This is a genomic window from Dictyobacter arantiisoli (assembly GCF_008326305.1).
Classification (GTDB): Bacteria; Chloroflexota; Ktedonobacteria; order Ktedonobacterales; family Ktedonobacteraceae; genus Dictyobacter; species Dictyobacter arantiisoli.
In genome coordinates, this window is record NZ_BIXY01000001.1 from 173015 (window position 1) to 288357 (window position 115343).

80 protein-coding genes, 1 pseudogene and 1 riboswitch (2 of these 82 running past the window's edge) are annotated in these 115343 nt (G+C 48.9%); of the genes and pseudogenes, 46 read left to right on the top strand and 35 right to left on the bottom strand.

The genetic code is table 11. The features are described from left to right. The 6 genes from tnpC to F1593_RS00670 all read left to right on the top strand — a co-directional run. On the top strand, positions 1 to 284 hold the 3' portion of the coding sequence (gene tnpC, locus F1593_RS00645; protein WP_149399264.1) for an IS66 family transposase. The gene continues 1183 nt to the left of window position 1, outside the view; only the last 284 of its 1467 coding nucleotides appear in the window; its start codon lies off the left edge, out of view; its stop codon occupies positions 282 to 284. Positions 285 to 431: 147 nt separating this feature from the next. Continuing rightward, on the top strand, positions 432 to 1550 hold the full coding sequence (gene gcvT / locus F1593_RS00650) for a glycine cleavage system aminomethyltransferase GcvT (protein ID WP_149399478.1): 1119 nt from the start codon (positions 432 to 434) through the stop codon (positions 1548 to 1550). A gap of 66 nt (positions 1551 to 1616) precedes the next feature. Next, the gene (gcvH, locus tag F1593_RS00655; protein ID WP_371873768.1) at positions 1617 to 2003 is read left to right on the top strand and encodes a glycine cleavage system protein GcvH; all 387 of its coding nucleotides are present in this window, start codon (positions 1617 to 1619) and stop codon (positions 2001 to 2003) included. Positions 2004 to 2812: 809 nt separating this feature from the next. Further along, positions 2813 to 4165 (top strand): aminomethyl-transferring glycine dehydrogenase subunit GcvPA, encoded by a 1353-nt coding sequence (gene gcvPA / locus F1593_RS00660; RefSeq protein ID WP_149399269.1) that lies wholly within the window; start codon positions 2813 to 2815, stop codon positions 4163 to 4165. Beyond that, on the top strand, positions 4162 to 5646 hold the full coding sequence (gcvPB, locus tag F1593_RS00665; RefSeq protein WP_149399271.1) for an aminomethyl-transferring glycine dehydrogenase subunit GcvPB: 1485 nt from the start codon (positions 4162 to 4164) through the stop codon (positions 5644 to 5646). Before gcvPA ends, gcvPB begins: the two co-directional genes overlap by 4 nt. A 227-nt stretch (positions 5647 to 5873) precedes the next feature. Next, positions 5874 to 6473, top strand: a complete 600-nt coding sequence (locus F1593_RS00670; RefSeq protein ID WP_172631759.1) for a methyltransferase family protein — start codon at positions 5874 to 5876, stop codon at positions 6471 to 6473. 31 nt (positions 6474 to 6504) lie between these two features. Here the strand turns inward: F1593_RS00670 and F1593_RS28125 are convergent, their stop codons facing one another. After that, positions 6505 to 6669 carry a hypothetical protein gene (locus F1593_RS28125; RefSeq protein WP_172631760.1) on the bottom strand — a complete coding sequence of 55 codons (165 nt, stop codon included), beginning with the start codon at positions 6667 to 6669 and terminating at the stop codon, positions 6505 to 6507. A 239-nt stretch (positions 6670 to 6908) separates the two neighbouring features. Further along, a complete protein-coding gene (locus tag F1593_RS00675) occupies positions 6909 to 7286 on the bottom strand; it encodes a response regulator (protein ID WP_149399275.1) in 378 nt (125 codons plus the stop codon). Between the two features lie 672 nt (positions 7287 to 7958). On the opposite strand from F1593_RS00675, the gene F1593_RS00680 reads away from it, so the two are divergent. After that, positions 7959 to 8735, top strand: a complete 777-nt coding sequence (locus tag F1593_RS00680) for an SDR family oxidoreductase (RefSeq protein WP_149399277.1) — start codon at positions 7959 to 7961, stop codon at positions 8733 to 8735. A 111-nt stretch (positions 8736 to 8846) separates the two neighbouring features. On the opposite strand, the gene F1593_RS00685 is transcribed toward F1593_RS00680, so the two are convergent. The 5 genes from F1593_RS00685 to F1593_RS00705 form a co-directional block, all read right to left on the bottom strand. After that, the gene (locus F1593_RS00685; protein WP_149399279.1) at positions 8847 to 10598 is read right to left on the bottom strand and encodes a dynamin family protein; all 1752 of its coding nucleotides are present in this window, start codon (positions 10596 to 10598) and stop codon (positions 8847 to 8849) included. 66 nt (positions 10599 to 10664) lie between these two features. Continuing rightward, positions 10665 to 11642 (bottom strand): diacylglycerol/lipid kinase family protein, encoded by a 978-nt coding sequence (locus F1593_RS00690; RefSeq protein WP_149399281.1) that lies wholly within the window; start codon positions 11640 to 11642, stop codon positions 10665 to 10667. A gap of 227 nt (positions 11643 to 11869) precedes the next feature. Then, complete coding sequence (alr, locus tag F1593_RS00695; RefSeq protein WP_149399283.1) at positions 11870 to 14545, bottom strand: alanine racemase; 2676 nt, start codon at positions 14543 to 14545, stop codon at positions 11870 to 11872. A 62-nt stretch (positions 14546 to 14607) separates the two neighbouring features. Continuing rightward, positions 14608 to 15747 (bottom strand): DNA-processing protein DprA, encoded by a 1140-nt coding sequence (gene dprA, locus F1593_RS00700; RefSeq protein WP_172631761.1) that lies wholly within the window; start codon positions 15745 to 15747, stop codon positions 14608 to 14610. Positions 15748 to 15783: 36 nt separating this feature from the next. Continuing rightward, positions 15784 to 17316 (bottom strand): peptidase MA family metallohydrolase, encoded by a 1533-nt coding sequence (locus tag F1593_RS00705; protein ID WP_172631762.1) that lies wholly within the window; start codon positions 17314 to 17316, stop codon positions 15784 to 15786. Between the two features lie 264 nt (positions 17317 to 17580). On the opposite strand from F1593_RS00705, the gene F1593_RS00710 reads away from it, so the two are divergent. From F1593_RS00710 to dnaJ, 5 genes are all read left to right on the top strand, one after another. Further along, the gene (locus F1593_RS00710; protein WP_149399289.1) at positions 17581 to 20361 is read left to right on the top strand and encodes a transglycosylase domain-containing protein; all 2781 of its coding nucleotides are present in this window, start codon (positions 17581 to 17583) and stop codon (positions 20359 to 20361) included. 421 nt (positions 20362 to 20782) lie between these two features. Next, positions 20783 to 23791 (top strand): transglycosylase domain-containing protein, encoded by a 3009-nt coding sequence (locus F1593_RS00715; protein ID WP_149399291.1) that lies wholly within the window; start codon positions 20783 to 20785, stop codon positions 23789 to 23791. A gap of 409 nt (positions 23792 to 24200) precedes the next feature. Then, positions 24201 to 25307 carry a heat-inducible transcriptional repressor HrcA gene (gene hrcA, locus F1593_RS00720; protein ID WP_172631763.1) on the top strand — a complete coding sequence of 369 codons (1107 nt, stop codon included), beginning with the start codon at positions 24201 to 24203 and terminating at the stop codon, positions 25305 to 25307. Between the two features lie 47 nt (positions 25308 to 25354). After that, positions 25355 to 27271: a molecular chaperone DnaK gene (gene dnaK / locus F1593_RS00725; protein WP_149399295.1), complete on the top strand. Its 1917-nt coding sequence runs from the start codon at positions 25355 to 25357 to the stop codon at positions 27269 to 27271. 466 nt (positions 27272 to 27737) lie between these two features. Continuing rightward, complete coding sequence (gene dnaJ / locus F1593_RS00730) at positions 27738 to 28889, top strand: molecular chaperone DnaJ (RefSeq protein WP_149399297.1); 1152 nt, start codon at positions 27738 to 27740, stop codon at positions 28887 to 28889. A gap of 95 nt (positions 28890 to 28984) precedes the next feature. On the opposite strand, the gene F1593_RS00735 is transcribed toward dnaJ, so the two are convergent. Both F1593_RS00735 and F1593_RS00740 read right to left on the bottom strand, forming a co-directional pair. Continuing rightward, positions 28985 to 30406: a DEAD/DEAH box helicase gene (locus tag F1593_RS00735; RefSeq protein ID WP_235932454.1), complete on the bottom strand. Its 1422-nt coding sequence runs from the start codon at positions 30404 to 30406 to the stop codon at positions 28985 to 28987. A gap of 21 nt (positions 30407 to 30427) precedes the next feature. Next, complete coding sequence (locus tag F1593_RS00740; RefSeq protein ID WP_149399299.1) at positions 30428 to 30808, bottom strand: DNA-processing protein DprA; 381 nt, start codon at positions 30806 to 30808, stop codon at positions 30428 to 30430. Between the two features lie 290 nt (positions 30809 to 31098). On the opposite strand from F1593_RS00740, the gene F1593_RS00745 reads away from it, so the two are divergent. Then, entirely contained in the window at positions 31099 to 31950 is an 852-nt protein-coding gene (locus F1593_RS00745; RefSeq protein ID WP_216368737.1) for a hypothetical protein, read from the top strand. Positions 31951 to 31974: 24 nt separating this feature from the next. On the opposite strand, the gene meaB is transcribed toward F1593_RS00745, so the two are convergent. Genes meaB through rnc form a run of 4 tightly spaced genes read right to left on the bottom strand, consistent with a single transcriptional unit; the run spans position 31975 to position 35812 of the window. After that, positions 31975 to 32931, bottom strand: coding sequence for a methylmalonyl Co-A mutase-associated GTPase MeaB (meaB, locus tag F1593_RS00750; protein ID WP_149399303.1), 957 nt, complete (start codon positions 32929 to 32931; stop codon positions 31975 to 31977). Between the two features lie 32 nt (positions 32932 to 32963). Continuing rightward, entirely contained in the window at positions 32964 to 33401 is a 438-nt protein-coding gene (locus F1593_RS00755) for a cobalamin B12-binding domain-containing protein (RefSeq protein WP_149399482.1), read from the bottom strand. 1 nt (position 33402) lies between these two features. Then, positions 33403 to 35088: an N-6 DNA methylase family protein gene (locus tag F1593_RS00760; RefSeq protein WP_149399305.1), complete on the bottom strand. Its 1686-nt coding sequence runs from the start codon at positions 35086 to 35088 to the stop codon at positions 33403 to 33405. Further along, on the bottom strand, positions 35072 to 35812 hold the full coding sequence (gene rnc, locus F1593_RS00765) for a ribonuclease III (RefSeq protein WP_149399307.1): 741 nt from the start codon (positions 35810 to 35812) through the stop codon (positions 35072 to 35074). Before rnc ends, F1593_RS00760 begins: the two co-directional genes overlap by 17 nt. Before the next feature lie 421 nt (positions 35813 to 36233). Between rnc and F1593_RS30195 the strand changes: the two genes are divergently transcribed. From F1593_RS30195 to F1593_RS00780, 3 genes are read left to right on the top strand one after another with little or no spacing between them, the layout of a single operon-like run. After that, on the top strand, positions 36234 to 38186 hold the full coding sequence (locus F1593_RS30195) for a copper resistance CopC/CopD family protein (protein ID WP_149399310.1): 1953 nt from the start codon (positions 36234 to 36236) through the stop codon (positions 38184 to 38186). A 27-nt stretch (positions 38187 to 38213) separates the two neighbouring features. Continuing rightward, positions 38214 to 39320: a sialidase family protein gene (locus F1593_RS00775; RefSeq protein ID WP_149399312.1), complete on the top strand. Its 1107-nt coding sequence runs from the start codon at positions 38214 to 38216 to the stop codon at positions 39318 to 39320. 27 nt (positions 39321 to 39347) lie between these two features. Beyond that, positions 39348 to 40520 carry a YncE family protein gene (locus tag F1593_RS00780; RefSeq protein ID WP_149399314.1) on the top strand — a complete coding sequence of 391 codons (1173 nt, stop codon included), beginning with the start codon at positions 39348 to 39350 and terminating at the stop codon, positions 40518 to 40520. Positions 40521 to 40584: 64 nt separating this feature from the next. Here the strand turns inward: F1593_RS00780 and F1593_RS00785 are convergent, their stop codons facing one another. Then, complete coding sequence (locus F1593_RS00785; protein ID WP_149399316.1) at positions 40585 to 42300, bottom strand: putative ABC transporter permease subunit; 1716 nt, start codon at positions 42298 to 42300, stop codon at positions 40585 to 40587. 305 nt (positions 42301 to 42605) lie between these two features. Between F1593_RS00785 and F1593_RS00790 the strand changes: the two genes are divergently transcribed. Next, complete coding sequence (locus F1593_RS00790) at positions 42606 to 43448, top strand: hypothetical protein (RefSeq protein WP_149399318.1); 843 nt, start codon at positions 42606 to 42608, stop codon at positions 43446 to 43448. Between the two features lie 43 nt (positions 43449 to 43491). Continuing rightward, positions 43492 to 45684, top strand: a complete 2193-nt coding sequence (locus F1593_RS00795) for a recombinase family protein (RefSeq protein ID WP_172631765.1) — start codon at positions 43492 to 43494, stop codon at positions 45682 to 45684. Positions 45685 to 45696: 12 nt separating this feature from the next. On the opposite strand, the gene F1593_RS00800 is transcribed toward F1593_RS00795, so the two are convergent. From F1593_RS00800 to F1593_RS00825, 6 genes are all read right to left on the bottom strand, one after another. Next, positions 45697 to 46566 carry an ABC transporter ATP-binding protein gene (locus tag F1593_RS00800; RefSeq protein WP_149399322.1) on the bottom strand — a complete coding sequence of 290 codons (870 nt, stop codon included), beginning with the start codon at positions 46564 to 46566 and terminating at the stop codon, positions 45697 to 45699. Between the two features lie 375 nt (positions 46567 to 46941). Further along, positions 46942 to 47391 (bottom strand): hypothetical protein, encoded by a 450-nt coding sequence (locus F1593_RS00805; protein ID WP_149399324.1) that lies wholly within the window; start codon positions 47389 to 47391, stop codon positions 46942 to 46944. 53 nt (positions 47392 to 47444) lie between these two features. Next, positions 47445 to 48995: a hypothetical protein gene (locus tag F1593_RS00810; RefSeq protein ID WP_149399326.1), complete on the bottom strand. Its 1551-nt coding sequence runs from the start codon at positions 48993 to 48995 to the stop codon at positions 47445 to 47447. A gap of 1 nt (position 48996) precedes the next feature. After that, entirely contained in the window at positions 48997 to 50964 is a 1968-nt protein-coding gene (locus F1593_RS00815) for a serine/threonine-protein kinase (RefSeq protein ID WP_149399328.1), read from the bottom strand. A gap of 173 nt (positions 50965 to 51137) precedes the next feature. Beyond that, on the bottom strand, positions 51138 to 53570 hold the full coding sequence (locus tag F1593_RS00820) for a serine/threonine protein kinase (RefSeq protein WP_149399330.1): 2433 nt from the start codon (positions 53568 to 53570) through the stop codon (positions 51138 to 51140). A gap of 556 nt (positions 53571 to 54126) precedes the next feature. After that, positions 54127 to 56802, bottom strand: a complete 2676-nt coding sequence (locus F1593_RS00825; RefSeq protein ID WP_149399332.1) for a DEAD/DEAH box helicase — start codon at positions 56800 to 56802, stop codon at positions 54127 to 54129. A 437-nt stretch (positions 56803 to 57239) separates the two neighbouring features. On the opposite strand from F1593_RS00825, the gene F1593_RS00830 reads away from it, so the two are divergent. Both F1593_RS00830 and F1593_RS00835 read left to right on the top strand, forming a co-directional pair. Continuing rightward, complete coding sequence (locus F1593_RS00830) at positions 57240 to 58613, top strand: glycine--tRNA ligase (RefSeq protein ID WP_149399334.1); 1374 nt, start codon at positions 57240 to 57242, stop codon at positions 58611 to 58613. Positions 58614 to 58971: 358 nt separating this feature from the next. Then, the gene (locus F1593_RS00835; RefSeq protein ID WP_149399336.1) at positions 58972 to 59982 is read left to right on the top strand and encodes an endonuclease/exonuclease/phosphatase family protein; all 1011 of its coding nucleotides are present in this window, start codon (positions 58972 to 58974) and stop codon (positions 59980 to 59982) included. 132 nt (positions 59983 to 60114) lie between these two features. Here F1593_RS00835 and F1593_RS00840 read toward each other — a convergent pair whose 3' ends face one another. Next, positions 60115 to 62838 (bottom strand): serine/threonine protein kinase, encoded by a 2724-nt coding sequence (locus F1593_RS00840; RefSeq protein WP_172631766.1) that lies wholly within the window; start codon positions 62836 to 62838, stop codon positions 60115 to 60117. 226 nt (positions 62839 to 63064) lie between these two features. Between F1593_RS00840 and F1593_RS00845 the strand changes: the two genes are divergently transcribed. Then, entirely contained in the window at positions 63065 to 65146 is a 2082-nt protein-coding gene (locus F1593_RS00845; protein WP_149399340.1) for a DUF790 family protein, read from the top strand. A 225-nt stretch (positions 65147 to 65371) separates the two neighbouring features. After that, positions 65372 to 66169 carry a hypothetical protein gene (locus F1593_RS00850; RefSeq protein WP_149399342.1) on the top strand — a complete coding sequence of 266 codons (798 nt, stop codon included), beginning with the start codon at positions 65372 to 65374 and terminating at the stop codon, positions 66167 to 66169. Between the two features lie 164 nt (positions 66170 to 66333). On the opposite strand, the gene F1593_RS00855 is transcribed toward F1593_RS00850, so the two are convergent. Beyond that, positions 66334 to 66612, bottom strand: a complete 279-nt coding sequence (locus tag F1593_RS00855; protein ID WP_149399345.1) for a hypothetical protein — start codon at positions 66610 to 66612, stop codon at positions 66334 to 66336. A 517-nt stretch (positions 66613 to 67129) separates the two neighbouring features. Between F1593_RS00855 and F1593_RS00860 the strand changes: the two genes are divergently transcribed. Beyond that, on the top strand, positions 67130 to 68404 hold the full coding sequence (locus F1593_RS00860) for an AI-2E family transporter (protein ID WP_149399347.1): 1275 nt from the start codon (positions 67130 to 67132) through the stop codon (positions 68402 to 68404). A gap of 237 nt (positions 68405 to 68641) precedes the next feature. Here the strand turns inward: F1593_RS00860 and F1593_RS00865 are convergent, their stop codons facing one another. After that, positions 68642 to 69301, bottom strand: coding sequence for a potassium channel family protein (locus tag F1593_RS00865; RefSeq protein ID WP_149399349.1), 660 nt, complete (start codon positions 69299 to 69301; stop codon positions 68642 to 68644). A 113-nt stretch (positions 69302 to 69414) separates the two neighbouring features. Beyond that, entirely contained in the window at positions 69415 to 69843 is a 429-nt protein-coding gene (locus F1593_RS00870) for a potassium channel family protein (protein ID WP_149399351.1), read from the bottom strand. A 384-nt stretch (positions 69844 to 70227) separates the two neighbouring features. On the opposite strand from F1593_RS00870, the gene F1593_RS00875 reads away from it, so the two are divergent. The 7 genes from F1593_RS00875 (at position 70228) to F1593_RS00905 (ending at position 78063) form a co-directional block, all read left to right on the top strand. Continuing rightward, entirely contained in the window at positions 70228 to 71304 is a 1077-nt protein-coding gene (locus tag F1593_RS00875) for a lipid II:glycine glycyltransferase FemX (RefSeq protein WP_149399353.1), read from the top strand. A 19-nt stretch (positions 71305 to 71323) separates the two neighbouring features. Continuing rightward, a complete protein-coding gene (locus F1593_RS00880) occupies positions 71324 to 71887 on the top strand; it encodes a hypothetical protein (RefSeq protein ID WP_149399355.1) in 564 nt (187 codons plus the stop codon). A 375-nt stretch (positions 71888 to 72262) separates the two neighbouring features. After that, the gene (locus F1593_RS00885) at positions 72263 to 73501 is read left to right on the top strand and encodes a TolB family protein (protein WP_149399357.1); all 1239 of its coding nucleotides are present in this window, start codon (positions 72263 to 72265) and stop codon (positions 73499 to 73501) included. Positions 73502 to 73610: 109 nt separating this feature from the next. Next, the gene (locus tag F1593_RS00890; protein ID WP_172631767.1) at positions 73611 to 74840 is read left to right on the top strand and encodes a peptidoglycan DD-metalloendopeptidase family protein; all 1230 of its coding nucleotides are present in this window, start codon (positions 73611 to 73613) and stop codon (positions 74838 to 74840) included. 255 nt (positions 74841 to 75095) lie between these two features. Then, positions 75096 to 76154 (top strand): sensor histidine kinase, encoded by a 1059-nt coding sequence (locus F1593_RS00895; RefSeq protein WP_149399361.1) that lies wholly within the window; start codon positions 75096 to 75098, stop codon positions 76152 to 76154. A 189-nt stretch (positions 76155 to 76343) separates the two neighbouring features. Then, positions 76344 to 76610 (top strand): PLD nuclease N-terminal domain-containing protein, encoded by a 267-nt coding sequence (locus tag F1593_RS00900; protein WP_149399363.1) that lies wholly within the window; start codon positions 76344 to 76346, stop codon positions 76608 to 76610. Positions 76611 to 76896: 286 nt separating this feature from the next. Beyond that, entirely contained in the window at positions 76897 to 78063 is a 1167-nt protein-coding gene (locus F1593_RS00905) for a thiolase family protein (RefSeq protein WP_149399484.1), read from the top strand. 93 nt (positions 78064 to 78156) lie between these two features. On the opposite strand, the gene F1593_RS00910 is transcribed toward F1593_RS00905, so the two are convergent. Then, entirely contained in the window at positions 78157 to 80229 is a 2073-nt protein-coding gene (locus tag F1593_RS00910) for a HEAT repeat domain-containing protein (protein WP_149399365.1), read from the bottom strand. Continuing rightward, positions 80229 to 80825: an RNA polymerase sigma factor gene (locus F1593_RS00915; protein WP_172631768.1), complete on the bottom strand. Its 597-nt coding sequence runs from the start codon at positions 80823 to 80825 to the stop codon at positions 80229 to 80231. Before F1593_RS00915 ends, F1593_RS00910 begins: the two co-directional genes overlap by 1 nt. Positions 80826 to 81084: 259 nt before the next feature. Further along, positions 81085 to 81215, top strand: a riboswitch (SAM riboswitch). Positions 81216 to 81639: 424 nt separating this feature from the next. Between F1593_RS00915 and metX the strand changes: the two genes are divergently transcribed. From metX to F1593_RS00945, 6 genes are all read left to right on the top strand, one after another. Then, positions 81640 to 82782 carry a homoserine O-acetyltransferase MetX gene (metX, locus tag F1593_RS00920; protein WP_149399369.1) on the top strand — a complete coding sequence of 381 codons (1143 nt, stop codon included), beginning with the start codon at positions 81640 to 81642 and terminating at the stop codon, positions 82780 to 82782. Between the two features lie 46 nt (positions 82783 to 82828). Next, positions 82829 to 84157 carry a homocysteine synthase gene (locus tag F1593_RS00925; protein WP_149399371.1) on the top strand — a complete coding sequence of 443 codons (1329 nt, stop codon included), beginning with the start codon at positions 82829 to 82831 and terminating at the stop codon, positions 84155 to 84157. Between the two features lie 93 nt (positions 84158 to 84250). Further along, the gene (locus tag F1593_RS00930; RefSeq protein WP_149399373.1) at positions 84251 to 85735 is read left to right on the top strand and encodes an aspartate kinase; all 1485 of its coding nucleotides are present in this window, start codon (positions 84251 to 84253) and stop codon (positions 85733 to 85735) included. 99 nt (positions 85736 to 85834) lie between these two features. After that, positions 85835 to 86917: an aspartate-semialdehyde dehydrogenase gene (asd, locus tag F1593_RS00935; protein ID WP_149399375.1), complete on the top strand. Its 1083-nt coding sequence runs from the start codon at positions 85835 to 85837 to the stop codon at positions 86915 to 86917. Positions 86918 to 87083: 166 nt separating this feature from the next. Then, positions 87084 to 87368, top strand: coding sequence for a DNA-damage-inducible protein D (locus tag F1593_RS00940; RefSeq protein ID WP_503826813.1), 285 nt, complete (start codon positions 87084 to 87086; stop codon positions 87366 to 87368). 219 nt (positions 87369 to 87587) lie between these two features. Then, on the top strand, positions 87588 to 88292 hold the full coding sequence (locus F1593_RS00945; protein WP_149399379.1) for a hypothetical protein: 705 nt from the start codon (positions 87588 to 87590) through the stop codon (positions 88290 to 88292). A 10-nt stretch (positions 88293 to 88302) separates the two neighbouring features. Here F1593_RS00945 and F1593_RS29770 read toward each other — a convergent pair. From F1593_RS29770 to F1593_RS00960, 3 genes and pseudogenes are all read right to left on the bottom strand, one after another. After that, positions 88303 to 88555, bottom strand: a pseudogene (locus tag F1593_RS29770) (recombinase family protein); the annotation flags it as partial. 506 nt (positions 88556 to 89061) lie between these two features. After that, positions 89062 to 90822: a DUF2207 domain-containing protein gene (locus F1593_RS00955; protein WP_149399381.1), complete on the bottom strand. Its 1761-nt coding sequence runs from the start codon at positions 90820 to 90822 to the stop codon at positions 89062 to 89064. A gap of 340 nt (positions 90823 to 91162) precedes the next feature. After that, complete coding sequence (locus F1593_RS00960) at positions 91163 to 92461, bottom strand: S53 family peptidase (RefSeq protein ID WP_149399383.1); 1299 nt, start codon at positions 92459 to 92461, stop codon at positions 91163 to 91165. A 533-nt stretch (positions 92462 to 92994) separates the two neighbouring features. On the opposite strand from F1593_RS00960, the gene F1593_RS29700 reads away from it, so the two are divergent. From F1593_RS29700 to F1593_RS00975, 3 genes are all read left to right on the top strand, one after another. Continuing rightward, the gene (locus tag F1593_RS29700) at positions 92995 to 94068 is read left to right on the top strand and encodes a CHAP domain-containing protein (protein ID WP_149399385.1); all 1074 of its coding nucleotides are present in this window, start codon (positions 92995 to 92997) and stop codon (positions 94066 to 94068) included. A 318-nt stretch (positions 94069 to 94386) separates the two neighbouring features. Beyond that, on the top strand, positions 94387 to 95340 hold the full coding sequence (locus F1593_RS00970) for a CHAP domain-containing protein (RefSeq protein ID WP_149399387.1): 954 nt from the start codon (positions 94387 to 94389) through the stop codon (positions 95338 to 95340). A 248-nt stretch (positions 95341 to 95588) separates the two neighbouring features. Then, positions 95589 to 96605 carry a CHAP domain-containing protein gene (locus tag F1593_RS00975; RefSeq protein WP_149399389.1) on the top strand — a complete coding sequence of 339 codons (1017 nt, stop codon included), beginning with the start codon at positions 95589 to 95591 and terminating at the stop codon, positions 96603 to 96605. A 73-nt stretch (positions 96606 to 96678) separates the two neighbouring features. Here F1593_RS00975 and F1593_RS00980 read toward each other — a convergent pair whose 3' ends face one another. Both F1593_RS00980 and F1593_RS00985 read right to left on the bottom strand, forming a co-directional pair. Further along, the gene (locus F1593_RS00980) at positions 96679 to 97023 is read right to left on the bottom strand and encodes a DUF5522 domain-containing protein (protein WP_149399391.1); all 345 of its coding nucleotides are present in this window, start codon (positions 97021 to 97023) and stop codon (positions 96679 to 96681) included. 354 nt (positions 97024 to 97377) lie between these two features. Continuing rightward, entirely contained in the window at positions 97378 to 98301 is a 924-nt protein-coding gene (locus F1593_RS00985) for an eIF2B alpha/beta/delta subunit family protein (RefSeq protein WP_149399393.1), read from the bottom strand. A gap of 300 nt (positions 98302 to 98601) precedes the next feature. Here F1593_RS00985 and pdxR point away from each other — a divergent pair, with 300 nt between their 5' ends. Beyond that, on the top strand, positions 98602 to 100206 hold the full coding sequence (pdxR, locus tag F1593_RS00990; RefSeq protein WP_149399395.1) for a MocR-like pyridoxine biosynthesis transcription factor PdxR: 1605 nt from the start codon (positions 98602 to 98604) through the stop codon (positions 100204 to 100206). A 195-nt stretch (positions 100207 to 100401) separates the two neighbouring features. Then, positions 100402 to 101982: a gamma-glutamylcyclotransferase family protein gene (locus F1593_RS00995; protein WP_149399397.1), complete on the top strand. Its 1581-nt coding sequence runs from the start codon at positions 100402 to 100404 to the stop codon at positions 101980 to 101982. A 124-nt stretch (positions 101983 to 102106) separates the two neighbouring features. Here F1593_RS00995 and F1593_RS01000 read toward each other — a convergent pair whose 3' ends face one another. Then, positions 102107 to 103138 carry a gluconeogenesis factor YvcK family protein gene (locus tag F1593_RS01000; protein ID WP_149399399.1) on the bottom strand — a complete coding sequence of 344 codons (1032 nt, stop codon included), beginning with the start codon at positions 103136 to 103138 and terminating at the stop codon, positions 102107 to 102109. A 1259-nt stretch (positions 103139 to 104397) separates the two neighbouring features. Between F1593_RS01000 and F1593_RS01005 the strand changes: the two genes are divergently transcribed. Continuing rightward, entirely contained in the window at positions 104398 to 105546 is a 1149-nt protein-coding gene (locus F1593_RS01005; RefSeq protein WP_149399401.1) for a tetratricopeptide repeat protein, read from the top strand. 113 nt (positions 105547 to 105659) lie between these two features. Here F1593_RS01005 and F1593_RS01010 read toward each other — a convergent pair whose 3' ends face one another. Then, complete coding sequence (locus tag F1593_RS01010; RefSeq protein WP_149399403.1) at positions 105660 to 106625, bottom strand: aromatic ring-hydroxylating dioxygenase subunit alpha; 966 nt, start codon at positions 106623 to 106625, stop codon at positions 105660 to 105662. A gap of 492 nt (positions 106626 to 107117) precedes the next feature. Continuing rightward, positions 107118 to 107975 carry a hypothetical protein gene (locus tag F1593_RS01015; RefSeq protein ID WP_149399405.1) on the bottom strand — a complete coding sequence of 286 codons (858 nt, stop codon included), beginning with the start codon at positions 107973 to 107975 and terminating at the stop codon, positions 107118 to 107120. Between the two features lie 208 nt (positions 107976 to 108183). Here F1593_RS01015 and F1593_RS01020 point away from each other — a divergent pair, with 208 nt between their 5' ends. Both F1593_RS01020 and F1593_RS01025 read left to right on the top strand, forming a co-directional pair. Continuing rightward, positions 108184 to 110178, top strand: a complete 1995-nt coding sequence (locus F1593_RS01020) for a glycoside hydrolase family 15 protein (protein ID WP_149399408.1) — start codon at positions 108184 to 108186, stop codon at positions 110176 to 110178. A gap of 169 nt (positions 110179 to 110347) precedes the next feature. Beyond that, positions 110348 to 111697, top strand: coding sequence for a calcium:cation antiporter (locus tag F1593_RS01025; RefSeq protein WP_149399410.1), 1350 nt, complete (start codon positions 110348 to 110350; stop codon positions 111695 to 111697). A gap of 83 nt (positions 111698 to 111780) precedes the next feature. On the opposite strand, the gene F1593_RS01030 is transcribed toward F1593_RS01025, so the two are convergent. After that, on the bottom strand, positions 111781 to 114069 hold the full coding sequence (locus tag F1593_RS01030) for a protein kinase family protein (RefSeq protein ID WP_149399412.1): 2289 nt from the start codon (positions 114067 to 114069) through the stop codon (positions 111781 to 111783). A gap of 462 nt (positions 114070 to 114531) precedes the next feature. On the opposite strand from F1593_RS01030, the gene F1593_RS01035 reads away from it, so the two are divergent. Continuing rightward, positions 114532 to 115056, top strand: a complete 525-nt coding sequence (locus F1593_RS01035) for an NADH-quinone oxidoreductase subunit J family protein (RefSeq protein ID WP_172631769.1) — start codon at positions 114532 to 114534, stop codon at positions 115054 to 115056. A 5-nt stretch (positions 115057 to 115061) separates the two neighbouring features. Continuing rightward, positions 115062 to 115343, top strand: partial view of an NADH-quinone oxidoreductase subunit NuoK gene (gene nuoK, locus F1593_RS01040; RefSeq protein ID WP_149399416.1) — the 5' portion only. Its footprint extends 42 nt past the window's final position; the window shows 282 of its 324 coding nt (coding positions 1-282); it begins with the start codon at positions 115062 to 115064; the stop codon falls past the right edge of the window.

Genomic DNA, 115343 nt, shown 5'->3' on the forward strand with positions numbered 1-115343 from the left:
CCAAAAATCTGCTTGATGCCCTTTTATACCGAGCAGAAAATATCCTGTATTTCTTGGACGACCTTTCCGTGCCCTTTACGAACAACCAGGCAGAGAGAGATCTTCGGATGATCAAAGTGCAGCAAAAGATTTCTGGGACCTTCCGCAGTCCTGAAGGTGCGACCGCCTTTTGCATCATCCGAAGTTACCTTGCAACGATGCGTAAACAAGGTCGTTCCATGATGGAAGCCATGGCTGCAGTTTTTACTGGTACGCCTTTCCCCGTCGCATGGGCACCTGAGTAGTTACAAAATTTATTGTGATCGCCAGAAAAATCTGATATAGTGAACGGGTACAATTTTATTTCCTACTTCCGTTCGCTGCGCCGTTTGTGGTGAGGCTGAAGTAGTTCCGTCTGTTGAAGCGCACTGGAGCATTTGTTAATGACCGAGATGACTACACACGACAGTGCCAACTCACAACTCAAACGTACTCCTCTCTATGAGAAGCATCGTGCCCTGGGAGCGCGTCTGGTTGAGTTTGGTGGTTGGGAGATGCCGGTACAATACAGTGGTATTTTAGATGAACATCAGGCAGTTCGTACCCGCGCGGGCCTCTTCGATGTTTGTCACATGGGCGAGTTTAAGGTTGAGGGAGAGGATGCTCTGGCGTTTCTCCAATATCTTGTGCCCAATGATGTTTCCCGTCTGGCTATCCATCAAGCACTCTATACACAGTTCTGTCTTCCCAATGGAAATGTAATCGATGATTTGCTGATCTATTATCTGGCAGAGAATCATTATATGCTGGTCGTAAATGCAGCCAACATTGAGAAAGACTTTGCCTGGGTGGAGGGTCAAGCGCAGCAATTCCAGCGCGTTTCAATCTCCAATCAATCAGACACCACGGCCCTGATTGCCTTGCAGGGTCCGCAGGCACAGGCTATTTTGCAACCGCTCACAGAGACAGACCTGGCTGGTATACGCTATTACCATTTTGCCTCCGGACAGGTGGGTGAAATCCATTGTCTTATTTCGCGCACAGGCTATACTGGCGAGGATGGTCTGGAGTTGTATTGTGCCTCGGTCGATGCGCCCGCCTTGTGGGATGCACTCCTGACGGCTGGTAAACCATTGGGATTGCTCCCTGCTGGCCTGGGTGCCCGTGATACCTTGCGTCTGGAGGCTGGTCTCTGTCTGTATGGTCATGAATTGGACGAGCAGACTAATCCATTGGAGGCCCGTCTGGGATGGACAGTGAAACTGGCAAAGAGTCCCTTCATTGGAAGTGAAACCTTGCAGAAAGTCAAAGCTGAAGGCCCACAGCGTCAATTGATTGGTATCCAATTGCTCGAACGCGGTGTGCCGCGTGGTGGATATGCCCTTTACGCAGGTGAGCAGCAGATCGGAAGCTTAACCAGTGGTGCACCTGGCCCAACGGTGCAAAAGAGCATTGGCATGGGCTATGTCGAAACACCGTATGCACAGGTTGGCAACCAGATCTCTGTAGATATCCGTGGCAAGCGTGTACCTGCTCAGATTGTGGCCTTGCCCTTTTATAAGCGACAATAAGAAGTACATCCACGACAATAAAACAACAACCGTCCTGATGAAGGGAGATAGAGAACAATGGCTAGCCTGAATCATCCTGGCAACCTCAAATATAGTAAAACCGACGAATGGGTACGTGTAGAGGGCGACGAAGCAATCATTGGCATCACCGATTACGCCCAGGATCAACTCGGAGATATCGTCTATGTCGAATTACCCTGGGAAAGCGGTCAAGAGATCGCCTTCGAAGAAAAGTTCGGCGACATCGAATCGGTCAAAGCCACCTCTGAACTGGTTTCACCGCTATCCGGTAATGTAGTCAGCGCCAACGAAGACCTCAAAGAAAATCCGGAATACATCAACGATTATCCCTATGACAAAGGCTGGATGTTACGCATCAAATTTTCCGACGCCTCCCAATTGGATGCATTGCTGGACGTCGATCAATACCTGGAATACGTACAAGGTCGCTAAACATTTTTAACACATACAGCCACTAAAAAGCTTTAGCAAACACGGCCGCCAATCTTTTTAACAAACATGGCCGCCAATCTTTTTAACAAACACGGCCGCCAATCTTTTTAACAAACATGGCCGCCAATCTTTTTAACAAACATGGCCGCCAATCTTTTTAACAAACATGGCCGCCAATCTTTTTAACAAACATGGCCGCCAATCTTTTTAACAAACATGGCCGCCAATCTTTTTAATTATATGTTGTGCATAAAACGTTCAAAGAACGTTTTATGCACAACATATAATTAAATTCTCGCCCGCATAGCGGGCGAACCCTCATACAGGCACCGCCAAAGAGAAGTAATATGGGCAGTTTGTCCATATTACTTCTCTTTGGATATAGCCCTTTTGGATATAGGGCGGCTGTATGCGCTATAATGATAGCAACCATTGAAGAACAGACATAGTATTCCACCCGGTCAAATGGGAGGAATCGGCCGCGCAACAGCGGCAATTCTGATGGCAATTCAATCACTGCATACTATGCACTTTTTTTCTTTTGGCTCGCGATGTATCACGATACCTGTGTGGAAACTGGCTATGGCTGCATTTTACTATGCAAGCGCCCCACCCACGTTGCTGTCTTCCTCATGATCCTGATCTATAAGGTATGCCGCAAGAGGTAGGTACTCAAATACTCCATCGTAGTAAAAGAATGTCTGTACTAAAGTTATGCTGATCTGGTTATATTCTAGTGGCCTCCATAGGTGTATCTTCTCTAACGATGCCTATGGAAGAGTCGCTAAACCCATGGGAGAGTTCACTTAATGAGCTATGTGCCAAATACGCAAGAAGAGCAGCAGGCGATGTTAGAACGGCTGGGCCTCTCTTCGCTAGAGGATTTATTGACGCCCGTTCCCGCCGAAGTACGCTTACCGGAGGCGCTGGATCTGCCTTCCGCCTTGCCTGAACCGGATTTAAAACGCTTGATGATCCGCATGGCGGCAAAAAATAAAAGCCTGGATACAAATATCTCATTTCTTGGCGCCGGGACGTACGACCGTTCTATTCCCAGTGTTGTGCCGCACCTGCAAAAACGTTCTGAATTCGTGACTTCTTATACGCCCTACCAACCAGAAGTCAGCCAGGGCATGCTTCAGGCGACCTATGAATTTCAGACGATGGTCTGTCAGGTGACGGGGATGGATATTGCAAATGCCTCGCTCTATGATGGCTCGACGGCTGTGGTAGAGGCTGTCTTGATGGCACTTGGCCCTGGTGGTCGCGGCGAAATCGTGATGTCGGCCGGTGTTGATCCACAATATCGCCGGGTACTACAGACCTATGCTTTTTCGCGTGGCTTTACACTCAAAGAAGTGTCCATTGAAAATGGTGTGACCTCGCTTGAGGATCTTAAGGCTTCCGTGAACAAAAATACAGCAGCCGTTGTGATACAGCAGCCGAATTTTTTTGGCTGCCTTGAGGATATGCAGGCCATTGAGCCAATCGCACATCAGGGTAAGACGCTGTTTGTCTCGGTGATAACAGAACCGGCATCCCTGGCAGCCCTGGCAACTCCAGGTATGTACAATGCCGATATCGCGGTAGGCGAAATGATGAGCTTCGGCAATACGATGAGCTATGGTGGCCCCGCGCTGGGCTTTATCGCATCCAAACAGAAATTTATGCGCCTCTTACCCGGTCGTCTGGTTGGTCAGACAATTGAAGAAGGTCCAAGTAAACAGACAGGCTATGTGCTGACGTTGCAGACACGCGAGCAACACATTCGACGTGAGCGCGCTACCTCAAACATTTGCACCAATCAATCCTTGTTAGCGGTTGGAGCCACCATCTATCTGGCGGCTTTAGGTAAGCAAGGATTCCGCGAATTGGGTGAGCTCTGCCTTCAGAAATCTCACTACGCATTCCGACAGATCACAGCCATCCCTGGCTTTACAGCCGCCTTCAACGGACCCTTCTTTGACGAATTTGTCATCAAGAGTCCTGTATCGATCCAGAAATTAGAGCAAGCCTTTGAGCAGGCTGATATTATTGGCGGCTATCCACTCGGCGAGAGCTACGCTGGAATGGATGATTGTATGCTCTTCTGTGTGACAGAGACGCGTACAAAAGAAGATATTGATACTCTGGTCAATGTGTTGAAAGAGGTGCAGGCATGAGCGTAGAGTCATTGATTTTTGAGAAGGGTACGCCGGGACGACGAGCAGCCACCATGCCAAGCATGGATGTTCCAACCGAATCATTAGAGAGCCTGATCCCCGCCTCTTTGTTACGCAAGGAACCAGCTCCTTTACCCGAGGTCAGTGAGATCGAGGTGGTACGCCATTATACCCATCTCTCACAACGCAACTTCGGCGTGGACACAGGATTTTATCCACTGGGCTCCTGTACCATGAAGTACAATCCCAAAGTAAATGAGGATATGGCCGCGCTCCCGGGCTTCGCGCATGTCCATCCCTTACAGCCAGCCAGAACGGTACAGGGCGCAATCCAATTGATTTATGAATTGGAACGCTATCTGGCTGAGATCTCCAGTATGGCACGTGTGACATTACAACCGTCAGCGGGTGCCCACGGCGAACTAACTGGATTGATGTTGATCAAAGCTTACCATCAGCATCAGGGCCAGGGAGAGCGCAATATCGTCCTTATTCCAGATAATGCCCACGGCACAAATCCCGCCAGTTCAACCCTGGCCGATTACAAGGTCGTCGAAATCAAGACGGATAGTCAGACGGGCGGTATCAATATTGAGGGCCTAAAAGCCGTTCTGGAGGCGCATGGAGATCATGTAGCGGCCATCATGCTGACCAATCCCAATACCCTGGGTCTCTTCGATGCCAGAATTGCTGAGATTGGTCGAATGATCCATGCCGTCGGTGGACAATTGTATTATGACGGCGCCAACGCCAATGCAGTGATGGGTATTACGCGTCCCGGCGATATGGGTTTCGATGTCGTCCACTTTAATCTCCACAAAACCTGTAGTACACCGCATGGTGGTGGTGGTCCTGGTGCAGGCCCTATCGGAGTTAAAGAGCATCTGGTCCCCTTCTTGCCGGGACCCTTGCCCGCAAAGAATGCACAGGGCTACTATTGGGAGGATGCCGGTCCGTTATCGATTGGGAAAGTACGTGCCAACCTGGGCAACTTTGGTGTCCTGGTACGTGCCTATACCTACATCCGCTTTAACGGTCCTGATGGTCTGCGTCATGTCTCTGAAAGCGCCATCCTCAACGCCAACTATCTGCGACATGAACTGGCTGAGGATTATGAGATCGCGTATCCATTGATCTGTCAGCACGAGTTTGTAGCCACGGCACGCAAACAAAAAGAAGAGAGCGGTGTCACGGCAACCGATATTGCCAAACGCCTGCTAGACTTTGGCATGTACGCCCCCACTGTCTACTTCCCTTTGATTGTACCTGAAGCTATGATGATTGAGCCTACCGAGACCGAAACACGAGAATCGCTCGACCAGTTTGTAAGCGTCATGCATCAGATCGCCGAAGAGGCGCGGACAAATCCAGAGCTTGTCAAAACAGCTCCCCATACCACCGTTGTAGGTCGTTTGGATCAGGCTCTGGCTGCCCGCAAGCCTAACCTGCGCTGGCAAATCGGCCAGGAAATAACCCACTAAGGCGTTGACGCGCCTGTGTGCTTTTTAGTAGTGTTGCATAGAGTGTTTGCAGAACATTCTATGCAACACTACTAAAATTTTTTGAGCACCCTGGCTGAGAAAACTCATGCATGAGCATTGGTATAAATGTTCCTGGAAAAAGCGCTCTCCATCTGATATACTTCCTCTACGAGCTGTAAATTGCCTTCGCGCTGAACAAAGCTCGATAAACTGGTAGGATGTGGAACATGCAACCGCTTTTCACTCAGAATCTTCTGTTTCGGAATGTTTTCCTGGGCGGTTTTGTCATCTGGGTGGTAATGGAAACGATCCTGGGGATCAGGCAACTCGCACACCTCCATGCTGGTGCCCAGCTCCAAGATAAAGGATCGCGGGTGGTCGTCGGTGTGACGTTCGCGCTCGGCATCATTCTCTGCTTGCAGTTACCCCACGTTGTTCCTGCTGCCGCCATCACGAGCGCGAGCAGTTTCATCTCCTGGTCAGGCCTTGCCCTGATCTATGCCGGTCTCGCTTTCCGTCTCTATGCCATCAAAGTGCTTGGTCGTTATTTCACTCCCAGCGTGGCGGTTGTCACTGATCAGCAAGTAGTAGAAGACGGACCATACAAGCTCATTCGCCATCCCGCTTATACCGGCTTGCTCATCATGTTCCTCGGATTCGGACTCAGCTCCACCAACTGGTTGAGTCTGCTGGCTCTAATGGGATGCGCGCTAATTGGCCTGAGCTACCGTATCCATGTGGAAGAACGCGTCCTTCAAGAGCATCTGGGCCAGCGATATCAGGAGTATATGCAGCGCACGAAACGGCTCATCCCTTTTATGCTGTGAAGCAACGGCAATGCAACGTAAAAATCATCGTTCATGTTATTTTCTCCTTCACATTTCGACTCCAGGTAGGTTGGATCTGGACCACGGTGGCGATTTCTCCGCTCTCGGCTTGCGCGAAGAACGGGCGGAAGAACTCTTTCTCTTCGTTCAGGGTCAGATACTGATGCCGACGACCTCCCTTCCCTGGAGTTTCCACAGCGGCCCCTCATCCGGTTGTACGTGGAGATCACCTCATGGACTGTAGCTTTACTGACCCCACAAGGCCCGGCAATCTCTTCCGCCTTCCGCGGCTCTATCAGCGCATAGACAGTTGACGGGAAATGTGAGACAAAAGGGAATGCCTGTTGCTACAAGTGCCTGCCCATCTGTCCAGGTAAGCAAATCAAAAGATCGGCTTCTTATCTGTTGCAAGAAGCCGATCTTTTTTGTCGTCACTTAAATATTCAGGGATTGGGATGAGGAGAGATGTTTAGCGACAATATCAATCAATGCATCGACATCAAAAGGCTTTTCAAGAAAATCATCAGCACCACCCGCTGCAGCCACTTTATCCGCATCCGCATGGGCCGAAAGCATAATTACTGGAATATCTTTCGTGGTTGCATTGCTTTTCAGCGACTTACAAATATCTCGTCCATCATCGCCGGATAGTAGCACATCCAACAGAATAAGATCCGGAAGATCATCCGTCAAATTTTGCAGGTTATCTCTATTGTTCGCCGTGCGAACAACATATCCCTCACCCTCCAATACAATTTGTATAACTTCGACAATCCCCTCATCATCGTCAACAACCAGGATGTGGTGTCCCATGTATCTATCTCCTTAAAAAGCGGCTGAACGCTCTTTCTTCTTTACGAGCGCGCCGTGGTAACGAGATGGAGCAAGGTTCCCAGTACCCTATTCCTCTCCTGGCACTATTTTATCACTGCGACGCTGTTCATTTTGTATGTATGTGAAGATGGGTAGCTACATCAGGCCAGCCTACAGCTTTTCATTGTTCATTCTGAGTAACTACAAATTACATGCTACACATATATTCGCAGGTCAATAGAAATAGTTTCGCAACAGAATAAATATGTATGTGATGACATACATATAGTATGCATAGACAAAAAGCGCCTGCCCACCTGCGCTAAAGTCTGTTATTGCCAGTTGTATACTTGCTTCTTACAAAGTGTTTGATTCCCATGGTCTTCGCCATCCTGGCGCATGAGTTTTCGCACCTGCGGTGCTCAAAACTGTTTTTATTATGTGATGTAGAAAAGGTTCGAAGAACCTTTTCTACATCACATAATAAAAAGGGCGCAGGCGCGCATGCGCCTGCCAGCAGGTGAGCAGCAAGATCCCGCTGGTGATGGGAATCAAACACTTTGTTTGACATTCATTGCGCTATCTTTTTTATTTATGGGTATATTGCTGTATTCTTTTATTGTAATATACGCTGCATTTATACTGATATTTATTTTCTTGAAGGAGATTTGTATGGGAGAGACAAAACAGCCAAAAACTGCTTTGATTACTGGTGGATCACGTGGAATTGGAGCAGCGACGGTCCTTGCTATGGCTGAGCGTGGATATGATGTGTCCTTCACGTATCGTAATAAGGTGGCACGGGCCAATGAGGTTGTCTCTCAGGCGACGCAGCGAGGCGTCCAGGCTCTGGCGATAGGTTGTGATATTACGCATGCTGATGAGCGTACACAGCTCTTTGCTCAATTACAGGGATGGCATACACAACTTGATGTGTTGATTTTGAATGCATCCGGTGGCCTGGAGAAGGATGCTCTGGCGCTCGATCCCGAGTATCCCTTGCATATCAATCGAGATGCTCAGGTTGCTCTGGTTGATCTGGCTCTTCCACTGATGCAGCAAGGAGGAGTGATTGTCTTTATTACCAGCCACTGGGCTCATCTTTATGGGCACGATATTCAACAGATTCCGGCCTATGAGCCTGTCGCGGCTTCAAAATATGCTGGCGAACAGGCTTTACGCGCACGCCAGCAGGAGTTTGCCGCACGGAATATTCGTCTGGTAGTCGTGACCGGGGATTTAATTGATGGCACGATTACGCCCAAATTATTGGAGCGTGCGGCTCCAGGCCTCTCTGCCAACCGTTCCTCATTAGTGGGCGCACTCCCTACAGCAACTGACATGGGTGAAGCCATTGCGGTTGCTGCTACAGATTCCTCGCTGCCCGATGGGCATACCATTGTCATTGGTGGATCATTGGAATCATTGCTTGCTGAACGGGTATCTTAAGTTCCATCCCTGCTTTGTTTGTCCGTTGCCAGGTAAGAGACTGACTTGTTTGTTTGTCTCTTGACCTGGCTTCATCGATGATTTTTGCCAGTGCGCGTCTCCTCTTTGGTCTTAGCTTTGCTCAATTTTTTGCTTCAGCGTTTCAATAGTGGTATCCAATTGGCTGATACGCGCCTGCATGTCTGATGTTTTCAGTTGCTCTAAGCGGACAAAGCGCGTATAGGGAGCTATGGCCTCTTCGATGCGGCTGACCGAGTTATGTAACTCTTTCTGAAACTGATCCTTCATTGCATCCAATAGACGCTGTTGGAGTTCTAACATCTTCTCATCAAACGCTCTTTTGGCCTGTTTGCGGCGTAGTGGGATAATGCCATAACCAATCAATAGCAATCCAAGGCCGGCGATTACACCGGTCACATCGGCGGCCAGCGTACCCATAAAAGCGACAATCAACGCACCCAGACCGATACCACCCGCGCCTGTAATCACTGCCTGTGCGACGGTATTGCGCATATCCTGCGAGAGTTGGATAGATTCGGCTTCCTGATCATAACTATTGACGACGCCTGTCACAGTATGGGCAACAGATTGTAAAAGCATACGGCGATTATAATCAAACTGTTTACTAACCGTGCCAATCATCTTGTCCTCGCGGCGCAGGCTGACTTCACGGCGGCGATCCAGATATTCCATAACATTTTGCCAGAAGCGATGTTCTTGCTCGACCATCCAATCGATCATTTCTTGTACAGAGCCTTCAATGCGGACGGCACTATCCCCAAGTACTTCTTGTTCAAACTCTCGCCGAATGCGCTCTCCCTGTACAAGATCGAGGACGCGGCGCAGACGAATCGTATCCTCAAAAAAGTCATCGCCCCGTTTGCGCATCTCAAGCACCACATTACTGATCTCGCTTAAACGATGGGTAAAATTGCGTTGCATGTCATCGGAATATAGTTCCAACTGGTCATCAATATTGCTGACGGTGCGCGCATCTTCCGCCAGGAGTTTGGCCCGGGCCTCGACTGATGTATGGGTTTGCTGGAGCAGGCGTTGCATCACGCCCAGAGGACTGAGCAATTTCAAGCGTACACGCTCTTCCGCATCCAGAGTTTCAAACAGGTAGGCTTCGAGCAGGCCGAAGCGGCTCTGTTCCCAGAGCTCAACCGCCTGATGTCCCATGGCCGAACGTGCCTGTTGCGCCTGTAACGCCGAGACAGGGATGAGTTCGGGCTGGAAGCCCAGCAGTTGCTGACAATTATGGTGTATAAAGGTGGTGATTTTATTAAGCCCGGCAGGCGTACGCAGCATATCAATTTTATTCAGCACGATCACGATTTTTTTACCCCAGGCACGAATATGCTCCAGGAAGATTTTTTCACTCTGCGTGAAGGGGCGGTCGACCGATGTGACAAAGATGATGAGGTCACTGCGTGGGACGAACTCTTCGGTCAGCCGTTGATGTTCCTGGAGTACTGCGTTGACGCCAGGGGTATCGACGATACTGATGTCGCGTAGAAAATCGGCGGGATAGGTTAGCTCTAAAATATCCTGTGTTTGCGTGTGCCGGGTTTGTTCTTCTCCATACCTGAGAATGTTGATTTGATGAGTGGTTGGGACGACTCCTTCTTCCAGTACATCGTTATGCAGCAGAGCGTTGATACAGGCTGATTTACCTGCATTGAACTCGCCAACGATGACTAATAGGAAGAGGTCATCCAGGGTTGCTGTGATCTGGCGGAGCGTATGCTCAAATGGTTCTCCACCTTCAAAGTTTTCCAGGCAGCTAGCCAGATCGACGGCGATATTTTTTTCTTGCTGAAGCAGGATACGTTGTTGGTCCTGTAAGATTGCTTTTGCCATGCTCGCTTCTCCTCTGTGGGACCAGCGTGTTATTGCGGATCATCGGCCCACTGTATCTATAGTACGTTAGTGGGACGCCTGAGAGAACAAATCTGGCGCTAATCTGGTGGGCACGACTACTTTGAGTGCCCTGGGGACCACGCTTATAATCGTTGGATGTTCGTTTGTGCTGGTATGCCCCATTGGTTCGCCATCAATCTGAATCGCAATGGGATAATTGGTATAGAGTTTGATGGTGTCACTGGTTCCACTGCGTATCCATTGCGTGCGACGTGGATGCCGGAGAAGAAAGTCTACAATGACAGCCACGCGTCTGAATAAACTTTGTTTACGAATCACACACACATCCAATAAGCCATCGTCACATTTGGCAAGCCAGGTATACTTCAGGGCACCACCGTAGAGCTGTGTGTTGCCTATAATCACCTGTAAGGCGTTGGCCTTGATGCTTTGCTGACCCATTTCGATTGTTGTGTGAAAGGCGGGATAGCGTGCGCCCCACCATGCGGCAACCAGTAGATATCCAAGTACGCCCAGATGTTTGACGGGACGTTTCTCGACCGATTGAGTGACTTCTCCATCCAATCCTATACCGACCATAAGCAGAAAATAGTGGTCATTAATTTTTCCCAGATCGATAGAGCGTATTTGTCCATTGAGCAAGACATCGCAGGCTCCATGCAAATCAAGCGGAATGCCAGCTTCTCTGGCCCAGACATTGACAGTCCCACCGGGTAAAACACCAAGGGCAGTCTCGCTACCCGCCAGCTCTTGAATAATTTCGTGGATTGTGCCATCTCCCCCAATGGCAACCACGATATCGATGTGCTGCTGTACGGCTACGCGGGTCAGACGTCTGGCATCGCCGCTGGCCTGCGTGAGTTTGAGTTCTGCCTGCCAGCCCTGCTTTTGCAGAGTGGCAAGTATATTTGTGATTTGATGGGCGTGAAATACATAGCTACCTGCGGTAGGATTAGCGATGAGAATAGCGGTTGGCGATTGTTTTTCCATGGATGAGCCAGGTTCGTCTATGATTTCTTGCATGTTGAACCTCTTACGGATGTCACAGTCTGGTGCTGATGCGTCAATATATTCACGCTTATAAACTTGCTGAGGGGACAGTTGTCTGTCTGCTGGCACAATTCATTTGTGTCCCATCCCACAATGTTTTCATAAGAGGGGCACAAATAGAAGTTTTATGTCCCTCTTTTCTGTACGTATTATGCTTTGTTTACGTTGTAGAATGCTCTGTTGATAGAGGTAGGAGCAGGTTAATCGACACGAGGGACGCGCGCAAGAAGTTCTGAGACAACTTCATAATTCAGCGTGCCCAGACGTGTGGCGACCGTTTCGGCGCTCAGCTCTGCGTCACCCTGGCGACCGATCAGGATAACTTCGTCACCCATGCGTGTTTGAGGAATATTTGTCACATCTACTGTGCACTGGTCCATACAGACACGGCCCAGTAAGGGAGCCTCCTGTCCATGGATCAGCACGCTTCCCCAATTATATGGGCTGCGGCGGAAACCATCGGCATAGCCTACTGGCAGAATAGCGACCAGGGTTGGCCGGGTGGTGATATAGGTACTGCCATAGCTAATTCCTTCACCAGTTGGTATCCATTTGACCTGCGAGACCTGGGTTTTAAAGGAGAGCGCAGCACGGAATCCTTCGGGCAGGTGTACATCTGGCGAGGGTTCCAGGCCATAGATGGCGATGCCGGGCCGTACCATATCAAAACGTGCCTCAGGGATTGCCAGGGTAGCAGCGCTATTGGACGCATGCACAATTGGAGGACGTAATCCCTGTTCTTCCAGGGTCTGGATCACATGCTGAAAGCGGGCGAGTTGCAGGCGGGCATGGCTTTGATCGGCGGCATCGGCCTGCGCAAAGTGGGTGTAGATACCTTCAAGCTTGAGTCCAGGAAGGCGATGTGCCTCGCGTACCAGCTCCAGAATGGTATCCAGTTCTTCAAAGCGGATACCCAGGCGTCCCATACCTGTATCTACCTTGACGTGCACGGTCGCGATTTTGCCGAGATCTAGCGCCGTCTCAGAGAGTGCCAGGGCCTCTTCTCTGGAGTAGATGGTAATACTGACGCCAAGCCGGATTGCTTCGCGCATTTGCCAGCGGGGTACATATCCAAAGACAAGAATCGGGGCATCGATATGCGCATCGCGCAAGGGAATGGCTTCGCTGACCGTGGCTACGCCGAGCATCGTGGCCCCATTTTGCAATACAGTGCGCGCTACTTTTAAGGCCCCATGTCCATAGGCATCAGCTTTGAGTGCAACCAGAACCTGTGTCTGTGGTCCTACCAGGGATTTGATATGCCGTGTATTGCCGCCAATCGCGTTAAGATCTATCTCAACCCAGGTGGGTCGTTCCGCATGCCGGAAAATAGTTTTTTTCCAGCCCGGCGTCTGTCGCACCAATAGCTCAGAGGCTTCCCAGGAACGAGCCATCAGCATTTCTGTTATACGCTCCATGCGTGTCTCCTCTGAACCCTTGATCAGAATTATATCCTGAGACTGCATGGTATCTGTAGCATTCAGTGCGTCTGTAGTAGTCTGGAACAGAATACGGCGTGCTGCCTGTGAGGCATCTTCATGCGTCGATGTTCTGATGATATGGGATGTGCTTAAGCCCGCGTGCTGAGCCTCTTCAGCAATTAAGGCAGCCCACTCTCCACGCGTAATCAAATAATCGACGTAGCGTGCAACCTGTTGACCAATAGTGCGATGTGCCTCTTCCTCATAGCTGCCAAGGTGAAGCATATCCCCGAGGATTGCGATGCGACGTCCATGCTTTGGTGTTAACACGTCTAATGTTTGTAGTCCTGCCAGCATGGAAGTGGGAGTGGCATTATGGGTATCATCCAGTAAGGTTGTATGGCCTATACCTGGTAATGGCTTCAACCGACCGGAGAGCGGTTGCAGATCAGCCAGTGCAGTGATAAGCGCATCAGATGAGATCCCTGCGTGACGACCAACCTGATAAGCCGCCAGTAATGTTGCCATAGCATGTTGTCCGAGCAGATGTGAACGTAGCGTCAGTGTTGTTGCCTCTGGCTTATCTCCTGGCTCATCTACAGTGAGCGTTCCGACTATACCATCCAGTCCGCAGTAATTGATGTGTGGTTGGGTGGGAATCGTTTCCTGTTCTGTTCCGCTCGGGAAAGGATGATAAGTTATCTCTGTGTGGTTGGTTGCTGCGTATTGTGCTAACAGGCTGTGAATAATCGGATCATCTTGTTGATAAAAGAAGTGTCCACCGTCGGGCAGGCTGGTGAGCAGCGCGCCCAGCTCACCGGCGAGATGCTCAATTGAGCTGAAGTATTGCATCTGAACGGGGCTGATATTGGTGAGTATCCCGATGGTAGGGCGTACCATACGGCAGAGCGCCGCAATCTCGCCTGGATGATCGCAGCCGAGTTCCAGAACGACATATTCATGCTGTTCTTCAAGGCGACCCAGTGAGAGCGGAATGCCCAGCATATCATTATAATTTTGCCAGCTACGGAAAGTCTGGAAGCGTTGCGCGAGTACGCTTGCAATGGCCTCTTTGGTACTGGTCTTGCCCACGCTGCCTGTTACCGCGATGACCGTGGGCTTCCAGCGAGCTAAAATGGCGCTCGCATACTGTTGTAAAGCCAGTCGGGTATCTTCGACCACAATCACGGTGACTTCGGCCTGTGCCAGGGAGGTATGTATCGCTTCGGGCAGATGCGAGAGTGCCTGGGCCTCAACGAGTAATCCGCTTGCTCCTTTTCGTATCGCATCCAGTAGGAAGTCATGACCATTGCCACGCTCGCCGCGTACGGCAACAAACAGTTCATTGGGGGTAAGTTGACGCGTATCATGGTTAAAGGCATCGAACTGATTGTGCTTGCTTTGTTGCTGCACTGCTCCCCGGGTCGCTGCTAATAAGTGATCGAGATAAATCATACTTACTCATCCCCTGACTGGCGATTTACATAAGAATGCTATAAAACGCATTAATATATTATTCACGTAGTACGTATATATTGCATACTGCCTACTTGTTTTACCATACCGTCTAGCTCCATGATTGTCAACGTCGAGGTTACGATAGGGGCATCCAGTTTTGAGAGGCGAATCAGCTCATCGATATATTGTGGCTCACGTGTCAACAGCGCTAGCAGTATTTTTTCCTCTTCAGTTGTAGGATTACGGGCGGGTGTGCCCTCATCTAGGGGAACCGTATGAATATTCAGGTTCTCGAGGATATCATTGACGTGTAATACCGGATGGGCTCCGTCACGGATCAGTTTATTGGTCCCTTCACTATTGGTGCTGAAGATATTGTTGGGTACGGCATAGACTTCACGTCCCTGCGCGAGTGCAGAGTTAGCGGTAATGATCGAGCCACTTTTGAGGGGGGCTTCTGTGACAAGTATGCCCAGAGATAAGCCTGAGATAATATGATTGCGGGCCGGAAAGTTGCCTGGTTCAGGGCGGATGCCCAGGGGAAATGCAGAGAGCAGGATGCCTCGCTCTGAGTCCAGGATATCTCTGGCGAGCTGATAATTTGTGCGAGGATAGATGGTATCCAGGCCACAGGCCAGGACTGCAATTGTGCGCCCGCCTTGATTTAGCGCGGTTCGATGGGCAACGGTATCCACGCCACTTGCCAGCCCACTGACGATAGTAATTTTGCCCTTCACCAGTTCTTTGGTGAAATGCTCGGTAACCTGATGACCATAGGAACTCATTTTGCGTGTACCGACGATACCAATGGTATAGTGGAGATCATCTTCCGTAAATTTTCCGCATGTATAGAGCACAGGGGGAGCATAGTCGATCTTGCGTAAGAGCGGTGGATACGTGGCATCTTTCCAGGTGATCACGCGAATGGTCAGGCGATGCAACCGTTCAAGCTCATATGGTGGATTGATGTTTGCGCGTTGCTTGATAAAGTTTTTGATCGTACCCTGGTCAAGTCCTGCTGCCTGTAAATCTTTACTGGATGCCTGCCAGGCATGGGCAACATCTTCCTGAAAGAAATCTAAGAGCATTTGAAAGCGTACAGGACCGATGCCCATGACACGGCTAAAGGCAATCCAATAGGATAGCTCTGTTAACGAGAGTACGTTGGCTGGATAATAGCGGGCTGTTTTATCGTGCACTTCTACCTTCCTCTCCTGCTGGCCCATCGTAATACGTTACTCTTCCGAGGTATGCGATGTTCCTCCCCTGACTGGATTGGCTGAATGTTGCCAGGGATAATCCACTGGTATAGGAGTGCCACCCTGTGGATGCGCTCTCTCCTGTAATCCTGGTGTGGTGTATGTTTCTGGTACCATATAAAACTCTGGTTGTATAGGATAAGGTGTTGTTTCTGGTACTGATGAAGGGAATGGCGTATTTGGTGTGCCATTGCTGGATGCTTTGCGGCTTTTACGTCCTACATAGATCAGCAGTAGTATGCAACCAATAATCGGAAGGACGATCAATGAGATGCCACCCACCAACAAATATGACTCTGTGCCGTCGCTAGATGTCGCCTGGGATGTGGCTGGCATTGATATAGGGGTTGGCGTTGGGGTTAGCGGCACCATTTCGCGGGCGGATAACGTAGCGGATTGATTGAGGCTTAAGCGCCACTTGTTTTCTATCTGCGCTGTATTCCATCCCAGAACCTGCTGTAAATTCATATCGAAAGTGAAATCTATGCTATGGATCGCCTGCACCAGAGACTCCATTTTTTTCAGTCCGAAGGTTGAATACATGTAGCTGACAAGATGCCAGCTTTCAGAGTAGGCGTCATATGCTTTATCATCATCTTTGGGGAAAGATGTTTCAAGATCAGGGATACGCAGTAATGAATGCTGCGTGATCATCTGACTAAACTGATTAGTCATCTGTGGTTCATGGTACACCTGATCATACACGGCCAGTCCCTCATCAAACCAGGTTGGGATGTCCCCTCTGGCTTTCTGATGTAAGACCAGGTGTGTCAGCTCATGTGGCAGATCCCGACTCAGCGTCTTATCATTTGTTCCGCTGGCTGTAATAGATGCCTGATTGAGACCGGGGAAGGCGATGCCACCCACCCATTCAGATACTTGCGGCGGTAATGCACTATGAAAATCGTCAGTGTTCTGATACACCCAGAGGTTGATTGGCTGATGCAGCCCTGTTCCCAGATTGCTACTGATATGCTTCAGGCTATTCGTTACCTGTTTTAGCACAACCTGACCAAAATCAGTGGGACGATTATACCAGTTGACTTGATAGAGTCCTTGCGTAAGATGTTGCCATTGAAAGCGATTATCTACAATTTGTAAATTCTGGCTGCTACTGGTATGTTTTCTGTCTGCTTGATCAGTAATGACCCAGTAATACGTAATCATGGTGCTGGCGGGAGTGAAGTGGCTATTTGTGAAATCATCATGCCATCGGAACGTAACATCATTGGCTTCTCCAGGCGTAACGACATGTGTTTCTTCACTAGAATCATTATGGTTAAAGAGTAAATGCAATGTCGCATATTCGAGAGGACTTTGCGTATCATGGGCATGAATTTGAAAATCGATGGCTTTAGGAAATTGCAATGTGCTGCTCTGTGCAGAGTCAGATATTGGATCATCAACAATATGGGCAGATACCTTAGATGATAATACAGATGAGAAAAAGCATAGTGTTAATAGAATAGAGAGTGTTGCCAGTACATGAGAGACATGCCGTTGGCGCATAGATAAAACTCCTTCGGGCAATTTGAGAATATCAATCTTTATTATATATGATCGGCGCTGATTTTGCGCGCAATACTCATCCATATAGTACGCATGGTACATCCTTTTGTGGAAAAGTGCCTCTCATACGAATGACCCAAATAGGTGATAGTGTTAAATCTTCCCTGGATTGCTCGTTTTGATAGTGCAAGGCTCTGTTTCTGTTTAAGCCTCTGCGATACATTGTTGTATTTGGGATGTAATGTGGAAGGGAGGATACTGATTGTGAGTAGTCATGGGGATCAGCAGTCCGAGAGTGATCAACTGCGCATTGATGATAGTTCAGTTCCAGTGGCGGGAGGTCTTTTACGCAACTATAAAAGTCAGCAGGAGTCGCCGATTCTTCTTTCTCCGCCGTTGTCAGGTCTACCCGTCTCCAGACCAGGCTCGATATCCCCGTTATCTCTTCCCTCGCTTCAACGCGATCCTTTATCTGAGCCGGAAGCCTGCGCGGGAAATGGTTTGCTCTTCCAGCGGTCTCAAGGATTGCTGGCTTATACAGTGGATATAGTGCGGCGCTGGTCGGGTAAAATTGTGGCTGTGACGGGCCATACGGTCCAACCTCCGGCACCGTATATGCAGCTTCACCATCCGTCGACCGAGGTGAAACAAGCGTCTTTAGTTCAACGGAAGAAACCCTGGCGCAGATCGCGTAGCTTGCGTGTATCTATGCAAATGAAGCAACGCCGTGTGCGCTGGCAGCAAAATCCTTGCCCATACTATACCTACATCTTGCTGGCTTTGTTAGGGATGATCATTCTATCTTCTTTCGCCGGTACAGCGTATAGCTATGGCTATTATATGGAGCAGCTCCCACGCATGAATGAGCTGGCGAACGAGCATATCGCGCAGAATACGCGTATCTATGATCGCAATAATGTGCTGCTCTATGAAGTGTATGATCAGAACTCCAGGCTGGGTGGTCGTCGGATAATGGTGCGCTATGAGGATATTCCCAGGGACCTGCAAGATGCTTTGATTGCCATTGAAGATAAAACATTTTGGATGAATGCTGGCGTTGAGCCGATGGCAATTCTACGAGCCGCCGCCAGGCAATATGGTGGTGGTAGTACATTGACGCAGCAGGTGATTAAAAATCTTTCCAACAATCATGAGTATGCGTTGAGCCGCAAACTGACCGAAGCTGCCATGGCAATTGGTCTGACCCAGCAATACTCGAAAACGAAAATCCTTGAGATGTATTTTAATATCGCTCCTTTTGGTGCGCAGACCTACGGTGTCGAAGTTGCGGTCGAGGATTATTTTGGTCTGGCCCCCATCTGTCATACCAATCAGCGCTGTATTCCCGGCGTAGCCAGGCTTGACTATAATCAGCAAACGGGACGTCACGATCCTCTTTTAGAACTGGCTCGCGCTTCCTTTCTGGCGGGTATGCCTAACCAGCCCGGCTACAACGATCCCACGACTGGTGAAGCCGCGAAGCAACGGGCTCTGGCACGGCAGGAGCTGGTTTTGCAGGAGATGATAGATCAACATATTGCGGTGGCCGGGTTGGGATTAATCACGCCTGCTCTAGCGCAAAAAGCCCACAGTTTGATGGCTCATACTACCTTTCGGTCCTACATGCGCTACAAGTATGCTCCACACTTTGTGGATTGGGTCATCAATCAAGTCTCCAACGCCTTAGGAAATGGAGACCTTGCCACGGGTTATGGCGCTTTCTTTAGAGCGGGACTGAATATTCGCACTTCGATTGATGCTCATCTGGAGGATTATGTTGAGCGGGCTGTGGCGCGCCATATCAATCAGCCAGAGTATCAAAAAGTCAGTGGCTATTACTCCACGCTCAGCACTGATAAGAATCTTCATACTGCAGCGGTCGTGGTGATGGATGCTAAAACAGGCGAAATCCTGGCTATGGATGGGAGCGCTGACTATAACTCCACCGATCCTCGCGTAGGTGGACAATATAATGCAGCTATTAATGCGCGCCCACCCGGTTCCAGTTTTAAACCGCTTGAATATGCCACCTCCTTCGAGAAAGGATGGTATCCCGGTATTGTGTTACAGGACGATCGGACCTATTTTCCCAATCACGCACCAGCAGGCACGCCCATGCCTGTAAACGACGATGCGATCACCAAACCCCATACCTTGATCTATGCTCCCTATGATTATGGACACACCTATACCCATCGGCTGGTCACGCTGCGTACAGGCACGGCGAATTCTTATAATATCCCAGCCATTCGTACCATGCAATTTGTGGGAGCGAATGATGTTTTAAATACGGCGCATCGTCTGGGCATCACCTCGCAAGCCAATACTGGCCTGGCCTGGGCGTTGGGCTCAAAAGACGTATCGCCCCTGCAAATGGTGAATGCCTATCAGACCTTTGCCAATCAGGGTCAACGCATCCCCCCGCAGAGCGTGCTGGACATCTGGGATAACTATGGGCACAATCTCTATCATTATAATGAAGCCAGTCCGCCTGCCGGGCCTGTCTTTTCACCCCAGGTCTCCTACATGATGACCTCAGTGCTCGCGGATGAGCCATCGCGTGCGCCCGAATTCGGCAGCGACCACGACTTATCTTTCGCCGATATGGACGCCAACTGCGCCTACTCACGCAACGCCTGTACACGCCAGGTCGCAGCCAAAACCGGCACCACCGACGATTTTCGTGACAACTGGACGATTGGCTATACACCCGATGTCGTCGTCGGTGTCTGGGTTGGTAACGCCAATAACGACAAAATGAACGATGTGATTGGTATTACTGGAGCCGGTCCAATCTGGCACAGCGTCATGGAGCGTGTTCTGGGACGTTGTAACGACAATCCTCCACTTACCAATCCTTTTGTGACTCCTGATCAAATTGCTTGTGGACCCGACTATCACTTCCGCTTCTCAGAGCACCCACAATGGACCTTTACTATACCAGATGGCCTGACCCAGGTCAGCACCTCACCCTTCACCGGTCTACCAGCCAGTTCTGGGCTCGCCGATTGGGTTCTGGTCAATCAGGCCGCATCACAAAATTAAAAGAAATGAAGGCGAGATAATCCACCCGTGAAGGGCAATACCGCTTCACGGGTGGCTGCTATGAGGGATCGGGTGTTCGCATATTCATCGTAACCAATCACCCAAATAGGGGATTGTGTTAACGTGTTTCAATAGGTTCGTTGAGATATGTATATTCGGGACAATCTTATGATGCAGGATGTGTGAGGCCGAATGTTTGGAGAAGCAGGTGGCAAGGGGGCAATATATGATGGCTGGCGTCTCCCAAAATCAATCAAAACATTCCGTTCTATCTATGAATAGACGGATGCCAATATGAGGTACTTTTCCTGACATGCCAGGTGATGAGGAAGGGAGCGACCATTATTTATTGTTAGATGTGGGATGGTACAGGCATGCGGGCAGAGAGAAACCTCCCATGAAACTAACATGAGGATCATGTATGAGTGATAATAATCAACAATCAGACAATAATTCCCCACCAAAAACCGGGGGCTTGTTACGGAATTATAAATCGCAGCAAGAGCAGTCACCAGCGCCAGGGGGACCACAACAAGCCTCTCCTGCGGCTGGATCACAGCCACAGCGCAAAGGCTTATTAGGAGGAGGCTATCATCAGTCTTCTCAGGCCGGGCTGCAGGGAAGTGTGCCACAGAAAGGATCACAGGCTCCTCAGCCGCAAGGGTATCCCAATGCTCAAGCCCCTGGAGGACCGCGTCAGTCAGCGCCAGCGGGTACTGGACAATCCTGGGCCTCTCCCCCGCCATCCCAGCCTTATGCTGCGGCTTCGATGGCTCCGGCTGGTAATCAGCGGCGTAGTGGCCTGTTATCTGGTACGGTTGATAGGATGCGCCAATGGTCGGGGAAGATGAATGCGCTGAGTGGTCACGCACCTCAGCCTCCTGCTCCTTATATGGATGTTTATCGTCCTTATAGCGCGCAGCCTGGTTTTGTTGAGGCCACCCCCCAGCCCACGCAGCCCTGGAAACGTTCGAAGGTACTACGCCTGTATCAGCGCAAGCGTCAACGGCGCATGAGCATGCGCGGTGGACCTAACCGCGTGATTGTGATTACCCTCGCCACGTTGGCAGTCTTATTAGTGCTGGCCTCCTTTGGCGGTAGCGCTTACGGCTATAGCTATTATCAGCAGCAGCAACCTAAGATGCAAGCCTCAGCCAGCCAGACAATTGCGCAAAACACGCGTATCTATGATCGCAATGGGGTCCTGCTCTTTGATGCTTATGATAATTCGACCTCTGCTTATAGTGGTCGCCGTGTCACCGTCACTTTTGATGAGATTCCCAAGGTCATGCAAGATGCTATGGTCGCGATTGAGGATAAAAACTTCTGGACCGATCCTGGTATTGATCCGCTGGCGATTGTGCGTGCGGCAGGCAGCAGTGGTGGTGGTAGTACCCTGACGCAACAGGTGATCAAAAATTTAACGCATAACTCCGATCCCACGTATACCCGTAAATTAACGGAAGCTGCGATGGCGATTGGGATGACCCAGCAATATCCCAAGCAAAAAATCTTAGAGATCTACTTCAATGTTGCCCCCTTTGGATCTTCCACCTGGGGTGTTGAGATTGCAGCCGAAGATTATTTCGGATTGAAACTGGACTGTGGTAAGACTAATACGAAGTGTATTCCGGGCATTTCGCAGCTTGAATATAATGCGCGGACCAAAAAGAATGATTCTATTCTAGGTTTGGCCCGTGCCTCTTTCCTGGCCGCACAGCCTAATGGACCAACCTATACTGATCCTACCCTGAGTGAAAAGAATCGGCAGCGTGGCCTGGAACGCCAGAAACTGGTCTTACAAGCCATGATTCAACAGGGCATGTCGGTCGATGGCAAACCGATTACGGCTGATATGGCCCATCAGGCCGAGACCTGGACCGCCAAACAGACCTTTAAGCCCTACCTGCGCAATGAACGCGCTCCGCATTTTGTGGAATGGATCATTACCCAAATGGAGCAAGCGCTGGGTGGTGGCAGCCAGGGCGCGTATAATTTCCTGACCGGTGGCTATAATATCCGCACCACGATTGACGTCAACCTGGACGAATATGTTCAACGTGCTATTACACGCCATCTGGATCAACAAGAATGGCAACAGTTCCCAGCACCGGCGCATTACGCTACATTGAGCACTGACAATAATGTAAATGATGCGGCAGCAGTAGTGATGGATTCCAAGAATGGTGAAGTGCTTGCCATGGTTGGCAGTGCAAATTTTAATGACAGTAGTATCAAAGTGGGTGGCTCTTATAATGTAGCCGCACCACCAAATGGGGATACAGGACGATCTCCTGGTTCAACCTTTAAGCCGATTGAATATTCTACAGCCTTTCAGATGGGCTGGTATCCTGGTATGGTGGTGCCTGACCAGGAAACAGCTTTCCCCAATGGTGCTCCCGCAGGAACACCTGTCAGCCTGACTGACGATCCTGCCAAGGATGGAGCCTCTGTTGCTAATAATGTGTATATTCCGCCTGATTATGGTAATACTTATCATAAGAGTCAGATTGGAGGAACACTGCGACTGGCTACAGCTAACTCTCTCAACGTAGGCGCGATGCGTGCAATGCAGTATGTTGGCACAAATAATGTTCTGAATACCGCGAAACGTCTGGGTATCACGACTTTACAGAATAATGGTATGGCCTGGGGTCTGGGTGCGCAAAATGTGCCCTTGATTCAAATGGTCAATGCCTATCAAACCCTGGCAAATGCTGGTAGCTATGTACATTATCAAGGTGTGCTGGACATTTATGATAATCAGGGCCATAACTTCTACCATTACGATGAAAACCATGTGCAGGGTTCACAGGTCTTCTCGCCACAAACCTCATATATGATGACCTCTGTGCTATCTGATGAGCCATCCCGCGCCTTTGAATTTGAAAGTGACCATGACCTGTCATTTTATGATCGAGATCAAAACTGTGCTTATGTCGCAGCATGTTCACTTCAGGTTGCCGCTAAAACAGGTACCACAGATAGTTTTAAAGACAACCTGACAATTGGTTATACTCCTGATGTGGTGGTTGGAGTTTGGGTTGGTAACGCGAACAATGAAGCGATGAACAACATCGTTGGTATTACTGGTGCTGCACCGATCTGGCATAGCGTCATGGAGAGAACACTGGGATGGTGTAGTACTACTCTCGCTGATAATTCTGTGCGTCCAGATCAAATCCCCTGTGGACCCAATTACAACTTTCGCTTCTCGGCTAATCCCACGCGAATATTCTCCATTCCGGGTGGTGTAAGCAAACAAACAACATCATTGATCAATGGACTGCAAGGTAGCGGTGTGACCGATTATATGTTGGATGGAAAAGCACCACAGCAATCTGGTTACAATGCAAGTGCAACCTATCATTCATGGTACACAACTCCGACGATACCGACCAGGCCGGGAGGAGGGAAAAAGACGGGTTAAGACTGAAGCAGCAAGTTTCTGTTTCTTCACCTCTGCCTTTCATTTTTCGTCAGAGTACAGATAAAAGAAAAGCAATGCGTCAGTGTTTTTACACAGCTGCATTGCTTTTCTTTGTCTGCAAACACGTATTGTCGAACGTGTCCATTGGATGCATTTTGAGGGCTGGCTCGCATTACTCGTCTCATTTTTATCACACCTGCGCGACTCCTCATTTTTACAGCTATCAAGACTTGACAATCGACCGGGGAGAGTGCTATTCTGTACTTGCAGTCTCGACAAGAGAGTGCTAGCAATCGTAGTTGACAGATGTTGTATCATCCGAGCATATCGATAAACAGACGGCCATACCATCAGTTCTCTGTTCAATATGCCGGGGAGGTACAGCAAGACAATCGAGGGAAGCACGTACATGACACCTTTAAGCCCACGCAAACAGCAGATCTTGCGTGCGCTGGTTGAAGAATACATTCACAACGCGACTCCGGTTGCGTCTGAGACGTTAGTACGCAAATTCACGCTCCCTTTTAGTTCTGCCACTGTACGTCATGAATTAGCAGGACTCGAAGAAGCGGATTTGATCAACCAGCCACATACCTCTGCTGGTCGTGTACCTACCGACCTTGGCTATCGCTACTTTGTCGAACATCTCATGCAAGAGTCAGCACTCTCGCTCGATGAGCAGCGTCTGATTCGGCATATGTTCTATCAAGTACAGGATCAGCTGGATCAATGGGTGCGCTTGACCGCTTCAGTGATGGCGCGTCTATTACATAGTGCGGCGGTCATGACCCCGCCTCGCTCCAGTGAGGGGCGCTTCAAGCATTTTGAAGTGCTCGCAGTGACCGATCTTTCGGTGCATCTGGTACTGGTTTTGATGGATGGGTCGATTCAGCAGCAACGCTTACTCTTAGAGAAACCAACCCATCAAGAAGAACTGAGTACAATTGCCGCTCGCTTAAATCCATTATTCCTCGGCAAAACTGCCGCTGAGATTAATGCTTTTCTGGTGACGTATGAGCCCGCCCCGGTGGAACGGATTATTTCAAATGGAATTGTTCGTATCCTGGAGCAGAATGGCGACATGCAAGGTGATGTCTTCTTTGGCGAAAATATTGTCAATATTCTTGATCCTACTGCTGGTGGATCATCCGCGCAACGTCTGACGCCTGAAGAAGAGCGTGCAGAGCGCGTTCGTAAGATGATTGAAGCGCTTGAGCATAAGCGCCTCCAGAAGGTAATGGATGACCTGGAGCAGAAGCGCATTTTGCCCGCTCTGGCATCTCACTTGCCGTCCTCAGACGGGGTACAGGTAATCATCGGTGGCGAGAACCGCTGGGATGAAATGAAAGATGTCAGTATGGTCCTGGCGCGCTATGGGCAGCCTGGTAAGGTTGGTGGTATGTTAGGTATAATTGGTCCTACCCGTATGCAATATGGTCGTGCCATCGCTGTTGTCCGCTATATGGCTCAGGTGATGGACGAATTACTGGCTGATGTTTATGGATTTGAGTCATAACTCAGGTAGCAAGTAGTACATAGATATAGATTTTTTAGGAGGCAACTGTGCCAAAAGTTATTGGAATCGATTTAGGAACGACGAACTCGTGTGTAGCGGTGATGGAGGGCGGCGAGCCTGTTGTTATTCCCAACGCCGAAGGCGCACGTACAACACCATCTATTGTAGCTATTAATAAAAGTGGCGAGCGCCTGGTTGGCGAAGTGGCGAAGCGCCAGGCTATTACTAATCCTGAAAATACTGTTTCTTCAATTAAACGTTTTATGGGCCGCAAATTTGAAGATCCTGAAGTTGATCGCGACAAACGCTTGATGCCATATCGCGTGGTGCGTGCCAGCAATGGTGATGCCTGGGTTGAGGTACAGGGCAAGCAGTATAGCCCACCTGAAGTCTCCGCTATGATCTTGCAGAAATTGAAAAATGACGCGGAAGCATATCTGGGTGAGCGTGTGTCACAGGCTGTGATCACTGTTCCTGCCTACTTTAACGATGCACAGCGTCAGGCGACTCGCGATGCCGGTAAGATTGCTGGTCTGGAAGTGCTACGTATTATCAACGAGCCTACAGCCGCTTCTCTGGCCTATGGTCTGGATAAGAAGAAAGACGAGCGTATCTCGGTCTATGACCTGGGTGGTGGTACATTCGACGTTTCTATCCTGGAGTTGGGTGATGGCGTATTCGAAGTAAAGAGCACCAATGGTGATACCCACCTGGGTGGTGATGACTTCGACCAGCGCATTATTACCTGGTTGGCCGATGAGTTCCGCAAGGAGCAGGGCATCGATCTGCGTCAGGATCGTATGGCTCTCCAGCGTTTGAAAGAGGCCGCTGAGAAAGCGAAAAAAGAGCTGTCTAGCTCAATGCAGACAGAGATCAATCTGCCCTTCATCACCGCTGATGCCAGTGGTCCAAAGCACCTGGCAATCACACTCTCGCGCTCGAAATTGGAGCAGTTGGTTGAGGATCTGGTCGAGAAATCGCGCATTCCTGTCACCAAAGCTCTTGCGGATGCAGGTGTACGCCCTGGCGACATTGATGAGGTTGTCCTGGTTGGTGGACAGACTCGTATGCCAGCTGTGCAGACCCTGGTACGCCGTCTCTTTGATCGCGAGCCCAACCGTGGTGTAAACCCGGATGAGGTTGTGGCGATCGGTGCGGCCATTCAGGCAGGTGTGTTGACTGGCGACGTCAAAGACGTCCTGCTGCTCGACGTGACCCCTCTCTCCCTGGGTATTGAGACCCTGGGTGGTGTTTTCACCCGCTTGATCGAGCGCAATACCACGATCCCAACTCAGAAGAGTCAGGTCTTCTCAACCGCCAGCGATAGCCAGCCCAGCGTGGAGATCAATATCCTGCAGGGTGAGCGCGAGTTCGCGAAAGATAACCGCTCGTTGGGTAGCTTTATTCTGGATGGTATTCCACCTGCCCCACGCGGTGTGCCACAGATTGAGGTTATCTTCGATATCGATGCCAATGGTATCGTAAACGTATCGGCCAAAGATAAGGGCACTGGCCGTGAGCAGAAGATCACAATCATGGCTTCCAGTGGTCTCTCCAAGGATCAGATTGACAAGATGGTCCACGATGCTGAATCTCACTCCGCTGAAGATAAGCAGCGTAAAGAAGAGGTTGAGGAGCGCAACCTGGCCGATAGCGCAGCCTATCGTTCGGAGAAGAGCCTCTCTGAAATCGGTGATAAGATCTCGGCTGAGCAGAAAAGCGAGCTCGAAGGCAAAATCGCCGATGTACGTACTGCTCTCTCAACTGACGATGTTGCCCGCATCAAGTCCTCCCGTGAGGAGCTTGAGCAGGCCTTCTTCAAGATCAGCCAGTCAATGTACGGTCAGGCCGGACAGCCTGGTGCTGATGGCACAGGATTCACTGATGGCGAGCAGCCCGGCGCTGATGAGGGTCAGGCTCGTCCTAGCGATGACACCATCGAAGGCGAATACAAAGAAATGTAGTTGACTGAAGAGGGGCCTATGCTAGCTGCATTGTGGTTACACCGCTTTTAGAATAGCTCCTCTGTTTGAGGGGGTAGCATTGTTGTTACCCTCTCATTCCTGTATTTGGCACAGCAGCACTGGGGTGTTCCCACTTTCTCCCCGCCGCGGGTGGTAAAAAGAGAATTGGAAAGCTACTTGGGCTATACCAGTTGATTATGTTTTGTGCAATGATGTATGCTTAGTAAATGGCTAATTGTGTGCAAAAACAGCGCCACATGTGTCTACTATAGCAGGTTTTTACTATAAGATTGAATGGAACGATGATTGGTATGCATAGTCACGCTGCTCTAGTATCGACCAGTGATCCGTACCTTGATAAGCGCACAAAACATATGAACACCTATACGAATTAGAGTAGAGACGTTTTTTCATCCAGTAGCGCGGATCCGTTCGCGCCCTGTTTCTGAGGGTAAAGGACCAGCAAATGGCCGCAAATAAAAGAGATTATTATGAGGTGCTGGGGGTATCGCGTAACGCGACTGACGACGAGATTAAAAAAGCTTTTCGTCGGCTGGCAAAGCAATATCACCCGGATGCAAATAAAGAGCAGGGAGCGGAAGCCCGCTTTATCGAGATCAATGAAGCCTATGAAGTAATAAGCGATCAGCAGAAGCGCTCCGCTTATGACCGCTATGGTCATGCAGGTGTGAATGGCGCGGGTGCGGGTGCTGGTGCCTCAAACTTCGATTTTGGTGCTGGCGGGTTCAGCAACCTCAATGACATTTTTGAAACATTCTTCTCAGGTTCAAATGGCTCGCAACGCCGTTCTGGACCCCAGCGTGGTGCCGACCTTCGTTATGAATTGACGATTACGTTTGAAGAAGCCGTCTTTGGCTGCCAGAAGGAAATAGAGCTTCCGCGCTGGGAAACTTGTTCCACCTGTCGTGGTAACGGTGCGCAGCCCGGGACATCTACCCAGCGTTGTCCGTCCTGCCAGGGTTCTGGTGAAATCCGCCGGGTACAGCAATCCATCTTTGGTCAGTTCGTCAATGTAACGATGTGTGAGCGCTGCCGTGGCGAAGGCCGCATTATTACCACTCCCTGTGAGAAGTGCCGTGGTCAGGGTCGCGTGCGTAACAACCGCCGCGTTGTCGTGAATATCCCTGCTGGCGTGGATGACGGTATTAATGTCCGTGTGACTGGCGAGGGTGAGGTCAGTGCACGTGGTGGCACTCCTGGTAACCTCTATGTCGTATTAACCGTGAAATCGCATGAGTTCTTCAAACGGCAAGGGAACGATATCATTTATGAGCTGCCCATCAGCTTTACGCAGGCTGCGTTAGGTGATGAGGTCGAAGTCCCAACCGTTGATGGCAAGACGACGACCCTGAAGATCCCTGCTGGTACGCAGAGTGGTCGTTCATTCCGCCTCAAAGGTATGGGTGTCCCGGTCGTGCATAGCAGTGCGCGTGGCGATCAGCATGTGTCGGTCAACGTGGTCACACCAACCAATCTGACCACTGAGCAACGCCACCTGCTGGAAGAATTCGCACGTATTGAAGCCGAACAAAACGAACATAACGATAAAAATATCTTCCGCGATCTCTTCGAGAAAACGAAAGATGTCTTCCAATAGGCTGGAAGGGAGCGATCCCCACAGTTTTGTGCTAAAAAGCAACCGCCTCTCCGAATTTATTGTCGGGGAGGCGGTTGCTTTTGTATTAGGTTGTATTAGCGCCTGCGCTGGGAGATTGCTTCCTCGGTGGTGCCAGTACTGACCAGCTCATAGAGCATGGCCTTACTGGTTTTGGGACGTAAGATGCGTCCCAGTCTTTGAATATACTCTCGTTTGGTACTGTTGCCGCTGACAATAATTGCGACACGGCAATCGGGCACATCGACGCCTTCATTGAGGACGCGGCCCGTGACTAACTTGCTATAGCCACCACTGCGGAAACGTTCCAGGATCGTGCGCCGCTCTTCGGCAGGTGTTTTATAGGTAATGCTGGGAATACAGAAGCGGCGGCTGATTTCATCCACCACATAATTATATTCAGAGAAGAGGATCACCTGATCATCGTGATGGAGATTGAGTAAGCGCTCAATCTCACTGTATTTTGCCGGTGCATTCATCGCGATATTACGTGCTTCACGCCAGGCCAGCATTGCCGTACGCGCCTCGGGATCTCGGGCGCTCATATAGATGACTTTCTGCTGAAAATCCTCGGGACTACGAATAATGATATGGCGTTTCTGTAAAAAAGCTCGATAGATGCGGCGCTGTTCCGCGTACTGTTCCTGCGCTTCGGGACCAAGATCGATATTGATACACTGTTCCTCATACTGTGCTAGAAAGCGTCCTTCAGTCAACTCGGCGGGCGAGCGCCGATACACCTCCGGTCCAATTAACTCCTCTAATTCGATATGCGCCATATCGCTGCGTTCAGGTGTTGCGCTGAGTCCCAACCGTAAGGGGGTAAACGCGCTTTCCGCAATCAAGCGATAGGTAGGTGCGGGCAAGTGATGGCACTCATCAAAGATCAGCAAGCCAAACTGCCGGAGCTCACGAGGATAAAGTGCGGCCGAGTCATAGGTAATAATTGTAATCGGCTTCAAATCTTTTTCGCCGCCACCAAACATCCCGATCTCTTCAGTGGGAAGAGAGAGTGCCGCAGCCAGAGCCACGCGCCACTGCTGGAGCAGATCAATCGTTGGCACCACCGCCAGCGCCCAGAGACCTGCGTTATGGATTGCTAGAGCCGCTACAAACGTCTTACCCGCGCCTGTGGGCAGAACAACCACTCCACGCTTTTGCGCGCCCAGCCAGCCTGCCAGAGCCTCCTGTTGATAAGGACGGGCATCCATCGCCAATGTCGTCTGAAAAGGAAGATATGGCTGTTCATCGAAGGCCACCCTGAAAGAGATGTGTTGCCGTTCTAAAGCCAGTTTTACGGCACTAAAATGAATTGGCAAGGTGCGCAAGAAATGCGACCGTGTATCCAACTCCATCTTATCTTTAATCTCAGCAGCCAGATAACGGCCAAAGAGCGTATTAAGCAGCTCCGCACGCGAAGCCGTTTGTAAATCAGTAGGAGGAAAGATCGCGAGATCGCGGCCCCGCTGATCAATGATAGTCGTCGTAGTTGTCGTCAAACAAAATCTCCCATCAGCACTTTATTCATTGGTAATGGCGAGCAATGAAAGTTGATCAGGTTTTACACTGGCTTGTTGCTGTTTTTCTTGTACAATCTGACTTTTATGGATGATAGGAGCTAAGAGGTCCTCTAGATTGCTCGTGGGCCAGGATAAAGGAGTACAGCCATTATTCAATAGCAGTTGGTTGCTCGACAATGTTTGCTCAGTGGTTGGCTGACGCACATATACCTCACGACCTTGTTTTAAGGCTCCGTTGGCACCATCCCATGTTCCACCTTTGGTATCTGACTCAGCTACTATGACGATCTGCGCCAGTCCTGTCACCACATTATTGCATTCCATGGCCCTGCTGACAAGCCATGGAGCATTGGGATGGAAGTAATTTTTCTGCTTTATCATTTTCCCAGTTAAGCGCAGACATTAACTTCCTCCAATAGCTTTACATAATCTTAAATAGTATAAAAAATTTTTATATATAAATCAGTATAGTGCTTATGAATTTGGCTTGTCAATCAGCAAATGATCTAAAAGCGGGGTATTTGTGCTTGAGTTTATGACAATATTTTCATGATGCTGAAAGTGCCCAAAATTGCTGCAAAATCTTTTCCTGTTTGACAGACGTGAGTGGTATATATACTATAGAAGATGCTGTTTTGTAGTGTTTGCTAAGTGCTAGGAGGTTGGTTGCTGTGGAAGATACAAACAATTTGCCGTCTTACAAAATCAAGAAGATTGCGATTTTGGAAAATGTAGATGATGGCCCCGAGATGTGGTTGCCTCCCTGGGTGTTAAGTGGTACTGGTTGTAAAGGTGTTCGCGTACCTGATGAGTTGCGTACTCTTCCAGAGGTGATGGACTTTGTGAAGGCGCATGCTCAGGCTCTGATTTGTGTACATCGCCTGGGCACCTATGAAGAACCGCTTTTCTATGGCGCTGAACTGGTTGCAAAGCTCTATGACGATGGTTTCCCTGCCGTTTTGATCACACGCTTTTTAGATATTGATCAGCATTCTACTATTCGTCGCTGGCGTGACAAAGTGCCGGTGGCATTTGATGTATCCGTCTTTCGTGATTCTTATCCTTTAAAGGAAGCTCTAGATCTATGTGTGCGTGAACTACAAGGACAATTTTCTGAGGAACGCATACCTAAACGTGTTGTGATGCAGGTTGAAGGGATTGAAGATAAAAAATATATGGATGTGACGGTAGAAGAATTCAGCCAATATATAGGCGTTCGTTTACCGCTGGTATTGCTTCCTGAGGCGCTGCGTAAGAAGGTCAAGGCCGGTTCGTGGTTGTCTGCTATGGTTAATATAAAAGCCGGGGATACGTATGATCTCTATTTCCGCGATTTTGAACTTAGCTTTAATCCAGAGCTGGGGGATTGCTTACTGCATTTTGATAATGTTCTGGATGAAGATGGCAATGAGAATCCTTTTCCACTCTGGCGCGCCAAGCCCGAGTCTGATATCGATGCCACTCAACTAGAGCGTGTCAACATTGACTCTTATATCAAAGATAGCAATAACCTTAAAAATTAATATATGCAGCAAGTGTAGTTGTACTTAATCTTTGTTTAGCAGGCCCAGACGTGTGCGCAGGTCGTTGGCGACGCTGTAGGGATCGCGTTCACGTCGGGCAACCTCTTCGAGGATGTTCTGCCATTCGTCGGCTGCCAGTTCGCGCTGGAGCGCTGTGACGACGGCCTGGATAACAAGGTTCTGGATTTCGCTCCGGGTCTGGCGTTGCATGCGTTCATCCAGCGCACCACTCTCTTTGAGGATGGCGAAGTGTTTGTGGATGGCTGTGATGAGTTCTGGAATGCCCTGTTCTTTGAGTGAGGAGGTTTTGAGTACTGGTATGCGCCAGGCGGCCTGACGCCGGTTGGAGTCAAGATTCAGGAGCATGGTGAGTTCGGCGGCGGTCTGGTCGGCTCCTGGCTTGTCGGCTTTGCTGACAACAAAGATGTCGGCAATTTCGAGGATGCCAGCTTTGATGGCCTGTATATCATCTCCCATGCCGGGCGCGACTGTGACTACAACCGTCTGGGCGGTGCGCATAATCTCGACCTCGGCCTGGCCCGTGCCAACCGTCTCGATGAGAATAGGATTATAGCCTGCGGCATCCATGGCTCGAACGACATCGCGGGTAGAGGTTGCCAGTCCACCGAGATGTCCACGGCTTGCCATGCTGCGAATAAATACATTGGGATCGCTCGAAAATTCCATCATGCGGATACGATCACCAAGGATGGCTCCTCCGCTGAATGGACTGGTAGGATCGACAGCTACGATGCCAACCTTATAGTCCTGCTGGCGTAGTTCGCGTACCATGCGTGTCACAAGGGTACTTTTGCCCGCTCCCGGTGAGCCGGTGATACCAATGATATGAGCATCACCGGCATGGAGGTGAAGTTCTGCCAGATAATCATGGGCCTGTGGCATCTCATTTTCGATCAAGGTAACCATACGGGCGAGGGCGCGGCGATCTCCCTGGAGGAGGCGTTCAACGAGATTATTCAAGATACTTCACCTGTATTCTCTTACTGATCTGGCTACTGCTGGGTGGTGTTAAATTCAGCATTCAGGCGCTCGGCCTGTATATTCTCACGCACAAAGCTGATGATCTCCCTGGTTGAGGTTCCTGGACCAAAACAGCCTTTGATACCCATGCTTTTGATGGCAGGAATATCCTCATCGGGCAGAATGCCACCAGCCGCTATCAAAACATCCTTGATCTCATTTTGTTTCAGGAGATTGATAATCTTTGGAAAGAGAGCCATATGTGCACCGGAGAGGATACTGAGCAGGATTGCATCCACATCCTCTTGAATCGCGGCCTCGACGATCATCTCTGGTGTCTGCCGGATACCGGTGTAGATGACCTCCATGCCAGCGTCTCGCAGGGCACGGGCGATTACCTTGGCGCCGCGATCATGTCCATCAAGTCCCGGTTTCGCTACCAACACACGGATGGGGCGGGTAATCTGCATTTCAACCATACAAACTGACTCCTTCATCAATGTCCGGGTAGGCACCATGCATTCCCGGCCGTTCCTGTAAGGCTCCCTCGTAAAGTGAGGATATCGCTCGTTCTTGCTCTTCGTACAGTTCGTATCTCTGTACGTCCAATTCTACAACGGCCGTGGATGGACTGCAAGCCTGCATCATTTGTCTGGCCCGTTGAATAATCTGCCTCTTTTCAATGGTTGGTGCATGAATTGGTATTGGCAATTGGGCCAGAACATGCTGCTCGATTTGCGGTTGGACCCATTTGTAAGCAGTATATAGCACATAAATATATTCCTGAAGGAGACGTGAGTTGAGCAGTGCCAGCAGGAAATAAAGCTCATCCTCCAGGCTGAATTTGTGCTTCTCGGTCTGTTGCTGGTTGAGATTGGATTGATTGAGATGGAGCACATAGAGTGTTTGCAATACCACGTATCCTTGCAGATCCAGGGTTGCCTTTAGTTGCCCGGCACTTTTCACCAGCAGGAGCTTGGGTGTGAGGTAGCGTTCCAGTGGTTTGATGATATGCTGCCGCTCGATCCAATATTTCGCTACGGGTATACCATAGGGACGTATATCAATACCACCCCTGAGCAGAGGATACCAGGTTTGCTCTGTCGACTCCGGAGGTTGTGTCCTCAGGAAGGAACTGTCCTTGCCCAGCTCTTCACCGCGACGGATAAAGACACATTCGCCCAGATAAACCAGTTTACCGGAGATATGGGAACAATATTGTCTATGCAAGCGCTCAAGTAAAGTGCCTTCAATGGTGCTTAATAAATAGCGCAGTTCGGTACCTGGTTGATTACGCAGCAGATGCTGGGAAACGGTGCGCGATACCATCGCAGGCATATTCTTTGCTACTTCCGCTTGTATCGTTTGACGTTCTGACCAGCGGGCCCGTTCCCAGAAGATATGGTGTTGTTGGTGTGGAGGTGTTTTTTGTGCCACAATCACAACAGCTCCGACATAGGCAGCAAACACATCGGCAAGATGCCAGATATGATGGATCGTGGTCTCTTCAAGCAGCCGTTGTCGTTCACGCATAGCATTGGCGCGGGCAAGCACTGGATCGGGCAAGACTAATCCAATCCAACCGTGCGGGCGTACAATTTGTAGGCCCAGGCTCAAAAATAACAGATAACTATCAAGCTGACCGCGTTGATGGGTGGTACGATAGCCGCTGAGATCATTATTTTTGGCAGCCAGATAAGGAGGATTCGCCAGAAAAAGATCGACATTGGCATGATTTTCCCAGCGAAAGGCCAGACCATCCGCCTGATGAATATGCAGGCGTTGTAGTGCTTTGCTTTTTGGATAGCGCTCGGTGAAGGCTGTACGCATTTGTAACTCGGCGAGCGTGCAGGCAATGGGATCGGGATCAAAGCCCCAGAGGTTGCGTTCCAGATTGCGGGCCTGTCGCGTGGCAGAAAGATTGTTGTGTTGGCCCCAGGTGAGCAAGCGTTGAGTGGCTCCGGTTAAAAAGTTGCCGCTACCACATGCAGGATCGAGGACACGTATCTGCGAGAGATCCCTATCGGGCGTATATCCGCAGGCATCGAGAATCTGCTCAACCAGACGGGGTGGGGTCGAGAAATGACCGCGCATTTTCCGTTCGTGCGGTGGTAAGTTGGCTTCATACCAACGCAAAAGATCATGCTGTTGTGTCATTGGCTGACAAACGTTTATCTTTCTTTTGCAGCAACTGTAGAGCTTCGCGTGCGGCTAAACGACCAGCCTCTTTGATACTGGATGCCTTCCCGGTTCCAAGTAACTGATCATGGTCGAAGACCCCTACCAGGAATACACGATCATTATGGCGCCCACTCTGTTCTAACACGCGGTACCGAGGTAAATTGCCAGTACGCTGTAGAATGACTTTTTGTAGTCGCCCCTTGGGATTTGAATCGAGTGTATGAGTACTTACCAATTCAATCATAGGAAAGACCGTTCGCATCACAAAGTTGCGTGCGATCTCAGTTCCCTGATCAATATGAATGGCCCCAACGATGGCTTCCAGGACATCTGCGCAGAGCGAATCGCGTGAACGTTCATTAAAGGTGCGTAGATTTGCGATATCTACGTGGATAAAAGGGAAAAGACCCAGCTGTTGTCCTACCTGAGCAAGGATACGGCGGCTGACCACCTCTGATTTTAAGGCTGTCATCTCGCCTTCTGCCGCATCGGGATGGGTGCGATAGATATATTCGACAACGTGGGCGCTGATAATTGCATCCCCCAGGAACTCAAGCGTATCGTATGAGTCATGGACGGCTGTATCCGGACAGCATGAATGATGAGTAATCGCCCGTCGTAACAACGTGCGATCACTAAAGGTCACCTGGAGCAAGGTTTCCAGGGCTGTCAGGTTGTCTGGTATGTTTGTCTCATTCATACTCCTTTATTATAGCATAGGACGCTTTTGAATGTCGCTGTTCAATGCAGCGTTCAGAAGCTCTGAAGCCTGGAGCGAATATACATGAAATATAATGCATAAAGCTGAATAGCCTTGCTCAGGGTAGGAAAATAAAAAGAGAGATCGCTCCTGGCGGTATTGCGTTATAATAATGATGGAGTGCATCTTCCTGATGCAGGGAGGCTGCTTGACAAACGTATGTATTTTCCAGATTATGATTGGCATCGCAAAACCATCAATATACAAACTTTCATACGACCGAGCCTTTGGAGTGAGTCTATACTAATATTGCAGAGAAGAAAGACCGGTTTCGTAGCCAGTTGAAATAGTGATAGCGAGCGCCAGTCACTTCACATAATACTTTCTGATATTCATTGCCATATAAGATAGGGTATGCTCGATGCGATATTTTTGCCGCTTACTGATCTCCCGACGTACGCTCTGCCTGGCTCTTCCTCTGGCGTTCTTTTTTATACTCTGTAGTGCTTTACCAGTTGAAGCTCATGCCATCTTGCTGAAATCAGATCCTGCCAGCGATTCAGTGCTGACCGCAGCTCCGACGCAGGTGAGCATGTGGTTTAGCGAAGATCTGAATCCCGCTTTCAGCACTGCGGATGTGGTGAATGTTGCCAATAAGCGTATTGATAACAAAGATGCGCATGTGGTACCTGCTAATACCCGTGAGATGATTGTCTCACTGCCCGGTAACCTTTCTCCTGGTGTCTATGTTGTGGTCTGGCGTACGCAATCCGCCGACGATGGACATGTCCTTAAGAGTTCTTTCCGCTTTAGCGTCGCGCAAGCGGATGGCATTGTGCCGACCTATAATGGCAGCACTGTGCTTGGACAAGGCTTGCTGGGCGATACGGCTGCTGGTGGAGCTTCCACTGGACAACTAGATGGTTCCACACTCTTTAGCCTGATCATGATCACGCTGGTCAATTTAGGAGTGATCTTCTGGGTTGGCGCTCAACTCTGGCATGCTTTTGTGCTGCAGTTGCATGAAGATGGTGATCCGGAACAGCATCGGGCTGATCAGCGGGCGGCGGATCGTTTTGGGCGTTGGTTTGCGTTACCTGTTCTGGTAGTGTTGCTGCTGGTGAATGTTGGTGTACTGATTGGTCAGGGCCTGTCGGTGGAGAATGGACAACTGGGACAGGCGCTGGCATTCTCTACCCTGCGGAGTCTGGCAACAGGCAGCCGTTTTGGCGAATACTGGTCAATGCGCATGATCGTACTGGGGATAGCGCTGGTACTGGCCTTATACACCCTGCTGGTGCGTCAACGCTCCCGTATCATTGAAAGCGTCTTGTCCTGGGCCAATTTGATCCTGGCCCTGGCCTTATTGATTGCGATTACGCTTTCGGGGCATGCCGCAGCCGTGAGTGGCAATGCTCAGGTGTTTGCGATCCTCAGTGACTGGTTGCATCTCCTGGCGGCCTCGCTCTGGATTGGTGGCATGTTCTATCTGGCCTTGATCTACTTGCCAATCCTGCGTGCCAGTGTACCACCGGAGCGACCGCGTATATTACTGACCGCGCTGGGACATTTCTCGCCGCTGGCGATTGCTGGCGTCATCATTATGGCTATCTCCGGTCCCTTGAATGCTACCATGCATATGGAAGCGGTTTCACAGTTATGGACCACAGCCTACGGGCGAGCGCTCTCTGTGAAAGTGCTGCTGGTACTGGCATTGTTAGCGACCAGTGCGTATCATGTTTTTATCTTGCGACCGCGCCTGAAGCGTATCTCGCAGCAATACACAACCCTGCTTCATCCCGATGAAGACGTGGCGGATGAAGATGGGGTAGTTGCTACCCCCCGTCTGGTGCCGATGCCAGATGCCAAGCTTTTAGAGGGCAAAGTCACCCGACAAACGCATCATCTGGAACAGGTTCTGCGCTGGGAGCCAGTGCTGGGAGCTGCGCTCCTGGTATGTACTGGTTTGATGAATGTCTTTGCCGGTACTCTATTACCTGCGGCGGCTAATCAGGCTCCAGCAGCCCAGACGGTAGCGGTCAGGCCCTTTCATGCCACCGTACAAACGAAAGACAAACAGTTTACGATCATGTTAACTGTCTCTCCCAATCGCTTTGGTACCAATGTATTTACCGCCAGTGTATTGGATAGTAAAGGAAAGCCGGATATCCAGGTGGGTGTGACCGTATATGCCACCATGTTAGATATGGATATGGGCACAAATCCTCCTATTAATCTCTTGCCTGACGGTAAGGGACATTTCAGCCAATCCGGGGATCTGAATATGGCCGGGCATTGGGGATTGCGTATCGAGGTACGTACGTTACAGGATACTCTTCATCAGGGTTCGGTAGATATGAACACACCCTTCTGATGAAAAGTGAGGATAATAGGAGTTTTTATGGATCGTTTTGATTGTGCCAGACAGGACTGTGATGTCTGGCAACGGCGGGGCATAGCTGTTCTTGCACGCCATTCCTGGCTGTTGCTTTGTTTACTGGCTCTACTTGTCAGTGCCTGCGGCTCAATGGATAGTACTTCTCAATCCCCAACGACAACAGCGGCTCCCAGGGTCAATGGTTTTGGTACCGCCGCGAACCATGTGCATGCTATGCTGGCCCTGCCTGACCATACGCTGGTGCTTGCAACCCATTATGGATTGTTTCGCTCGATCGATGATGGCAAGCAGTGGTCTGGTCCCGATAAGACGCTTAATGATATGATGACCTCGTCTCTGTCCAGCAGTCTCCTCAACCGACAACGTATTTATGTGTTGGCAGAGCATTCCCTGAGCACACAATCTGGTGGAGTTGGTTTATACGTAAGCTCGGATGCTGGTGTGAGTTGGAAAATGGCGTCAAGCGTTACCGAGACGGGGAAGATGTATACTATTGCCGCCGGTAATCGTTCTGCCAACGAGGTTTATGCTTACGTCCCTACCCGGGGTGCTAATGGCTTGCTGGTCAGTCAGGATGGTGGTCAGCATTTTTCATCGCCAGGCTCATTGCCATTTGGCCGTATCCTGGGCATCCTGCCGCTCCCTGCCCGGCCGGGGCAGCTATTGGTTTTTAGCAATGATGGCGTGGCGCGCAGTACCGATGCTGGCGCGCATTGGACAGTGGTGAACAGCTTTAGCTCATCCGTGTATAACATGACAACGGGTGGCCCCGACAGTACTATCTATGCATCAGGTGACCAGGGTATTTTTGCCTCGAACGATGGTGGCAAAAGCTTTAAGCTAGTTGATAAGAACGTGTACTATACCGGCCTGGCAGCAGTTCCGGGACAACCCCAAATGGTGTATGGCAAGACCGGACGCTTGATCTATAAGAGTAGTGATGGTGGGTATAGCTGGAAAGCATTACCGCAGGTGGCGGGGAACCTTGAGAACCTGGTGCCAGATCCACAGAGCAGCACGCATCTCTTCTTATCGCTCTCCTATCCTTCGGGGGTCGCGTTGTTTGATCAGCAGAGCGCAGCATGGTCTTCCTTAACTCCCAGACCATAATCAGAGAAATAGGGGCATAATTTTTGCATGCGTAAACAGATATATGTTTTTCTTATAGTTTTGATGTTGTTGACGTTGGGAACCCTGATTGGCACCTCATCAGTGGCGCACGCTGATGGAGGTGCCCCCAATCTGGCATATGTCGTTGGCGCGAGCGGAGGAGTTGCGGTTATCGATGTTCAGCAGCAAAAAGTTGTCAAAACCATCCAGGTAACTGGTGATCCGCATCTGGTTGCCTTGAGTGCGGATGGACGCTTTTTGTATGTCACACAGCCACAACTGCATCGCCTCTCAATCATAGCTGCTAAAACGGGCGATAGTGTCTGTTCGGCTGATATTCCCGGCACACCAGATCTGGTTCTGCTCGATCCAAATGTGAACTTATTATATGTTGGAGGGAGCCAGAGTCCTACAGTAACCGTCGTCGATGCCACCAATTGTACGATTAAGCGTCAGATTGAAACGGCTGGACCTGTCTATGGACTGTCCTACGCGATTGTTGGACTTACGACGCCTGGCAAGACCGGTGAGCAACTCTGGGTCTCCAATGAGAAGGTTATTTCGATCTACGATGATGTAAATGGTAACGCTCTTGGCAGTGTTAGTGTACCTCAAGGGCCTCGCTATCTCAGTAGCCCTCCTGGGAGTACGGTCTATGCCACTACTGCTCAGCACTCCGTCGTGGCAATCAATATTGCAACACCACATACGGTGATGCCGCTTATTTCTGGGGGGAGCTATGGCCCGATGGATTTTGATGAAACGACCGGTGTGGTCTATGTGCCAGATGCGACCAGCCACCAATTAATCGCGTTGACTCCTGTAAGTGCAGGCTCGTCGATACCAAAGGAACCCAATCATGAGATTCCTTTAGATACAGTTCCACGTTCTGTGGCGATTACCAGCGATGGTCAACTGGCTTTTATTGCCTTAAGCAGTGGTGATGCGAGCATGTATGATATTCCAGGCCATCAATTTGTCACCAAGATTCATACTGGTGGATCTCCCCAATTTATTATTACCGGTCTGTATCCGCCGAGCCTGGGTACCACGCCAACTCAGGCCAGCTTCTGGAATAACTTTGCGTTGATTGCTGGCTATATTATCGTTATCGCGCTCTTGATCGTTCCATTTATTCTGTTCCGTCGCTATTCTCGAACGCGTAAAATTGCCCAGGCCAATGAAGAGAATCCTTCTTAGTAGATGTGGCAGAAAAAGATTCCATTTGAAGAATCTTTTTCTGCCACGTCTACTAACGTACTGATTATTCCTTTCCTACGATGCCCGCGATTTCAGGCGCTTTGAGCAAGATACGTGGCGCAACAGTATTGGTCACAAGGATGTAAAAAACGGCTCCATAAATCAAAGATACCGGTAAGCTCAGGACCCAGACCCATTGGACATGCATGATAATAGGGACGATCACGGCTGCGGCGACCGGAATGAGCAGTACCAGCATGGTTAGTGAGGCTGCCATTGACATTAGCACCCGCAGGCAGCCACCCTCGGCAGTAGTATTCGCCCTGGTCTGAAAGCCGCGCCGGGCCAGACGCATCTTCTGTGGTAAGTAGACCGTTGTGAAATTTCCGATGCCCAGAATGATGCCAATACCGGCCAATCCAACAATCAGCGCCGGGATGACCGAGAGCCAGGCATGCGTAATAACTGCTGCTATCAGGATTAGGAATACCATTTCTACCATGCCCACTACAAACACGGCAATATTTTTACCCCAGAGAATGTATTTGGGATTAATCGGGAAGAGGAGCAGAGTGGTAATTGCCTGCCGTTCAAAACCAAGCGCGTTGTACGCCAGTGAATAGAGCGTGAACAACACAAAGAGTGGCACAACAGGAACGATCCAGGGACCGATAAAGGCAAAAAAGCTCTCACTCCTTCTGGAATTATTCAAGAGGGAAAAGCTAAAGTAGAGGATCAGCAGGAGCATTGAAACCATCGATTGCAGAAAAATGGCTTTGATTTGTGGATCACGCCAGAAGTATTTCAGGTCTTTCTGCACCATCGTTCTCACCTCTACTGGTAGAAGGCGCTTGATCAAACTGCCCGAGGCCGTACTGCTTTGTTCGGGGAGGGATCTGGCATGCTGGCGTACAGTTTTTGCTGAACCAGCACTCTCCGCTACCGTCAGACCACGCTCAACAATCAATTGCCAGAAGTAGAGGAAGCATAAACTGATAATTGCCAATACTAATAGCCAGACAAAGCTCATGCCCCAGTTTCCTGCTGAGGCTTGCTGGATCGCCCGTGCCGCCATACCTGGAGGTAGCCATTGCAGGTATGATGAATAGGTGGCATGCGTCATATTATCGATAAAGCCCTGATTCAGCATCCCACGTACCGCGAACTGGCACAGATAGCCACTTGAGGAGAGCAGTACCACGAAGATGATACTGATATCGCGGAAGCGGCGGCTTTGCAATACTTTCTGCAACAGAGCCAGCAATAACTGGCTGACAGCGATCAACTGGACATAGAATACCAGCATTGTCAGCAAAGCCATCAATGCCAGCGGAATAGAGGTTGCCCAGCCAGCCACAACTGCTCCCAGGACCAGTATCAGACCGATCGTTGGAATATCTAACAGAGTTGAAAAGATCAGGCTGAGCATGAGTTCGCCACGCGTCAGCGGGAAGAGCGCGAGCTTAGAGATATCCAGTCCTTCATTCGTGGTAAATTCTAGCAACGGAAGCAGCAGCCAGAGCAGGAACAGGCCGCTCAAGACCAGGAAGAGCACCTCACTATTGGCTGGTGTCGGTAAGAAGCGATATGCCAGGAAGGTACCGCCGGCGATGGCCGCACCCACACCCAGGACAAACAGTGCCAGGAACACAATTCCAATAATGCGTGTTGCAAGGTGAGCAGATCCTTTGCCGGTAAAGCCGCGTGTAAACATCTTCCAGCGCAGCCAGAAGAGCCAGCGGATCTTATCTAAATGTAATGAATTACGTAGAGATATCATATATCCTCCCTGATTTAATGGAAATCTTAACACGCTAAAATTTATATCCTTTAAGAGAATATCACACCTAGCTCAATCCGAGGTAAAGGACCATAAGAAGAGTTACCTGCTAAACCATTTTTAGTAGGCAACTCGGTTCTAAATCCAGAGTCCTAAGAGTCCGAACAATCTACACCATCTAAAGAGATTGTACACTTACTCCTTATCTTTTGTCAAGCCGAAACGGACGGAAAAATCGAAGAGTCCGAACAATCCAGATATGTGTTATAATTAAGAAAAACAAATTATTAGATACGGAGAAGAACATGACACAATCATCGACAAACACCAACAACCGAAAGAAAGCTCCAAGTGCAAATTTATACACAAGAGCAGAAGCGATCAAAAAGTTGCATTTACCAAAGTCTACATTCCACGATTATGTAACTATGGGAAAAATAAGAAAAATTGTGCCACCAGGAAAGAAAGAGGGATATTACGATAAGAAAGAAATAGACGAGTTGTCAAATGCAATGCAGTTATTCATACTACAATATACTTCTGAGACATCAAAGTTTAGTGTAGCTACTGAAGGTGATATTGCTGGTATATATGATGTTATAGCAAGTTTATGGGGCAGAGCAGTAAGTATACCTATAGAGTTACGAAAAAGTTGGTATCAAAAGAACCCATTCATAGACTACGTAGTTAAACAACAAGACATCATAGTAGGATACCTAAACATACAACCTTTCAAGCCTGATACTCTTAAATTGATGATGGAAGGTAAAAAAAGAGGATGGGAGATAAAGCCAGATGATATATATACATTTGAACCTGGAAACAGCTACGACTGCTTTATAGGGTTAGCAGTCAGGCAAGACATACCAAATCACAAAACATATGGAATGAGACTCATAATGGGGTTCTATCACGTCCTGGCAGACTTTGCGCATCGAGGAATAAAAATCAGAAAGCTCTGTGCAACGAGTGATAGACCCGATGGAATGAAACTATGCGAAGACTTAGGATTTATAAAGTATCCACCAGCTGAAGGAAGCACATTCAATAGATACGAACTAGACTTAGAAACCTCAGAGGCAATGTTTGCAAAAAAATACCAAGAAGCCATAAAAGAACACGAAACTACAAACCCTGAAGCCAAATAACATGTAGAGTGAACACATAAGTAGAGAGATGAGAGAGTTAATCATGACAGGTTTCAAAATCCGCAAACAAGATGAACCAGTAAATTATGGATCATTGCCTAATGTCGACACCAACAGATTAATTGCTGTTTACATACGTCAAAGTAAAAAAGATGCCGATGATAAAAACGGTGAGTCCCGAAAAACACAGCTAGAACTCAAGAATTATGCTGCAACCCTATCAGGTGAGAAAGGAGCAGGAGTAAGGGAATACGATGAAAAAAGTGGAAAGTCAGGACAGAAACGCATAGATCAAAGAGAAAAGCTAAACCAACTCTATAAAGATATGGAAGCTAATTTGATTAGCGCAGTTATTGTTTCTAGAGAAGATAGATTGTTTAGGGACAAATGGGGTACTCAGTCAGGTACATTTATGGAGCTAGCAGAAAAAAGAAAGGCACTTGTGATCGTCCCCCCCTTATCTATCAATAGTAAGCAACGATTTTACAACTTTTCCAACTATGAGCATGTAAAAGCGTTTAAAGATAAGATGCAAGCTGCCTATGATTACATAGAGACGCATATTAAGTACATGAATGATAACCAGAAGAATAAGGGTGCAAGAGGTAACTATGATGGGCGCTGGCTTCCTCCAGGGTTTGTAATTCCTTATGGACAAGAAAAAATGGAACAAAAAATAGATGTGTACGAACCTTGGGCTAAAATTATGGAAGAACTATATAGCACGTGGGAAGCATATAACTACTCTATACCCAAACTTGCCCGATACGTTGAAAAGATACCCTATCTTTTTCCTGATATCCCCGAAGAGGATACAAAAAAATATTGTTTTAGAACTTCTATTGATAGAGCATCAAGAGGCTTTAAGCCCAAAACTGCTATCACTCTCAAGAGTTGGTTTATGAACATTGTTTATATAGGCTGGTGGTTAATTTCTCAAGAATCAGGCGAAGTCATTGCAAACAATCATCCCGCTATCATTGACAGGGAACGTTTTGAAAAGGGTTATATCCAGCTTACAGGCCATACATTAGAAGGTGTTCCTGTTAATCTCGCTTATCCTCAAAAAAGACATCAGGCACGTAAAGACGAGGGACAGCCACCCGAAGCTGTACTACAGTTTGTCCTTAGTTCCCCTATAGCCCCCTGGATAAGTGTTTGTACTGCGTTTAATCGATATAAAAATGAAGTGCGTGAGGAACTGTACTATAAAGGGTTCAAGAAAATAGAAGGAGAAATGTATAACAAAAACTTATTTTGTATACGTTGCGATGCTCTAGACACAATTGTCATGAAACGGTTGGAAGCATTAGCAGAGTTTGACAAGCAATTAGCTCTACGAATTGAACACGGTTTAGAAGAAGTACGCCAACAGCAGGTAAAAGAGTGTATTTCCATTGATGACCAACTAAAAACTATCAATGCGGATATTAAGACGCTCACAGGAAGACTTACACTTATCTCTGAACTTACAAAAGATGAAACAGAAGATGAAGACAAGAAAGACGAGGACAACCCTATTACCGCAATTTATAACCGCATACAAGAGTTGCGAGGGCAGAAACGAGAACTTGAAGAAAAAAAGAAAAGAGCAAACATATTAGAAGGCCAGGAAGAGGTACAACAGTTCTATGCAGTGCTAGAAAACGTGAAAGAGGAATGGCCTAAACTCACAATAGAACAAAAACAGAAGTTGATAAAGCTACTCACAACCAAGGTAGAACTTACACCGTGTTCAATGCACTGGTACAAACTCACCATTCATTGGATAGGCCCTATATGCAACAGGCCCGATGTTGCATACATATGGAGGATACGGCCCGAAGCACAACCAGCTTTAGAGACTTGGGAACTTGACCTCATTCGTGAACACTATCCAACTTGTAATATGGAATATCTTCTAGAGAGAATACCTAACAGAACATGGGGTGCCATCATAGGCGGTGCATCTAGTATAGGAGTGAAAAGAGAAAACAGCGATAGAGGAAAAGGTAAAAGAGCAATACCTACAAAAGTTTCATGGGAAGATATTATGTTCTTCCCTAATAAAGAAAAAGCAATAGAAATGGCAAGGGAGGCTATAGAAGATTGCATGAAACATAAAACCTCCCTTTCCGCAAAATGGCTTATTCCTCTACTTCCTGAAAGCTTTATAGAAAGCAGTGAGGATAATAACATTATTCATGACACTAATGAAAGAAGAGCCAGCGGATCTTATTTTTATGGATCACCATAGCGTCCAATACTCCTAGTCTAACCAGCTCAAATTGTGGTTCTCATTGCGTACACCGATCACGTTCAAGAAGATATCCTCAAGTGTCGCATCCTTATCACCGCCATCGCCGCTGGCACGTTCGCGTAAATCTTGTAACGTCCCTTCAGCGACCAGTACACCCTGGTTGATAATGCCGACGCGGGTACAGAGGCGTTCCACCACTTCCATAATATGCGAAGAGAAAAAGATTGTAGTACCGCTACGTGTCAGATCATGCAGAATATCGCGGATAACACGCGAGCTAACAGGATCGATACCCTCAAAAGGCTCATCCAGGAAGAGGACCTGTGGTCGATGGATAATCGCTGCCGCCAGCGCCGCTTTCTTACGCATACCAACTGAATAGTCAACAATCAATTTATCCGCGTCATTGATCAAATCCAATACCTGTAAAAGCTCTTCAGTACGTGTGAGAATATCCTTTTCCGCCACTCCATACATATGTCCCGAAAACGTAATAAATTCGCGCCCTGATAAGCGCTCATAAAGATTCAGATATTCAGGGAGCACGCCCATTAAGGCACGCGCACGCAAGGGATCTTGCCAGACATCGACGCCCCCTACCCAGACATTGCCAGAGCTGGGACGGAGCAGTCCAACCATCATTTTGATCGTAGTAGACTTACCCGCGCCATTTGGTCCCAGAAAGCCAAAGAACTCTCCTGCCCGTACAGATAGATTCAGATTATTGACCGCCCACTTCTGATCAAATTGCCGTACAAGATTGCGCGTCACAATCGCATAAGGTGTATTGGTTGTATTGTTTTGATTTTGCATGGATTGACTGTATGGATCGATTGAAGAGGTAGTCGCTGAAGCATTGGGATCGGGTGATGTCATCATTTGTACTTAATCCTTTGCTAATAGCTATCTTTAGTATCTAAATATATTGCTATAAAAGATAATATAGCAATACGCTATGTCCAGCTTACACATTAAGAATAGACGTCGCACCTCCCATTGTATCAAATTTTATCTTCTCGCCCGACGAAGTCAGCAAAAAGAGAACTGGAAAGCCCTGCGCCCAGGTAATAGAGTCGAGTATTCTTGCAATTAATGATTATACGCTATTGCGGCAACATAAGTTCTGAGGAATTATATGTGAGGAAAATAGTGAAGGATAAAAATAGTAATGGATAAAAGAATTACAGCTGTCCATGATAAGGGATGGTAACTCTTTTATCCTTCTGCATACGAATTGAGGAATGAGAGATAAGTTTAATTCATCCATTCTCCAGGCAGGCTATTGCGTACCCGCACATCACTTTTCATTTGTTTGCCATCTTCTGTGATGCGTTTCGGCAACTCAGAGACGTTGATGCGGTGCCAATAAGCAGCCGGGAAGAGTCCCAGACCAATTGCCAGCGCAACGCCGATTTCTGCCTGGTTGATAGGAAGTCCCGATGGCAGATAAAAAAGTGAGCGTGAAATCACACCCAGCAGCACTAACAAGGAGGCGATAAAGAGTGCCAGCTCAATGAGGAATGACACATAATAAGAAGTTATCTCAAGGTGTTTATTGCGGCGATAGAATATCGCCAGCGCGATATTGAGCAGGCTCAAAAAGCCAGTCACCCAGAGCACAACAGGTATCAATGCGATCGATTTGAACGCGAATAGACTGCCCTGAATCAGTACCACTGTGAATACGCTATGGATTGTTGTCAACGGTAACCTCCACCCAGAATAAGATTGAATGAGATCGAAACGATGAAAAAATGTTAGTTGCCTGCGAGAACAAGATTGCTAAAAGCGATCTCAGTGCCTTTTTCCTGTCCATTCACACCCAGACCAATAGGACCAGAGATAAAGTTTTTATCCTGTCCTGTGCCAAGTTTGGCACCATTGGCCCAGAATGTAAAATGGGTGCCATCGCCCTGGATCATAAGATTGTTTTTTTGTGTGCCAGGATGAAATTCCTTGCCAGTATTCTTTTTCCAGATGATCGTCGCATCTGACCAGGGATGTGCTTTTGTACCATCAAAGTGTACAAATTGGTACTGACTGGCACCTTTTTGGTTGATAATGCGATAGATATAAAAGTTTGGTTGGCCTTTTTTTTCACTGTAATTAAGTTGTAGACCATAGAAGTTGAATTCGGTCGTCTCATCACCTGCTATCTCTTGTATATCCGCGCTGTAGGTGAATTTGCTGGGCAGGATTGCTGTATATAACGCAGAAGAAGCAAAGTATGCCTGGTCTACGCGAACGTGATAAGCGTTACCTTTGAAATCACGATGTATGGGCTTGTTGTAGCCTGTCAACCAGCCATGGACATTCGTGGTGAGTGGATCACTTATGATTAGCGAGTTTGTGAAGGTTGCCGTGGCCTGAGCATTAGCACTTGTGGTCGCCTGAACATTGATCTGTACCTTGTTTGATGTTGTGTGCTTCTGATTGGTGTTTGCGACCTGCGAAGTGCCGCCTGAGCGGACGATCAAAAAGATACTGGAGCCAAGGATAAGCAATACTACCAGGGCGGCCAGCAGTACAAGCATGCGGTTTTTCTTGATCTTCTCCTGCCAAGAAGTGTTTTGCGTTGTAACTGGCGGCAGGGCAGTGGTTGGCGTTTGCGCAAGTACTGGCAGGATACCTGTCTTGTACTCCCCTGGTTTGCCCGCTACCGGAATGCGCACCACTTTCACATTCTGGTTTAGTTTGAGCATGCCGGTATCACCACTATATTCGCCAGCGGGATGCATCAGCGTGCCCGTATTATTGGGATTGGGGAGCATGCCAGTTGGTGAGCCGAGCTGGCGTGTAATGGCTCCTGTCTGTCCATTATTGGTAGGTGGTAACTGTTGCGTATTATTGCGCGCAAACACAGGCTTATTCAGTGGCGCAGATGGTTTTCCGAGCCGTCCCATGGGACCTGTTTGCTGATGAGTACTTTGAGTTTCTGGTGTGGAACCAAATGTATGCTCTTCGGTTGTGCTGGTAGCAGGAACATCTTTGTTATCAGGCATCGCAACAGGTTGAGATTCGGTTGTGTTCCAGTGAGCCAGGCCAGGCGCTCTGAACGAGTTATTGGCCAGTTTCCCCATGGGTTTTTGAATAGGGGATGTCGTTTGCTCTGTTTGGGTTGTTTGGGTTGTTTGGACTGCTGATACCGTTTTATCCGGTTGTAAACCCCGCAGTTGAGTTCTGCGCCCAAGAGGCTTCTGCGGCATCCTTGGTTTCGCATTTTCTATCGATTCTGAGTCCACTGTTTTGCCTCCTTCCTGTGCATCTGGGGTGAACGACGGATCAAATGGTTCTTGTTGATTATTCATACTATCTTTCACCAGCCATCATTGGCGTATGTTTCATAACAATAACATCTGCGATTAGAGATAATCTACCAGTTACTGTTTCCCTGTGAACGGTAATGGTAGAGGTGGAAAATAGAGTCACTACTTGATCGGTGGATATCTGTTGGATGCGCGTTTCTGGCTGGCGTAATCCTGTTGATGTAGAAGGCGTGCTACTCGCAGTACTGAGAGCATATATAAGAATGCTCAGCGCAATGAGAATGATGACCGCCGCGATGATTACAATTTTGACATTTTTCTTGATCCACGCAACCACTCCGGGTAGGGGCCCTGGTAAGGCGTTGATATTTTCTGATGATAGTACGTGTTGCAGCTGTTGCTTTACCTCTTCGATCTTTTGCGCGCGTGGTGTTAGCGGCGTATCGTTTGGCGTTTGGTGTGTGTTTCCGCCTGCCAGTTGTTTTAGCTCGCCAGTTGTTCCTGTATGAGCTGGTGCATCCGGGCGAGGCTGGATCTGTGCCTGGGATGATGGCGCTACTCTCTGTGGTTGCGTGCTCTGGATACTGCGTAAGCTGGTTTTTTGCCGCAGGGATAAACGATTGGGTGTGAAGAGCAATTTTTGCGGTCGCTCAGGAATGATTCCTTGTTCATTATATGATCGGGTTGGCGCTACTGGTGCCTGAGGTGGATTGTACACGGTAGGGAGTGGCGTGTGATCCGTATAAGCGGCTGGCGCTTGCGTTGCCTGCTTGCTATTGGATGTCATGGTTGATGGTAGTGGAGTATGTCCCATGGCAGTGGTTTTGGTCTGTAGTTTTTCTGGTGTGACGTTGGCATCTAATAGTGAACCCTGTGGCATGATCCCTTGCTGCGCGTTGTGTGGTTGGATCATAGGGATACGTACTTCTGTTAAGATGCCAGAGAATGAAGGCATCGTCATACTTGTCTGCGCGACAATATCGTGCAGTGCGCCCCTTGCCTGAGCTGGATTTTGTTCTCTGTTGGTTGGCACGTCCGGAGTGGCGTGGATCGCAGGTTCAGGCGTATTTGGCAGCGAGCTGCGCCAGACGGGATCAAAGAGGCCGCGACGACGGTTGCCCTCGTTATTCATACCTGAATTATCAACCTGCACTCCAGCGGCCTCCAGGGCTAATCTGAACGCACTGGCAAGATTGCGAGCGCGTTCATAGCGATCTACTGGTCGTTTGGCTAATGCACGCAACATCACCTGTTCGGCGGCAGGCGGCAAATCTGGCCGTGCATTGCGTGGCAAGGGAGGTGGGGTGTGTAGATGTTGGAGTGCCACCTTCATGGGGGTCTCACCTTGAAATGGTGGTGTTCCAGTGACCATATGATAGAGTAAAACACCTAACGAATAAATATCCGCCCGGGCATCAACTTCTCCGCCGACTACCTGTTCAGGAGCCATATAATCTGGTGTTCCCATCGGCATACCGACTTCGGAGAGTGGATTCTGATTTTGCCCATCAGTAATAATCTTTACCAGTCCAAAATCAGTCAGGAGCAAGCGTTTTCCAGGAGTCATCAGGATATTGGCGGGCTTGATGTCGCGGTGCACGACGTTGCGTTCATGTGCGAAATCGAGAGCTGCCGCCATTTGTTCCAGATAGCTTACGACACGTGTCAGAGGCAATTTGCCTTCTGTATCTAACTCATCGCGTAAGGTACCGCCGCTGACATAGGGCATGACCAGATAGGTTAAGCCGTCGCGCTCTCCATACTCATGGACCGGAGTAATATTGGGATGTTCCAGTGAAGCGGCTGCGTCAGTCTCGCGTCTGAAACGCTCTAAAAAGGCTGCTTGCTGATGGGGTTGAAGTGTCGTGATGGGAAGTAGGACCTTAACCGCAACCTGTCGGCGTGGACGAGATTGTTGAGCCAGGTAAACTGCTCCCATACCACCGCGTCCAATAATCTTTTCTAGCGTACAGGTGCCGAGCACCTTCCCACACAAATCTTCTGCATTCATAAAAATTTACCCCTTTTTGCCATCACTGCTTTCCAATGCCAATATGATATAAGATCAGCCCTCCATCCCAGATCACATACTCGCTGCCGCTGCTTCCAATGCGTGGTTGTCCGATGCTAACTCATCTTTTTCCCACAGTAGTTACTTATTGTATAACGCGCAAGCCAATTATGTTACATTCGTGTGACTAAAAGGTTTTTGAATGCGACTTCAGTACCATCGTTATTCACAAGCATCCCGATCGAACCACCCTTATAGGTGTTGTCCTTAAATACTTTGGCTAATTTTTTGCCATTTACGCCGACGGTGAATGTACCGTTATTCATCGTGATAGCGATAGTGTTGGATGCTTTCCCTTGATGAAACTCATTGCCGATCGTTATATCAGAAACTTTTGTCCAGTACTCTTTGGCATTTGCCTTGTTATCGTTGTAGCGCCAGAATGTATATTTTTGACCTTTGACACTCGATACTTCCAGGCTGTAAAACGACACATGTTGTTTTCCATTAATAGTCTGCTGATTAAAACACATGATCATGCCGAATGTATTTTTTTGATTGGCATCATCGCCTTTAATCTCTTGCATGGTCAGGCTATATGTGAGTGGTCCAGTGAAGGACTTGCCTGGCATGACCACGCCATTGCCCGCATCTCCACGGGCAGTAACGTGGTAGGCACCATCTTTAAAGGCATATAGATCAGCTGGGATTGTGCGCCAGTTATTAATTTGTTTATCCAGGGGATCGGCGGCAAGTATATTTGCTGTGGCAGTAGCCGTGGCACTGATCACTGGCGAGTTTGCAATCGCTTGCGTAGTAGCCTGAGTTCTGTTGGTCTGACTATTTTGCGCGTTTGGATTGTTTTGGGTCCAGAGAATTGCGCCCAGCCCGCCCAATACAACAAGAACACTTACAATCGCCAACAGCGTTTTCATCCATGGTTTCAAGACTTTGGGTGGCGTGCTGAGCGCTTCATCATCCCCCTGGCGTTCAAAGGGCAAAATACCAGTGATATAGTGACCTGGCTGACCAGCGACAGGCACCTGTACTACCTTGACGGGATCATTGAGTTTGACGGTGGTACGTCGAGGCTGCTCTTGCAGGGCGAGTGCGTTGGTCGGATTGCGCTGTAATGCTGCCGTATTTCCACCCCTGTTCATGGGACGCAGAGACGGTTCTGGTGACCAGACTGCTCCCGGGGCAGGCATGATAGCAGGATTGTTTTCCTGTGCTGGAGTGGCGACAGTCGCGCTTGCCCTCGGAAACTGACCAGTTCTTGACAATAAGCCGCCAGTTGCCACTGGTTTTGCCGCCCGACTGGGAGCCGCCGCAGGAGCACTAGCGTTCGTACCATTCATCGGGAATTGTCCCGTTTTTGAGAGAAGACCGCCCGAACGATTGCCTTCAGCCACAGGCGCTGTTTGCGCGGCTGGTTGAGTACTGAGCGCGGGCATCATTCCAGAACGGCTCAGTAAGCCGCTTCCTTTACGAGCCATTGTCTGATTTGGAGCTGCCGTAGCGGGATATTGAACTGGCTGCGCAGGTTGTACTGGCTGTGCAGGCATGCCCCAGGTGTTCGTCTCATTCTGACCTCCTGTTTGTCGGGCCGCCAGATCTGCTTTCGTTACTTTAGGCATTGAGAAAGTCTGGCGTATGGGATCGAATTGACCTTTAGGAACAGCCAGTCGTGAGGCGGTCGAGCCGCTGAGCAGTCCCGCCCAGTTGAGCTCTGGTTCCAGGATTATATTCGCCTGTACCAGCGAGGCGCGAAAGGCTTTCGCCATATCCTGAGCTCGCATATAGCGGTCCCCGGGACGTTTGGACATCGCGCGTAACACCACCTGTTCCGCCGCGATGGGCAGATCTGGCCGTAGCATCTGGGGTGACGGTGGTGGAATCTGTAGATGTTGGGCCGCGATTTGCATCGGCGTCTCTCCCTGGAAGGGAGTCGTGCCTGTAAGTAGTTGAAAGAGAATAACTCCAAGTGAGTAGAGATCGGCGCGTGTATCAACCTCTTCGCCAATCACCTGTTCAGGAGCCATATAATCTGGTGTGCCAACCGGAGCACCCGCTCCTGTGAGGCGCACCTGTGGTGTCTGACCTTCCACGACAATCTTTACCAGACCAAAGTCACACAGGAGCAGGCGTCCTTCGTTGGTAACCATGATGTTGGCTGGTTTAATATCGCGGTGGATGACGCCGTGTTCATGGGCGAAATCGAGGGCTGCAGAAAGCTGTTCCAGGTAATCGACAGCTTTTTGAAAGGATAATGGTCCACTACGTTCTAGCACATCACGCAACGTACCACCGGCCACATAGGGCATCACAAGATAGGCGATGCCATCCTGTTCCCCATATTCATGAATGGGGATGATATTGGGATGTTCCAGGGATGCTGCGGCATCGGTTTCACGACGGAAGCGTTCCAAAAACGCAGCGAGCTGGTTGGCGTTTAATTGTGTCAGCGGGAGAAGTACCTTTACCGCTACCTGGCGTCGAGGGCGAGACTGTTGCGCTAGAAACACTGCCCCCATACCCCCCTGCCCGACCAGTTTCTGGAGTGTGCATGTGCCCAGTGTCCTTCCAATCAATGCTTCTGCTTTCATCGAAACTCTACCCCTCTATATACAGCCGGCTTCACCGTTTGCCAGCCAGTACTACCTTTTTTCCTCCCTCGCCCTGCCTTCCCTGACATACTCGTGCCCTTGTACCCTTGTACCTTTGTACATATTAGTCAACTTACATGCTTCTGACAATGAAATAGCAGGGGAAGCATGACCAAAGTAATGTCTATTACTGCTTCAATTTGTGCTTTCGTGCTACTTATTCGTATTGAATTACAGGTGAATTGGCCTATTTAGCTGGTCACGCAGGAAGGGCATCCTGTTTCAGTATGCCTCATGCTGCCAGAAAAGAGCGTGTGGCGTAATGGATAGTGAAAGCGGGGTGCAGGGGCGGTAGCCCCAGACGGAGCGCAAAGTGTCCTCGCACCTTCCTTCTTCCACCACCACCCGGAAGGACGGAGAGCCAAATTTTTATTCTGTAGTGCATACATACGTTCAATAACGTTTGACGCACTACAGAATGGGGGCTCACGAGCCGCTTACAAGCGAGTAATAAGATCGTGCATGTTGTGGGAATCTAACACGTTGATTGTGCTATTTAAATATCCCCAACGAAGCTTCCGGGGTCTGAGAGTCCCTGGGCATCGCGATCTTCTTCGGCATCCAGCGGGACATCCTCTGTATCCACCTGAACAGCCATCGAAGGTACGGTACGGCTCTGCGCGATAATGCCATGTAAGAGGGAAGCTGAAGCCTGCGCCAACATAGGACGTAAGTATTCTAGTTGATTACGCTGTTGCTGGAGCTCCTCGTCACGTCTGGCAATATAGTCGGAGGTATTGCTGCTGGTATAAATGCCTTCAACCATGACGGGCGATATCTGGCTCCAGATATCTCGGCTATCCAGTACCTGTCCAACGGCTGATTGAAGCTGCTGGAGCAGATCGATGGTCTGGTTAAGGATCATCATAATATCTCCTTCGACCAGATCGATGCGCTTCATAAGGCCGCTGAGCGACATATTTCTGGCCCATGCCAGGGCCAGACCATGAAACTCAGAGACGACGCCGGGCGTAAAGCTGATGCCTGCGCGTTCTTCAACGCCTCGCACATGCTGAATCACATGCCAGAGTTCACGGCGCACCTGTGTCAGACGATTATGCATTACATGGCGATTATTCAGGCGGCGATCATTGTCATAGGTAAACCAGCTACACACCTCGGCTACTTCAGCGGGCGTCAGACCATCCATGTAACCGTTGACGATCATTTCAACCATGACGGTACCAGCTGGATGGAAGATATTACGCAGCAAGCGTCCTTTTAAGGTTAATTGTTCATCTTGTCCGATGTGGCCCAGGGCTCGCAATGCAAAAATAGTGCCATCCAGTTCGGCGGCACCGGCCCGGCTGAGGGGGAAGGCACCGATCTTCTCGCGGCGCTTATCCAGGGCGCGCTCGGCCTCTTGTGAGGCTGCTCCCTTCTTCTTTTTGCCCGCTTTACTGGCTTTTTGATAGCGTTTTTCCAGCCGTTGCAGTTCTTTCACTTCCCATAGATAGTAGCGCTGATACTCGCGTAGACTGGACGCACAAATGCGCCGTAAATGTCCCAGATCATTGGGTCGCCACAGATTCAAGACCGAATTATAGCGGATCACAAAGGAGCTGGTGACTGGCAACATCTCACCAGTAATCTTTTCAAACGAGCTTTCAAACGGCTCCCAGGGAGAGTAGGGAATAATGACCGCTCCACTGGTATCCATACCACGGCGACCGGCGCGACCAGTCAACTGAAGGTATTCATTAGGGGTCAGCAGACGCATTTCCTGACCGTCAAACTTACTCAGGCTGCCGACAACGACAGAGTGGGCCGGCATATTGATACCCAGGGCCAATGTATCGGTGGAAAAGACCGCTCGTAAATGCCCACGGGCAAATAACGTCTCGACAAGCACCTTAAGTCCTGGCAGGAGACCAGCATGGTGAAACGCCAGGCCACGTGGCAGCAGGTTTAATAATGAGCGCACCTGTTGTAGATTGCGATCTTCTTTCGGCAACTGCTCCAGCCAGACCTCTACCTCTTTGCGAATCAGATCCTGTTCTTCGGGTGTGGTAAATGAATGCTTGCCTGCGCTCATTGCGCCCTCTTCGACCACGCGCCGTCCTGGCAGGAAGTAGAGGCAGGGAAGCATATTCGCATCGCGGAGCGCTGTCAGAACCTCGCCTGACTCAGGAGCGCGGCGTTGCTTGGGACGCGTTGGTCGAGGTGTTTCCTGATAGGCTGAGTCATGGGTTGTTTCGACAACAAGGCTATTGCTCACTTCAGGCAGGATAGCCTGTGCTTTGGCGGCATCCCTGGTGACCGGTGTTCGTGGCCGTCGGTCTGTTTGATTGCGCTCACGCTCCTTACGTGACACACGGTGATCCTGGGGTCGCATACTATGGTTGCGGCGCTGGCGATTTTCCGCGAGGATCTTTTCCAGATCCTCTTCCTCTTCCCCCTCCTCGTCATCCTCAAAGGAGAAAACGCGATTGCGCCCGAGCATCTGGGCCAGTTTGGCCTCGCCACCTACTTTAGGGAAGCGTTCTACACGATTGCCATCCGCATCCTGAACCAGATGCAGCTTTCCATCGAGAAAGTAATAATGTTCCAGTGGCACGGCTCGTGTATTATGGGTGACCAGCGAGACCGGACGATGGACACGACTAATCCAACTGGCAAGATCCTCGGCATTGCTCACGGTAGCGGAAAGGCCGACAAGTTGTATGTGGGGAGGAGAGCAGATAATCGCCTCTTCCCAGACGGGACCGCGTCCGACATCGCTCAGATAGTGCAATTCATCAAACACAATATAGCCAACATCTGCCAGTGACGAGGGTCCGACGCCTGTCCCCAGATGTTCGCTGCCTTGTTCCAGCAGCATATTGCGATAGACCTCTGTTGTCATAATGACAATTGAAGCCTTACTCCGCTCTACAATGTCACCAGTGACCAGACCTACTGCATCCGCTCCATATTGTTCGCGCAAATCTCGATATTTTTGATTCGAGAGCGCCTTCAACGGAGTTGTATAAATGACGCGTTGTCCTTGTTGTTGCGCGCGCCAGATCGCGTATTCTGCAACCAGTGTCTTGCCTGTTCCGGTAGGGGCCGCGACCATCACGGATTGTCCGTGCGCCAGGTGTTCCATCGCTTCCAATTGGAATGCGTCAATTGGAAAAGTGTAACGTGCGGCAAAGGTCTGAATATCAGCCCGGGGGTCGTGCTCGGTCACCACGTATTATTCCATCTCTTCTTCTAATACTCGCCAGTTAATTTTGATCATTGTAGCACCTCCTATAGCTATCCACAAGATAGAGCACCTTCACACACTGTGGTACTTCTCATGCTAGCGCTTGCAACATCCTGAATTCTTCGTTATACTGTACTCTTGACAACAGGATATTGCAGGCGTTCCAACGTTGATGAAGAAGAGTAACCTGACGAGGATAACAGCGAGCTGGCGGGCAGTGCGAGGCCAGTATTTCAAAGCAGGTGAAGGGCGCTTCGGAGTTGGATATACTGAGAATGAGTGGCTTCACTGTTCATGGTGAAGAAGCAGGGTGGGACCGCGCATGCCGCTGTAAAACGTAGTTGCCTCAGGCCTACGTCGGCGCATTCGTCCCTGGGCTATAACAGCCTGGGGCATTTTTTTTGCGGAGGAAACCACTCATGACACAAGTTGAACATACCGAGCAGGCTAGTGTGAAAGACACCCCTCTGGTCCCCATTGAAAAAGTCGTCTCGCTTTCGAAGCGTCGTGGCTTTGTTTATCCCAACTCCGAAATCTATGGCGGAGTCGCCGGTATCTATGATTTTGGGCCACTGGGCGTCGAGATGCGCAATAACATCAGACGCTACTGGTGGTGGTCTATGGTGCAGAACCATGATAATGTCGTAGGTATTGAAGGAGCCACCATTACCCATCCCCGTGTCTGGGAAGCCAGTGGTCACGTCGAAAACTTTGTTGACCGCCTGGTCGATTGTAAAAAATGCAAGCGCCGCTTCCGTACCGACCATCTGGAGCCAGAAAACCTGGAGCAGCACAAATGTCCGGTTTGTGGTGGTGAATTAACCACAGAGCCACGCGTCTTCAACCTGCTGATGGAAACTTACCTGGGTGTAGTTGAAGGCGATCGTATGAAAACTTATCTACGTGGTGAGGCCTGCCAGAACATTTATCTTGACTATGATAATGTCTTGAAGTCCTCGCGTGTGCAGATTCCTTTTGGTATTGCTCAGATCGGTAAAGCATATCGCAATGAGGTAACACCGGGTAACTTCCTGTTCCGCCAGCGTGAGTTTGAGCAGTGGGATCTTCAGTTCTTTGTGCATCCCGGCGAAATGGATAAGTGGTACGAGTACTGGAAAGAGTTCCGTTTCAACTGGTATACCAACCTGATCAACCACAAGGACCGTTTGCGTTTCCGTGAGCATGGGAGCGATGAACTGGCCCATTATGCCAGGAAGGCCTATGATGTTGAGTATCGCACCGTCCTGGGCTGGCAGGAATGGGAAGGTATTCACTGGCGTCAGGATTGGGATCTCTCGCGCCACTCAGAATATAGCGGCCAGGATTTGCGCTATACTGATCCATTGACCAAAGAGCGCTATATGCCCTGGATTGTAGAGACGTCGGGTGGTGTAGATCGTACCTTCCTGAATCTCCTGCTGGATGCCTATGAGGAAGAGCCAGATCCCAATGGCAAAGAGCCACGTACCGTGCTGCATCTGCATCCCTGGGTTGCGCCAGTCAAAGTAGCTATCTTGCCCTTGCAGAAGAACAAAGAGGAATTGGTTTCAACCGCTCGCTCGATCCACAAGAACTTGCAGCGCTACATGGTGTCGCAGTATGACGATGTTGCCAATATTGGACGCCGCTATCGCCGTCAGGATGAGATCGGTACCCCATTCTGCGTCACGATTGACTTCCAGACGCTGGATGATCAGACGGTTACTGTACGTGAGCGCGATGGCATGACCCAGATTCGCCTGCCTATCAGCGAATTAACGATGTATCTCCTGGACCGTGTAACCTGGAAATAATGTACTTTTCCTATAGTAAAAGGGAATAGTTGTAAGGATTGTGTGTGCCTCAGTACAGGGAAATCTCTGTTAGTGAGGCACATTTTTTCTGTTTTTTGATCCTTTTGCTTCCTTGCTACTGCCACGCCGGGGAGGTTAGTACTTCTGTGTGAAAAACGCTTCTGCTTATCAGGGTTTTTCTTGGTGTCTGCTATAGTGAAATTAAACACCCTTATCACGAGTAAGAAATATCCAGATAAATTGACAGCTTTGTTTTATCGTATAAACTCGGCAGCGTTGCTTTATGGTATGGTACGTCGAATAATCAGAGTGTTGTTGTTAAAGAACGCTCTTTCTGATAAAAGGATTGGAATGTATTATGACACGCGTTGTTTCATATAATATTCTGGCTGGTGGTTATAGTTTTCGGGAACGTGGAGCGAAACGGACCGAGCAATTATTAAAGATCATTCGCTCTGCACAACCAGATATCGTAGGATTGCCTGAGGGTATTAATCCCCAGGTCCCGGGTCCCATGGTTGCGGCAGAGTTAGCTGAAGCGCTGGGCATGCAACTGGTGCCAGGAGGACTGCCTACCAGTCGTCAGGATTATCAGACGGCTTTTATGACACGCCTGCCTATTGTCTCGGTCAAACATTATGATCGCCCTGGAATTCTGGCACGGCCTCTATTGGAGGTGTGTGTCGAGGAGGAGAATGGGCAACATCTGACCATTTTTGTCATTCACCTGTCAGCATCCTTTAATCGTGGACGGGCTGGTGGTCATATTCGAATGCGCGAGATGCAAGAGATCCTGAAGATTATGGAGCCGCTACGGCTGGCTGGAAAGCCCCATCTTTTAATGGGTGATTTCAATACCCTCTCTCCTAAAGATGCCTTTACGGCCAGTGCGCTGTTGAAGTATGTGGTAGGGTTGGATGTGAAGCGGAAAGACAAAACGCTGAATGATGGTCATCCCTATTTAGATTCGGTGGTCCCACCGAAGTTGCGCATCTTTAATCCCCTTTTACATATTGTCGCACGTACCCCATTTCTCTTAGCGCTCTTTGATCTGGCTGCCTCAATATATGCACCACGAGGATGTATCCGTCTGCTGACACGAGAATATCAGGACTGTTTCCGGCGGCTGCATCCCTCTGAACAGGGCTTTACCTGTCCGGCAGCGGCTCCAGCAGGGCGCATTGATTATATCTTCGCGAATTCTGTTCTGGCTGAGCGCTTAGAGATGTGCCGTGTGTTAGAGACAGGAGAAGATGATTTGCCGGGAGAGCAGGCCAGTGATCATCTGGCTATTACTGCGGAATTTGGCGCAGGTGTAATCGCTGATCAACCTGTAACCTCATCCAGCGATATGTCCATGCATTCCTGACATAGCGCTGCATAAGTGAGATTCTCCTCCCATTGGGATCTTGTGGTTTGCCCGCATCGGAAAAAATCCATTTTTTTATATGCTGCACTTACCTGCAGCATATAAAAAATGTTTAAGCATCAAATGAGCGTTCTATTTGATGGCTTGTAGTGTTAAAGACGCCATATATTGTGCCTCTGTGTAGACTTGTAGTGCTCCAGCTGAGCCCAGGATTGGTTTGGGTGAAGTATCAGGTGGGATTATATGTCCCGTATAGGTGTCAGATACAAGCTGTTTTAGATGGAGCGCTACATTTGTTATCGCTGGATCTTTCAGGTTGGTGGCTTTTAACAACTGAACGTCATCTCTTTGTATTTCCTGGAGCCATTGTTTCAGATCTGTCAGCCCGTTCTGGACATTAGTAATCCTGCGCATTAGATCTGAATCGTTGCCTGCCATTGTTTTTAGCGTGGTTAAATGAGCGCTCAAAATATCGATGTATCCTTTCTGATCCGGGGCGGAAAGCAGACCAATAGGAGTGTTAATTTGACTGCTCAGGTTAGCAGGCAGTTGTCCGCTCTGGCGTGCATATTTAGAATCATCAATCATCTCGATAATACGTGTCGCCTGTCTCTTGACCAGTCCGGTATCAGTGGCACCTTGCAAGGAATCTACGATACTGCCTGCCTTATCGTTCATAGACTTGACGCTATCCAGCATATCTGCCACTGCAGTTCTTTTTCCTCCTAATTCTGGTGTTGCATAGAGGATATTTTTGATCTCAGGGAGTAGTGTGGTCGGCATTGTAGCCTGATAGACAATCTTACTACTGGGATTTTGTGGTGTAGTACCAGTTGCCTCTGTAGTGATGATAATGCCTGTGGTATAGCTCAAAAGATTGCTATGTTTGCTATCACCGCTATAGGTGTAATTGATGTTTTTGTTGTTCACCTGAAGATTGCTAAGTGGAATGTTCTGATGCGTGTCTGTTTGCAGCCAGGCAAAATATGTCTGGTCTGCTTGAGGATCGGGAATATTGTTCATTGTGATACGCAATTGATCATTATGACCCAGCGCATCGTCCTGAAAAAAAACTAATCCTGGAGCCGTTGACGTTGGTGTTAGGTTTGTGGAGGCTCCCTGGTTTCCCTGACCGCCTGTAAGCAATTTAGTGATACTAACTGTACCAAGGATGATAAGAACGATTAAAGCGACCATCAAGGGCACAAGATATTTGTTTTTTCGGGTTGTGGTGTGTGCGGATGCCGATGCAGGTGGTTGAGGAAAAGGCATCGGCCCCTGATTTGCCATGGGAGTTTGTGCTGGCTCTTGTTGATATGGAGCGCTTGGCCCCTGATGCTGTCCCGTTGTTCCATAGAAGTCCTGGCCTGCATTCTGTGCTGAGGGAGGATATGGTGTCGCGGGCATTTGATTTTGCGACGCCTGAGCATAAGGCTGCCTGGGTGGCTGTTGAGATGGTTGTTGCGTCGTATTCATCTCATACGCTGCCTGCTGATTTGGGGTGGATGGTGGTAGCGAGAAGGGGACCTGGGGTGCTACTGCGTTATTCTCGGTTGCAGGAATGCCACTCAGGGATTGTGGGCTCATAAATAATTGTTTATTGGCGTTCCCCTCTGGTAGCATCCCTGACATGCTATTCTGGTTGACGTTAAAGGGCCTGTCCAGATGGTTGTTATAGGAGGACGCGGGTGCCTCTGGCTGAGGTGGCACAGAATTGCTCTGTGAAGGACTGGATGCTATAGGTGATATGGCAGGCAGGGGACCAGAATTGGGAAAGATCAGCGCTGCTGAGATGTTTGGATTTGAGTTCAGTGAGATAGACGTTCCCTGAGCCGATAAGGGAAGTGCGTTTGAGCGAAGGGGACGTCTATAAGCCGGAGAATCGTTTGAAAGCGGTTGCGATACTCCAAGAATCGATTGCACATTGTTTGGCATGGATGGTCCGGGCGTCGCCAGTGGCCCACTGCGTCCCGCGTTTTGTCGAAGGCTGGGATGCGTGGTGGGTATCGAGCAGGCTTCTGCGATAGCGATAGCCAGCAGTGAGGCCTCAGGAAAACGCGCCGCAGGATCTTTGGCAAGCGCGCGAAGGATAACTTCAGATAATGTCGCCGGAATGTTTGCATTGATCAGCATTGGCGGTGTGGGCAGCGTATTGATTTGCTGAGAGATCACTGCGAATGTATTATCGCCACGGAAAGGGAGCGCACCGGTACACAGCTCATAGAGAAGAATACCCAGTGCATAGATATCGCTTCTCGCATTTGCCTGTTGACCTTGAGCCTGTTCAGGGGATAAATAATGTGGCGCGGCCATAGAGCTATCATTGCCAGCGATCTGGGTAATACCGACATCGGTGAGCAGTGGCTCGCCAGCGCTAAATCTTCCTCGTTGCTGTTTATGCAACAAAATATTTGTTGGCTTGATATTACCATGGGCAATACCGCGCTGATGGATAGCGTCAAGCGCATCGCCGAGACAGGAAAAGATATAGAGAATATCGGTAATTGCGGGAAAGATACCGCGCTGGGCCGTTGCTTTTAGATAGTCAGCAAATGTGTATCCTTCGATATAGTCCATTGCGATGAAGGCGGTTGTCTCACGAGCCTCCTGGGGACGTGAAACAGCAGCGTCATAGACACTAACCAGATTGCTATGGCGTATAGTTGTGAGGGCTCGTCCACCGTTGGTTAAGCGGTTTAAAAAATGTGGATCTGCCTGTAAATCGTTATGTAGCAGTTTGATTGCAACGTCACGCTGTTGGGCTAAGTCGCGCGCTTTCCACACCTCTCCTATGTGTCCGCTTCCTATTTGCTGCATTAGCTCATACTGCCCAATGCGGCGCGGAGATGTGCTCATGGCCTCCTCCTGTTCGCCGATAAATCTTTCATCGGCATATCCTCCACGTATAATCAGGAAATTTTCCCTGATACAGAGCATACGCGCCCGCAGGTACAAAAAGTGGTACTGGTCTTTTCCTGTGCCGCATGTGTGCTCGCTCAACGAAGGGGATAGTTAGTATTATCCCATTGCTACCATAACAGAGAAATGACAGACACTCAATTTTTTAGGATATCTGTCCTACATGGCGACTGATTTTTCCTGTAGCGAGGTATATAATGAGGTCCTGGTGGGCGTTGTTTTTAGTGAGGAGTTACGGGTGCGTTTTAGTTTACAAGATATCAGGAAATCGGTGCAGCGGCGTGGTGGACGCCTGACGGTCTCGCTCCATTTTTTAAGTTCCGGGGAGTTGGACGAAGAGATTAATTTACTTATTGGTTATTATGAAAGCTTGCTTGATCAGCCACAACGTAATTTCTCGATGGATGCGGCGCGAGCGCTGGTGGGTGAGTACCGTATGACCCATTGTCTGGTTGCAACACTCAGTCATTGGTATAGCTGGCGACAACGGAGCTGGGCGGATGTCGTTATGAAACTGGGCGGTAATGAGGAACTGCTGGCCTTAGCTGCTGCCCCTCAATTGCGCTTGCTGCTCTATAGCTATGTCAATGAACACTATCAGGGATTTCTCACACAGTCCCAGCGTGCGGAAGCACTTGCACTATTTGCCCGACATTATGCCATCACCGCCGCAGATCTGGATTATTTACTGGCACTGGATAGTGAGGAAGAGGCATATCTGTTCCGTGAAGCTGGCGAACCACCAGCCGCACAAGAGGTTGCCAGCCTCTACAATCAATGGACCTTCGAGGCTGCGCTCTTTAATGCATCCAGCGTGCGTTTTGTTATTGATTGCCTGGCGTTCCAACGTCTGGAGCGCCCCTCAGAGCCATCTCAGGTGCCTGCGGCAGGGGTAGGTGCTGTCATCAAGCGCCTGTGTTATTTGGCGCGTCGTTTGGGCGTCTACTACGATTTGGAATATGAAACAGCAGCCAGCCCCCCTGTATCTCAGCAGGAGCGCACTCCTCATGCTCCTGTCTTGCTCAACTTAACCCTCTATGGACCGCAGGAGGTTACCGGGGCACCACAGCAATATGGCCTGCGCCTGGCTCGCCTGTGTCGTTATTTGCTGGGCTATGGTTTGAAGACATCTATGAAAAAGCCACAGCTTTCTGCGGCTATTGTTGAGGCTGAAGCACGGGTCCACTTTTTACAACGTGCGTATAGCTTTATGATGGACGCTAAATTGTTACAACTCTTGCCAGCTCCGATTGCTTCTGTGAGCGCTGGCGAAGAAAGTCCAGTGGACTCCTCACAACTGTTTGACAGTAGTATTGAACAGAGTTTTTCAGAAGCCTTTGTCTCGCTAGCGAAAGATCGAGGTGTCGATGGCTGGCAACTGGAACGTGAGCCAGAGCCATTGCTACTGGATAAAGGTATCTTTATTCCCGATTTTGCCCTGTCCCGTGGTACGCGGCGCATCTATGCTGAAATCCTGGGATTCTGGACGCCAGCTTATCGAGAGCGCAAGATACAAAAGCTTAACTATTTACGTGGACGTGAGGATCTTATCCTGGCGATTCCAGATGATGCCAGAGAGGCCTTCGCGAGTATTGCCAATGATTTTCCAATCGTCTATTATCATCAGCAGCTTTCAATTGTAGATATTTTGCACATTCTGCATCAGCAGTATGATGACTTTCAAGAGCGCCTCTCGCTTATCGATGGAGATCAGGTACGCCAACTGGTCCTGCAGCAGGGTTTTCTCGCGGAACGCGATTGCTATGTTCTCTTGCACTGTTATCGTCGCTCAGAGCTCCAACAAGCGGCAGCGCAGCTTTGTGCCGAGGCACAGGGGCAAATCACCTTTGTCGCTGGTCTGGGCCTGCTTCATTATAGCTGGTTGACAGCGCTTGAAGAAAAATTCGTCAACTGGCTTCAGCAAGCATCTGCCACAGCTGCTGTATCCTGGCCTCAAGCCTTACAACAGCTACGAGGAAGTGTTCCTGTGCTGCAGGATTGTGAAGATGCGGTACTTGAGACTCTGATCAGCTTATGGCCCGCTATTCGCCTCCAGCGCGCCTCCATTTTCGAGATAACCGTTGAGCTTGCCGATGCTGCGCTCGTGACTCCATCCCAAATGCAGAATATACCTCCCCAGGAGCCAGCATTGCCCATAAAGAAACCTGCGCGCGAGCGGCGTGCTCCCCTGAAGAAACGTGTTGCACCACCACCAGAGGCCACACAGGGCGACCTATGGGGTTAATTGCATGCTTTATTTATCCGTTTGATGGGCGCTATTTGGCTTGTGCTTCCTGATATCTTTTAATAGGTATAGTATTTTTGTTCCAAATATTGTTGACAGTTTTGGTCGTTTCGTGTACTATGAAAGAGGTTAGAACAAAAGTTCGCACATGTGTAAACAGGTACAAACCTGGTAATATACCAGATGAGTGAATATCCAAAAGTCTACAGAGAGGACGGTAGGAATGTGGAGCAGAGTTCATATGTTCAAGCAGCCAGACGTGCCAACCGGCGCACTTCAGCATCACAAGCCGCAGCTATCCCTGATGTTTTTGCGGAGGAGTATGATGATATCTGGCCGACTCACCATTCGAGTAGTGTAAGACGTTACCGCAGTGATGTGCAAATGGAGAGTGGGCGGGCGCAAGCTGATGAACAATGGTCCACCCTGCCTGATCGCCAGAGTACAGGCAAACGTGCCATACCACAGCGCAGAACCGCCACGCAACCCTCCGTACCGTCCAGCAGTCGTCATGCAGTGGATACTGAAGACGTCGTTTTGCCTGATCAACGCGTACCCTATCAATATGCACCTGCTCATCCCTTGCCTCGCTTTCATTGGACCGTCTGGACTGGACTGGCTTTATTCTGTATGATTATTGGCTGGTTTGTTGTGAGCAGCATGTTGCATTGGTGGCAAATTACGCGGGACGATTGGCACTATGGGCGTCCTCGGACCTATCAGATAGATCAGGTGGTGGGGCATAATGATACGCTGGCGAATCCCAGTCATTTTATTGCCTTGAATCTCAATCGCCATGTCGAAGTGATCGAATTTCCTGGAGGGGATGCAACCCATGCCAGAGTCTATATGGGACCCGTACTGGTAGGTGTTGATCAGGATCTTGTTCCTGTGACCCTCACTTTTGTGGATGCCAATCACGACGGCAAATTGGATATGATTATGAATGTGCAAGATAGCCATATCATATTTTTGAATACTGGCAGTCAGTTTAGTTCGCCTGGCAATGGAGAACACATATAAACGTTTGAGCCTTACCCGGATGCGCTGTTTTTTTCTATCCATTCTCGCACTGACAACCTGCTCTTTTGTATCTACCCGGTTATACACACAGACACGGTATCAACCACAATCTTTTTGCACAGTGAGATGATGGTTGATGCCGTGTCTTATGTATAGAGTCCATATTAGCGCATCGAACGCTCTAAAACGGCATCCCTGGTCGACAATTCTTTGTGAGAGAGAGACGATTGGATTGTCATTGGCTTGAGTTTCGCAAGTTGTGTTGGTATAGATTTTTTTACTGCCGCTGGTTGGCTACTGATTACCGGTTCTCGTTCGGCTGTATCGAGATGTGGGTCGCGCCGTAGTGCAAGATAGGCGAAGACGAACATCCATGCCAATAACAGGACAAGTAGAATAGATAATAAAAGTACGGTAGGTGTGATTGCTACGTGTATACCCACGGGCACATCCTCTTTCACGTTGCTTTCAATGAAGCAAGATAAGATTACCATTTTGTAATAGACAACAAAAGTAATTGACCCTGGTCCTTCTTGTGCCCAACTGTCCAGATAGCCCCCTGGCAAATCTGAACGATGGAAGTGAGCACCTTACAAAGAAATGACGACACATAAATAAAGAAAGTTTCAACATATGCATATGTGTTCATCGTATGTCTCTTCTGTATATTGTTTATCGAATGCCGCTTATTTGGCAACAAAACAAGACTTTCTGGCTGTGTTCTTCCTTTTTGGGGTTATTTCTATAGAGCTATATCTTATTATAGATCATTTTTCGCGTAGCTTCGCAATTAACTATTAATAATTGGATGCATCAATCTTTTTTTGAGCAATGGGAAATTCGCGCTAGGTAAAAAGTTTTGGTGTTCCATACGATGGACTTGCCAGCGAATCTAAAACCTGTCACAATGGTTTTTTAAACTGTTAAGTTGAGATCTATCAACTGTGAAGGCGAAAGTGTATGGATCAGATCAACTGGCAGAAAACGCGCGATATATTGCTCAGTATTGTTTGCCTGGGGATAATTTTTTATGCTTCATGGGTACTATTGGGGCAGTTCGTAGATGCAATTATAACCTTTTTGCTTGCTATGACTGTAGCGTTTCTGCTGACTCCTATTGTGAATTTTTTAGGGAAACATGGCGTACCTCGTCTGCTGGCAACGGTAATTACGTATGTGGTAGTGCTTGGAGCGATTATTGGTCTGGCGTATGAACTCATCTTTTCTTTGGTGCTTCAAGTCAATACTTTTTCTACGACAATTACAAATTTTGCTTTTTCTTTACCAACAACATTCAATGATTTAATTAAACAGATGCTTAAAGTAGGCATCACCTATGGGCAAATTCATTCCGCTATCGCGCAATTACAATCGCAGATGTATAGCTTTGCCACGGATCTGGCGGGCAATGTGATTGATATTGTGTCTAATGGTGTCAATGTTTTTGTGGATGTTTTTCTCGTGACGGTTCTCAGTTTTTACCTGACGTTGGATGGGAAACGCATTCGCGATAATATGATCAAGATTGCTCCTCAAGCGTGGTTGCCGCATGTGCTGCTGTTTGAGGATGCCTTGTACAGGGTGGTGGGCAATTATATTCGTGGACAATTGACCTTAGCTGTACTGATTGGATTGGGTACCAGTTGTATCTGTCTGGTGTCTGGTCTGGGCGATTATGCCCTTATTTGTGGGGTGCTCGCCTTTTTGTTTGAGACTATCCCCATGGTTGGTCCTGCTCTGGCCTCGATTATGCCTATCTTGCTTTCCTTATTGCTTGGTGAGCCGCAATTATTGCAGCGGACGGTCCTTATTGTCGTTTTATTCATCATTATGCAGACACTTGAAAGCAATGTTTTAGGGCCACGTATTGTCGGGCATGCGGTCGGATTGCATCCAGTTGCGGCTATTCTTTCACTTCTGGTGGGGGCGCAATTGTTTGGTATCTTTGGCGCGCTATTGGCAACGCCAGTGGTAGCGGCAGCATGGGTTGTTATCGCGAGCCTCTATCGTTCGGCCCATGGCGAGACAGCCGATCAGATTCTGGCTCATAGGCGTGAGCCCTGGTCCCTGCGGCATCCACTGTTCCGTCCTAAAAAGATATTTACCAGGAGCGGAAAGGGAAAAACCATGGATCAATTGCGGGCTCGTGTCCACGTTGATGAGCGCCTCGGAGAAAAGGATAAGTTTAGCTATCGTCATGTTCTACATACCCTGCACAAAGAACCTGCGAACTAATGCTCTGTTCAGTTTTCTCAGGAATGTATCAGGCTTCCATGATCTTCGTGATCTTAGCGCATGAGGTTTCACACCCGAGGTGCTCAAAAACTTTTATTGTGTTTTGCATAAAGCGTTCTTCGAATATTTTATGCAAAACACAATAAAAGGGCGTGGGTGAACACCAGGACCTCGATGGAACTGGACGTCAGGCACATTTCTAATGATAAACTGCCTGAAAAGTTTATTTATAGCGCTCTATGCAGTGCCAAAGGTGTTACGGAGTTCTTCTTCACCTTCGCGGTTGACCAGAGCGTAAATCTCATCGTTGGCCTGGATGACGATGTCTCCGGAAGGAACGATTGGTTTATCATCTCGGATGACGAGTGCCAGATTGCTGCTGCGTGGGAGATTAATCTGGTTCAATGCTTTGCCAACCACTGGCGATAGCGATGATACCGTTATCTGAGCAATTTCCAGACCCGCACGTTTCAAGTTCATCAGGAGAACAAAGCGTTGTCCTGGTAACTCGGATTCAATTAAGGAGAGGATCGATTTGGTGGGACTGACTGTTACATCGATGCCCAGTTTTTGGAATAACTCTTCGTGTTTAGGATTGTTCAGACGAGCAATCGTACGTGAGACGTTAAAGCGCTTTTTGGCTGTTTGACAGATGACCAGATTATCCTCGTCTTCACCTGTGACCGCGATCACGACATCTGCGCGCCGAGCTCCGGCCTCTTCCATGGTTCTGGCCTCACAGGCATCGCCACGCAATACCGACTGCCCAAGTTCTTCCTCTAAGGTTTGGAAGCGCCCAGTTTCTTTCTCAAGCAGTAAGGTCTCATGACCTTGTTGAAGTAAATACCGTGTGAGGTAGTAACCGACGTCACCGCCTCCCCCGACAATAATATACATGTGGGTATCTCTCTCCTACTTTCTTTCTGCTAATAGATCATGTATGCTATAGACTACAGCGTCTGTCCTCTTGTATGATGTTTGAGAAGGTATTTGTAGATACGCTGTTATCTTCAATTTTTGTTGGGTGTTGTCGCTGGCCGGGTACCAATTAATGCATTGGAAACCATGTTGGTAATGACCTGTGTGGGACAAATAGTTTCCAGACCCAGTTCTCTATACGTTTGTTCGCGGAGAGGATCATAGATACGGCAGATAACTTTTTGCGTATGAAAGATTTCTTTTGCGATCTGGCTGGCCATAATATTGCGATTATCGCCATTTGTCACAGCCGCAAAGGCATCGGCATCTTCCAGACCGGCGCGGCGCAAAACTTCTTCATCTACGCCATTTCCAACGATTCTATCCCCTTTAAATTTGGGGTTAAGGCGCTGGAAAGAGTCGCTGCTTTTGTCGATAACTGACACTGTATGTCCCGCTTCATCCAATTGTGTGGCTAATGTTCCACCAACACGGCCACAACCTAGGATCACAATTTTCACGGATAGCCTCCTGTCGGTCTAAAGACCGCTGCTTAGGGTAGTTAGTGTAACCCGAATATTATAGCATGCATAAAAAAAGATGTTTGTTCGTTGGACCTGTACCTGCAAATGTTCTTTTTGGAACTGGGAAATGGGCAATCTGGTAAATTCTAGATATGCTATGTATTCTACGGTATGCCTATTTTAGCATGAGGTGTAAGAGCTCTGTCTATGCCCCATGTGTGCGAACGGAAGCGGGATTGTGAAAGGAGGGGGCAATCCTTAAAATCCGGGGTCCAGGGCTGTGTTCTGGTCTCTCTTCTCTCCCGCCGTAAGCTGCAAAAGAGAGAATGGGAAAGCCCTGGTTCCGTATGATGACTCTATGTTAAAAGGAAAAGTTTTGCTATGATAAGAATTGATTCTATGCCTCAACATCTATCTGGTTCTACCCGGTACATCCTGCGCGCTGTTCCTATGGAATTACGGACCCAATGGGACGCTTTTGTGGCAGAGCATGCCAATGGTCATTTTTTGCAAAGCTGGGGCTGGGGCGAACTGAAAGCTCTGGCGGGCTGGCACCCTGTGCGACTGGCTTTATGGGATGGTGAGAGAATAGTGGCAGGGGCCCAGGTGTTACGTAAATCTGTCGCGCATATCCCGCTGGCGGTTGGACATCTGGCTTATATTCCCCGGGGACCAATTATCGATTGGCAGCAAGCTGAATTGTGTACAACCTTTTTTGTGTTGCTGCATGATTACTTGCGCTGGCAAGGTGCTGTGGCATTGCATTGGGAACCCGATGTTGAGGCTGCGAGTAGCGCTGGTAACGCCATTGCTCAGTATGTTGCGTCATGGCGTGGTACCTCTGCCATTCCTGCTACTCAGCCAGTACGTACAATAATACTAGATCTGGAGCCGTCTGAGGAGCGTTTGCTGGCTCAGATGAAGGAAAAATGGCGCTATAATATTCGTCTGGGGATGCGCAAGGGTGTGACGGTGCGGGTGGCGTCTTCGCTAGAAGATGTAGCGGCCTGGTATGCTTTGCTACAAACAACCGGCGAGCGAGATCAATTTGGTATCCATGATCTAGCTTACTATCAACGTGCCTGGCAGATCTTTGCGCCACGTGATGAGTTGCGCCTGTTGCTGGCGGAGCATGATGGACAACTGTTGGCCGGGATTGTGGTGGTACTGCTGGCCAGGCAGGCGATTTATTTATATGGCGCTTCCAGTAATACCAGCCGCCACCTGATGCCCAATTATGTATTGCAGTGGGAAGCTATTCGTTGGGCCAGGCAGTGTGGCGCACGCTTCTATGATTTCTGGGGAATTCCCGCTACCGATGCTGAGGATGAGGCGATGGCTGGCGTGTATCGTTTTAAGCGGGGCTGGGGCGGTCGCATGGTCCACTATGTGGGTGGTTATGAAAATGTTTATCGACCTGTGACAATGAATGTCGCACGTCATTTTTTAGCGAATTAAAGAGAATGAGGAAATATGGATGGTTTTACCCTTCACTTTAGAAACTCCTTTGGAAGAGCGTATTGCGGCTGATCCTGAGTGGCAGGCTGGTGTAACGTGGGGCGAACCGCGTCCCGGTCATATGGAAGGCGCGGTAAAGTATCATATTGTTGATGTCCTGACAAATATTGATCAGAAGCATTTGTTGACTGAAGAACGTGAAAAACTTCGTTTGATTGCTTTGATTCATGATAGCTTTAAATATCGGGTTGATGATAGTCGTTTGAGCGTTGGTACAAACCACCATGCCTCGATCGCACGCCGGTTTGCGGAGCGCTATATCTCCGATCCTGCTCTGCTGGATATTATTGAAGCGCATGATGAGGTCTATCATTGTTGGCGTTTAGGCCATTATAAAGGGCGTTGGCAACGGGCTGAAGAGCATATCGATCAGTTAATGGAACGCTTAGGCGATGCCTTTTCTTTATATGTCCACTTCTTTTTTGCTGATAGTAATACCAACTCCAAAAATCCAGAACCGATGAACTGGTTCAGAGATTTTCTCCAGCGTAAAGGGTACTCCATGTCCCAGAGATCGTCTTGAGTCTATCGGATCTGTCAGACCTGTCTATAAGTCCCGCGTTGCCTGTATCGTGGGACACCCCCTGTTCTGCACTCTGGTTCAGTCGATTGGAATTACAGGGATCACATTCAATACACTTATATCCCTGTTTTCAATACTATTGCTATTGGCAACCCTCTGACAAAGTTTTCGCACCAATGGTGCTCAAACCAATTTTTAGTATGTATGGTAGAAAAAGTTCTCAGAATTTTTTCTACCATACATACTAAAAAGAGCGCAGGCGCGCAGGCGCCTGCCAGCAGGTGAGCAGCAAGATCCCGCTGGGAGTGGGAATCAAACACTTTGTGAATAAAATGGTGTCATTGTGCAGCACTTCTTGCAGAATCGGGAAGACATATGAAACGGAAAATCTTGTTACCGCTCTTGGTTGTCTGTATTGTGACGCTGATAGCGGGAGGTTTTACTTGCTGGAACAGATATCCACAATGGTTTGCTGCTTTTGTAGCTAACGATCAGGCGGCGCATGTTTACCTCTACTATACCTTAAAAGATACACGTGGCTTTGTCCTGGCACGTGCTCCGAAGGGCGCGAATGGTCAGCCATTGGGAAGTCCACAACCGCTGGTAGCACTGGGGGATACTTTTGGTCAGTTATCCACCGACGAAGTGGCTTCGCTACAGTTATCCCCTGATGGCAACTATCTGGCGATAGATGGAAATCGGGATCATGGCGAGCAGGTATGGATGTATGACGTACAGCACTCGTCCGTCTCGTTTAAGCCTGCGGCTGTGATGGGAAATTTTTTGCGCTGGTTGCCGCATGGGAATGGTCATACCTTTTTATATCGTCCCATGTTTCCTCTTGGCCCCGATGCTCCCCTGGATGGAGGTAGCTGGAATCCAGGTCTCTGGTCGGTTGATGCCGAGACAGGCGCACATGTGAATATTGATATTGGTACTTCTTCCGCATCTTTGATTGATGCTGTATCCTCCCCGGATGGTTCGCGCATTGTGTATTCTACGAGCTCTGGATTGGGCCTGGGCAGCGATACTTATGTCATGAAAGGGGATGGCAGTGGGCGGATGCACTTATTCGCTTCCAGGGGCCTGGAATCCGTGGCAGGACTCTTTACCTGGTCTCCGGATGGCACGCGGATTGCTTATGAGCGCCTGGCGGATAGTCCCGCCCCTTTCCTCTCAGCGGGCCTCTGGCTGCTGGATAGCACAAGTGGACAACAGCAGCGTCTGGCAGATGTAGATGGTGGACATGGCTATATGCCTGCCTGGTCGCCCGACGGCCAGAAAATCGCGTTTGTAGTTCGCACCAATCCAGGTGACCATCGTGCGGATAAGCTGGATCAGTCATTACAATGCGCGATTGGGGTCGTCAATCTTCACACACATCACGAGCGTCTGGTAGCTAGCGTGGCGCAAACAGGCCAGCAGTGGAACATCAATCCTACCTGGTCGGCTGATAGTGACCACGTCATTTTTACCGCTTTAAATCCTCTCAACCATGCCATTGGAGGCACCCCACGCTACTGGTCGGCGCAGATCAGTGATCATAATGGCTCTATGCAGACGCAAGTCATTCCTATCTCGCCAGTGTTTTCGCACGTTGTGGCCTGGGGATAGATTGACCTTTTCTGGATTATCAAGTTGAGTTTGTGCTTCTGCTTGATCTTTGTCGTGCAGAGGGAAGTTGTAGGAATACTCTTCCCGATTAAAAAGAAGATAGATGGCTATGAAGTTTACAAGATTTCAACGGTTATTGGTGCTTTCTCTGGTATTGTTCCTCTTATTGAATTCTCCAGGTGTAGAGAGCGCTGCATCTCTATCCGGGTGGTCTCCATTTTTTCAGGACCGATTGGCCCATGCAACCGAGGCGCACACGCAGCGCCCTTTCCCATTTTTACATCGTCCCTATTATGGTTATCAGACGATTATGCAAAGAACAATCTCTTTTATGGATCATGATAAGCCGTGGTATGCTAATGATGGAAAGTTTGTACGTTTTGATGGTTTTACCTGGAATGATTCGGTTTTTGATTGCACATCTGGCCTGAGCTGTTATGATGGACATAATGGATATGATATGAATCTACGTTTTGAGTCTGTGTTGAGCGCAGCCCCGGGACGTGTATTGCGGGCTGGTTGGTATAACCCCCTGGATCATAATTCTTCGTTTGGTTTGTGGGTAGCGATAGATCATGGCAACGGTTTTGTCACATCGTATGGACATCTCAGCTCGATTCTGGTGGCGTCAGGCGAGCAAGTTGGTACTCAATGGCCACTGGGTACCAGCGGCACAACCGGTGACTCGACTGGTCCGCATTTGCATATGTCTGTCTATTACCTATCAAACTGGCGTGCCACCGATCCCTTTGGCTGGCGCGGTCGTTTTCATGATCCCAACATTGTGCCTGACAATTACATCTGGGTAAATGCCCCCGCCACGCGTTATGTGGTGCCGTACCTTGGAGGTTCTCATGCGTATCCTGGTGCCATATTGGTAGATGATGGTGGAGCAGTATGGAGTGCAACGGGTTCCTGGCATCGAAGTGCGTTTCGTACTGATGTACATGGTGGCTTACACTGGGCTTATACTTCACCTGACACTACAACTGCAACCTCTACCTGGCACGCTACCATTCCTGTCAGTGGTTATTATGAGGTGGGTGTCTATGTGGATGATACCCACGCGACCAGTAGTTGGGTTCCTTATACTGTGTATAGTGCCTATCCCGGTAATCCCCGGCTTTTGGCGGCCCATACGATACGCCTGGATGAGTCCCACATCGGCTATTTCGGTGGCCCTTTTGGCACGGTAAGTACCGGCACACAGTGGTTGAGCCTGGGAACCTATTACTTTCGCCGGGGGATGACCGGGCGGGTAGTGCTGAGTAATGCGACAGGTGAAAGCGGCGTTCAGGTTGCTGCTGATGCGGTTGAGTTTGTGCCAGTGGCTGGCTAGAGAGCCGGGAAGGGTAGTTCAAGTGGTAATCAATACGCTTGATGCTGTCATGCCGTAGTTATAGTTGTGTTCTTTTTCATTTTTTTCGATTGGAATAACCGGCGGCCCCTGAAGGATGAAGGCCGCTTGTTCCTGCTAGTTAGTACTCGTGAAAAATAACAAGCGATGTGTGGTATACGCAAATAGTAGTAGTAAAACACGACAATTATGTGCCTTCTTGTAGACTGGAAATAGGTAAAAGTAAGGAGTGGCATAATGAGTAGAGATGGAAATGAACGCCTTGATGTACGTCAGAAACAAAACATGATGCTTTCGGTAGTCCAGGGAAAGCCTGCTGAGATGGCTATAGCACACGATCTGACGACACACTATGTCGCATTGATACGGGATGTATTATCCTGTCATTTTGTCATGCTGACCGAATTTTGCTGTGAGACAGATAAACTGGTGCCCTTAAGCCATGCTGGCACTTCTCCTCTGCCAGATCAATATTGGGAGCAGGGGGTGCGTTTAGACACCCTGGTTGCAGATGCCTCCCAATATGCGCAACTGTGTTCCGGTGAGGTGTTTCCCTGGTTGACGGCTCAGCCAGCTTCCAGCATTTCAACAGCGTATCAGATAATCGTACCGCTGGCGCAGCAAGAGAATCTGATTGGTATGCTGTTTATTAGTTATAACCTGCCGTTGCCTCGCTATTCTTTGCACGAGCTACCATTTATAAAATCGAGTAGCCAATTAGCGCTGTTGATTATTCAACAGGAGCGTGCCCGACGCGAGGCAGAGCGTAAGCTGGCTATATTACAGGATCGACTGGCACTTCTGGAGGCGGAACAGGATCAGTTATGCTTATCCTGGTTGAATCTTAATCCTTTGATTATGGCGGTGGTCAAACGCATACGGGGAGCCACTCCCCATCGGCATATCGCGCTTCGTCTGGCTGTTGCATTACCGGTATTATTGGGTGATCGTGAAAAATTGCTACTGGTTATTTCGCATCTTATCAGTACCGCACTGGAATATTCCGCTCCTGGTAGTGACATTATTATTTGTAGTCGGGTAGCAGGTAATCTTGTGCATCTCAGTATTCACACGCGAAGCGCCGTAATTGCCCTGGCTGTTCCAAAATATGACCATTCATCGCTTCAGATGACTGATCAGAGTGGGGATTGCAGGGGAATATATTTAAACCTGGCTTTGGAGCAAAAGATTATTAACCTGCATGGTGGACAGATCTGGGTTGAGTGCAGCATGCATCAAACGCTTACCTTTCATTGCACGATTTGTTTTGCAGCCTCCCAATCAGTGCAAATCTGATAGCCCATCCCCAAAAATGACTACAAGGGTGTATCGTGCAACAATCTATTCACTCACCTCGTACTATAAATAGCAGCAATTAATTAACGCTGTGGAAATTCTCAACAAAGAAAAGCGAATTGCCAAATGAATAGCAACTCTATTGTTTTCTAATTTAAACGCGTTATATCTTCCATAAGGAGAAAATAAATGACTGCCAGTCGCGGCTGTGCCACTAATTCTATTCTGTTTTTAATCTGCGTGTTTATACCCGTTGTAGGCCATATTATTGAAACTATCTTTATCCTGGAGGATGACCATTCTTTCCTGGGTAAGATTTTTTGGTTAGTTATTGTCTGGTGCATACCCTTCCTGGGAGCCTTGCTCTACCTCTTGTTTGGACAGCGTCCCGTCAATCGTCCTCGCGTGATGTTTGGACAGCCGGGCTACCTCAACAACAATCCCTATCAGCGCTAATACTAACCAGTTTAAATCTAGCGGGCACAACCTGAAATCAAGGTTGTGCCCGTTTTTATATAACAATAGATATGCCAGAGCGTATGATTGATAGACATTATCTTCATCTGGCAATTTGTCGTTAGTATTGCTTTATATCTTCTGCTGTGAGTAAGCTTTATAGTACAGTTATTAATCATTGCGATGTTGTGAAAGAATAGAGATGGGAGCTAAAGTAGCAGTACATCCAGGTGCATAAGCACGTCCAGCTAGAGTGAGAGGAAATACGCTGATGTCAGAGCATAGCATGCGAGAAGCGGTCATTGTTGAGGCTTTGCGTACACCGGTTGGGAAACGTGGTGGTCAGTTGAAGAACTGGCATCCCGTGGACTTGTTGGCGCATGTGTTCTCGAATCTTGTTGCGCGTACCGCCATTAATCCCGAGTTGATTGATGATGTGATTGTGGGTTGTGTGAGCCAGGTTGGCGAGCAGAGTCAGAATATCGCACGCAATGCGGTGCTGGCGGCTGGCTTGCCTGAGTCCGTTCCGGGGACGACCGTTGATCGGCAGTGTGGGTCCAGCCAGCAGGCTATCCATTTTGCGGCGCAAGGTATCATCAGTGGGGCGTATGATATTGTGCTTGCCGCTGGTGTGGAGTCGATGACGCGTGTGCCAATGGGCTCAAATGTGCAGGGAGTAGCCTCACCTTTTGGCTCATTGATGGAGCAACGCTATCAGGGACAAATTTTTCATCAGGGCTTGAGCGCGGAAATGATTGCGCAGAAATGGAATCTTTCACGGACCGCATTGGATACTTTTAGTCTGGAGAGCCATCGACGAGCCGCTGTCGCAACGGCCGACGAACGTTTTGTCTCGCAGATTGTGCCGGTGCCAGTCCCGCATACCGATGGCAGCACCACGCTTTTCAGCCAGGATGAGGGCATTCGTTTTGACTCGAGCCTGGAAAAACTGGCGACGCTCAAAACAGCCTTTAAGGAAGATGGTGTGATTACAGCGGGGAATGCTTCACAGATTAGCGATGGGGCAGCCGCGTTGCTTTTGATGGAGCGCGCGACGGCCGAGCGACTGGGATTACGCCCGCGCGCCCGTTTGATCTCTTTTGCCCTGGCGGCCGATAATCCCGTCTGGATGTTGACCGCTCCCATACCGGCTACACGTAAAGTATTAGCAAAGGCCAATCTGACACTGGCCGATATGGATTTGATCGAGATCAATGAGGCCTTTGCCAGTGTGGTCCTGGCCTGGCAGTACGAGCTACAGGCTGATTTGAGCCGGGTTAATGCCAATGGAGGTGCGATTGCGTTGGGACATCCTCTTGGAGCCTCAGGGGCGCGTCTGACAACGGTTCTATTACATGAACTGGAACGTACTGGTGGACGCTATGGCTTACAGACGATGTGTGAGGGCGGCGGCATGGCAAATGCAATGATCCTGGAACGCTTACCCGCGTAAAAACGTATCAATGCCTTAAATCATGCATCTACCTGGGAATAAGTCGCAGGAGCGGTTAATACAGCCGCTCCTGCCAGTTTCCAGTCCCCGTGCTTATTGATGGGGTGCTGACCAGATACCGATAGTGCTATTATAGTGTGGATCAACGTTCTGGCTACCTACGAAACTTACACGTATAATGGCGAGGTAGTTGCTATCAGGCGACCATTGAATTTCCTGCACACTACTAACAGAATTTGCACTTTTGTAGCGTGCGATATCGTCGCCTGTCATTGCATCCCAAACCTGCACAGCAGTATTTTGATAGATGGCAGCTAAATATTTGCCATCCGGTGACCATGTCAGGATATGCCTCTGTGTACCCATATTTCCATGATGGGTGGCGATCTTTTTACCTGTTCTGATTTCCCAGATATCAACAGTTTTGTTATCCTTCTCCTGGATTGCTATATCCGCTCCATTGGGAGAGATGAGTTTGCTTAGATCTGTTTCGACGCTCATATCGCTGGGAATACTTGCAATCAGCTTTTGATGAGGGATATCCCAGATCAGGGTAGAATATTCTGCATCATGATAGCCAGCCAATCCCTCCTTTACTCCCTGTAAAATCAGATAGTGACTGTCCCTTGACCATGCGGATGCGGATGTTTGTATGAGTGTGGATGGTATGGTTTGCAGTAATTTTTGTGTTCTACTATAGGATTCGAGGATAAAGATATTTTCAAGGCTAATCGCTGCCAGGTAGTGCTGGTCAGGAGACATTGTCAGGTTAGAAATATTTCGATCGAAAAAGCCAAATGAGACATCTCTTTTCTGCGTAACGTTCCAGATGACAACATTGCTTGTGGTAGTGCTAACTGCAATGGATTTTCCTCCTGGCAGCCATGTGGCCTGTTGATAGGGAGCCAGACTATCCTTCAAGACAAACGGGATGGAATTTTCTTTGGGTTGCGCGATTACCAGACTCCCTTCATTGTCCAGCAACGCTAATTGTGTGTTATCTGCCGACCACCATACTTTGCGTGTTGCAAATTCCCCCTGTCCCTCACTGGAAGGAGCTTTTCCCGCCAGCGTATAATGCACCAGTAAGCGACCAGTCCTGTTATCTACAATATAGAGATAATTTCTCTGTGTCTCTTTACTGCTACCAATCCCTACATAGTAGTTGTTATCAGACCCGGTTGCATTTTCCATTATGAGTACTTTATCAATATTCATTAATCGCGCAAGGTCTATTTTCGGATAGTCTGTTTTATGTTTGCCTGGTAGGTTAAATGTTTCGAGTGAAGGATTAGAAAAAGTCAGTTGTTGGCTGTTAGCGCTCCATTGTGCGTTTGTGATAGGGAGTTGCTGATTGGTTGTAGCAGCGGTCCACAGCGGTTGTCCGCCATCCGAGACGGTATGGGTGGTTGGGACGATGGAAAAGAGAAACCAGGCGCTCACAAGAGAGAGTAGTATGATTGCTGCTACCAATCCTTCGAGCATGTGTCGGCGTCTCATAGTAACTCTTTTAACGTGTTGATATTTGTTATGTGGGTGCATAGGAGCGATATCGACGATCTCAAACTCTATCTTGTCGCTGTCAAAGGTTGGCAGAGAGTTGTTTTCTATCTGTGATTCTGCTCTGTCCTGGAGATTCTGGCGTTTCATGTTGGTGAATGCTGAGCTGTCAGGTAATGAGGTCGGCTGGTCATGTCCATGTTGGGTCATAACGTGTAGCGCTGCCTGACGTACAATATCGCTGGGATCAAATTGAGCTGCCGCAATGTGTTCAAGGTTGGCATGGCCGGGTATTGCGTCCAATGCGTAGATAGTAGCTTCCCGTACCAACGGTGAACTATCCTGAAGCGTTCTGGTTAAACGTGTCAGCGAACTGGTATCATGCCTGTAAGTGATTACTTGTAGGGCTGCGATGCGTACCGATTCATCTGGATCTTGCAGCGCGTTCTGTATTAATTTCTGAGCCTGAGCGGTATTCTTCAGATGATGGATGATATGGACGCGTTCCTGCCAGCTAAACGTGGGGAAGCGTGTGTTTAGCTCCGCCATGTTTGTGGTATCTATCGTCTCAAGGACCGTCCGAGCACTGTTTAAGCGTTGTTTTAGAGCTGGCAAGAGCGTTGCTGGCGCTTGAATATTTGGTGTATCCAGATTTTGCTCATCCATTAGTATACCTCCCTGGTAGGCGTGTAGAGTATTTGATAGAGAAGTTTGGTGCTGCGATGTAGTTGGGATTTGACGGTTCCGATGGGTTGTCGGGTCCTCTCGGCCACTTCGCGTGTTGTCAGGTGTTCAAAGTAATAAAGTTGCACTGCCGTCTGATAGTTTTGGGGAAGTTGCGCAATCCCTTTTCGTAAGGCTTGTTGTTCTTCATTGCGGCAGGCAAGCTCTTCCGGCGTCATGCTTTGATCCTCAATATCCAGTAGAGGATCGGTTTGCTGCGTGGGCAATGGAATGGAAGGGAGTCTGTCGGCGCGGGTTTGTGTATCGCGTAGATAGTTTTTATACAGGTTGCGTGTGATCTCAAAGAGCCATGAGGCCAGTCTGAGCAATAAAATTCGCTCAGGAGGATAACCTTTGAGCGCGTAATAGGCACGCTCAAGTGCCAGTAATACAATCTCCTCAGCTGCGTGTGGGTTGTGTACATGGGTCAGGGCAAATGCGTAGAGTCGATCTTGATAACTAATAACAAGCTGCTCAAAGGCTCCATCAAGATTGCTGGCTAGCAGATATAGTAGTTGCGGTTCATCTAACTGCTCCATAAATCCCTTTCTGAGCATCCGCGGTATGATCAGGTTTCATAGCATAGAACACGGCGCAAGTGAAAATGGTTGCATGAAAACAAGGAAAATGTATTCATCAAAATGATCTATGTGTAATGTATACACTGGATTATAACGGTTGTGCCCTTGACACGTCGGGACCCCCTTGGGTATACTCTCACTAACGTAAAAATAAACAGACCAGACAATAATTAGATACAAGTTCACACAACAGAATCAAAAATTGCAGTAATAACTGCTCTCATCCAGAGAGGTGGAGGGATACGGCCCTGTGAAGCCCGGCAACCCGCTTTGCAATGTTGCAAGCAGGGTGCCAATTCCGGTAAGATGTGCCTGTAGATATACAGTGCATGTTTTGCAAGATGAGGGGAACAGCGATGTAGCAGCCCCCCGTGAGGGGCTTTTTTGTTACCTGTTTCCTGGAATCTCGTGTACCTTACAATTGAAATATCGAATGGCGTTGAAGAGGAAGAGTAAATGTTAAGGGCGGTTACAGCGAGTTGATAGAGATGAGATGTCAGCACCGTACCGGCATTGAATATGGCCTTAGAGCCGCGGATTGAACCCTTGTATGAGGTAGTAGATTGCGCCGTGAGCTACGTTACAGCTCGAGTGTTATCCAGAAGTGTCCATGGAGCCCACAGAATAGAAGTCTGGAAGGGAACGACTGATAACACTCATAAGGTTGCTGCTGTGAGGTAGTGACAAATCAGGGTGGTACCGCGAAGACGTTTACCCCTCGCCCCTGCAGGGTGAGGGTTTTTTTGTTCCCTTTTCCAGGAAGGAGTGCAACATGGTAGCACAATTGCAGTACATTAATCACAAAATACAGGTAAAACCAGAGAATGAAGTGTTGACATTCACTTTTGATCAACTGCTGTTGCAACGCGGTGGACGTCTCGGTCCCGTGACGCTGGCATATGAGACGTGGGGGGAGTTGAATGCAACCGGTGATAACGCGATTTTGATTACGCATGCCCTGACCGGAAGTTCACATGCTCATGATGTAGAAGATCCGGAAAATCCTAAAGTTGCCTGGTGGAATCCTTTGATTGGTCCTGGAAAGTATTTTGATACTTCGCGTTTCTTTGTGATTTGCTCCAATATCATTGGAGGCTGCTCGGGCAGCACTGGCCCTTCTTCCATCAATCCTTTAACCGGACGCCCCTATGGTATGCGTTTTCCCGTGATTACTATCCGCGATATGGTACGGGCGCAGCGGAAACTGATTGAGCATCTGGGTGTACGGCGTTTAGCCATGGTAGTTGGTGGCTCTATTGGTGGTCAGCAGGCTCTGGAATGGGCGGTCCATTATCCTCATCTGGTCGATAAAGTCATTGTGATGGCGGCTTCAGCGGCAGTTTCTGCTCAGGCAATTGCTTTTAATGAAGTGGCTCGCCAATCAATCATGGCAGATCCTGCCTGGCTGTGTGGCGATTATTTGCCTGGTCAGGGACCGACCACTGGCCTGTCGATTGCACGCATGCTCGCCATGATTACGTATCAAAGCGAAGAGTCTATGGAGATGCGCTTTGCACGCAATTCGGTGCAGCGTGAGGTGGTAACGGCACCAACCTTCTCGCCTGAGCTGGGTGGACGTTTTGATGTTGAGAACTATCTCTATTATCAGGGTGATCGCCTGGCCCAACGCTTTGATGCGAATAGCTATCTTTATGTGAGCCGGGCCATGGATCTCTATGACGTGAGCGAAGATTATCTCTCTCTGGATGAGGCCTTGCGCCGTATCCGTAGCCAGATATTATTTGTGGGTATTCGTTCAGATTTTCTCTTTCCTGCGTCACAGGTCCGCTGGCTGGCAGAGAAAATTCAGGCTGTGGGTGGTAATGCGCAGTATGCAGAGTTGGATTCTCCCCATGGTCATGATGCCTTCTTAAAAGAATGGTCAAAAATAGTGGATACTCTGCAAGAATTTTAATTCTACGCAGTTTTTCATATAGTATAGCTTTAACAGGAGAAAAAACATGGCATTGAATAGCAATCGTAGTTACGGTTTCGAGACGTTGTCATTACATGCCGGGCAAGAGACTGCTGATAGCGCCACCGGAGCCCGTGCCGTTCCTATTTACCAGACTTCTTCTTATGTCTTTGATAGTCCTGAGCATGCGGCCGATCTATTTGCCTTGAAGCAATTTGGCAATATTTACACCCGCATTATGAATCCAACCCAGGACGCCTTTGAGCGTCGTATTGCTGCACTGGAAGGTGGCGTTGGCGCGCTGGCAACCTCTTCCGGTCAGTCGGCAGAGACGCTGGCCCTGTTAAATATCGCCGGTGCGGGCGACGAGATTGTTGCATCCTCCAGTTTGTATGGTGGAACTTATAATCTCTTCCACTATACCTTTGAGAAGTTGGGCATCAAGGTCCATTTTGTGGATGGGCGTGAACCTGAAAGCTTCCGTGCTGCGATTAATGAACGTACCAGGGCTATCTATGCCGAGACTGTTGGCAATCCCCGTCTGGATACTTTGGATATCCGTGCCGTAGCTGATATTGCTCATGAAAATGGTTTGCCACTGATCGTCGATAACACCATTCCCACTCCCTATCTGATCCAGCCGTTCAAGCATGGCGCAGATATTGTGATCCATTCAGCTACCAAGTTTATTGGTGGACATGGTACCTCCATTGGCGGCGTGATTGTGGATAGTGGTAAGTTTGACTGGGCGGCCAGCGGTCGTTTCCCTGGCCTGGTTGAGCCTGATCCTTCCTATCACGGTGTTCGTTATGTAGAAGCCGTTGGACCTCTGGCCTATATCATCAAAGCCCGCGTCCAGTTGTTACGCGATCTGGGTGCCGCAACCACTCCTTTTAATTCCTGGCTCTTCCTGCAGGGCCTGGAAACCTTGCCATTACGTATAGAGCGCCATAGCCAGAATGCTCTACGCATTGCAGAATTCCTGGAGCAGCATCCCGCAGTGAGCTGGGTCACCTATCCTGGCTTGAAGAGTCATCCGCAGTATGAGCTGGCTACCAAATACTTCTCACATGGCGGTTTTGGTGCTATCCTTGGATTCGGTATTAAGGGTGGTTTGGAGGCTGGCAAACAATTAATTCGCCATATTGAACTCTTCTCGCATCTTGCCAATATTGGTGATGCCAAATCGCTGATCATTCATCCCGCCAGTACAACCCATGCTCAGTTGGCTCCTGAAGAGCAGGTCGAGACTGGTGTAACCCCTGACTTTATCCGCCTCTCAATTGGTCTGGAGACCATTGAAGATTTGATTGAGGACCTGGATCAGGCCCTGAAGGCAGCGGTTGCTGATGTTGGCGTTTCATTGAATGCCTGAGTCATAGCTGTCTCTAGGGGTCTGTAATGCTTCTTTGCATGAAGATAGTGCTACAGGCCCCAGAGTCATGTTTAGGAATGTTGGTGGTTTGTTATGGAACAATCTGTTTGTGTTTTAAAATTTGGTGGTACGTCGGTTGGTAGTGGAGAACGTATCCGTCGTGTCGCCTCCATTATTGCTGATACTCGCAATGATCCGAAAACCCCGTTTCCGGTGGTGGTCGTTTCCGCCATGTCTGGTGTCACCGATCAACTGCTACGAATTGCGCGTGCGACTTCATCTGATGATCTGCCGGCTTGTGAGCAAGAATTAGCTTCTCTCCGCCAGAAGCATCTGGATGCAGTTGCAAAAGTGACCGCTGAGGGCGAGGCTCGCACGCAATTGTTGCAGGATATCGATAGTGCTCTGGAAGGTTTAGCGCGTGATGTTCAGATCTTGCGCGAAGCTACCCATGCAAACGATATGGTGCATTTACATACCGCGGCAGTCGCATCCTGGGGTGAGCGTCTCTCTATTTTGCTTGTTTCAGCAGCGACTCGTGAACATGGAGTGCAGGCAGAGCCAGTACGTAAAGAGGTCATTATTACTACCCATCCTCCACATGATCCTGAGCAGCCCTTTGGCGTGGTCGAGGGGGCGGAGCCATTGCTTGAGGAAACACGCACCAATGCCCATACCTTGATCCATCCTTTGGTGCAAAATGGCTGTGTGCCAATTGCAGCCGGATTTATGGGCCGCACAATTACAGGTTTTGTAACAACCCTGGGACGTAATGGTTCTGACTATTCCGCAACAGTGATCGGTGCAGCGCTAGACTGTGTTGAAGTCTCTATTTATACCGACGTGGATGGCGTATTATCCGCCGATCCTCGTCTGGTGGCGAATACACGCTTGCTGCCCCATCTCTCATATGCAGAAGCTGCACGTCTCTCCTGGTTTGGCGCAAAAGTCTTGCATCCACGTACCTTGATCCCCATCGCTCCACGCAACATTCCTGTGCGAGTACGTAACTCGTTCCGTCCCTATATTCGCGGGACAATTATTGGTCCAGTTGGTCATACTCCCAGTGGCGCTGGCGCGATCACGACACGGCGAAAGTTGGCCCTGATTACTGTAGAAAGCACAGATCTGTTTGGTGCTCCAGAAAATGCTGGTCAGGTCTTTGCATTGGCTGCCAAAGCCGGTGCCGCCCCGGTTGCGATCTGTTCTTCATCTGGACATCATCTTTCCTTTGTGGTAGATGAGAAGGCCATAGACTCTGTTGTTGCATTGCTGCATCATGTGATGGACCCGGCCCTCTGGACGGTGAGTCAGCGGCGTGGATTGGCCGCCTGCGCCTGCATCGGTTCTGGTTTCACCGCTGATCCTATGAGTTCGGCGCGCGCGATCACAGCCCTGGCCAGTGAGCGTATTCCTGTTATCTCACAGGGTGCTTCGGAGCAAGGTATTACCCTGATTGTTGAGGATCGTTCCAGCGAGCGGGCGTTACGCTGTTTGCATCGGGATCTGGTCGCTCCGGTTATTCCATTGGTGCGTCATCCCGCTAATGTGAGCGAGGTAGCACTGCGTAAAGCCTGAACGATTCCTGCTATACTACACACAAGAAAAACACAGCCCGGGATGGGAATAGCTAGCGGTGCATCCCCATTCCATCGAAGACAAGATGGCGGAAGAAATATGGAGACACAGGAACGAAAGAGAATACCCGTTGCCGTATTGGGCGCGACGGGTATGGTTGGTCAGCGTTTTATTGAACTTTTGCAGGATCATCCCTGGTTTGAACTGGTTGGCCTCGGTGCTTCTGAAAAACATAATGGACGCCCCTACGCTGAAGTAACAGCCTGGCGACTGACAGGCAGCGATATGCCAGTGGGGGCCGCGCAAATGCCGGTGGTAGCCTGTACGCCAGAGGCATTGCCAGATGTGAAAGTGGTCTTTTCGGCCTTACCTGGCGAGATTGCGGGTGAGATTGAGCAGGCTTTTGCGCAGGCTGGCGTGGCTGTATTTAGCAATGCCAAAAATTATCGCATGGCGCCAGATGTGCCGTTGCTCATTCCAGAGGTCAATGCCAATCACATAGCGGCTGTCGCACAACAGCGCAAACAGCGCGGCTGGCCGGGTTTTATTATTACCAATGCTAATTGTGCCACAACCCCATTAGTGATGGCTCTCAAGCCTTTGCAGCTGGCATTTGGTGTCACTAAAGTGCTTATCACAACTCTGCAATCAATTTCTGGTGCGGGTTATCCCGGCCTACCCTCCTATGACATCTTAGATAATGCTATTCCTTATATTAGTGGTGAAGAAGAAAAACTTGAGTGTGAGACTCAGAAGATGTTGGGCGAGTGGCGCGAGGGCCAGGGATTTGTGGATGCTCCGATTGTGGTGAGTGCGCATTGTAACCGTGTGGCGACACGTGAGGCTCATCTGGAATGTGCCAGTATCGAGTTGGGGCGCAACGATGTGAGTCCAGAAGAGATTATTGCTGCCTGGGAGAACTATCGGCCAGCGTCGCAGCAGGCTCAATTGCCCACTGCCCCTGAGCACACGCTGATCTATCGGCATGAGCTTGATCGCCCACAGACACTCCGTGATCGCGATGCTGGACATGGCATGACGGTGACACTGGGACGCCTGCGCCGTTGTCCTATCCTCAGCTATAAATTCGTCATGTTGGGTCATAACACCATTCGCGGTGCCGCGGGCGGCTCAATCTTAAATGCTGAGTGGTGTGTACAGCAGGGATTATTACCGCTGTAACAAAGTGTCAGACTCCCAGTACCATCGAGATCTTGCTGCTCACCTGCTGGCAGGCGCGCCTGCGCCCTTTTTAGTGTGTGGTGCAGAAAAGGTGCTATGCACCTTTTCTGCACCACACACTAAAAACAGTTTTGAGCACCGCAGGTGCGAAAACTCATGCACCAGGATGGCGAAGGCCATGGGAAACAAACACTTTGTAAGTGAGCTCAATCTATCTACCCATTTAGCGGAGGAGCGCATCCGGAATAAGGCGATTCAGACCAAGGAAGGTGCCAACCAGGAGCATCGCAAGACCGGTGAGGAGATTCGGGAACTGATTGCCAGAGGAGGTGGAACACTGCCAGAGGATCAACCAACGCCCACGAAGTCGATCCAGCAGATCCAACGAGAAGCACAGAAGCGCTTGGAAAGTGGGCAACAGCCATCGCTCTTTGAGGAGCTGGAGCCGTAAGATGTATGAAAGGGCAATCGTGAGCGGCCATTCAGTGGATCCACAAAGAGATTGTGACGATTGCCTTCGTTGTGTGAGAAAGCAATCGTTATCATTTGGCCCGAGCTGGGGTGCGGCAAGGATTTTTTGCGGCAAGCCCGCTCGATGCTATTGGGCCTCTTTCCCTCTTGCTTTTGCCCGTCTGCTACTCTATCCTGTTGACAAAAAGGAGTACGGACCATGGATATCCCACGTTCCCGTGAACACACCCCCTCCGAAGTCACGCCCTTGGATTCAGACGATCTGAACTACCTGCAACTCTTCGCACATCAGATTGACGCCGCCTTTCAAGGACATGAGGTTCCCGACATGTCTCTATCTCAACGGTACGACCGTCATACTGATTCTGGAGGGCCGCAGCCCATCGGTTTAGACGGCATCTCTATCGATGCCATTCCATTGGATGTGAATGGGAGTTTTCGTAGCAATGATCAACCAGATCACTGGCATCAAGATTTGTATAACGTACATAGGCAAGAGAGAGGAGCTCAACCGGGACCTGAAGACCTCGATGCTCGCGCAATACAAGAGCAGCGAGAACACATAAGGGGAACAATACAGACATTAGGGGAAGAAATTGTAAAGGAAAGAATTCTACGAGATATACGAGCGTTTGTGACAAAAAATCCAGAAATGGCTGGAACAATGATCGATACTCTTCGGCCAATTGGACAAAGATATAGTACCCAACTATTACTACTAAATTTCTCTGAGGAAGGGCAAGCGCATGCTGCCTGGGATGGGAATACGATTATAACCGATACTCAGCTGTGGAAAAAGATTAACGCCTATAAAGAGAAAAAACTTAATTTAGATGTAGAGAATGCAATGAGTAGGCTTGACGTTCTAGAGCGAGTGAAAAAGCAAAAGGAAAAAGAACAATAGCATCTGGCTTTCTGTCCTTCTCAGCAAGAGCACCCATCAGATGGAAGATGAGTTTGCCTCCTGGAGTTGTGGTATCAATCTGCTCGGTGAGACCCTTGAGTAGCTCAATCAAACGCGAGAGCTTCATCCAATCCTTTGCGCTCGGCTTTCGAGCCAGTCATTTTATCCAAAAAACATTTCTCGCAGCCAGCTTCTTTCAAGGCATCGATTTGCAACATCTCATGTTGTTCCTGTTTTGAGACACGCACATAGCCAATCTTCATAAACTCTTCCTTTTGTCTCACGTTTCCCGTCAACTGAGTGAGGTTTTGAGATTTTGATTATGAGATGAGTTATGAGATTTGTCAAGGAAAATTCTACGCATGCGGAACGGGTGCATGGCCGCATGAAAAGACTGATCAGATTGTCTCATCAAACGGCCGATTGTGAGAGGCAAGGAAGATAGTTTGCATTGCCTCTCACAATCAATGCACTCCCATTCCTTGTCGCTCACGCTCCAGAGAGAAGCTGAGAGGAAAAACTGTAAGGTATCACCAACTGATTTTACGCATGTAATGCTAGCACTATGTATCTCCCCGCATTCTACCGTTTGAACTTGGCTGATTTTCCAATGTGGTTTCGTCAAACTGAGATGATGTTCTGTCTCTACACGAGAAACTCACCTGGCAAGCAATCTCCAAAGGATAACAGCGGAGGATGGAGTCTCATTAGGTACCCCACGCTTCTGAACAGTTACCAATTTCGGTGATATCCTGGTCCTATCTCTTGTTCACTTGCTACTTTCCAGGATTAAGGTATCTGGTGCTAATGGTGTTGGCTGCATTGCTCTGTATGGACTAATATATGCCTGTTCCATCAATGCGATGAGTGCGGCACTATTCGATAGATAGATATCTGATGCTGGCGTATCGTTTGAGTCAGTATTACGCTGGAACCAGGCTGGAAGCCCGTTCTGTACTATTTCTTCCTGGAAATGTTCAACCCAGCTAATACCCCAGGTAAAACTCGTGGCATAGGGAAGATAGCGCATAAAGATGTCCTGACCGTCTTCTGGCTCGCTTTTGTGTAAGATGATGCTTTGGAGATATTTGTCGAAGGCTTGCCATTGTGCTGTTGTCTGGACTCCTTGTGGGGATAGCCGCCGACAATAAGCCCGTATGAACAGGGCGATGATGCCTGCCAGTATTAGACTCATGGGAAGAATACCGATCGGCCAGATATTCAGTGCAATTCCAATGCCGAAGCCCAATGCTGATGCGCCTAGTCCGACACTGATCAAGAGCACACTCCACTGTCTCAAGCGTTTGCGAAGTGGGACATAGTTGAGATCGAGCAAGCCTGCTTTCGCGATGGTCTGTTGCACGGCTGTATCAAATTGTCTGGCTCCATTGAGATAACGTTTAAAGATATCTGTAAATGTGAGTGCCGTGGATGGCATGTCTTCGGCGTGGAAGAGTATTTTAAGTAGCTGTGCCTCGTAGAGTTTTAGATCGGCTGGTTCTGTAAGCAAGTTGACGCAGAATACGACGGCATCTGCCCCCTCTATTGTGGATGTGAGAATGTCGCCTGTTTGCCGCTGCTCGCTGATGCTGAGGACGCCACGGTTTGCCAGATTAAAGAGCGTGCCTAAGACTTGTTCATAGTGGACATCTCCACGGGTGGGGGATGTAACCAGCGTTCCGCTGAGTGCTGGTGTGAGATCATCTGGCGGCTCTGTAACTGTCAGGTTTCTATTCAAGGTGACAGGACTCTGTTGTTTTCGCGTATAGAGAAAGAGTGCCAGCGCGATAATCACTCCCAGGATAATGGCACCTGAAAAGCAGGGGAGAAAATAGTTATCAGCTTGATTTTTCCACGTTTGCCAATGGGGAGCGCTTGTAATCAGGCTGCGAGCATGAAAGTCAATACCAATATCTATTGGATCATCAGCATCGACCTCTTTCGCTTTGTATACAACGCTGCCTGTTTGCAGGGGATGTACCACCAGAGCTGGCCCTTTCACGACCTCTGGCGGTCCGACAATCTGTGTATTATTGGGATAGCTTACAGTAATAGTCGCGTCGTGAATAACATAATTGCGCGAGGCCGGTATTGCTTCCCAGCCGAGAAAATCAGATGTCGCTGTTTTTGTGAAGACACCCTTTGCACGATAGGTCAGGCTAAAAGTATGCGTTGAATTACTGGTTGGCGCAAAGTGCCACATGACCCGAAGTGGATTAGTGCCTGTAACAGAATACTGTCCCGTTGCATCGCCACGCGCTACCACTTTTCCATCCATATTGGCATTGGCGATAGTCACATTTTCCGTGTGGTTCGTTGCAATGGGACGATTTACTGAGGTATATGTCCCTCTTATGAAGTGGAAGACAGTCGTCTCTGTGATCAAGAGAGAACTGTCATTTTGAATTGAGATAGACGCAGTAAATTGGTCGGCGGCATATTCATTAGCTGTTTGCGCTAATGAAGGATGGATCAATGCGAAAAATAAGATAATAAATAGGGACGAGACAATAAATAGTTTACGGATCATTAGAAAAAAAGCTCCTTAAATTTACAGCGCAAACGCGAAATGATCCACATTTTCCAGCTGGGGGGTGTAGATAAAAAATGCTTCTGTTCTCTTTTATATATTACGATACTTTGGGAAGGCCTGCTTCAAAATAGGAAAAGAATGTATTTCTCAAAAAGACAAGAAATTTAATTGCAGAGTATAAAAGATGATCGGGCTTATAGCAGGCAAGTGTGCATTTGGAGAGATGCCCTGCCTGCAACAAGAATACGTTGGATACGCAGGCAGAGCGTAAAGGTAAAGAAGGATATCGTCGGGCTAACAATCAAGACTATCGATATAGTCTTCAGATTGTTGTCGTTTAGTGACTGTTTTTAATCAATGCTGGAATCAAGTATTGCGCATTGGGTGTCCCCAGTCCTGTCACTGCATCCCAACCCGGGGCGGCTGAATAGCCCTGAACTTTCGCCGACTGGTTGCTGTTATTGCCATTGACAATATCATGGAATGCTTGATGATAGGTATCGCTGGCGGCGATTTTATAGAGTGCTGGATTGATAAAGCCCAGTGGATGCCCGGCCATTTGATTGGCAATCGCCATAATCGCGCTCCAGACTGGCGAGCTGGCGCTGGTGCCTCCGGCCTGTGTCCATTGTCCATTGATGTAGACCGCCATACCCGTAAATGGATCGGCGACCGCAGAGACATCTGGTACGCCGCGGCGGTTTTGAAATTGTGTCTGTGTACTGGCAGGAAGATCTTTCTGATAGGTTGGCGCTGCATAGAATCTGCTGAAACCACCGCCGCTCCCCGACCAGGCATCCTCATTGACGACGTTATTTTTCGTGTAAAGTGATGTACCACCAACGCTTGTTACCCAGGGAGAATCGGCGGCGAAGCTGGTCGTAGCAACATTGGCAAGTTTGGTGCCATTGAGATCCGTGTAATCAGTAGCGCCAGAGTCGCCAGAAGAAGAGAAATAGGTCATTCCTTGTTGGGTCGTTCCTTTTTGGAGCAGTGCATCCCATAATTTGAGTTCCTGCCTTGCCTGATTATTGCCAAAGGTCAATTCAGAAGCCCCCCAGCTATGCGACACAATATTACCGAGCTTATGGTCAATCGCATATTGTTCTAGCTGCCGAAATTCTGGCAGGCCGATTGTTCCCTCTGTTTCAGCGACGGGACTAACCAGGAGCACAATATTGGCATCAGGGGCCAGAGCATGAATAATTTGAACGTCTAAGGTCGTCTCTCCCGCCCAGCCCTCTTTGTCATGATGAGGATCAGACTCAGGTATGTTCAAAGGTGCAATTATTTTGACGTTAGCGGGTGGTAGGTGAAAAGTACTGTCGAACGTCTTCATATCTTGTTGTAAGGTTGGGCTACCGAAAGAAACGATATCGACAATGGTTTGACCCTTGCCGGTATTTCCCTGTTGGATCAGGGAATCAACTCCATAGGCTTGTCGCATCGTCTGCGGAGTCTGACAGGTTGCAGAAAGATTGAGTGAGGCTGGACATGCCTCCGTGAGTGGTGCACGGGTGGCAGTTGGGGTATCCATTGCATTACTGCCTGTCCCCTGGGCTGGTGCCGTAATGCAGGCCGTCAGGAGAAAGGCAATCAATAGTACTGTGGAAGAAAAACGCAAGTGGCGCTTCATTGTAACTCCTATGTACGCTCTATCTAGAAACAAGTACAAACATGACTGATTATCGCAGAATCATCTTCAGACTCTCTTTCAAGACCATGTATCTTATTTTGATGCTCTTGATTTAAGAGTTTAAGCAGAGCTGGCTGAACTCGTTATCATATCCTATCATGGATGACGATATTTTGCAGCCAGGGAATGATTTATTACATGTTATAGATTTGAATATATATATTTAATCTCTAAAAAATTATCTTGCGTGTAGTCTTATCTTCCTACTATATTGGTTACTTTTGGATGTATAAGAAGATTTTAGTTACACTTATTAGTATGTGTTGGGATCTCTTTCTTTTCGGGTGAAAGCGTGGTGCAGGGACGGCAGCCCCTGACGGCGTGCGATGGCAGGCATGCCGGGGGCATGACAGTCCTCGCCATTATTCCCTTCCCCCATCACCCGGAAGGATAAAGAGCCATGTGTTGAGTGCGTTTTCTGTTGGGTTGTATAGTAGTAGTGCAGCTCAGCTGTATTGTAAAGGTAATAAAGGATGTCGTTTTCAGATCATCGAGGCAAGCGTAAGAATATATATCGACAGCGCAGTCGAATTACCCCTCTCGTTTATGATGTTCGACCACCAGTGACACCAGATGAACAAACCATTTTTAATGGGCAAACATGTTTTTTCCCTTACGATACGGTGCATACTCCACCTTTATTTTCTCCTCGGCCTTCTGATACTTCTGTAAAGGTTACTCCTCAAGAGGACGCTTTATTTGCTAGCTCAGCACGCAAGATCTTCCACAGCACAAAGCTAGTTCATCCTGATGTTCCGGGCGCATCATCCTGGCCGTCTTTTCATGTACCGGTGCCTGAGAACGCGTCTGTTGCCAGGCGTATGCCTATGGGACCACAGAAATTACCAGTAGTAATTCGTGGCAATGGCAAGAGGAAGCAGGCAATCGTATCCTTTGTACCTCCGGGCAGGCGACTGGTGGTCAATGGGGCGATCAGCGTTTTGTTGCTTTTTATTGCCATGGGGACCTTGATCACCATTTTGCCCATGGATCAGCGTGATCGTAGCAGTACAAGAGGCTTATTCTTGTTTCATAGTATCGCTGTCAGGAAAAACGATACTGCCTTGATTGATGCGCAATCCGCGACCGCAACCGCCGTGACGGTGGATGGTTATGATCCCGGTGGTGGGCGAATGTATTCGGGTGTACAGGTGCAACCCCAGGACGCCCAGACCTCAGCGGCAGATTATGGAAGCTTGAATCGCTTCTTTTACGGGCAATGTACCTATTGGGTTAATAAGCGTTATCATCAGGTGACGGGCCATTGGATACCCTGGTTGGGGAATGCCTATCAGTGGGCCTATCAAGCACCAGCCTATGGATGGAATATTTCCGATATCCCCAATCCGCATGGCGCTTCGATTATGGTTTTTAGTCCCTATACGGAAGGCGCGGGGGCCTATGGACATGTCGCAGTGGTCGAGCGCGTGAATGATGATGGTAGTATCCTTACCAGCAATTGGAACTGGGATGGAGCATGGGCCACATTGACATGGCGTACATTTTATCCTGGCACTGGCATACATTTTATCTGGTATCCCGGTTAGTACATCTCATTTGAGGAGTTGTTTTGTACAGCTCCTTTTTTGTGTAGGCGCGCAAAAATTTTTGGTTGCCCCATAAATGGGCAGCTAAATTTTCTCTAAATGAGAGCTTTTATAAGAAATAATCGAAAAGAAGGACGCGGTCCTTTTTCAAAACATTTAATTTGTAGGTGTAAATGCATGATAGTTATATAGTCCTACAAAACGCCTGCTGAATTGACTGTGACCCCATCTCTTGAGTAAAGTCATGTATGAGTATTTAAAAAAATCGATGTGAGCCGTCATCTATGATGCTCCTGTGTAAAACTAAAGGGAATATGTATGTTATTTCGTGATCGTTCTCGTACAGCCACTACTGAGCAGCCATATGGTAGTTCGACTTCATCCCAAATAGAGGAATGGAGTGCAGGTGCGTTGATGGACCAAGCCTCCACACCTGATACAACTACTCCATATGCCCTTCCCGGAGAAGCGCAGGTCCCAATGGTGCCATCGCCAATGGAAGGCTCATTGATGCCAGATATTTCATCCCCAGATGCAAGTCCAAAGATGCAGACTCGTGCCCCTATTTTTATTCCCTCTACTGGCAAGAAAAGTACCGGTTCCCTCCGCCCTCCCAGGGGAAGAGGGCTCGTAATTAATATTGGTGTAGCAGTAGTACTGCTTGTAGTAGTGATCGGGGCGTTAGTAGCCGTCTTGCCAGCTGGCAATGGGCAGGCCAGTGCTCTGGGCAAACTATTTAATCCTACACAGAGCATGGTACAGTCGAAGAAAAATGACACGGCGTTGATTCAGGCCCAGTCTGCTACGGCTACAGCGGTAACGCAAGATGGCTATGATGCTGGTAACCAGATCTATGCCGGTGTGACCTCTGCTCCCAGTACCACTGTTATCACGGCGTCAGATACTGGTAGTCTGAATCGCTTTTTTTACGGCCAATGCACTTACTGGGCTAACATGCGTTATCATCAACTAACAGGTCACTGGGTGCCCTGGCTGGGTAATGCAGGCGACTGGGCTTATCAAGCGCCGGCCTATGGCTGGAAAACCTCTTCGGTGCCCAATCCTAATGGACCTTCAATTATTGTGTTGGCACCATATACGCAAGGTGCTGGTTCGTATGGACATGTGGCTGTCGTCGAAACAGGCGTCTCGAATCCCTATAATGGTGTTTCCACCAGTAACTGGAATTGGAATGGACATTGGGCCAGTGAAGACTGGGTGACGTTTTATCCAGGAGCCGGTATAACCTTTGTCTGGTTCCCGGGCGCATAAGTACCACATCAAGCTGAACAAAAGCGGAAATAGATCATGCTATTTCCGCTTTTTGATTTCTTTATGTATTTTTCGTACCTTGCTAAATTCACACTATATTCGTGCAATACTAGTCACATAGTCCTAATATGTGTCAATAGGTTGACTCACATAGGTGCAATTAGATAAATTGTGGACAGATGTTTAGCGACGTGAAATTGATTGCACGCTCACGAGAGATACATTCTATCGGACTGAAGGAAGTATAAATGATTTCAAAGGAATATACTGATACATCAACCGATGTAGAACAACTGGATTTTGACGCATCATCACATCCAAGGGATGAAGCGACATCATCGCGATCTTCTGTTGAGCAGATGTCAATGGCGGTGCAAGGAGTGCAAAGTGCACAAAATGATGATGTAAAGCAGAAGAATATGCTGCCCGCTAAGGCTGAGGCCAGACGTGAGCCAGTCTATATTCCAGCCACCGGTAAAAAGAGTAGTGGCACTATGCGTCCACCCAAAGGGCGCCGTCATGTGATCAACATTGGTGCCTCTATATTGTTGATTGCAGTAGTGTTGGGTGCCTTAGCGGCCGTGCTTCCAGCCGGTTCTGGTGAAGCTCGTAGCGTGTTGAGCACCATATTTAATCCCGGCGTGAATATGGTGGCGTCGAAAAAGAATGATACAGCACTGATTGCCGCTCAGGCAGCGACGGCTACCGCGGTAACCCAGGATGGTTACGAAGTGAACGGAGCGGGCGGCCAATATACTTTTGCGGGCGTACAAAATACTTTTACTTTGCCTGATGGCACAAGCACTGGCTCACAGGGAACAACGAATACGCAGACACAAAACACAAACACTTCTTCCGCGCCCGCGATAAATAGCTCATCCGGTGGTATTTCTTCAAGCACCGGAACCATTGCGGATAGTAGCTTCAACAATTATTTTACCCCTGGTCAGTGTACCTATTGGGCTGATTACGAATATCACCATTTAACTGGCTATGCTGTGACCTGGAGTGGTAACGCCTCCTATTGGGCAATTGGAGCAGCTAACGCCGGCTGGAATGTTTCCAGCACACCACATGTCCCTTCAATTATTGTATTGCAACCAGGCGTACAGGGTGCTGGCTACGCGGGACACGTTGCAGTGGTGGAAAGCATCAATGCGAATGGTTCCGTAGCGACGACTAATTGGAATGTCAAGGGTTGGGGCGTCTTCTCATGGGAGACCTATTCTCCCGCAGCTGGAGTCCAGTTTGTCTGGCATAAATAGTTCTTGCCAACGCTACTGAAGGAAGAGCCGATGAGGAATTTTCATTGGCTCTTCCTTCTATTTTTATTTCAATTTAGTTCAGTCGATGTTTGGCATTCCAGCGCTCAAGCAGCAGGTTATAATGCTCAATCATGGCCTGATGCCTGGGTACTTCAGCGGGCTGGCAGTGTTGTAGCTGCTGTTCGTGATAGTCAAGTAAGGCATAGGCTGCGGCGATAGACTTAGGCGAGACTCGAGTGCGCTTAATACATTCAGCAGGAAGCGGTTCCCAACTCGTGCAGTTTTGCCAGTTAATATAAGGACAGTTACGACACTTATTGGAGCAACAAAAGCCACGGCGTACTAAATAATCACGTGTTGCGATATAGAGGCCGTTTGCTGTAACCTCCCAATCCTCCGCATCCTTCCTCGAATACATAGTTCGCCCTTTCTCTGTCCCTCGTGAAGGGTAGGTACTTTCCTGGCACAGAATTGACTGGTCTTATAGTAGGTATTTTACTATTGTTGGGTATTGTAGCTGATAAATAGCTGGCATAGCAAATGTGTCTATCCATGATATCCTTTTTTTCTGCCCCCTGGATCTATACCGCTATGCTGGTTTACCTTTAATCACCATGATAACGAATAATAACGCTCAAATAGATAAATATTGAAGAATGCTGTAGATGCGCACCTCGGTTGCGACCCCTGGTACGCAGCTACGTTTTCCATCATTTGTGGTTTTCCTCCACATTCTCGTTCTTTGAGCGGTATTGCCCGTGAAAGGTAGCTGCTACATTTTATTTAATCTGGCAAGCAAGCGTTTATTTGCTCTGGTTGTGACTGCGATGTCCCGAACGTTCCGTCGATCCAGGATGCCCTGTTCCGTAATGATATTGGTGATGAGCCGATGCGGAGTATGATCAAAATAGAAATTACGGATCTCGATAGCAGACGGTGCGGCGTCCCATACTTCGCCGGGCTCTTTCTCTTCGAGGAGGGCGAGATTGCCTGCCAGGCGTGTTGGATCATGTTCATACCAGCGCTGAGAAGAGATTTTGAGGGTCTCACTCAGTACATGTAATTTGATACCACGGCCCTGGGCGGCCCAGGCGAGTAAGGCGGTGCCCGCTTTATTGAGGACATCGCTGTTGATGAGAATACTATCTGCTCCTACGACCACACTCTGGCATTGGGGCAAAAAAATATCCGCCTGGGCATCTGTGACCAGTGTCACTGGAATCCCCTGTTTTTGGAGTTCCTGTGCCATTGCACGCCCTTCGTAGCGTGGACGCCCTTCAAGTACAGTTACATGTTTGATTTGTGCTTTGAGTTGCAACAAAACCTCCAGGACGGTTCCTGAAATGCTGCAAGTCATAATGTGTCCGGTAAGCAATGGTTGCGCATATTCGGCAATACGTTGGGGCGCGCTAGCATAGTCACTTAAGAGTTGCTCAGCGGCCTGTGTAATGGCCTCTATCCCATCCTCATAGACGCTGATGATCTGACTGACTGCACTGGCCAGAGCACCCATAGCCGGGCGTGCCTGCGCGATATGATAGGCATTGGTAATAAGTTTTGTGATGCGTTCGTCTGGTGCTATTTCTATGGTTTGCGCGAGATCTCGGAGAATGGTCACCGCCTCTTTGACTAACCAGCGTGATCCATGTTCGCGATCCTCGCATACCTCTTGGATACGTTGTTCTAGTGTCTCCATAACTATTTTTTATACCCGCTGCTAGATTGTACTGTAAAATACTAACGCGAAAATTTAAACGCGTATACCTTGTTTCGTCTCTCTTATAAGTTTTACGATGCGATTCAGTGTAACATACCCGCCAGCCCCCTGGATACTCTTCGTATTCTCATTTGAATCGCATCGCTTCCTGGCTTGATTTGCCCTGTTGATTGGATGGGATAAACATATTGGACTGCCTGTGCTTGTGCTGATTGGCTCTTGTCTCCTGACAATTGGATTGGTTACACTATTTTTATCAGGAGCCAATCGGAGGATTCTATGGGACAAGCCAAATCGGATCAGCTACAGCAGCAATCAATATTCACATATGATACGACAACGATTCATGCATTGATTCATCTTGAGCGTGCTAACGGGACACCGCTGTATCGACAAATTAGCCAGGGATTGCGAGAGGCGATTTTAGCTGGAACACTTGCGGAGGGTACGCGCTTACCAACTGAGCGCGCATTAGCCCGGGAATTGTGTGTTAATCGCACGACGATTATGAATGCATACAATGATTTAGCGGGTGAAGGTTTGATTGAAGGACATGTCGGGCGTGGGACGCTGGTGAAACGTGCTTATTTCCGGCAGGATGATGAATATGATTACTGCGAGCAGACAACCCCTTCCTGGCTGCTCGGCCTTTCGGCCAATGGAGATTCTCTGCTGGGACAGGATGAGCGTACTTTAAGCGGAACAATGTTTACTGAAGGACCACAACCGCAAATGATTTCTCTGTCGCAAAGTATTCCCTCTGCGTCTATGTTACCAACCGAGCGTATTCAACAAATTATTGCTGAGAGTCTGGATGGCGCACGCGAAAGCGCCCTTGGTTATTGTCCCGTCGAAGGATTACAGATGTTGCGCCGTCATATCGCTTTGCGGATGCGCCAACGGGGCGTGCTTGTTGATGTGCCAAATATCTTGATCCTCTCGGGTTCAACCCAGGGATTAGGACTGATCGGGCGTTTCCTGCTGTCCCCTGGCGATGAAGTGGTGGTGGAAGTGCCAACCTATCTGGGTGCTATTCAGACGTTTCGTGCTCTGGGAGCCCATATTATTGGTGTGCCGACCGACAATGAGGGGATGCGCGTTGATATGTTGGAAGCGATATTGGCACGCCGTCAGCCGCGTTTTATCTATACATTGCCGACATTCCAAAATCCTACCGGTTCGGTGCTGAGTGCTGAGCGTCGCCGCCGCCTCCTACAACTGGCAAAGCGCTATCAGATACCGATCATTGAAGATGATGCCTATGGTGAGCTCTATTTTACTGAGCAGGCTCCTCAACCTCTCAAAGCTCAGGATAGATATGGAAATGTGCTCTATCTTGGCACTTACTCGAAGATTCTGGCTCCTGGACTGCGTGTCGCCTGGCTGGCTGCTCCAGAACCGGTTATCGAACGTCTGGCTCTGTATAAACAGACATTTGATATGAACACCAACGCGCTGGGACAATGGATTATTCAAGAGATGCTGTCCACTGGCTGGTTAGATGAACATCTGGCGCGGGCGCGTAAAGACTATCAGCATAAATTAACGCTCATGCTGGAGGCGATTGAGCGCTATTGGCCCAGGGAAACTCGTTTGTATATTCCGGAGGGTGGGATGCAACTCTGGTGTCGTTTGCCCGGCGATATGCGCGCTCGTCAATTGTTCCGCGAAGCGCTCCGTGAACAGGTTTCTTTTTACATTGGCGAACTCTTTCATGTTGATGGGGGCGGCCAACATTATATTCGTCTGAGCTTTGCATCGGTTGAAGAACAGCAAATCGTGGAAGGGGTGCGACGCATTGGTGTGGCTATGAAACATTTACGCGCCTGGAATCTGCGTTCAGCTGAGCATTCATATCCGATTGACAGGCTGCCAGTCGTCTAAAAAACGTCTTGTATAATATATTCACTCAAAGAGAGATCTACTTCCCATCAGGCCCGTATTTTAGTATACTATGGTATACCCATTAGTCCTGCTGATTTGGTGAACGCTGAGAAGATCAGTATCTTTAACTTGGTAGTCGCTGTTCTCTATTGTTTGATCGGTGGGTATGTGAATGGAAGGAGATGGGCAGTCAAGATGGAGCATAAACAGCAAGAATCATCGAATGATGTGTCGCAAGCAAAAAAAATGCCGACACCAGAGCCTTCAGAAAAAAAAGAACCTGAGGATGGTGAAGTTGTACCTGGCGCGTCTATTGTGCGCAGTAATACCCCACGTCCGCTTTCATATGAATTGATGATATCTTCCGGGGGACAGTATCAAGGCGTACCTCCGTCGAATAGTGTTCCTCCAATACCAACGTTCCCTGCCAGAGCTCCCTCGGCTCCTCCTTTACCAGAAGAGTTGGGTGAGCGGGAGCAAGCTGGGAGCGTTCCCGTCCCCACACCGCAGCCTCTTGCCGCTCCTCCTGCGCCTCCTGCAGAGGCACAGGAGTTTATCTGGCTGTTTGAGTATGGATTGGAAATGGATGCCGCTATCCTGAATAGTCCCGAACGATTGGATGGACTGGCGCTTCTCTATGGACCTGCAGTCTTAAAAGGATATACATTGATCCTGGGGGCACAGCGTATCCATGGGAGTACTGGACCGGCTATTATCGCTATCCGGCCAGATGAGGAACCAGATGCCGAGGTCTGGGGCGTCTTATACCGTATCCCACAGCGTCTGGCTGAGCCAAACGGAGGTGATCCATCTCTGTTAGATACGATACATGCGGCAATTTTGCCACAAAAATTCTTTGAGGGAGTACAGGTAGTGGTGTATGAGACCTACCGGGAGCGCGAAATCACGAGTGTTACCTATGTCGCTACCGATCTGGCATATCAACAATTACAATTCACGCAGGCAGAGCAAGGAGGGGATGAGGCATTTATGCAACGTCTCGCCGCGATTGCCAGAAAGCAAAAACTGCCAGCAAGCTATATTGATCGCTTATGCGGGACCAGGGATCGCTTGCCCGATGAGCCATTGCCTGATGAACAGATTTTGGGCCAGCGGACGACACGGACCAGTACACCGCATCGCTCATTAGAAGAGAGCACTCTTCCCATGAGTCCATATGCATCCCATTCTTCTCATGTTTCTGAGGTGCGGGGACATACCACGATCTCATTATCGCATCCTGGTGCCAGCTCGGCGCTGCATAGTGAATTGGATACTGAGCCTTTGCCAGCAACCTTCAAAGAGCGTCTGTTACCTTCTACTGATTTTGTTCCTAAGTCAGTGCTACCGTCATCTGCCTCTCATCCCTCTCGCTGGTTAATGGCTTTTGCTCTCTATCTGGTCATTTTGTTACTCCTCGCGCTGACTTTTGCGATTGCACAGGGGATTGGCTTTGGCGATGGTGTCTTTAATCATAACTTTACGCCGCTCGGGGTACCATGGTTGGTATTGATGTATGGCCTGTTGGGTGGTTGTATTAGTAGCATCGTAACCCTGGGCCGCTTGCGGTTGGAGGTCCCCCCAACTTTTGTGATTATTACCTGGTTTACGCGCCCATTTATTGGTGTGACATTGGCGCTCTTAAGTTATGTCTTGCTGACCAGCGGTATTTTTTCCTGGAATGAGGCCATCAGTCGCCATGCCACCTTCTTTTCTCTGGCGGGAGCCCTGGCGGGCATGTGTGAGGGGTGGATCTTCTTCCGGCGTTCCTGGTGAGAGCGCGTTTCTGCTATATTGCATGCGGAAATCTTCGTGCAATATAGCAGAAAAAGAGCGCAGAAAAGTATCAAGATCCCAATGAAACTGGGAGCCTGACTCATTTTATTGCCTATCCATTGCTTTATGCGGGATCAGTCCCAAAGATGGAGTAGACTACCCGCTCTGGATCATGACGGGCCAGTGAGTCTCCTTCCAGATTGAGGCGCTCGACCACAATACTGGGTACCAGGCGTTCCAATAGTTCACGATCAACCGTGACAGGTGCACTTCCTTCTTCCTGATACATTTTTAGTACCTCAGGTAGGAATGTACCATCATTGAGCATGACGCGGTCAACTCGTGCTCCCAGATAGCGATGAATGGTGTTGACGAAATCTGATGCTTTGTAGTTGTCAGTTTCACCATGTTTGGTCATCAGGTTGCAAATATAGACTTTTTCGGCGTCTGACTCGCGTACCGCACGAGCAATTTCAGGCACAAGCAGATTTGGTAAGAGACTGGTATAGAGGTCACCAGGACCAATAATAATGGTATCGGCGCGACGAATGGCCCGCACAGCTTGCTGACAGGCAGGGGCATCGCCGGGTACGAGGCGCAGATGGCGAATCGGAGAGAGTGGACCCGGATATTTCTTTCCACGGGTATCGATCTCTGTCTCACCACACACTGTGGTGCCATCTTCCATATCAGCGCAAATAGTGGTTTGCGCAAGCGTCACTGGTACCACATTTCCTGCTGTATGCAGTAACTCCTGAGCATCTTCGATAGCTAACAAAAGATTATCATTATTGATGTCCTGCAAACCTTTGAGAATAAGATTCCCCAGGCTATGGCCCGTGACCCCGGGAACTGCAGGCTCATCATTGACATCGTCGGGCTGCTCAAAGCGGTGCATAAAGACTTCGCGCCAGAGGGCTCCATTGCGTGCCAGAGCTACCAGCGACATACGCAGATCACCTAATGGAAGTTGACGTCGAAACTCATCCATTAGGCGGCGCGAACTGCCGCCGCTATCTGACATATTCACCACTGCCGTAATATTAAATTGATATTTTTTGAGATGGGAAAGGAGTGAAAATGTTCCTGATCCTCCGCCGATAGTTACAATACGGCGTCCTGCAAACTGATCTCCTGTGCGATAGTTCCTTTGCACTAGGCTTCTCCTTCGGCTGATTTCAGGTTCGTTATCCACAATATGTTCCTTTTAGATAGCTACGCATTTAAAATATACGGTTCTTTATCCTTCCGGGTGATTAGGGAAAGGGAATAATGGCGAGGATTGTCATGCCCCCGGCATGCCTGCCAGCGCGCTCCGTCAGGGGCTGCCGCTTCTGCACCCCGCTTTCACCCGAAAAGACAGAGACCCAAATATACGCGCACTAATGTTGTTTTTACGACTTATATCTGCTGAATCGCAGTAACACTTGTATCAATACAACGCCTATGTGCGCATGTATCGAGTGTTCGTAGCGTTTTCAACCCCCACATGAGCCAACCACCATTGGGTGAGAATAAAGGTCGCATAGGTATCAATTGTGTATCGTCCCAAATAGCCATTTATGTTATAGGGAGTAGTTTCTTCCTTTTTCCGTAGTCAAAAGAAACACTCCAACAGGTTATATACGCTCATGAAGGGCTATTTCGATACGGAGAACGTGCGGATATAGCATTTTTGAACTTGCCAGATCTACAAATTCACCTTGTAATAGACTGGTTCTCTGCGACTCATCTATTCTATCCCGACAGTCTACCACGGCAGTATACGCCGTGCAAGAAATAGTATTTACCTGTGCGTTAGCTTGTATCCTTACGGCCATATCGCATAACCTGCCCATTTCATCTCAGTTCGACTTGGTACATTTTTGAAAACGTGAGCTCGAAAATGCGTTGCACTGGCCCTTTTTCTCAGGCTCAAAAGCCTAAAAATGTACCAAGTCGAGCTCACAGGAATGGCTTCTACAATGGGACTTGTGGGTAGGATATGTTCCATACTATCGAAGCCTCCCTCTCTTGCTAGTGCCGTGAAATAGATAATCTGTTGCTTATAATAGCATATCAAGCAGTAAATATAGCTGCTAATTAGCCATTCTTTTTATCTTATTTCGCATGTTTTTCCTATCATAGGTCATATCTTCTTGTGTAAGCTATAGAATTACGCTATACTGTGTGTAACGGGAATCTCTCCGCCACTTTGTGGGCGCGGTGGCGTGGGCGCAAGACTCCCGTTCTCTTTTTTGGCAATCCCAAAGAGCCTGGATGCACGCTGACTCCCTCTTTTCCTGGGACCTATTTTTTCTCTCCTTTTTGCTATTTTCCTCCCCTTTGCGTTTTTTCGCTGCTTTCACAGTAGCTATTCTCTGTTTATTGGATGTGTTATAATTGCACACATATTTTAAGAGGGAGGAATGCACAATGACACAGAATGCAGATGTTAAGATGTTACTCTATCGGGCCAGACTATTGGTGGAAGAAGGTAGATATGATGCGGCCCTGACGTTGCTGATGACCATGCATCCAGAAGATGAGAAGCAACGCCAGGATGTAACATATCTGCTTGGCTGGTGTTATGTGCTACAGAAACGCTGGGATGATGCATTAAAGACCCTGACGCCTCTCCTGGCAGGCATGGATATGCGCTTCGAGGTTGAGACGTTACAGGAGCGTGAACGCCATGCGATGGCTTTGTTGCGTCTGGGCGTCGTTGCGGTGAATTTATCGACGTACGAAGATGCCTCTTCGCATTTTACACGCTGTTTAAAGGTGCTCCATGATCGGCGTGTGCATTTACCTGTAGTGCGTATTAATGCGCGTTATTACCTGGCTATGACGTGTCTGATGCGTGGTTTGTATACGCCAGCTTTAGAGCAATATTCAGAGGCCATTCGTCTTTGCCATTATTATAATGATGAGACGGCTTTGCCAGATATTTATTATGGCCTCTGCGATGTCTATCGAGCGTTGGGGGATCTCTCACAGGCGTATGTGATGGGACAGGAGGCGTTACGTTTCTACGCATTGCGCAGCGATCAGCAGATGGAAGCGCGTATGCATAATATGTTGGGACAGGTGAGTTTTCAGCATGGCGATTATCGTGAGGCAGCGGATCACTATACCGAGTCGCTGGCGATGGCTACTAATTATAATGGCCCTACGATGGTGATGCTGAATTGCGCGTCTCTGGCGGAACTGCGCCTGGCGGAGGACCGCTTGCAGGAGGCGAAACGCTATTGCCATCTGGCGCTGACTTCGATGGATCATACGGATGATGTTCATATGCAAGGCCGTGTCTATCATGTCATTGCGAAGGTGACCTATGAAGAGTCACGTCGTTTTAGTGGATCTGAACGCAAGTTGTTGCTGGAAGAGACGATTTCCTGGTATGAGAAGGCGAAGGCATGCCTGGCAAAGACACAGGCTTATGCGGATGTCGCAGATGTCTACGGCGGTTGGGCATTAACCCTCGAAGAATTAGGCCGTGCCGCTGAGGCGTTTGAATGCTGGCGTGCTGGCTATGTAATGCTTCACCAATCCAAAGAGGATGTGCTACACCAGGGAGATTGACCATGAACGCAGAGGTAAGCAAGTAATTTGTGATTGTGGTCGTACGATGCTTTTCCTCTGCGTCTGTGCTGTGCTGTGGTGGATTATGAAATGCCAGCAGTCAGGGATGTGCTTTATGCGGTCCCAAAGGTGAGTCCTAACTGTCTGAGCCATTTTCGATAGGCAATAGCAGTACGATCAGAGCGCAAATGCAACTCGGCCTGTAAGTCGAGGGGAAGCAATTCTGGGCGCTGTGATTCGACGATGGGGACATCCTGCAATGTAATCATATTTTGATACTGGCGTGCCTCTTCATCGGTCAGGTTACTATAATCCATCGCGACATAGGCCCAGGCGCGCGAAAGATCAGGGGCAACTGGTGTGATGGTAAAGAACATCGCGAAGTGCGGTCCTGCTGATGACTTGATAAAGCCTGCTGTGAATGGACGATAGACACGATAGATATAGGATACGTTGGCTCCCTGTCCCGTGCCATCTGGATCTGGCTGCCAGATGTTGATATCGCTGGCCGTAATACCATCCTCGTTGATTTCAACGGTGTAGTCGTTGATCTCAGCGTGTTCTGGATCACCTAGATAGGATTGATGGACAAAGGGGAAGTGTGTGACATCCAGGAAATTCTCGATAGCTCGTGGCGCACTGGCCTTGTATTCATATGGGCCACAGAGTATCTTGCGATATGTTGGATCATCCCATTGCGCAAAGACTGGAATATCCTGTGCGGGCTCACCCAGGCAGACCCAGATCCAACCGTAGCGTTCGCGCGCTTTATATACTTTTGTGTGCGCACGCTCAGACGGCTTCTGCTCGGGATGCGCTGGATAGCGGATACATTGGCCATCTTGATCGTAGACCCAGCCATGATAGGGACATGCCAGAGTTTCATTCTCAATTTTGCCGAGGGAGAGACGGGTGCCGCGATGCACACAGAGGTCCTGCCAGACACAAATAGACGTGCCAACGCGCCAGAGTACCAGGTCCTCTTCCAGTAAGCGAACGGCCATTGTCTTGCCTTCCTGCAGATCGGTGGCGAGGGCGACAACATGCCAATCATTCACAAGGACAGGATCATTCAACATAAATTTCCTCTTCTTTTCGTCGAAGCTAGCAGGGTTTGAAGCTATCAAATTGCATATAGGCATATTTACATAACGATAGCAGATTTCTATACTCCGCTTATGGTTTTGAAATGTCTTATTGAGATTAGTATAAAGCTCTTTCATAAGGATGGGAAGGGGGCAGTGTTTTTTTTAGCTATTTGGCAAACACTTTGTGGCGGAGCATAGCTATACGTATGTATATTCTGTACTGGCTCTAACACCGTAGCAGCCATCCCTGAGAGAGTGTCAGCCTCCCGTGGTCTCCACAGTCTCTGTGCATGAGTTTTCGCACCTGTGGTGCTCAAACATCTTTTTATTGTGTAGTACAGGAAAGGTGCATAGCACCTTTCCTGTACTACACAATAAAAAGGGCGCAGGCGCGCAAGCGCCTGCCAGCCAGGGAGCAGCAAGATCCCGCTGGTGATGGGAATCAAACACTTTGTGAAGGATGGCTGCTACTAGTTTTTCTGTTTATGGTTCTGGTTTTAGACGAATGAGCATGCAGCCCAACCAGATAATCCAGATGGCTAGTAGCCAGGTGGCTATGGTGGTTAGTGTGCTTTGTCCAATCCCTGCTGCACTGACAACTGCGACTGCGCTGATACAGAGGATTGCGCCCACAAAGAGGGCAGTGTAGCCAAAGAATACCCAGGAATCGGGCCAGAAAATTTTGCCTGTACGGACGATCATGGCTCCAAAGAACAGACATGCCAGACCAAGCAAGCCTGTGCCAACCGCATTGGTGATGATAGTGAAGATGGGGGCCAGCACTGTCACGCTGTTATGGATAGCTGATCCAGTACTTCCACCTACCAGCACGAAATATCCTGTACTGAGTGCTCCCCCAATCAGATAGATCGCCAGACCAAGCAGTCCAGCCCAGCCAGCCAGAACGACAAAGCCTTTGCCGCGCCAGGGATGTTCTGTCATATCATCGCTGTCTGTTGTGTCGTCCTCGGTCTCGATTGTGTCTGGGTTGGCCGTGGTGTCAATAGCGTTATCCTCGCTAGCTTGCGTTTCCGCCCTCTCTTGTAGACCCAGTAGTTCCTGGGCTACGATGATACGCTGGAGCGCGAAAGGGAATGTGAGTAGCAGAAAGAAAGCGCCAAGCAGCAGTACACGATAGATCACAAAGAGCAAACTATGCGTACTGATCCATATCAAATAGGCTGCATAGCGTCCACTTCCTGTTTCATCCAGGGCACTACTAAAGCCGGTTGATCCTAAAATCAATACTTGATAGAGTGGTACTCCTAAGAGTAAAATGAGTCCACTTATGAGGTAATTGAATCCGTTTGAGCGGAGTCGAGCTAATAAACTACGTTTCATGCTAAAACCTTTGTGATTGTGAATGACAAAGATAGGTCCCATTGAGAGTATTACAAAAGTTTATCGTTTCGTGCAAGGGGATATTTCACAGCCAGCTTTAGGAAAATGGATGTGTCGAAACGTTTATCTCTCAAAAGTACTTGAGTAGGTGCGATATGATTTTGCTCAGGTGAATGGTTGATAGCCATGATGGAAGGAAAGAGATGTTATGCCAAGAGATATTCCTGTCGGCAATGGAAGATTGCTGATTAATTTTGATAAAAGCTATAATGTGCGCGATATTTATTGGCCGCACGTAGGCCAGGAGCTTCATACGGCGGGTGATGTTTCACATACTGGCGTGTGGGTGGATGGCAAGTTTGCGTGGCTGGATGCACCTGAGTGGCAACGAACGATGGCCTATGTGCCAGAGACATTGGTGACCGAGGTGACACTGACCCATCCCGGTCTACAATTGCAATTACTCTTTCACGATACCGTTGATTTTTACCGTCCTCTTTTCTTGCGCCATGTGCAGATTACCAATCAGGCTGAGAGTGCACGCGAGGTGCGGCTCTTTTTTCATTATGATTGGCATATTTGTGGCGATGTGGATGGCAATACGGTACTGTATTATCCAGCTGCGCAGGCCCTGGTTGCTTATAAGGATCGCACCTATTTCTTGATGGGGGGACAGGTTGGTAGTGGCGCACAGGTCCAACAGGGTATCACAAGCTGGTCTACTGGCATCAAAGAGTTTAATGGCTCTGAGGGCACATGGCGTGATGCTGAGGATGGTGTTTTGAGCCGCAATCCTATTGCGCAGGGTTCGGTGGATGGGACATTGGAACTGGCGGTGCCATCTATCGCTCCGCATGCTATCAGTGAAGTCTATCATTGGTTGGTCGCAGGGGAGGCTATGCCGGATGTAACAAACTTAAATACCATGGTACAGACCCAGGGACCAGCCTTGTTTTTGCAGCGCACACAGAACTACTGGCACGCCTGGGTCAATAAAGAGCAGCAAGGTTTTGCTGATCTGTCTCCTGAATTGGTCGCGCTCTACAAGCAGAGTTTACTGATCTTGCGGACGCAGATTGATTATGATGGAGCCATTGTGGCGGCTAATGATGCCGATATGCAGCGTTTCTTCCGCGATAGCTATTCTTATATGTGGCCGCGCGATGGTTCGTTGGTCGCTACGGCGCTCAGCCATGCAGGCTATTCGGAGATCACGCGTAACTTTTATGAGTTTTGCCATTCTGTGATCACAGAAGGGGGCTATCTCCTCCATAAATATAATCCAGATCGCTCCTGGGGAAGTAGTTGGCATCCCTGGATTGATAAAAATGGTGTTTCTCAATTACCCATTCAAGAGGATGAGACGGCGCTTGTCATTTATAGTCTGTGGCAGCACTACGATCTCTTCCATGATATAGAGTTTGTGTCATCCCTGTATCGGGACGTTGTAGTGGCGGGCGCTAATTTTTTGATCAGTTATCGTGAGCCAACCACGCATTTACCTGCGGCATCCTATGATCTCTGGGAGGAACGGCGTGGTATCCTTTCTTACACCACTGCAACCGTCTATGCCGGGCTAATGGCGGCGGCAAACTTTTCAACACTCTTTGGTGAGGAGTCTCTGGCTGCCACTTATCGTCAGACGGCAGCAGAGATAAAAGAGGCGGCCTTGCGCTATCTATGGGATGACACCCATGGTCATTTCGTGCGTATGATCAATGTGGCCCCTGACGGCACCCTTCAGAAGGATCTGGTATTGGATAGTAGCCTGTGTGGATTGTTCCAGTTTGGTATGTTTGCTCCTGATGATCCACATATCGAGCAGACGATGCAAAAGCTTGAGCAGACGCTATGGGCTAAGACTGCTGTCGGTGGCATGGCGCGCTACGAAAATGATAATTATTATCAGGTGACGCAGGATCTCTCACAGGCGCAGGGCAATCCCTGGTTTATCTGCACTCTATGGCTGGCGCAGTATCGCATTGCTCATTCAACTACCATCGACGAACTCCATCAAGCCCTACCGTTGTTGCGCTGGGTATATGATCATGCCCTGGCCAGTGGCGTGATGGCGGAACAGGTGCATCCTTTTACCAGTGAGCCGCTCAGCGTTTCACCTCTCACCTGGAGCCATGCCGAATATGTCATGACCGTACGCTGGTATCTAGGCCATTTAGAGCGCCTGGAACATAGCGTACAGTAATGCTCTTGCACGACATGAAATCTCGTTTGTTATACCCTGGTAATGCGCAATAGCCCTGTCACGCAGTGTTATCCACACCGCGAGGGGATAGACTGCTGGAACCATCATAGCAGAGCGTACGTGTATCCCATATGGGCCCGGGTTTGGGATTAAATTTGGAGGACTGTGCATGTCTCGTTGGTTGTATGCGTTACTTGTATTTTCTGTTGCCGCAATACTTTTGAATTTTTTACCTCTTCATTTACCGGCACTTCTTCTCTTTGTAATTGCTGCTCTGGGAATTATCCCTCTGGCCGCGCTGATTGGTCAATCGGTGGAAGATGTGGCCGAGCATACTGGTGAGCGCATTGGTGGCCTGCTGTTTGCAACCTTTGGCAATATGACGGAGCTGATCATCAGTATTTTGGCTTTGAGCAAGGGGCTGGTAGATGTTGTAAGTGCCACGATTATTGGTACTATTCTGGGCAATGTGCTATTGATGCTGGGAATTACGGTTTGTGTAGGTGGTTTTAGACATGGACGTTTGCGTTTTGAGACGCGTCCTGCCAGCCAATATGCTTCATTGCTGGCTCTATCCATTGGCGGCCTCTTATTGCCGACAATCGCAGAGCTCTTTGCCAGCCGTGCGCATCAGTCCATGATCGTCGAGCATGGGGTGCTCCTCTCTGATTTTATTGCTGTGTTGCTGCTGGTTGGTTATATTGCCTCGATTCTTTTCAGCGTCTTTCAGTTTGGAGATAATGGTGTCTCCGAAAATGAGATGATGGAGCCATTGGTAGGCGTGCGTTCTGTAGCGGCGATTTCGCGTTTATTGGCGTATCGTCAACATGTGGCACGCAGCGGTGTGACTGGCAAGACCGCTGTGCTTCGTCGTATTGATGGTACAGTGGATGCGATTATGGAGCACGAAAGCAAGCAGGTTGCTGGCGTTGCAACGCAAAATCCCGCACCAGCTGATACCATCTTGCCAGCTGGTGCACAGGCACAAATGACGTCAGCAGCTATGGAAGCGGAGAAGCCGCAGGCTGTGGAGCAGGAGAAGCCGTCATTATGGCGTGCCCTGGCTCTGCTGGCCCTGTCGACGATTGGTGTAGCCATCATCTCTGAGGTATTGGTAAATGCAATCGAGCCGATGACATCCATCCTGCACTGGAATCCTGCTTTTGTAGGATTGGTATTTGTGCCGCTGATCGGGGCGATACCGGAGTATTTTAATACGATTAGCATGGCATGGAATAAGCGTATCGGCATGGTTTTATCCGCCTCGGCAGGTTCTTCAATTCAGATTGCGCTCCTGGTCGCGCCGATCCTGGTGCTGGTCAGCATCTTTATGCCGGTACGTCTTGATCTGGTATTTAGTCTGGTGGAACTGGCGGTACTTGCGCTGGCAACCTTCCTCTTTAGCGAGGTGACGAAAGATGGTGAGCTGGTCTGGCTGGAAGGCTTATTGCTGATCCTCCTCTACGTGATGATGGGTGGCACCATTTTCTTGTTTGGGACCGCTCCACTCTTGCCTTAAGCCAACGCTCTGGAATACGCAACACAAAGGGACACCTCTGCTTATTAGAGAGATGTCCCTTTTTCGTGGTTATATGTGAATGCTTAGAGGGGAATGGAAAGCACGTTGTGTCCCTCGCGTCCGTTTTGGACGAGGTGAGAAATGAAGAGTTCGATGACAAAGGGTTTTTCGTAGAGTGGATTGCGATCTTCATCCATAAAGAAGATATGCAGGCGTTCACGCCGTCCATTGGGGCCGCTACTCAGAGGTTGCATGGGCATTGTGACCTCGGCTACGTAGCCAGCGGCGGGAATGGTGACATCTGCTTGTTGCACGATATAGGCATAGTTCTTATAGAGAGCGGAGCGTACCTCGATATGGATGGTATCATCCTCACCAAACGCACTGAGCCCACCGTTATCCTCGTTGCCCTCAAGCTTACGACGTCCTATGACATTGATGCGAATCGAGTATTCCTGACCGGGTTGGACGCGCATAGGTGTCTCAATCAAGGCCGCTGCTGAGGTTGTTTGTTGAGGTTCACCCAGAATAAAACGTTGCATTCGTTTGAGGAGTGAGCTTTCTTCTTCAGTCTCAGCACTTTCCTGGTCGGTCGTGGACTGATTTTTCGGATATCCCAGGCGTGGGATTGCTGGTAAGGAATGGGTAATCAATCCTTTGAGATGGGCAAGTGAGGATGTTCTCTGCGAAGAGGTGGTATTCTCATCTGTAGCCGGCTGTGGCATGTCCTGCGCAACTTCGGCTGCGTTTTGAGCCGTTGCCAGCTTGTTCAAAAAGGCATCATTTTTGATTAACACGGTTGATTGCTGGGCAATATCTGGCTCGTTTCTGTCTTCTGGTTCCTGGGAGGTGGACGTGGTAGCTGGTGCCTCCTCAGTATTGCTTTTTGCAGTCGTTTCCTGGGATGTTTCCGTGACAACTGGAGAGGTGAGCTGTGTGATTGGTTCTGCGTCGCTTTGCACATTGGATATTTCTGTCTGGATGGGTGCCATGGGGGTATCCACTATGAGTTCGGACGTCAATGCCGGGTGTGCTGCATTCCCGCTCCCGGCTTCTTCTACCAGTTCTTCATCGGGTTGTCGCTGTTGAATCGACCCTTTTTCCACTATTGCCTCCCCGGTTGTTTGTTCCGGCATTCCCAATTTTCCTGTTTTAATTCTGGATAAGTAGCGCCGGGCCATACGAGCTTGCAATGGGATAATTGAAACCGTCTTTTCGTTGCTATCGGGCAACCCTGCCATATCGGCTGTAGCTGCCATATTCGACGGCTCATCCTGCTTATCATTGTTATTATCGGCAGCATCCACTGAGTCCAATAGCGCCTGATTTTTACCTGCTGGCGTGAGAGAACCGGGCCCTGCAGACCGGGTATGGGGTAGGAATTGCTCAAGCGCTTCTGAAAAATCGCTGATGGTTTGATAGCGCTGCTCATTCGCCAGTGCCAGTGCTTGCATGAGAACGGTATCCAACGCACTATCACTATGGGGATCGAGATCGCGCAGGGAGGGAAGCGGACGATGACCACGTTTGACTGCATCAGCAGGGGTAATGCCGGTTAGCAGGAGATAGAGAATGGCGCCCAGGCTATAGACATCCGAGCATGGCTCGACGTGCTGCTGGAGTGCCTCTGGTGCGCAAAAAGCCGATGGATTGTTGCTCTTCAAGGTTGGTGTGAGGAGCGTACGGACCAGATCAGGAAGCCATGAACCGACCAGTAGAGGCTCGCCGCTATAATCCTGCCGACTCATCAAAATAGTCTGGGGTGTCAGGTTGCCGATCACGATATCCAGGCGATGGAGTTGTTCGAGTGCGTGGCAGAGGCGCACCATCCAGGCGATAGCCACCTGTTGTTCAGGGAGACCCAGCCCGCTTTGTAATAAATCGTGTAAGGTAGTTAATTGATGATGGAGTGTACCAGTCTCAGTCGGTGCTATTTTTGCCAGAGTAAAAGGCCAGCCAGCCACAACATAGAGGTGAGTATTGAAGTAGCGTAGATCGACCAGCGGCATAATGGCTGGAATGCGTTCTCGACGTAAGAGATCGTATTCATTTTGGAGTGCCGCTACAGCCTGCGCTCGTGCATCGTTATCCAGACTGCTCACATCAATATCGTGAATCACCACCGGACGCTGCTGCTGGGTATCAAGCGCTAATAAAACCTGGGTTGGTGGTTGTCGTTGGAGCAATGAAGTGATACGATAACGGTCAGTGATATCGGCGTTTTTTGGTGAAGACTTATCGCCGTTTTGTTTCTCGACACGTTCACCGCATTGACTACAGAATGTCGCTGACGGCGGTAACTCTGCGTCACAGCGTGTACAGCGAATAATTTCATGTTGAGGTTGGTCGAGAGATGTGTGTGTTAAGCTCATGCCGCAATTACGCCCTTTTTCGTAAAACTATGGATGCTTCAGACAAATTATAGCACACCAACTCTATTAACGTGCTCTTTGTTGAAGCTCGATAGGTAGGATGTCAGGATATTTTCTTGCGACGGTATGGATGAGCTAACTGTGAGGAGTGAGAAATGGATAGGAAACGGGTATTTTAAGTCCCTGCTGATTTGCCTCTAAAAGGCAGATTGATATGACATTTTTCCTCTTGTCACCTGCCCTCTGTTTTGTTAGAATCCCAGAGGGACTATGCACACATTCTATCCCCCCTGGAACGATATTTAAGAGAAGTCTGTAGCTTGTCGTGTCCAGACGCCATAGAATGAGATACAATACAGTCTACAGAGTAAACCAACGTAAGGATGTGTAATCTTCTCCCTCTGGTTTGAGTCTGAAATTACGATCCAATGATATCCGATATATTCCGGAGGTATGTTCTTTATGGATTTAGCCACCCTCTTGTTCTGGATCTTTGCCGTGATCATGGTGGGTGCCGCATTACTGGTGGTGGGGCTGCGTGATATTGTGCATAGCGCTCTGGCTCTGGTTGTGGTGTTTGCCATGGCTGCCGGCGTGTATGTTCTGCTTGATGCAGAGTTTATCGCTATTGTCCAAATCCTCATCTATGTAGGTGCGGTAACGATCCTGGTTTTGTTTGCATTGATGTTGACGCGCATCGAAGGACAAAGGCACACCAATCCGACCAACAAGCTTTGGCCGGTTGCTGCTGTTATCTGTGTCGCCATTGGCGCGGTCATTGTCTACGCTTTTTCCGAGAGTAAGCATGCTGTAAGCACAACTATAGCTGCGTCCGATGTCGTAAAGCAGCTGCCAAACAATGTAGTACGCATCGGTCAATTATTGTACAGTCCCACGAATTACAGCTATGTGCTCCCCTTTGAAATTGCATCGCTGGTGCTCCTGGTTGCAATTGTTGGCGCCATTGTCATCGGCAGAGAGGATTAAACGGGATGCACCTCACACTTGAACACGTTCTCGTTTTGGGGGCCGTGCTTTTTTGTATTGGCCTGTATGGCGCAATAACCAAGCGCAATGCCATTGCCGTATTGATGAGTATTGAAATTATGTTAAACGCCGTCAATATCACAATGGTTGGTTTTTCGTACTTTGACACTGTCAAGCTATATTCACAACACTTGACTGGGCAGATCTTCGCTATTTTCATTATCACTGTTGCTGCGGCTGAGGCTGCGGTTGCCCTGGCGATGGTTATTGCCATCTATCGCAAGCGT

Coding starts and splice junctions, on each gene's coding strand:
- gcvT (WP_149399478.1), top strand. CDS start 432: ATGACTACACACGACAGTGCCAACTCACAACTCAAACGTACTCCTCTC.
- gcvPA (WP_149399269.1), top strand. CDS start 2,813: ATGAGCTATGTGCCAAATACGCAAGAAGAGCAGCAGGCGATGTTAGAA.
- gcvPB (WP_149399271.1), top strand. CDS start 4,162: ATGAGCGTAGAGTCATTGATTTTTGAGAAGGGTACGCCGGGACGACGA.
- F1593_RS00670 (WP_172631759.1), top strand. CDS start 5,874: ATGCAACCGCTTTTCACTCAGAATCTTCTGTTTCGGAATGTTTTCCTG.
- F1593_RS00675 (WP_149399275.1), bottom strand. CDS start 7,286: ATGGGACACCACATCCTGGTTGTTGACGATGATGAGGGGATTGTCGAA.
- F1593_RS00680 (WP_149399277.1), top strand. CDS start 7,959: ATGGGAGAGACAAAACAGCCAAAAACTGCTTTGATTACTGGTGGATCA.
- F1593_RS00685 (WP_149399279.1), bottom strand. CDS start 10,598: ATGGCAAAAGCAATCTTACAGGACCAACAACGTATCCTGCTTCAGCAA.
- F1593_RS00690 (WP_149399281.1), bottom strand. CDS start 11,642: ATGCAAGAAATCATAGACGAACCTGGCTCATCCATGGAAAAACAATCG.
- alr (WP_149399283.1), bottom strand. CDS start 14,545: ATGATTTATCTCGATCACTTATTAGCAGCGACCCGGGGAGCAGTGCAG.
- F1593_RS00705 (WP_172631762.1), bottom strand. CDS start 17,316: ATGCGCCAACGGCATGTCTCTCATGTACTGGCAACACTCTCTATTCTA.
- F1593_RS00715 (WP_149399291.1), top strand. CDS start 20,783: ATGAGTGATAATAATCAACAATCAGACAATAATTCCCCACCAAAAACC.
- hrcA (WP_172631763.1), top strand. CDS start 24,201: ATGACACCTTTAAGCCCACGCAAACAGCAGATCTTGCGTGCGCTGGTT.
- dnaJ (WP_149399297.1), top strand. CDS start 27,738: ATGGCCGCAAATAAAAGAGATTATTATGAGGTGCTGGGGGTATCGCGT.
- F1593_RS00740 (WP_149399299.1), bottom strand. CDS start 30,808: ATGATAAAGCAGAAAAATTACTTCCATCCCAATGCTCCATGGCTTGTC.
- F1593_RS00755 (WP_149399482.1), bottom strand. CDS start 33,401: ATGCAGATTACCCGCCCCATCCGTGTGTTGGTAGCGAAACCGGGACTT.
- F1593_RS00760 (WP_149399305.1), bottom strand. CDS start 35,088: ATGACACAACAGCATGATCTTTTGCGTTGGTATGAAGCCAACTTACCA.
- rnc (WP_149399307.1), bottom strand. CDS start 35,812: ATGAATGAGACAAACATACCAGACAACCTGACAGCCCTGGAAACCTTG.
- F1593_RS30195 (WP_149399310.1), top strand. CDS start 36,234: ATGCGATATTTTTGCCGCTTACTGATCTCCCGACGTACGCTCTGCCTG.
- F1593_RS00775 (WP_149399312.1), top strand. CDS start 38,214: ATGGATCGTTTTGATTGTGCCAGACAGGACTGTGATGTCTGGCAACGG.
- F1593_RS00780 (WP_149399314.1), top strand. CDS start 39,348: ATGCGTAAACAGATATATGTTTTTCTTATAGTTTTGATGTTGTTGACG.
- F1593_RS00785 (WP_149399316.1), bottom strand. CDS start 42,300: ATGATATCTCTACGTAATTCATTACATTTAGATAAGATCCGCTGGCTC.
- F1593_RS00790 (WP_149399318.1), top strand. CDS start 42,606: ATGACACAATCATCGACAAACACCAACAACCGAAAGAAAGCTCCAAGT.
- F1593_RS00795 (WP_172631765.1), top strand. CDS start 43,492: ATGACAGGTTTCAAAATCCGCAAACAAGATGAACCAGTAAATTATGGA.
- F1593_RS00800 (WP_149399322.1), bottom strand. CDS start 46,566: ATGATGACATCACCCGATCCCAATGCTTCAGCGACTACCTCTTCAATC.
- F1593_RS00810 (WP_149399326.1), bottom strand. CDS start 48,995: ATGAATAATCAACAAGAACCATTTGATCCGTCGTTCACCCCAGATGCA.
- F1593_RS00815 (WP_149399328.1), bottom strand. CDS start 50,964: ATGAATGCAGAAGATTTGTGTGGGAAGGTGCTCGGCACCTGTACGCTA.
- F1593_RS00820 (WP_149399330.1), bottom strand. CDS start 53,570: ATGAAAGCAGAAGCATTGATTGGAAGGACACTGGGCACATGCACACTC.
- F1593_RS00830 (WP_149399334.1), top strand. CDS start 57,240: ATGACACAAGTTGAACATACCGAGCAGGCTAGTGTGAAAGACACCCCT.
- F1593_RS00835 (WP_149399336.1), top strand. CDS start 58,972: ATGACACGCGTTGTTTCATATAATATTCTGGCTGGTGGTTATAGTTTT.
- F1593_RS00840 (WP_172631766.1), bottom strand. CDS start 62,838: ATGAGCACATCTCCGCGCCGCATTGGGCAGTATGAGCTAATGCAGCAA.
- F1593_RS00845 (WP_149399340.1), top strand. CDS start 63,065: ATGGCGACTGATTTTTCCTGTAGCGAGGTATATAATGAGGTCCTGGTG.
- F1593_RS00860 (WP_149399347.1), top strand. CDS start 67,130: ATGGATCAGATCAACTGGCAGAAAACGCGCGATATATTGCTCAGTATT.
- F1593_RS00865 (WP_149399349.1), bottom strand. CDS start 69,301: ATGTATATTATTGTCGGGGGAGGCGGTGACGTCGGTTACTACCTCACA.
- F1593_RS00875 (WP_149399353.1), top strand. CDS start 70,228: ATGATAAGAATTGATTCTATGCCTCAACATCTATCTGGTTCTACCCGG.
- F1593_RS00880 (WP_149399355.1), top strand. CDS start 71,324: ATGGTTTTACCCTTCACTTTAGAAACTCCTTTGGAAGAGCGTATTGCG.
- F1593_RS00885 (WP_149399357.1), top strand. CDS start 72,263: ATGAAACGGAAAATCTTGTTACCGCTCTTGGTTGTCTGTATTGTGACG.
- F1593_RS00890 (WP_172631767.1), top strand. CDS start 73,611: ATGAAGTTTACAAGATTTCAACGGTTATTGGTGCTTTCTCTGGTATTG.
- F1593_RS00895 (WP_149399361.1), top strand. CDS start 75,096: ATGAGTAGAGATGGAAATGAACGCCTTGATGTACGTCAGAAACAAAAC.
- F1593_RS00900 (WP_149399363.1), top strand. CDS start 76,344: ATGACTGCCAGTCGCGGCTGTGCCACTAATTCTATTCTGTTTTTAATC.
- F1593_RS00905 (WP_149399484.1), top strand. CDS start 76,897: ATGCGAGAAGCGGTCATTGTTGAGGCTTTGCGTACACCGGTTGGGAAA.
- F1593_RS00910 (WP_149399365.1), bottom strand. CDS start 80,229: ATGGATGAGCAAAATCTGGATACACCAAATATTCAAGCGCCAGCAACG.
- F1593_RS00915 (WP_172631768.1), bottom strand. CDS start 80,825: ATGGAGCAGTTAGATGAACCGCAACTACTATATCTGCTAGCCAGCAAT.
- metX (WP_149399369.1), top strand. CDS start 81,640: ATGGTAGCACAATTGCAGTACATTAATCACAAAATACAGGTAAAACCA.
- F1593_RS00925 (WP_149399371.1), top strand. CDS start 82,829: ATGGCATTGAATAGCAATCGTAGTTACGGTTTCGAGACGTTGTCATTA.
- F1593_RS00930 (WP_149399373.1), top strand. CDS start 84,251: ATGGAACAATCTGTTTGTGTTTTAAAATTTGGTGGTACGTCGGTTGGT.
- asd (WP_149399375.1), top strand. CDS start 85,835: ATGGAGACACAGGAACGAAAGAGAATACCCGTTGCCGTATTGGGCGCG.
- F1593_RS00940 (WP_503826813.1), top strand. CDS start 87,084: ATGGCGAAGGCCATGGGAAACAAACACTTTGTAAGTGAGCTCAATCTA.
- F1593_RS00945 (WP_149399379.1), top strand. CDS start 87,588: ATGGATATCCCACGTTCCCGTGAACACACCCCCTCCGAAGTCACGCCC.
- F1593_RS00955 (WP_149399381.1), bottom strand. CDS start 90,822: ATGATCCGTAAACTATTTATTGTCTCGTCCCTATTTATTATCTTATTT.
- F1593_RS00960 (WP_149399383.1), bottom strand. CDS start 92,461: ATGAAGCGCCACTTGCGTTTTTCTTCCACAGTACTATTGATTGCCTTT.
- F1593_RS29700 (WP_149399385.1), top strand. CDS start 92,995: ATGTCGTTTTCAGATCATCGAGGCAAGCGTAAGAATATATATCGACAG.
- F1593_RS00970 (WP_149399387.1), top strand. CDS start 94,387: ATGTTATTTCGTGATCGTTCTCGTACAGCCACTACTGAGCAGCCATAT.
- F1593_RS00975 (WP_149399389.1), top strand. CDS start 95,589: ATGATTTCAAAGGAATATACTGATACATCAACCGATGTAGAACAACTG.
- F1593_RS00980 (WP_149399391.1), bottom strand. CDS start 97,023: ATGTATTCGAGGAAGGATGCGGAGGATTGGGAGGTTACAGCAAACGGC.
- F1593_RS00985 (WP_149399393.1), bottom strand. CDS start 98,301: ATGGAGACACTAGAACAACGTATCCAAGAGGTATGCGAGGATCGCGAA.
- pdxR (WP_149399395.1), top strand. CDS start 98,602: ATGGGACAAGCCAAATCGGATCAGCTACAGCAGCAATCAATATTCACA.
- F1593_RS00995 (WP_149399397.1), top strand. CDS start 100,402: ATGGAGCATAAACAGCAAGAATCATCGAATGATGTGTCGCAAGCAAAA.
- F1593_RS01005 (WP_149399401.1), top strand. CDS start 104,398: ATGACACAGAATGCAGATGTTAAGATGTTACTCTATCGGGCCAGACTA.
- F1593_RS01010 (WP_149399403.1), bottom strand. CDS start 106,625: ATGTTGAATGATCCTGTCCTTGTGAATGATTGGCATGTTGTCGCCCTC.
- F1593_RS01015 (WP_149399405.1), bottom strand. CDS start 107,975: ATGAAACGTAGTTTATTAGCTCGACTCCGCTCAAACGGATTCAATTAC.
- F1593_RS01020 (WP_149399408.1), top strand. CDS start 108,184: ATGCCAAGAGATATTCCTGTCGGCAATGGAAGATTGCTGATTAATTTT.
- F1593_RS01025 (WP_149399410.1), top strand. CDS start 110,348: ATGTCTCGTTGGTTGTATGCGTTACTTGTATTTTCTGTTGCCGCAATA.
- F1593_RS01030 (WP_149399412.1), bottom strand. CDS start 114,069: ATGAGCTTAACACACACATCTCTCGACCAACCTCAACATGAAATTATT.
- F1593_RS01035 (WP_172631769.1), top strand. CDS start 114,532: ATGGATTTAGCCACCCTCTTGTTCTGGATCTTTGCCGTGATCATGGTG.